General features: G+C 31.9%; 116 protein-coding genes and 2 pseudogenes (2 of these 118 cut by a window edge). 51 read left to right on the top strand and 67 right to left on the bottom strand.

The genetic code is table 11. The features are described 5' to 3' along the window. A protein-coding gene (locus tag B4N66_RS08485; RefSeq protein WP_291093954.1) for a trimeric intracellular cation channel family protein crosses the window boundary here: on the bottom strand, window positions 1–392 show its 5' portion. Its footprint begins 211 nt before the window's first position; only the first 392 of its 603 coding nucleotides appear in the window; the start codon lies at window positions 390–392; the stop codon falls past the left edge of the window. A 673-nt stretch (window positions 393–1,065) separates the two neighbouring features. Next, on the bottom strand, window positions 1,066–1,809 hold the full coding sequence (locus tag B4N66_RS08480; RefSeq protein ID WP_291093952.1) for an RDD family protein: 744 nt from the start codon (window positions 1,807–1,809) through the stop codon (window positions 1,066–1,068). A 20-nt stretch (window positions 1,810–1,829) separates the two neighbouring features. Between B4N66_RS08480 and B4N66_RS08475 the strand changes: the two genes are divergently transcribed. The 11 genes from B4N66_RS08475 (at window position 1,830) to B4N66_RS08425 (ending at window position 13,408) form a co-directional block, all read left to right on the top strand. Then, window positions 1,830–2,807 carry a stage II sporulation protein M gene (locus B4N66_RS08475; protein ID WP_291093950.1) on the top strand — a complete coding sequence of 326 codons (978 nt, stop codon included), beginning with the start codon at window positions 1,830–1,832 and terminating at the stop codon, window positions 2,805–2,807. 4 nt (window positions 2,808–2,811) lie between these two features. After that, on the top strand, window positions 2,812–3,753 hold the full coding sequence (locus B4N66_RS08470; RefSeq protein ID WP_291093948.1) for a hypothetical protein: 942 nt from the start codon (window positions 2,812–2,814) through the stop codon (window positions 3,751–3,753). A gap of 55 nt (window positions 3,754–3,808) precedes the next feature. Then, window positions 3,809–4,504 carry a DUF4129 domain-containing protein gene (locus B4N66_RS08465; RefSeq protein WP_291093946.1) on the top strand — a complete coding sequence of 232 codons (696 nt, stop codon included), beginning with the start codon at window positions 3,809–3,811 and terminating at the stop codon, window positions 4,502–4,504. Continuing rightward, window positions 4,504–5,709 (top strand): DUF4350 domain-containing protein, encoded by a 1,206-nt coding sequence (locus B4N66_RS08460; RefSeq protein ID WP_291093944.1) that lies wholly within the window; start codon window positions 4,504–4,506, stop codon window positions 5,707–5,709. Before B4N66_RS08465 ends, B4N66_RS08460 begins: the two co-directional genes overlap by 1 nt. 20 nt (window positions 5,710–5,729) lie before the next feature. Further along, window positions 5,730–6,737: an AAA family ATPase gene (locus B4N66_RS08455; protein ID WP_291093941.1), complete on the top strand. Its 1,008-nt coding sequence runs from the start codon at window positions 5,730–5,732 to the stop codon at window positions 6,735–6,737. Window positions 6,738–6,748: 11 nt separating this feature from the next. Next, window positions 6,749–8,083: a DUF58 domain-containing protein gene (locus tag B4N66_RS08450; RefSeq protein ID WP_291093939.1), complete on the top strand. Its 1,335-nt coding sequence runs from the start codon at window positions 6,749–6,751 to the stop codon at window positions 8,081–8,083. Window positions 8,084–8,121: 38 nt separating this feature from the next. Further along, window positions 8,122–8,367, top strand: a complete 246-nt coding sequence (locus B4N66_RS08445; RefSeq protein ID WP_291093937.1) for a hypothetical protein — start codon at window positions 8,122–8,124, stop codon at window positions 8,365–8,367. Between the two features lie 34 nt (window positions 8,368–8,401). After that, window positions 8,402–9,184: a TrmH family RNA methyltransferase gene (locus B4N66_RS08440; RefSeq protein ID WP_291093934.1), complete on the top strand. Its 783-nt coding sequence runs from the start codon at window positions 8,402–8,404 to the stop codon at window positions 9,182–9,184. 103 nt (window positions 9,185–9,287) lie between these two features. Next, window positions 9,288–11,513, top strand: a complete 2,226-nt coding sequence (locus B4N66_RS08435) for a RelA/SpoT family protein (RefSeq protein WP_291093932.1) — start codon at window positions 9,288–9,290, stop codon at window positions 11,511–11,513. A 96-nt stretch (window positions 11,514–11,609) separates the two neighbouring features. Next, entirely contained in the window at window positions 11,610–12,080 is a 471-nt protein-coding gene (locus B4N66_RS08430) for a Fur family transcriptional regulator (protein WP_291093929.1), read from the top strand. Between the two features lie 56 nt (window positions 12,081–12,136). Then, entirely contained in the window at window positions 12,137–13,408 is a 1,272-nt protein-coding gene (locus B4N66_RS08425) for an adenylosuccinate synthase (RefSeq protein WP_291093926.1), read from the top strand. Window positions 13,409–13,468: 60 nt separating this feature from the next. Here B4N66_RS08425 and B4N66_RS08420 read toward each other — a convergent pair whose 3' ends face one another. From B4N66_RS08420 to B4N66_RS08410, 3 genes are all read right to left on the bottom strand, one after another. Next, entirely contained in the window at window positions 13,469–13,858 is a 390-nt protein-coding gene (locus B4N66_RS08420; protein WP_291093924.1) for an ankyrin repeat domain-containing protein, read from the bottom strand. Between the two features lie 176 nt (window positions 13,859–14,034). Further along, window positions 14,035–14,979 carry a phosphoribosylaminoimidazolesuccinocarboxamide synthase gene (locus B4N66_RS08415; protein WP_291093921.1) on the bottom strand — a complete coding sequence of 315 codons (945 nt, stop codon included), beginning with the start codon at window positions 14,977–14,979 and terminating at the stop codon, window positions 14,035–14,037. A 128-nt stretch (window positions 14,980–15,107) separates the two neighbouring features. Further along, window positions 15,108–15,617: a hypothetical protein gene (locus tag B4N66_RS08410; protein ID WP_291093919.1), complete on the bottom strand. Its 510-nt coding sequence runs from the start codon at window positions 15,615–15,617 to the stop codon at window positions 15,108–15,110. Between the two features lie 99 nt (window positions 15,618–15,716). On the opposite strand from B4N66_RS08410, the gene B4N66_RS08405 reads away from it, so the two are divergent. Next, window positions 15,717–15,926 (top strand): hypothetical protein, encoded by a 210-nt coding sequence (locus B4N66_RS08405; protein ID WP_291093917.1) that lies wholly within the window; start codon window positions 15,717–15,719, stop codon window positions 15,924–15,926. 104 nt (window positions 15,927–16,030) lie between these two features. On the opposite strand, the gene B4N66_RS08400 is transcribed toward B4N66_RS08405, so the two are convergent. Continuing rightward, window positions 16,031–16,981: a PhoH family protein gene (locus tag B4N66_RS08400; RefSeq protein WP_291093914.1), complete on the bottom strand. Its 951-nt coding sequence runs from the start codon at window positions 16,979–16,981 to the stop codon at window positions 16,031–16,033. A gap of 106 nt (window positions 16,982–17,087) precedes the next feature. Between B4N66_RS08400 and B4N66_RS08395 the strand changes: the two genes are divergently transcribed. From B4N66_RS08395 to B4N66_RS08370, 6 genes are all read left to right on the top strand, one after another. Then, on the top strand, window positions 17,088–17,915 hold the full coding sequence (locus tag B4N66_RS08395) for an SAM hydrolase/SAM-dependent halogenase family protein (RefSeq protein ID WP_291093912.1): 828 nt from the start codon (window positions 17,088–17,090) through the stop codon (window positions 17,913–17,915). Between the two features lie 5 nt (window positions 17,916–17,920). Next, the gene (locus B4N66_RS08390; protein ID WP_291093911.1) at window positions 17,921–18,217 is read left to right on the top strand and encodes a putative quinol monooxygenase; all 297 of its coding nucleotides are present in this window, start codon (window positions 17,921–17,923) and stop codon (window positions 18,215–18,217) included. A 79-nt stretch (window positions 18,218–18,296) separates the two neighbouring features. Further along, window positions 18,297–19,022 carry a gliding motility-associated ABC transporter permease subunit GldF gene (gldF, locus tag B4N66_RS08385; protein ID WP_291093910.1) on the top strand — a complete coding sequence of 242 codons (726 nt, stop codon included), beginning with the start codon at window positions 18,297–18,299 and terminating at the stop codon, window positions 19,020–19,022. Beyond that, the gene (gene gldG, locus B4N66_RS08380; protein ID WP_291093908.1) at window positions 19,022–20,686 is read left to right on the top strand and encodes a gliding motility-associated ABC transporter substrate-binding protein GldG; all 1,665 of its coding nucleotides are present in this window, start codon (window positions 19,022–19,024) and stop codon (window positions 20,684–20,686) included. Before gldF ends, gldG begins: the two co-directional genes overlap by 1 nt. A 72-nt stretch (window positions 20,687–20,758) precedes the next feature. Next, window positions 20,759–21,877 carry a DNA polymerase III subunit beta gene (dnaN, locus tag B4N66_RS08375; RefSeq protein WP_291093906.1) on the top strand — a complete coding sequence of 373 codons (1,119 nt, stop codon included), beginning with the start codon at window positions 20,759–20,761 and terminating at the stop codon, window positions 21,875–21,877. A gap of 137 nt (window positions 21,878–22,014) precedes the next feature. Then, entirely contained in the window at window positions 22,015–22,704 is a 690-nt protein-coding gene (locus tag B4N66_RS08370; protein ID WP_291093903.1) for a LipL32 family surface lipoprotein, read from the top strand. Between the two features lie 69 nt (window positions 22,705–22,773). Here the strand turns inward: B4N66_RS08370 and B4N66_RS08365 are convergent, their stop codons facing one another. Then, window positions 22,774–24,321, bottom strand: coding sequence for an AbgT family transporter (locus tag B4N66_RS08365; protein WP_291093901.1), 1,548 nt, complete (start codon window positions 24,319–24,321; stop codon window positions 22,774–22,776). Between the two features lie 381 nt (window positions 24,322–24,702). Further along, window positions 24,703–25,545, bottom strand: a complete 843-nt coding sequence (locus tag B4N66_RS08360) for a universal stress protein (RefSeq protein WP_291093899.1) — start codon at window positions 25,543–25,545, stop codon at window positions 24,703–24,705. Window positions 25,546–25,756: 211 nt separating this feature from the next. Here B4N66_RS08360 and B4N66_RS08355 point away from each other — a divergent pair, with 211 nt between their 5' ends. From B4N66_RS08355 to B4N66_RS08315, 9 genes are all read left to right on the top strand, one after another. Next, complete coding sequence (locus B4N66_RS08355) at window positions 25,757–26,725, top strand: Gfo/Idh/MocA family protein (protein ID WP_291093897.1); 969 nt, start codon at window positions 25,757–25,759, stop codon at window positions 26,723–26,725. 87 nt (window positions 26,726–26,812) lie between these two features. Then, the gene (locus B4N66_RS08350) at window positions 26,813–27,697 is read left to right on the top strand and encodes a 3-hydroxyacyl-CoA dehydrogenase family protein (protein ID WP_291093896.1); all 885 of its coding nucleotides are present in this window, start codon (window positions 26,813–26,815) and stop codon (window positions 27,695–27,697) included. Between the two features lie 89 nt (window positions 27,698–27,786). Continuing rightward, window positions 27,787–29,004, top strand: a complete 1,218-nt coding sequence (locus tag B4N66_RS08345) for a DUF1015 domain-containing protein (protein ID WP_291093895.1) — start codon at window positions 27,787–27,789, stop codon at window positions 29,002–29,004. 17 nt (window positions 29,005–29,021) lie between these two features. Then, complete coding sequence (locus tag B4N66_RS08340; RefSeq protein WP_291093894.1) at window positions 29,022–29,822, top strand: DUF4062 domain-containing protein; 801 nt, start codon at window positions 29,022–29,024, stop codon at window positions 29,820–29,822. 2 nt (window positions 29,823–29,824) lie between these two features. Further along, window positions 29,825–30,484: a YggS family pyridoxal phosphate-dependent enzyme gene (locus B4N66_RS08335; RefSeq protein WP_291093893.1), complete on the top strand. Its 660-nt coding sequence runs from the start codon at window positions 29,825–29,827 to the stop codon at window positions 30,482–30,484. A gap of 58 nt (window positions 30,485–30,542) precedes the next feature. Beyond that, window positions 30,543–31,904 (top strand): exonuclease domain-containing protein, encoded by a 1,362-nt coding sequence (locus tag B4N66_RS08330; protein WP_291093892.1) that lies wholly within the window; start codon window positions 30,543–30,545, stop codon window positions 31,902–31,904. Between the two features lie 31 nt (window positions 31,905–31,935). Beyond that, window positions 31,936–32,778: an ion transporter gene (locus tag B4N66_RS08325; protein ID WP_291093891.1), complete on the top strand. Its 843-nt coding sequence runs from the start codon at window positions 31,936–31,938 to the stop codon at window positions 32,776–32,778. Between the two features lie 4 nt (window positions 32,779–32,782). Continuing rightward, window positions 32,783–33,721 (top strand): tRNA (adenosine(37)-N6)-dimethylallyltransferase MiaA, encoded by a 939-nt coding sequence (gene miaA, locus B4N66_RS08320; protein ID WP_291093890.1) that lies wholly within the window; start codon window positions 32,783–32,785, stop codon window positions 33,719–33,721. Next, the gene (locus B4N66_RS08315) at window positions 33,721–34,464 is read left to right on the top strand and encodes an acyl-[acyl-carrier-protein] thioesterase (RefSeq protein WP_291093888.1); all 744 of its coding nucleotides are present in this window, start codon (window positions 33,721–33,723) and stop codon (window positions 34,462–34,464) included. The genes miaA and B4N66_RS08315 overlap by 1 nt, the downstream gene beginning before the upstream one ends. Window positions 34,465–34,643: 179 nt before the next feature. Here the strand turns inward: B4N66_RS08315 and B4N66_RS08310 are convergent, their stop codons facing one another. From B4N66_RS08310 to B4N66_RS08245, 14 genes are all read right to left on the bottom strand, one after another. Further along, window positions 34,644–35,360: a response regulator transcription factor gene (locus B4N66_RS08310; RefSeq protein WP_248434445.1), complete on the bottom strand. Its 717-nt coding sequence runs from the start codon at window positions 35,358–35,360 to the stop codon at window positions 34,644–34,646. A 25-nt stretch (window positions 35,361–35,385) separates the two neighbouring features. Further along, window positions 35,386–36,966: a sensor histidine kinase gene (locus B4N66_RS08305; RefSeq protein WP_291093886.1), complete on the bottom strand. Its 1,581-nt coding sequence runs from the start codon at window positions 36,964–36,966 to the stop codon at window positions 35,386–35,388. Window positions 36,967–37,037: 71 nt separating this feature from the next. Next, window positions 37,038–37,622, bottom strand: coding sequence for a dephospho-CoA kinase (gene coaE / locus B4N66_RS08300; protein WP_291093885.1), 585 nt, complete (start codon window positions 37,620–37,622; stop codon window positions 37,038–37,040). After that, window positions 37,615–38,628 (bottom strand): glycosyltransferase, encoded by a 1,014-nt coding sequence (locus B4N66_RS08295; RefSeq protein WP_291093884.1) that lies wholly within the window; start codon window positions 38,626–38,628, stop codon window positions 37,615–37,617. Before B4N66_RS08295 ends, coaE begins: the two co-directional genes overlap by 8 nt. Window positions 38,629–38,712: 84 nt before the next feature. After that, entirely contained in the window at window positions 38,713–41,175 is a 2,463-nt protein-coding gene (locus B4N66_RS08290) for a GEVED domain-containing protein (RefSeq protein WP_291093883.1), read from the bottom strand. Between the two features lie 89 nt (window positions 41,176–41,264). After that, window positions 41,265–42,077, bottom strand: coding sequence for an enoyl-ACP reductase FabI (locus B4N66_RS08285; protein ID WP_291093881.1), 813 nt, complete (start codon window positions 42,075–42,077; stop codon window positions 41,265–41,267). A 48-nt stretch (window positions 42,078–42,125) separates the two neighbouring features. Continuing rightward, window positions 42,126–43,778 (bottom strand): DNA repair protein RecN, encoded by a 1,653-nt coding sequence (recN, locus tag B4N66_RS08280; protein WP_291093880.1) that lies wholly within the window; start codon window positions 43,776–43,778, stop codon window positions 42,126–42,128. A gap of 89 nt (window positions 43,779–43,867) precedes the next feature. Next, window positions 43,868–44,752, bottom strand: coding sequence for a DUF4835 family protein (locus tag B4N66_RS08275; RefSeq protein ID WP_291093878.1), 885 nt, complete (start codon window positions 44,750–44,752; stop codon window positions 43,868–43,870). Beyond that, window positions 44,745–45,956: a bifunctional phosphopantothenoylcysteine decarboxylase/phosphopantothenate--cysteine ligase CoaBC gene (gene coaBC, locus B4N66_RS08270; RefSeq protein WP_291093876.1), complete on the bottom strand. Its 1,212-nt coding sequence runs from the start codon at window positions 45,954–45,956 to the stop codon at window positions 44,745–44,747. Before coaBC ends, B4N66_RS08275 begins: the two co-directional genes overlap by 8 nt. Window positions 45,957–45,963: 7 nt before the next feature. After that, window positions 45,964–46,281 carry a DNA-directed RNA polymerase subunit omega gene (locus B4N66_RS08265; RefSeq protein ID WP_112085507.1) on the bottom strand — a complete coding sequence of 106 codons (318 nt, stop codon included), beginning with the start codon at window positions 46,279–46,281 and terminating at the stop codon, window positions 45,964–45,966. An 8-nt stretch (window positions 46,282–46,289) separates the two neighbouring features. Further along, window positions 46,290–47,096, bottom strand: a complete 807-nt coding sequence (locus tag B4N66_RS08260) for an outer membrane protein assembly factor BamD (protein ID WP_291093873.1) — start codon at window positions 47,094–47,096, stop codon at window positions 46,290–46,292. Window positions 47,097–47,267: 171 nt separating this feature from the next. Further along, on the bottom strand, window positions 47,268–47,777 hold the full coding sequence (locus B4N66_RS08255) for a ferritin (RefSeq protein ID WP_291093872.1): 510 nt from the start codon (window positions 47,775–47,777) through the stop codon (window positions 47,268–47,270). Between the two features lie 36 nt (window positions 47,778–47,813). Next, the gene (gene dapA, locus B4N66_RS08250; protein WP_291093871.1) at window positions 47,814–48,695 is read right to left on the bottom strand and encodes a 4-hydroxy-tetrahydrodipicolinate synthase; all 882 of its coding nucleotides are present in this window, start codon (window positions 48,693–48,695) and stop codon (window positions 47,814–47,816) included. A gap of 2 nt (window positions 48,696–48,697) precedes the next feature. After that, a complete protein-coding gene (locus B4N66_RS08245; RefSeq protein ID WP_291093869.1) occupies window positions 48,698–49,216 on the bottom strand; it encodes a DUF6913 domain-containing protein in 519 nt (172 codons plus the stop codon). Window positions 49,217–49,264: 48 nt separating this feature from the next. Here B4N66_RS08245 and B4N66_RS08240 point away from each other — a divergent pair, with 48 nt between their 5' ends. Further along, window positions 49,265–50,050 (top strand): 5'-nucleotidase C-terminal domain-containing protein, encoded by a 786-nt coding sequence (locus tag B4N66_RS08240; protein ID WP_291093867.1) that lies wholly within the window; start codon window positions 49,265–49,267, stop codon window positions 50,048–50,050. A gap of 4 nt (window positions 50,051–50,054) precedes the next feature. Beyond that, complete coding sequence (locus tag B4N66_RS08235; protein ID WP_291093865.1) at window positions 50,055–50,969, top strand: bifunctional metallophosphatase/5'-nucleotidase; 915 nt, start codon at window positions 50,055–50,057, stop codon at window positions 50,967–50,969. On the opposite strand, the gene B4N66_RS08230 is transcribed toward B4N66_RS08235, so the two are convergent. From B4N66_RS08230 to B4N66_RS08195, 8 genes are all read right to left on the bottom strand, one after another. Continuing rightward, entirely contained in the window at window positions 50,915–51,625 is a 711-nt protein-coding gene (locus B4N66_RS08230) for a hypothetical protein (RefSeq protein WP_291093863.1), read from the bottom strand. The two genes, B4N66_RS08235 and B4N66_RS08230, sit on opposite strands and share 55 nt — an antisense overlap. A gap of 18 nt (window positions 51,626–51,643) precedes the next feature. Then, a complete protein-coding gene (locus tag B4N66_RS08225) occupies window positions 51,644–52,213 on the bottom strand; it encodes a hypothetical protein (protein ID WP_291093861.1) in 570 nt (189 codons plus the stop codon). A 141-nt stretch (window positions 52,214–52,354) separates the two neighbouring features. After that, a complete protein-coding gene (locus tag B4N66_RS08220; protein WP_291093860.1) occupies window positions 52,355–53,017 on the bottom strand; it encodes a lysoplasmalogenase family protein in 663 nt (220 codons plus the stop codon). A 137-nt stretch (window positions 53,018–53,154) separates the two neighbouring features. Beyond that, window positions 53,155–54,165: a peptidylprolyl isomerase gene (locus tag B4N66_RS08215; protein ID WP_291093858.1), complete on the bottom strand. Its 1,011-nt coding sequence runs from the start codon at window positions 54,163–54,165 to the stop codon at window positions 53,155–53,157. 9 nt (window positions 54,166–54,174) lie between these two features. Then, entirely contained in the window at window positions 54,175–55,305 is a 1,131-nt protein-coding gene (locus B4N66_RS08210; protein WP_291093857.1) for a peptidylprolyl isomerase, read from the bottom strand. A 20-nt stretch (window positions 55,306–55,325) separates the two neighbouring features. Continuing rightward, the gene (gldI, locus tag B4N66_RS08205) at window positions 55,326–55,916 is read right to left on the bottom strand and encodes a gliding motility-associated peptidyl-prolyl isomerase GldI (protein WP_291093856.1); all 591 of its coding nucleotides are present in this window, start codon (window positions 55,914–55,916) and stop codon (window positions 55,326–55,328) included. Further along, window positions 55,916–56,929 carry a DHH family phosphoesterase gene (locus tag B4N66_RS08200; protein ID WP_291093854.1) on the bottom strand — a complete coding sequence of 338 codons (1,014 nt, stop codon included), beginning with the start codon at window positions 56,927–56,929 and terminating at the stop codon, window positions 55,916–55,918. Before B4N66_RS08200 ends, gldI begins: the two co-directional genes overlap by 1 nt. Window positions 56,930–56,979: 50 nt before the next feature. Next, window positions 56,980–58,227 carry a voltage-gated chloride channel family protein gene (locus tag B4N66_RS08195; protein WP_291093853.1) on the bottom strand — a complete coding sequence of 416 codons (1,248 nt, stop codon included), beginning with the start codon at window positions 58,225–58,227 and terminating at the stop codon, window positions 56,980–56,982. A gap of 147 nt (window positions 58,228–58,374) precedes the next feature. Here B4N66_RS08195 and B4N66_RS08190 point away from each other — a divergent pair, with 147 nt between their 5' ends. The 3 genes from B4N66_RS08190 (at window position 58,375) to B4N66_RS08180 (ending at window position 64,836) form a co-directional block, all read left to right on the top strand. Continuing rightward, window positions 58,375–62,427: a PAS domain S-box protein gene (locus tag B4N66_RS08190; RefSeq protein ID WP_291093852.1), complete on the top strand. Its 4,053-nt coding sequence runs from the start codon at window positions 58,375–58,377 to the stop codon at window positions 62,425–62,427. Window positions 62,428–62,477: 50 nt separating this feature from the next. Further along, window positions 62,478–63,329 carry a KPN_02809 family neutral zinc metallopeptidase gene (locus B4N66_RS08185; RefSeq protein ID WP_291093850.1) on the top strand — a complete coding sequence of 284 codons (852 nt, stop codon included), beginning with the start codon at window positions 62,478–62,480 and terminating at the stop codon, window positions 63,327–63,329. 151 nt (window positions 63,330–63,480) lie between these two features. Further along, window positions 63,481–64,836, top strand: coding sequence for a hydroxymethylglutaryl-CoA synthase family protein (locus B4N66_RS08180; protein ID WP_291093847.1), 1,356 nt, complete (start codon window positions 63,481–63,483; stop codon window positions 64,834–64,836). Window positions 64,837–64,932: 96 nt separating this feature from the next. On the opposite strand, the gene tnpA is transcribed toward B4N66_RS08180, so the two are convergent. Continuing rightward, entirely contained in the window at window positions 64,933–65,391 is a 459-nt protein-coding gene (gene tnpA / locus B4N66_RS08175) for an IS200/IS605 family transposase (protein ID WP_291093846.1), read from the bottom strand. Between the two features lie 144 nt (window positions 65,392–65,535). Then, window positions 65,536–66,240, bottom strand: a pseudogene (locus B4N66_RS08170) (YifB family Mg chelatase-like AAA ATPase); the annotation flags it as partial. A 180-nt stretch (window positions 66,241–66,420) separates the two neighbouring features. On the opposite strand from B4N66_RS08170, the gene B4N66_RS08165 reads away from it, so the two are divergent. From B4N66_RS08165 to B4N66_RS08125, 9 genes are all read left to right on the top strand, one after another. Continuing rightward, window positions 66,421–68,151, top strand: a complete 1,731-nt coding sequence (locus B4N66_RS08165; RefSeq protein WP_291093845.1) for a recombinase family protein — start codon at window positions 66,421–66,423, stop codon at window positions 68,149–68,151. 292 nt (window positions 68,152–68,443) lie between these two features. Further along, complete coding sequence (locus tag B4N66_RS08160; RefSeq protein ID WP_291093844.1) at window positions 68,444–68,839, top strand: hypothetical protein; 396 nt, start codon at window positions 68,444–68,446, stop codon at window positions 68,837–68,839. Between the two features lie 37 nt (window positions 68,840–68,876). Then, on the top strand, window positions 68,877–69,152 hold the full coding sequence (locus B4N66_RS08155; protein ID WP_291093842.1) for a hypothetical protein: 276 nt from the start codon (window positions 68,877–68,879) through the stop codon (window positions 69,150–69,152). 262 nt (window positions 69,153–69,414) lie between these two features. Next, on the top strand, window positions 69,415–69,795 hold the full coding sequence (locus B4N66_RS08150; protein WP_291093840.1) for a hypothetical protein: 381 nt from the start codon (window positions 69,415–69,417) through the stop codon (window positions 69,793–69,795). Window positions 69,796–69,885: 90 nt separating this feature from the next. Continuing rightward, a complete protein-coding gene (locus B4N66_RS08145; protein WP_291093839.1) occupies window positions 69,886–70,161 on the top strand; it encodes a hypothetical protein in 276 nt (91 codons plus the stop codon). A 10-nt stretch (window positions 70,162–70,171) separates the two neighbouring features. Continuing rightward, window positions 70,172–70,324, top strand: coding sequence for a hypothetical protein (locus B4N66_RS08140; RefSeq protein WP_291093837.1), 153 nt, complete (start codon window positions 70,172–70,174; stop codon window positions 70,322–70,324). Between the two features lie 19 nt (window positions 70,325–70,343). Next, on the top strand, window positions 70,344–70,523 hold the full coding sequence (locus tag B4N66_RS08135; protein ID WP_291093835.1) for a hypothetical protein: 180 nt from the start codon (window positions 70,344–70,346) through the stop codon (window positions 70,521–70,523). A gap of 36 nt (window positions 70,524–70,559) precedes the next feature. Then, complete coding sequence (locus B4N66_RS08130; protein ID WP_291093833.1) at window positions 70,560–70,859, top strand: hypothetical protein; 300 nt, start codon at window positions 70,560–70,562, stop codon at window positions 70,857–70,859. Beyond that, entirely contained in the window at window positions 70,856–71,374 is a 519-nt protein-coding gene (locus B4N66_RS08125; protein ID WP_291093832.1) for a hypothetical protein, read from the top strand. Before B4N66_RS08130 ends, B4N66_RS08125 begins: the two co-directional genes overlap by 4 nt. A 28-nt stretch (window positions 71,375–71,402) precedes the next feature. On the opposite strand, the gene B4N66_RS08120 is transcribed toward B4N66_RS08125, so the two are convergent. The 24 genes from B4N66_RS08120 to B4N66_RS08005 all read right to left on the bottom strand — a co-directional run bounded on the left by B4N66_RS08120 (window position 71,403) and on the right by B4N66_RS08005 (window position 93,776). Continuing rightward, the gene (locus B4N66_RS08120; protein WP_291093831.1) at window positions 71,403–72,026 is read right to left on the bottom strand and encodes a recombinase family protein; all 624 of its coding nucleotides are present in this window, start codon (window positions 72,024–72,026) and stop codon (window positions 71,403–71,405) included. A 5-nt stretch (window positions 72,027–72,031) separates the two neighbouring features. Next, window positions 72,032–72,211, bottom strand: a complete 180-nt coding sequence (locus tag B4N66_RS08115) for a hypothetical protein (RefSeq protein ID WP_291093830.1) — start codon at window positions 72,209–72,211, stop codon at window positions 72,032–72,034. Window positions 72,212–72,274: 63 nt separating this feature from the next. Further along, entirely contained in the window at window positions 72,275–72,619 is a 345-nt protein-coding gene (locus tag B4N66_RS08110) for a hypothetical protein (RefSeq protein ID WP_291093829.1), read from the bottom strand. Window positions 72,620–74,201: 1,582 nt separating this feature from the next. After that, on the bottom strand, window positions 74,202–74,648 hold the full coding sequence (locus B4N66_RS08105; protein ID WP_291093828.1) for a hypothetical protein: 447 nt from the start codon (window positions 74,646–74,648) through the stop codon (window positions 74,202–74,204). Beyond that, the gene (locus tag B4N66_RS08100) at window positions 74,648–75,403 is read right to left on the bottom strand and encodes a sigma-70 family RNA polymerase sigma factor (RefSeq protein WP_291093826.1); all 756 of its coding nucleotides are present in this window, start codon (window positions 75,401–75,403) and stop codon (window positions 74,648–74,650) included. Before B4N66_RS08100 ends, B4N66_RS08105 begins: the two co-directional genes overlap by 1 nt. After that, a complete protein-coding gene (locus tag B4N66_RS08095) occupies window positions 75,384–75,527 on the bottom strand; it encodes a hypothetical protein (RefSeq protein WP_291093824.1) in 144 nt (47 codons plus the stop codon). Before B4N66_RS08095 ends, B4N66_RS08100 begins: the two co-directional genes overlap by 20 nt. Window positions 75,528–75,623: 96 nt before the next feature. Continuing rightward, a complete protein-coding gene (locus B4N66_RS08090) occupies window positions 75,624–78,326 on the bottom strand; it encodes a hypothetical protein (protein ID WP_291093822.1) in 2,703 nt (900 codons plus the stop codon). Between the two features lie 27 nt (window positions 78,327–78,353). Continuing rightward, a complete protein-coding gene (locus B4N66_RS08085; RefSeq protein ID WP_291093821.1) occupies window positions 78,354–80,333 on the bottom strand; it encodes a hypothetical protein in 1,980 nt (659 codons plus the stop codon). Then, entirely contained in the window at window positions 80,333–82,912 is a 2,580-nt protein-coding gene (locus B4N66_RS08080) for a hypothetical protein (RefSeq protein ID WP_291093818.1), read from the bottom strand. The genes B4N66_RS08085 and B4N66_RS08080 overlap by 1 nt, the downstream gene beginning before the upstream one ends. Continuing rightward, window positions 82,909–83,370, bottom strand: a complete 462-nt coding sequence (locus tag B4N66_RS08075; RefSeq protein WP_291093817.1) for a hypothetical protein — start codon at window positions 83,368–83,370, stop codon at window positions 82,909–82,911. The genes B4N66_RS08080 and B4N66_RS08075 overlap by 4 nt, the downstream gene beginning before the upstream one ends. Next, window positions 83,370–83,771, bottom strand: a complete 402-nt coding sequence (locus tag B4N66_RS08070; protein WP_291093814.1) for a hypothetical protein — start codon at window positions 83,769–83,771, stop codon at window positions 83,370–83,372. The genes B4N66_RS08075 and B4N66_RS08070 overlap by 1 nt, the downstream gene beginning before the upstream one ends. Continuing rightward, the gene (locus B4N66_RS08065) at window positions 83,771–84,385 is read right to left on the bottom strand and encodes a hypothetical protein (protein ID WP_291093813.1); all 615 of its coding nucleotides are present in this window, start codon (window positions 84,383–84,385) and stop codon (window positions 83,771–83,773) included. Before B4N66_RS08065 ends, B4N66_RS08070 begins: the two co-directional genes overlap by 1 nt. Beyond that, the gene (locus B4N66_RS08060; RefSeq protein ID WP_291093812.1) at window positions 84,373–85,545 is read right to left on the bottom strand and encodes a PBSX family phage terminase large subunit; all 1,173 of its coding nucleotides are present in this window, start codon (window positions 85,543–85,545) and stop codon (window positions 84,373–84,375) included. Before B4N66_RS08060 ends, B4N66_RS08065 begins: the two co-directional genes overlap by 13 nt. Next, a complete protein-coding gene (locus tag B4N66_RS08055; protein ID WP_291093811.1) occupies window positions 85,545–86,063 on the bottom strand; it encodes a hypothetical protein in 519 nt (172 codons plus the stop codon). Before B4N66_RS08055 ends, B4N66_RS08060 begins: the two co-directional genes overlap by 1 nt. Before the next feature lie 59 nt (window positions 86,064–86,122). After that, entirely contained in the window at window positions 86,123–86,461 is a 339-nt protein-coding gene (locus B4N66_RS08050) for a phage holin family protein (RefSeq protein WP_291093809.1), read from the bottom strand. A 29-nt stretch (window positions 86,462–86,490) separates the two neighbouring features. Then, window positions 86,491–86,754 carry a hypothetical protein gene (locus tag B4N66_RS08045; protein WP_291093807.1) on the bottom strand — a complete coding sequence of 88 codons (264 nt, stop codon included), beginning with the start codon at window positions 86,752–86,754 and terminating at the stop codon, window positions 86,491–86,493. 8 nt (window positions 86,755–86,762) lie between these two features. Continuing rightward, complete coding sequence (locus tag B4N66_RS08040) at window positions 86,763–87,170, bottom strand: hypothetical protein (RefSeq protein WP_291093805.1); 408 nt, start codon at window positions 87,168–87,170, stop codon at window positions 86,763–86,765. Between the two features lies 1 nt (window position 87,171). Continuing rightward, window positions 87,172–88,830, bottom strand: a complete 1,659-nt coding sequence (locus B4N66_RS08035) for a hypothetical protein (protein ID WP_291093803.1) — start codon at window positions 88,828–88,830, stop codon at window positions 87,172–87,174. After that, a complete protein-coding gene (locus B4N66_RS08030; RefSeq protein ID WP_291093802.1) occupies window positions 88,830–89,336 on the bottom strand; it encodes a hypothetical protein in 507 nt (168 codons plus the stop codon). The genes B4N66_RS08035 and B4N66_RS08030 overlap by 1 nt, the downstream gene beginning before the upstream one ends. Continuing rightward, window positions 89,317–90,471: a hypothetical protein gene (locus tag B4N66_RS08025; protein ID WP_291093801.1), complete on the bottom strand. Its 1,155-nt coding sequence runs from the start codon at window positions 90,469–90,471 to the stop codon at window positions 89,317–89,319. Before B4N66_RS08025 ends, B4N66_RS08030 begins: the two co-directional genes overlap by 20 nt. A gap of 23 nt (window positions 90,472–90,494) precedes the next feature. Further along, window positions 90,495–90,872 (bottom strand): hypothetical protein, encoded by a 378-nt coding sequence (locus B4N66_RS08020; protein ID WP_291093799.1) that lies wholly within the window; start codon window positions 90,870–90,872, stop codon window positions 90,495–90,497. A gap of 80 nt (window positions 90,873–90,952) precedes the next feature. Then, entirely contained in the window at window positions 90,953–91,534 is a 582-nt protein-coding gene (locus B4N66_RS08015) for a hypothetical protein (protein WP_291093798.1), read from the bottom strand. Window positions 91,535–91,626: 92 nt separating this feature from the next. Beyond that, entirely contained in the window at window positions 91,627–92,673 is a 1,047-nt protein-coding gene (locus B4N66_RS08010; RefSeq protein WP_291093796.1) for a hypothetical protein, read from the bottom strand. Window positions 92,674–92,705: 32 nt separating this feature from the next. Next, window positions 92,706–93,776, bottom strand: coding sequence for a Clp protease ClpP (locus tag B4N66_RS08005; RefSeq protein WP_291093795.1), 1,071 nt, complete (start codon window positions 93,774–93,776; stop codon window positions 92,706–92,708). A 91-nt stretch (window positions 93,777–93,867) separates the two neighbouring features. Between B4N66_RS08005 and B4N66_RS08000 the strand changes: the two genes are divergently transcribed. After that, window positions 93,868–94,605, top strand: coding sequence for a hypothetical protein (locus B4N66_RS08000; RefSeq protein WP_291093794.1), 738 nt, complete (start codon window positions 93,868–93,870; stop codon window positions 94,603–94,605). Between the two features lies 1 nt (window position 94,606). On the opposite strand, the gene B4N66_RS07995 is transcribed toward B4N66_RS08000, so the two are convergent. The 3 genes from B4N66_RS07995 to B4N66_RS07985 all read right to left on the bottom strand — a co-directional run bounded on the left by B4N66_RS07995 (window position 94,607) and on the right by B4N66_RS07985 (window position 95,779). Further along, window positions 94,607–95,083 carry a M15 family metallopeptidase gene (locus tag B4N66_RS07995; protein WP_291094439.1) on the bottom strand — a complete coding sequence of 159 codons (477 nt, stop codon included), beginning with the start codon at window positions 95,081–95,083 and terminating at the stop codon, window positions 94,607–94,609. 26 nt (window positions 95,084–95,109) lie between these two features. Then, entirely contained in the window at window positions 95,110–95,469 is a 360-nt protein-coding gene (locus B4N66_RS07990; RefSeq protein WP_291093792.1) for a hypothetical protein, read from the bottom strand. Window positions 95,470–95,605: 136 nt separating this feature from the next. Further along, window positions 95,606–95,779 carry a hypothetical protein gene (locus B4N66_RS07985; RefSeq protein ID WP_291093791.1) on the bottom strand — a complete coding sequence of 58 codons (174 nt, stop codon included), beginning with the start codon at window positions 95,777–95,779 and terminating at the stop codon, window positions 95,606–95,608. A gap of 135 nt (window positions 95,780–95,914) precedes the next feature. Here B4N66_RS07985 and B4N66_RS07980 point away from each other — a divergent pair, with 135 nt between their 5' ends. Continuing rightward, complete coding sequence (locus B4N66_RS07980) at window positions 95,915–96,535, top strand: sigma-70 family RNA polymerase sigma factor (protein WP_291093790.1); 621 nt, start codon at window positions 95,915–95,917, stop codon at window positions 96,533–96,535. Here B4N66_RS07980 and B4N66_RS07975 read toward each other — a convergent pair. Beyond that, window positions 96,532–97,143, bottom strand: coding sequence for a sigma-70 family RNA polymerase sigma factor (locus B4N66_RS07975; RefSeq protein WP_291093788.1), 612 nt, complete (start codon window positions 97,141–97,143; stop codon window positions 96,532–96,534). The genes B4N66_RS07980 and B4N66_RS07975 overlap by 4 nt on opposite strands. A gap of 459 nt (window positions 97,144–97,602) precedes the next feature. On the opposite strand from B4N66_RS07975, the gene B4N66_RS07970 reads away from it, so the two are divergent. Together B4N66_RS07970 and B4N66_RS07965 are read left to right on the top strand one after the other, a co-directional pair. Then, a complete protein-coding gene (locus tag B4N66_RS07970; protein ID WP_291093786.1) occupies window positions 97,603–99,027 on the top strand; it encodes a hypothetical protein in 1,425 nt (474 codons plus the stop codon). Window positions 99,028–99,219: 192 nt separating this feature from the next. Further along, entirely contained in the window at window positions 99,220–99,567 is a 348-nt protein-coding gene (locus B4N66_RS07965) for a hypothetical protein (protein ID WP_291093785.1), read from the top strand. 8 nt (window positions 99,568–99,575) lie between these two features. Here the strand turns inward: B4N66_RS07965 and B4N66_RS07960 are convergent, their stop codons facing one another. From B4N66_RS07960 to B4N66_RS07950, 3 genes and pseudogenes are all read right to left on the bottom strand, one after another. Continuing rightward, window positions 99,576–102,662 (bottom strand): Eco57I restriction-modification methylase domain-containing protein, encoded by a 3,087-nt coding sequence (locus B4N66_RS07960; protein ID WP_291093784.1) that lies wholly within the window; start codon window positions 102,660–102,662, stop codon window positions 99,576–99,578. 108 nt (window positions 102,663–102,770) lie between these two features. Then, window positions 102,771–103,100 carry a hypothetical protein gene (locus B4N66_RS07955; protein ID WP_291093783.1) on the bottom strand — a complete coding sequence of 110 codons (330 nt, stop codon included), beginning with the start codon at window positions 103,098–103,100 and terminating at the stop codon, window positions 102,771–102,773. A gap of 232 nt (window positions 103,101–103,332) precedes the next feature. Then, window positions 103,333–104,181: pseudogene (locus B4N66_RS07950) on the bottom strand (YifB family Mg chelatase-like AAA ATPase); the annotation flags it as partial. A gap of 81 nt (window positions 104,182–104,262) precedes the next feature. Here B4N66_RS07950 and B4N66_RS07945 point away from each other — a divergent pair. The 6 genes from B4N66_RS07945 (at window position 104,263) to B4N66_RS07920 (ending at window position 110,373) form a co-directional block, all read left to right on the top strand. Further along, window positions 104,263–104,991, top strand: a complete 729-nt coding sequence (locus tag B4N66_RS07945) for a DUF2490 domain-containing protein (RefSeq protein WP_291093781.1) — start codon at window positions 104,263–104,265, stop codon at window positions 104,989–104,991. 69 nt (window positions 104,992–105,060) lie between these two features. Beyond that, complete coding sequence (locus tag B4N66_RS07940) at window positions 105,061–106,266, top strand: sensor histidine kinase (protein ID WP_291093780.1); 1,206 nt, start codon at window positions 105,061–105,063, stop codon at window positions 106,264–106,266. 298 nt (window positions 106,267–106,564) lie between these two features. Further along, entirely contained in the window at window positions 106,565–106,999 is a 435-nt protein-coding gene (locus B4N66_RS07935; protein ID WP_291093779.1) for a GNAT family N-acetyltransferase, read from the top strand. Between the two features lie 5 nt (window positions 107,000–107,004). Further along, window positions 107,005–108,159: an amidohydrolase gene (locus B4N66_RS07930; protein ID WP_291093777.1), complete on the top strand. Its 1,155-nt coding sequence runs from the start codon at window positions 107,005–107,007 to the stop codon at window positions 108,157–108,159. Further along, window positions 108,149–109,300 (top strand): alanine racemase, encoded by a 1,152-nt coding sequence (gene alr, locus B4N66_RS07925; protein ID WP_291093775.1) that lies wholly within the window; start codon window positions 108,149–108,151, stop codon window positions 109,298–109,300. Before B4N66_RS07930 ends, alr begins: the two co-directional genes overlap by 11 nt. Next, window positions 109,300–110,373 carry an alanine/ornithine racemase family PLP-dependent enzyme gene (locus B4N66_RS07920; protein ID WP_291093773.1) on the top strand — a complete coding sequence of 358 codons (1,074 nt, stop codon included), beginning with the start codon at window positions 109,300–109,302 and terminating at the stop codon, window positions 110,371–110,373. The genes alr and B4N66_RS07920 overlap by 1 nt, the downstream gene beginning before the upstream one ends. A 30-nt stretch (window positions 110,374–110,403) precedes the next feature. Here B4N66_RS07920 and B4N66_RS07915 read toward each other — a convergent pair whose 3' ends face one another. The 4 genes in view from B4N66_RS07915 to B4N66_RS07900 are tightly spaced (at most 37 nt apart) and all read right to left on the bottom strand, a layout consistent with a single transcriptional unit that may run on beyond the window. Further along, window positions 110,404–112,401, bottom strand: a complete 1,998-nt coding sequence (locus tag B4N66_RS07915) for a protein-disulfide reductase DsbD family protein (protein ID WP_291093772.1) — start codon at window positions 112,399–112,401, stop codon at window positions 110,404–110,406. After that, complete coding sequence (gene tilS / locus B4N66_RS07910) at window positions 112,401–113,705, bottom strand: tRNA lysidine(34) synthetase TilS (RefSeq protein WP_291093770.1); 1,305 nt, start codon at window positions 113,703–113,705, stop codon at window positions 112,401–112,403. Before tilS ends, B4N66_RS07915 begins: the two co-directional genes overlap by 1 nt. A 37-nt stretch (window positions 113,706–113,742) precedes the next feature. Next, complete coding sequence (locus tag B4N66_RS07905; protein ID WP_291093768.1) at window positions 113,743–115,035, bottom strand: anthranilate synthase component I family protein; 1,293 nt, start codon at window positions 115,033–115,035, stop codon at window positions 113,743–113,745. 13 nt (window positions 115,036–115,048) lie between these two features. Continuing rightward, window positions 115,049–115,343 carry the 3' portion of an NADPH-dependent FMN reductase gene (locus B4N66_RS07900; RefSeq protein WP_291093766.1) on the bottom strand. It continues 245 nt past the right edge of the window, so only the last 295 of its 540 coding nucleotides appear in the window; its start codon lies off the right edge, out of view; its stop codon occupies window positions 115,049–115,051.

Below are 115,343 nucleotides of genomic sequence, written 5' to 3'. Positions count from 1 at the left end.
ATTACACCTCCAAAACAAGCCGTCATAGTTCCCAAAGCAATACAAATAATTGGATGTAAACCGGTTTCAATTCCTTTTTCTAATCCAATTAACGTAAAAACGCCCAAACCAATTGTATCAAACAGAAAAAGTGATTTTCGCAATCGGTCTAATTTTTTTCTGAAAATAAGTGCTAAAAAAAATCCTAGCGAAATCATATACACATACGTCAAATCTTGCATCCAGCCCACTGGTGTTCGTCCAATGAGTACATCACGCAAGGTTCCGCCACCAACAGCTGTTACAAATGCAATGATAAAAACCCCAAATGGATCGAGTTTCTTATTCAAAGCTGTTAAAACACCGGAAATTGCAAAAGCCATAGTTCCGATAACGTCGAGGAGATGAAACATTTTAATAAATCATTAGATTGGTTGCAAAGGTAGAAGTTCTTTTTATTTTTATATGTTTGTTGAAGCTTATTAAATAATTTCAACAATCTAAAGGATGATTCAAAATTTAAATTATTTACTTTTTATCATTTCAAATGATTTTTTTATTTCGTTTGGAATTTATTCAATTTTATACTTAATACTATCAATTTTTACAAAAAAGGAGATTCTGTATAAAATTGATGATGAAGTTTGTCGACTAATTATTTTTCTGGGAATTATTTATTTCTTAATTTGGTTTGCAGCAATTATTATTTCTTTCACAATCGAAGAAAGCAGAACTTATTTACTAAACAGAATGTTCGGGAAATATTGTATTGGATTTTGGTTACAACCTCTATTTTGGATTGGAATGACCCAGTTACTGAGAATAAAAAAGATTCAAAAGAATTGGCTTTTCCGAATTCTTTTCAGCTTCTTTTTTATATTTTCATTTGAAAAAATAGTTATCATTATAACCTCATTTCACAGGGATTATTTGCCCAGTGCTTGGACAATGTATTCGGATTTAGATTTTTTACCTGATTATTTTTTGGATAAATCTAATCTTAAAAATAATTCTTTTTTTATTGTTTGCAGGAATATTTTATTTCATCCGAAATATGATTTTGAACTTTCAGACAAAGAAATAAAACTACATGTTCTGCGTATAAAAACTGTAATCCTTTAAAACAGTTCTAATAAAATCAGTGTCGTTTCCGGAAATATTTTTTACTCCGGTTACTTCTTCAATTTTATTGCGAAGTTTAATTAACGTGGCATAATCTCGTTTCATTACAGCCACATTAAATGTTTCTTTGATAATGCGGGCATCGTTATCGCTTAGCTTAATAACCAATGGATAAGTTGGTACATAAGCAGTATCAATTTCTTCTAAAATAGTGTGGTTAATATTTATGTCGTTTTTTAAACTAATAACCGCAGTTCCGGCAGTCATATCACCTAATCGCTGGGTTTTTGCACTTGTAATCATGGCAATTAAACCTACAACTCCCCAACTAATATTCACATCAATAATTCTAAACAACCATCGCATTAAATAATCGCCAAAAGAGGCCTGATAACCATCAATTTTAACCACTTTCATTTGCAGTAATCGCTTGCCAATGGTTTGTCCTTCCAGAATACTTTCAAAAATCAATGAATAAAATATAACCGGAGAATATACAACTATAATAATGGCATAATATGACCAATTATCTAATCCCAACATCCGTTGATTAATTCCGAGATAGTAAAAAAATATACTCCAAATCACAACAGAATAAGCTGCTTTTACCAGTAAATCAAGTAAATAGCCCAACATTCTATGTCCAACAGAAGCCGCTGAAAAATTTATATTAACATTTTGTGTCGTTGTTATGGATAATTCTGACATATTTTATATTTTAGCAAACCATGAGAGAAGTTGCATTCATAAAGCAAAATAAAGCAAAATGGCTCGAATTTGAACAAGCTATTTTTGGTAAAGCTAAGAAAAATCCAGATGAAATGGCTAGTTTATATATCCATTTGGTTAATGATTTGTCGTATGCTCAAACCTATTACCCTAAAAGTAAGACGGTTGTCTATCTCAATCACCTTGCTTCGCAAATTTATCAAAAGATTTACAAAACCAAGCGAACAGAGCAAAATAGAATTGTTTATTTTTTCTCTACCGAAGTACCGTTGATTGTTTATGAATACAGAAGATATTTAGTTTATGCCTTTGTGTTATTCTTTTTATGTACTGGAATTGGTGTGATTTCCGCCAAATATGATGTTGATTTTGTTCGACTCATTCTTGGTGATAATTATGTAAATATGACCTTAGAAAACATTAAAAATGGCAATCCGGTCGCTGTTTACAAAAGTGGTAGTAATTGGGGCGGTTTTATAGCTATCACGATGAACAATCTTTATGTAGGTGCTCAATGCTTCATTTGGGGAATATTTTTAGGAATTGGCACATTTTACATTATGCTAAGAAACTGCATCATGCTCGGTTCATTTCAATACTTTTTTTATCAAGAAGGCGTTTTTTGGGAAAGTGTTCGAGGAATCTGGATACATGGTTCTATGGAAATTTTTGCCATTGTAATTGAAACTGCAGCAGGATTTATTTTAGGAGCTTCTATCCTATTTCCAAAAACATATTCACGAATAAATTCTTTTAAAATTGGTTTCAAAAACGGATTAAAAATATTTTTGAGTACAATTCCATTTACTATTGCTGCAGGATTTTTAGAGGGCTTTGTAACACGATATTCTTTAGAAATGCCAAACTGGCTCAATGTGGTTATTATCTTAGGAACATTAAGTATCATTTCCTTTTATTTTTTAATTTTCCCGTTTATCGTTCACCGAAAAATGAAGACTTTTCAATTAAAACCTTAAAACTATGTTTCAACTTTTCAAAAAAAGAAATTTCAGCGATTATATTAGTGACACGTTTAGCTTTTTTAAAGTAACCGGTAAACATTTTTTTAAAAATTATTTCATCATCAATGGTACACTTTTGATATTGCTGATGGTACTCACCTATTTTGTATTTAAAGTCTATTTTGAAATGATGTTTGCCAATATTGGTGTAGCTGCACCAAATTTTTTAGAAGATTATTTCAATAACAACATTGGATTGATAATAGGTGTTTTTTTGTTATTCTTTCTTCTGATTATGTTCATTTCATTAATCAATTATGCTTTTCCGGTAATTTATATGAATTTATACGAAAAGAATAAAGGAAACAATTTTGAAACCAAAGAAATTGTTACCGAATTAAAATCAAAATTTGGTAAAATTGTCATTTTCTTTTTAGTTATTTTTCTCTTGAGTATAACCGCTGGGCTAATTATAATGGGATTGGTTTTTGCCTTGATGTTCATTTTAATCGGATTTGTTTTAGCACTTATATTGGTTCCTGCTCTTTTAGCTTTTGTTCAATTGAGTTTTTATGAATATATGAACTCTGAAATTGGTGTGTTTGATGCTTTAGGAAAAGGTTTTGAAAAATTGAAACAAAACTTTTGGCCCATTGTTGGTTCTACCGTTGTAATGTATTTTATTATTCAAATCGTAATCACTATTTTTTCGATGGTTCCTTATGTAATAGGAATTGCAAGTATGTTTACATCTCTTGAAAACGGAAACTCTCAAGAAGAATCATTATCTTTTTTATCAATTATGATGGTTCTTTTCATGTGCATAGCAATGTTATTTAGCTATATTTTAAACAACTTATTGGTCGTTAACAACGGAATTATTTATTACAGTTTGAGAGAACAAAATGAAAACAAAAACACATTGAGCGATATTGATTTGATTGGAACCGATAGTGAATAAATCCCTCTACATATTCCTCTTTTTTATTTTTGCAAATTCATTTTCGCAAGACTCGTTGACCTACCAAGAAGTTGCCGAAGAAAAGATAATTTTTACAGAAAAAGATATCAAAATTGATTCTTCAACTATTAAAACCGGAACGTTTGAAGAAAATTTTAAAGACAACTACCAAGACAGCGAATACATTTATGAACAAGCTGTAAAAGAATCTAATTGGTGGGATCGATTTAAACAATGGTTAGCCGATTTCTTCAAAAATCTTTTTAATCTGAGTAGCGACACCGTTTCCGGAAAAGTGGTGGATATTTTGATCAAATCGCTTGCCGTTGTCCTTATTGTTTTTGTAATTTATTTGATTGTAAAATCGATTATGAATGGCGAAGGACAATGGATTTTTGGAAAATCATCCGACAAAAAAGTGATTCATTATGAAGATATTGAGAAAAATATTCACTTAGTTGATTTTGAAAAACTCATCAAAGAAACCCTGAAATCAGGCGAACAACGGTTAACCATTCGCTACTATTATTTATGGCTATTGAAAAAAATGGCCGATAAAAACATCATCGAATGGGATATTGAAAAAACCAATTCAGATTATTTATATGAAATAAAAGACCAAACATTCAAATCAAATTTTGAATATGTATCCTATCTCTACAACTACATTTGGTATGGCGAATTTGAATTAGACGAACAAACCTTTGAAAAAGCAAAAACCGATTTTGAAAAAATTATCAAATCTATCTAATGAGTAGAACGATAAAAATATATATTGTTTTTTTAGTTGCTGTGATGGTATTGATAATTTATGTAGATGCTAATCGTCCGCGACCTATTAATTGGATGCCAAGTTTTGATATCAAATCGAAAATTCCATTTGGTTTAAAAGTTTTTCAAGACGAAAAAGACAAGTATTTCAAAGGAGATTCAGTGGCAGAAATTCGTGTGACACCTTACGAATTTTTCGATGCTCATTATGATTTTGACACATTAGTAAATACCTACACTATCAAAGGAACATTTTTGGCGATTAATAATTATTATGAAATAGACGAATCGTCAACCGATGAAATTCTATACTTTGTATCGCATGGAAATGATGCTTTTTTGAGCATGAGTTCGTTTTCTCAAAAACTTCAAGACTCTTTAAAATTTGAAATACTAAATCATTATTTCAAAGATAGAATTGAAGCATCTTTAGCCAACAAAAAATTAGACGACAAAGAATATCAAATGAAAATGGGTGTTTCCGGCTATCATTTCTCCTCTTTTGATACATTAAAAACCACCATTTTAGGTTATCAAAAAACAAATGATTCCACGTATGTAAATTTTGTAAAAATTCCGCATGGAAAAGGTAATTTTTATTTGCATACGCAACCTTTCGCCTTCACAAACTATTATTTGCTAAAAGACAGAAACTATCAATATGCAGAAAAAGTGTTGTCCTATATTCCTAAAGGAAATGTTTTTTGGTATCCAAACAAAACCTATAATAGTTCTGTTTCCAGCTCGCCCATGCGATTTATTTTAAGTCATGAAGGACTAAAATGGGCGTGGTATGTGTTTTTAATCGGAATGATTATCTTTATGATTTTCAATGCCAAACGAAAACAACGGATTATTCCAATTATAAAACCATTAGAAAATACAACGGTCGATTTTACCAAAACAATCGGCAATTTATACTTTCAGGAAGGAAATCACGACACCATCATGGAAAAGAAAATCATCTATTTCCTTGAAAAAATTCGACAAGATTATTTAATTGATACACAGAATTTAGACGAAGATTTTATCAAAAAAGTACATCAAAAAACAGGAAAAGATATCACTATTATTGAAAAAGCGGTTTTGCTCATCAAACGACAACGAAAAACATTTAAAAGCACCGAAGCCGATTTGATTGAGTTGAATGGAGTGCTTGAAAAAATTTTAGATAATAAAAAATAAAGTAAAAAAAATATAGATATATGGAAGAAAACCTAATCCCATCCCAACAAGACGACACCGTCAACTTTGAATCCCGCATCGACCTCAAACCCTTGCAAGAAAGCATTCAAGCCATCAAACAAGAATTAAACACTGTAATTGTTGGGCAACATAAAATGATTGATCAATTGTTAGTCGCCATACTTTCAAACGGTCATGTATTGTTAGAAGGCGTTCCCGGAGTAGCCAAAACCATTACGGCAAAATTATTAGCTAAAACGTTAAGCATTGGCTTTAGCCGAATTCAATTTACACCCGATTTGATGCCATCAGACATTTTAGGAACTTCTGTTTTTGATTTAAAAAAATCTGAATTTGAATTCAAAAAAGGACCCATTTTTTCAAATTTAATTTTAATTGACGAAATCAATCGTGCTCCTGCCAAAACACAAGCCGCTTTGTTTGAAGTAATGGAAGAACGTCAAATAACGATTGACGGAACTACTTATGGAATGACGGCTCCTTTCTTGGTAATTGCCACTCAAAACCCTATTGAACAAGAAGGAACGTATCGCTTGCCGGAAGCTCAATTGGACCGTTTTCTGTTTAAAATCAATATCGATTATCCAAAATTGGAAGAAGAAATCAACATTCTTCAAAAAGAACATGCTTTGTTGAGTGAAAATAAATTGGGTAATATCAAAACCTTACTAACCGCTGCCGATATTCAACAATTTCAAGTGTTAGTAAAACAAGTTATCGTAGAACCAAACTTATTGGAATACATCGCCAAGTTGGTTGTAAACACCAGAGAAAATGGTTTTTTATATTTAGGAGCTTCTCCTCGGGCATCAATTGCAATTTTAAATGCTTCCAAAGGATTTGCAGCTCTTCGCGGACGTGATTTTGTAACTCCGGAAGATATTAAAGAAGCCGCTATTCCCGTTTTGCAACACCGTGTAATTGTTACACCGGAACGTGAAATGGAAGGCATTACCAGCAAAGAAATCATTCAACAAATCATCGAATCGATCGAGATTCCAAGATAAATTTATAGATTTTGAAAAAAGGCTTTAAACAACTTTATATCAACAATTTCTTATTCTACCTGCTAGGAGGCATCGTAGCGGTATTTATTGTGAGTTTCTTTTTTCCTTTGTTTTATAATTTGGCTTGGTATTTTCTACTTATCACGTTATCCTTTTTTATATTAGATATCATCATCCTTTTTACTGCTAAAACCGGAATTGAAGCCACCCGAATTGCTCCGGAAAAATTGTCTAACGGAGATGAAAATCCCATTAGCATTTCCATCCGAAATTATTACACGTTTGCTGTTTTTACCAAAATTATTGACGAAATTCCGTTTCAATTTCAAGTGAGAAATTTTGATATTAACCGAAAAATCAAAGCTTCTTCACAAGATGACATTCAATATTTCCTTCGTCCGGTTGAGCGTGGTGAATATGTGTTTGGAAATCTAAATGTTTACATTTCTTCGCCTTTGCGGATAATTTCCAGACGATTTACGTTCAACAAAGACCAAATGGTGCCCACTTATCCATCCTACATTCAGTTACGAAAATATGATTTGATGGCTTTTTCTAACAATTTGTTTCAATATGGTGTGAAGAAAATCCGCCGAATTGGTCATACCATGGAATTTGAACAAATTAAAGAATACATTCAAGGCGATGACATCCGAACGTTGAATTGGAAAGCTACGGCTAAGAAAAATAGTTTGATGGTCAACCAATTTCAAGACGAAAAATCACAATCGGTTTATATGATTATTGATAAAGGTCGTGTAATGAAAATGCCTTTCAACGGATTGAGTTTACTGGATTATGCAATCAACGCTACTTTGGTTTTGTCAAACGTAATACTTAAAAAACACGACAAAGCAGGTATGTTTACCTTCTCCAAAAAAGTGGAGAACAGAGTCGTAGCCGAAAAACGTTCCTCGCAAATGCAATTGATTATGGAATGTTTATACAACATCAAAACCGACTTTTTTGAGAGCGATTTCAGTCGATTATACACCGATGTGAAGAAAAACATCAACCAACGAAGTTTACTTTTACTCTACACCAATTTTGAAACGTTGGATGGTTTGCATCGCCAACTTCCCTATCTAAAAGGAATTGCAAAAAATCACTTGCTTGTGGTTGTCTTTTTTCAAAATACAGAATTAAACGATCTCATTCACAAAAAAGCAGAAACCGTTCAAGAAGTTTACGATAAAGTTATCGCAGAAAAGTTCATGTTTGAAAAACGCCTAATCGTCAACGAACTCAAAAAATACGGAATTTATTCCGTCCTCACCCAACCGGAAAACCTGACGTTGGATACAATTAATAAATATTTGGAGATAAAGGCAAGAGGGATTTTGTAACTGTTGTCGGTTGTCCGTTATCCGTCAACTGTAAACCGATGACAGAAATCCGAGAACAGTCAGAAGCGAATGGCTCGGGCTTTACCAGCCATCCATTTTCCCGCTTTCCGCTCTATCTTTTGTTCCGCAAGCTACACAAAAGGATGCCGCTCCAATCGGGGCTAAAAAAGAAACAAATCGCCTACTTGGAAACAAAAACCGAAGAAAAATATTTCTCACAGAAAACACAGAAATCACAAAACAACCCGAAACCCGAAACCCGAAACTCGAAACTTGAAACATAAAAATTCCTATCTTAGCCAACCAAAATACATCACCTTGAAAACAATCACTTCCGCACAAAACCCATTCATCAAATCACTCGTTCAGTTGCAGGAAAAAGCAAAAACCCGCAAGCAAACCGGCACGTTTTTAATGGAAGGCAAACGCGAAATTGAATTGGCCGTAAAAGGTGGTTATCAATTAGAATCCATTTTATTTTTACCTGAATTAATTTCAGAAAAAGAGTTAAAAAAATTCTCAGTTTCCGATTGCATTGAAATTTCAAAAGAAGTGTATCAAAAGTTAGCTTACCGCGACACAACCGAAGGAATTTTAGCCATCGCCAAATCAAAATCACATCAACTATCCGACTTAAAACTTTCCGAAAATCCACTCATTTTAGTTGCGGAAGGAATTGAAAAACCCGGAAATATTGGAGCCTTATTGCGAACCGCTGATGCAGCTAACATTGATGCTGTGATTATCGCCAACCCAAAAAGTGATTTATACAACCCAAATGTGGTTCGTTCTAGTGTGGGATGTTTGTTTACCAATCAAATTGCGATTGGCACGACCGAAGAAGTAATTGCTTACTTAAAAAAGAATAACATTGCTATTTATTCGGCTACGCTTCAAAACTCAAATTCCTATCATATCGAAAATTACACTACTCCAACAGCTTTGGTCGTTGGTACAGAAGCATCCGGCTTAACTGAACTTTGGAGAAAAGAAAGCACTCAAAACATCATCATCCCTATGCAAGGCGAAATCGATTCGATGAATGTTTCCGTTGCAGCAGCTATTTTGTTGTTTGAAGCGAAAAGGCAGCGAGGGTTTTAGATTTACATACTTTCCTTTAGATTTTTTTTACTTAATATTTATCAATTTTTCTACTTGCACAATTCAAATCAATTTTCTACTTTTAGTAGATTAAGAACATGCCATGACAGAAATAGATATAGAGCAGGAAAACAAAGCCATTGCTAAGGAATATAAAGAATTGCTCCGCATTAGTTATCAAACACTTACACCGGAAGACAAAAAAATAATCCGCAAAGCATTTGATGTGGCGGTAGAAGCCCACAAAGACCAACGACGCAAATCGGGAGAAGCCTACATCTTCCATCCTATTGCTGTGGCAAAAATCGTAGCTTCCGAAATTGGTTTGGGAGCCACCGCCATTGCCGCTGCCTTGATGCATGATGTCGTGGAGGATTCGCCAATTACCGTTGCCGAAATTGAAAAAATGTTTAATCCAAAAATTGCTCAATTAGTTGATGGATTAACCAAAATTGCCAAAGTGAAAACCGATCAGGAAATTTCGATGCAAGCCGAAAATTTCCGTAAAATGCTATTGACGTTAAACGATGATGTTCGGGTAATTCTCATCAAACTGGCCGATCGTTTGCACAACATGCAGACGATGGAATCGATGGTGGATTATAAGCAAGCCAAAATAGCTTCGGAAACACTCTACATCTATGCTCCGTTGGCTCATCGCTTGGGTTTGTATAACATCAAATCTAAATTAGAAGATTTGGGTTTAAAATATACCGAACCCGATGTATATGCCGACATTGTTGGCAAAATGAAAGAAAGTAAAGAAGAACAAGAAGACTATATTACTTCGATTTCTGATGTTTTAAAAAAATCTTTAGACGAAGAAGGTATCGAATATACCATAAAAGGTCGTCCGAAATCCATTTATTCCATCCGCCGAAAAATGTTAGCTCAAGGTGTTTCGTTTGATGAAGTATATGACAAATTTGCGTTGCGAATTGTCTACAAATCCAATCAACACGATGAAAAATTTGTGGCTTGGAAAATTTATTCCATTGTAACCGATCATTACCGTCCGAGTCCGAGCCGACTACGTGATTGGATTTCTTCACCAAAATCAACAGGTTACGAAGCTCTTCACATTACCGTGATGGGACCAAAAGGGCGTTGGGTAGAAATACAAGTTCGAAGTGAACGAATGGATGAAATTGCAGAAAAAGGATATGCCGCACATTATAAATACAAACAAGGAATCTCAGAAGAAAACACGTTGGATACATGGCTTAATTTATTGAAAGAAGCCCTTGAAAATTCAACTTCCAATGCGGTTGATTTTGTAGAGGATTTTAAGTTGAATTTATATTCAAAAGAAATTTATGTTTTTACACCAAAAGGAGAAATAAAATCGCTTCCAAAAGGAGCTACTTCGTTGGATTTTGCATTTAGCATTCACTCTGAAATTGGCGTGAGAACCCGCGGAACGAGGGTAAACGGGAAATTAGTTCCGCTAAATCATGTTTTAAATAGTGGCGATCAAGTAGAAGTAATTACCTCTGCAAATCAAAAACCGAATTCCCATTGGTTAGATTATGTTACCACTTCAAGAGCAAAAAATAAAATCAAAAATGTTCTCAACGAAGACACCAAAAAAATTGCAGAAGACGGCAAAGAATTGTTAACCAGAAAATTGCGTCATCTGAAAGTTACATTAAACGAAGCCACTGTTAATGAGCTTGTTGTCTATTTTAAACTCAAAACGAGTTTAGATTTGTTTTATCGAGTAGGAATTGGAACAATCGATAATCAACAATTAAAAGATTTTGCTGCTCAAAAAAGTAGCACGTTGATGAATTTCTTTAAGAAAATGAAGCGTTCGCCGAGTGTTGCTCCGGAACAAATTCAAAAATATGAGTTAAGTAAAAATTTTGACATGCTCGTTTTTGGAGCAGAACAAGACAAATTAGATTATAAATTATCGAGTTGCTGTAACCCAATTCCTGGAGATGATGTGTTTGGATTTTTAACGATTAATGATGGTATCAAAGTGCATAAAAAAGATTGTCCGAATGCCATTAGTTTACAATCAAATTATGCTTATCGGATTATTCAAGCCAAATGGATTGATTCCTCGCAAGAAGATTTTAAAGCGGTCTTAAAAATTACCGGAATGGATACATTAGGTCTAACCAACGAACTTACTAAAGTGATTTCCAATCAAATGCATGTAAATATTCAAAGTATTTCCTTAAGTGGTGATGCAGGGATTTTTAACGGACAAGTAACGGTGGTTGTTCAGAATAATACTATTTTAAAACGCTTAATTGAGAACATCAAAAAAATTGATGGCATCGATAAAGTTACCCGCGTAAACAATGCTAAAATGAATTAATTATTGACACTATTTGTTGATAATCTCAGTTGAAATATAAATCAGATAATGGTCAAAATATAAAAATAGTGTATCTTTGTAGATATGGAAAATCCTATGGAAAATAACAAAAATCAGGATATCGTAAAAACCGTTTTTACTAAGTTTCTGGAAGAAAAAGGACATCGGAAAACCCCCGAACGTTATGCAATTCTTCAAGAAATATACAATAATTTGGAGCATTTTGACATCGAATCGTTGTATATTAAAATGAAAAATAAAAACTATCGCGTAAGTCGTGCCACGTTATACAACACTATCGAATTACTTTTAGATTGTGGTTTGGTGAGAAGACACCAATTTGGACAGAATCAAGCTCACTACGAAAAATCGTATTTTGATAAACAACACGATCACATTATTATGACTGATACAGGTGAAGTAATTGAATTTTGTGATCCGAGAATTCAACAAATTAAAAAAACAATTGAAGAGATTTTTGGCATAGAAATACACAATCATTCTCTTTATTTATATGGTAATAAAAAAGCGGTTGCTACAGAAAGTCCTGTAGTTCCATCAGAATAAACTAAAACACAACTAAATCTGGGAAATTTTCCCTTAAAAAAACAACCAATTAAAAAATGACTGTAGATTTATTGCTCGGCCTGCAATGGGGTGACGAAGGAAAAGGGAAAATTGTAGATGTTCTAACTTCAAAATATGATATCATTGCCCGTTTTCAAGGTGGTCCGAATGCAGGACATACGCTAGAATTTGATGGAATTAAGCATGTTTTAAGAACCATTCCTTCGGGAATTTTTCATAAAAACGCCATTAATATTATTGGAAACGGAGTAGTAATGGATCCTGTAGTTTTTCAAAAAGAATTAGAAGGTTTGGAAAAATTCAATATGGATGTTAAATCTAAATTATTGATTTCCAGAAAAGCTCATTTAATTTTACCAACCCATCGCTTATTGGATGCAGCTTCTGAAGCTTCCAAAGGAAAAGCAAAAATTGGTTCTACCCTAAAAGGAATTGGTCCAACTTATATGGACAAAACCGGTAGAAACGGAATTCGTATAGGCGATATTGAATTAGCCGATTTTAAAGAACGTTACCGTTCATTGGCAGACAAGCATGAAGCCATGATTTCCTTTTACGATGTAGATTTAGAATACGATTTAAAAGAAATGGAAGAAGAATTTTTTGCTTCCATCGAAGTATTAAAATCATTGACTTTTATTGATAGTGAAGAATATTTAAACCAAGCCATTAAAGCCGGAAAATCAATTCTGTGTGAAGGTGCCCAAGGTTCATTATTGGATATTGATTTTGGAACATATCCATTTGTAACCTCTTCAAACACTACAGCGGCCGGAGCTTGCACCGGATTAGGAATTGCTCCAAACAAAGTAAAAGATGTTTTTGGAATTTTTAAAGCTTATACAACTCGCGTTGGAAGTGGTCCGTTCCCCACTGAATTATTTGATGAAGACGGTCAAACTATGGCTAAAGTTGGTAACGAATTCGGTTCGGTTACCGGCAGAGCAAGACGTTGTGGCTGGTTAGATTTAGTTGCTTTGAAATATGCCGTTCAAGTAAATGGCGTAACTGCTTTGTATATGATGAAAGGTGATGTTCTGTCAGGTTTCAAAAAACTAAATGTTTGTACGGCATACAATTACAAAGGAAAAGAAATCACGCATTTTCCATACAACATTGAACCGGAAAATGTGGAACCAATTTACACCGAAATGAAAGGCTGGCAAGCTGATTTAACCGGAATGACTACATATGACGAACTTCCTAAAGAGTTAAAAACGTATATAGAATTTATTGAAAAAGAAGTGGAAGTTCCTATCAAAGTGGTTTCTGTTGGACCGGATAGAAAACAAACTATTTTAAAATAAAAAAAATCCCATCTGCTCAGTAGATGGGATTTTTAGTTTACAACTAACCTAAACCAATTTTTATTTTTTTGAATGATTTTTCAAAAGTTCAATAGCTTCTGTTGCTTTTGAATTTTCAGCATGATTCAATGCCGTAAGACCTCTTTCATCTTTACTTTTTACATTCGCTCCTTTTTCTAAAAGTAATTTGATAATTTCAACTTGATTGTAACGGGCAGCATACATTAACGGAGTTAATCCGTTTGTTGTTTCATTAATATCTGCTCCGTATTCGATGAATTTTTTAACAACATCAACTTCACCTTTGCTGATTGCAACACAAAGCGGAGTTGAATAAAATTTTGCATAAACATTTACTTCAGTTGAAGTAGTTTTTAACTCTGTAGCTGCATTAGCTAATGTACCAAAACCCAAAAGGGCAATTCCTAAGTAAACAATTGATTTTTTCATGATGTTCGTTTTTTGATTAATGATTGATTAATTTTTTGATGATTGATTATAATAATAGACGACAGGTTGTTCTAATTGTTACATTATTAAATATTTATAACAAATTTTTAACATTTACACATAAAAAAAGCCAGACAATTGCCTAGCTAAATTTTTATAAACTATAGTTATTATTGCTATTTGAGGTAATTCAATACATTTGCTTCAATTCTTTCGTGGATATTAGAAATATCAGCTTTAACGAATTTTTCACCAATGATATTTTCATATAATTCGATGTATCGATCTGAAACAGTTTCAATATAAGCCTCTGTCATATTTGGAATTTGTTGACCTTCTTTTCCTTGAAAACCATTTTCAATCAACCAACGACGAACAAATTCTTTAGAAAGTTGTTTTTGTTCTTCATTCTTATCTTGCCTTTCTTGATAACCATCAGCATAAAAATAGCGAGAAGAATCCGGTGTGTGAATTTCGTCAATCAATACAATTTTACCGTCTTTAGTTTTACCAAATTCATATTTTGTATCTACTAAAATTAATCCTCTGGAAGCTGCAATTTCAGTTCCACGTTGGTATAAAGCTCTTGTGTATTTTTCTAAGATGAGATAATCTTCCTCAGAAACAATTCCTTTTTCTAAAATGGCTTCACGTGAAATATCTTCATCATGTGAACCATTATCCGCTTTTGTTGTAGGTGTAATGATTGGTGTGGGAAATTTATCATTTTCTTTTAATCCTTCAGGCATTTCTACTCCACAAAGTAATCGTCTTCCGGCTGAATATTCTCTGGCAGCATGACCTGACAAATAACCTCTAATAACCATTTCCACTTTAAAAGGATTGCATAAATGTCCAATTGCGACATTAGGATCTGGAGTTGCAATAAGCCAATTTGGAACAATATCTTGGGTTAATTGCATAAACTTTGTTGCAATTTGGTTTAGAATTTGTCCTTTATACGGAATTCCTTTTGGCATGACAACGTCAAAGGCAGAAAGTCTGTCAGTAGCAATCATGATAAGAATTTCATCGTTAATGTTATAAACTTCTCTGACTTTGCCTCGGTAAACAGATTTTTGATTGGGGAAATTGAAATTAGTAGTCGTAATAGTGTTCATGGTTGTGTGTTGTTGTGAAGTGCAAAAATAGAAATTATAACTCACTTTATATTCATGAAAAGCTTTAAAAATTTGTATAAAAAAAGGATAGCAAATGCTATCCTTTCTAAATTTATTATGTTCAAATGTTAGAACATAATATTATAAGTAACTCCTAAACCTACAACTTGAATGTCGATATCATTTTCGGCAAACGTGTGTTGATAGTAACCATAGAAATTCCATTTTTCATTGTGGTAACCAATTTGTGGACTTAAATATAAACCACCACTGTTGTCATTGGCATTGGTTAAAAATCCGTAACCGAAATCTGCTCCTACAAACAACCCTGCCGGTTGAGCATAATATCTTGCGAAACCAGCTAATGGAATTAAACCGAAATCTTCTGCTTGATCTTTACCAAAAAAATGATTGTAACCAGAAGCTATACCAATCCCAAAACTAGGATTTACCAAATATTGCCCTCTAACGTCTGCTCCTACAGTAAAAGAAGTAAAATCTGCTGTGTCACCAATTGGCAAACCAACATTCAAACCAGCTTTGAACCATGAATTATCAGGCGTAATTTTCACTTCTTGTGATTGTGAAAAAGCAAAACTTGCTGTGAACAAACTGAATACTAAAACGATTTTTTTCATTTTTAATTTATTAATTATTGTTAATTACTATTAGCTTGTCAAATACTGTGCCGAAAAAGTAATTAAATTCTTATTCTTTGGCTGTCAACAAGTTATATTATGGCAGTCTATTTTCATTTAAAAATTATATTTATTCCATTTATGATAAAGAATAAAATCACTGTGAGTACTACCAAAGCAATCCAAAATAAAGCAACAATTATCCAAAAAGGATATAGTGTGGTATTCCAGCCGGGAACAAGAGAAGTAAAAAAATCTACGTTTGTAGCAACTACGATAAGCAAAATCGCAATTAGAATCAGCAAATAAAAAATAATTTTCTTCATTATCTATAAAACTAAACCTTCCCAAAAATGAATTCGGAAAGGTTTGTATTTTAATATTAGTATATAAATCTTTGTTTAAATCATTCGTTAATCCAAATTCTCAATACTCTTATAAGCATCAATCACTTTTTTAACCAGTCGGTGACGCACAATATCTTTGTCATCTAAATAAATTATACCAATTCCTTCTACATCCTTCAAAATCAAAATAGCTTCTTTTAAACCGGAAATGGTTCTACGAGGTAAATCAACTTGTCCCGGATCTCCGGTAATGATAAACTTGGCATTCTTTCCCATCCTAGTCAAAAACATTTTCATTTGAGAATGAGTTGTATTCTGAGCTTCATCCAAAATTACAAAAGCATTGTCTAATGTTCTTCCACGCATGAAAGCTAAAGGTGCAATTTGTATAATTCCTTTTAAAATATAATCTTCCAACGTTTGTGGAGGCAACATATCACGCAAGGCATCATATAAGGGTTGCATATACGGATCGAGTTTTTCCTTCATGTCACCGGGAAGAAAACCTAAATTCTCACCAGCTTCAACAGCAGGGCGAGTTAAAATAATTCGTTTTACTTGTTTTTCTTTTAAAGCTTTTACAGCCAAAGCCACACCTGTGTAGGTTTTTCCTGTTCCGGCCGGACCAACTGCAAAAACCATGTCATTCTTTTGAACCAATTCAACTAATTTTTGTTGATTCGGTGTCATGGCTTTGATAAGTTTTCCGCCAATACCGTGAACCAAAATTTTGTCATGATCCGGCATTCGTTGTTCTTCCTGCGAATTACTTTGAATTACTCGATCAATAACGTTGGCATCAATATTATTGTAACGGGTAAAATGAAGCATCAATCGGTTAAAACGATTTTCAAATTCATCTAACACTTCCTTCTCGCCGTAAGCCTTCAAGGTGGTTCCTCGGGCTACAATTTTTAGCTTTGGATAGTATTTTTTGATGGTTTCAAGATGGGTATCTTGAGCTCCCCAAAACTCTTTTGGGGCAATGTCGTGTAGTTCAATAATTCTTTCGTTCAAAAGCAACAGTTTTAAAATTAAAAAATAGTTTTTAATTAGTAGATTTGCATCACTCAAATTTAAACAAAAAACTTCGTAGGTTCTACGAATAGTTATAAACAAAAAAATGTCAATAATTACGCTTACTACGGACTACGGACTCAAAGACCATTTTGTGGGTGCTTTGAAAGGTAAAATTATATCTGAATTTCCGGATGCCAAGATTATAGATATTTCGCATAATATAGATCCGTTTAATGCTTCCGAAGCAAGTTATATTATACAAGCTGCATACAATAGTTTTCCTAAAGGAACTGTCCATTTAATTGGTGTTGACGCCGAACGCAATACCGAAAATGAACACATTGCCATGGAGTGGAATGACCATTTTTTTGTGTGTGCCGATAACGGAATTTTGAGCATGCTAACGCAACATATTGTTCCGCAAAAAATTGTAGCTATTAACATTCATGACCGGTTATCACAAGATGCAACTGATATGGATGTGTTTAAAACCGTAGCCTGTCATTTGGCAAAAGGTGGAACATTAACGGTTATTGGCAAAGAAATTACCGCCTTAAAACAAATAACAGATTTGCAACCTATTGTTTCAAAAGATGGAAATTCTATCAGAGGAAACGTGATTTACATTGATCATTTTGGAAATATTGTCATTAATATTTCTAAAAAGCAATTTATCGAATTAGGAAAAGGAAGACCGTATGAAATTGATATTAAACCACGACCGTTAAAAACAATTTTACCTAATTATTCTTCTATTGCTGTTTCTGATAAGTTTCCGATTAAATATTATGAAGGAGAAAAATTGGCTATTTTCAACGAAGCAGGTTACTTAGAAATTGCTATATTCAGAAGCAATGCAGCAACCGTTGGCACAGCAACAAGTTTATTAGGAATTGGTTATCGTGATACCATTACCATTAATTTTAAATAAAAAATATGTTTGTCAGAATCGTAAAAATGAGTTTTCACGAAGAAAATATTCCGAAGTTTTTGGAAAATTTTGATTTAATGAAAGAAAAAATACGAAATGCACCGGGAAACCGTTTGTTAGAATTATATCAGGATAAAAACAATCCTGAAATATTTTTTACCTATAGTTATTGGGAAACTGAAAACGATTTGGAAAACTACCGCAATTCTGAACTATTTTATGATGTTTGGCAGTTTACCAAAAAATTATTCAATGATAAACCTGAGGCTTGGAGTGTGAATAAGTTAGTTTCTTTAGTTTAAGTTTGTTTAAAATAGTTCAACATTGTTTGATAAACTTTTAAACGCTTAAATCTTTAAACTTTTAAATCTATAAAAATAAATGAAAGCAATTCTTCTACGAGAAATAAAATCATTCTTTGGCTCACCCATTGGTTACATGGTGGTAGCAATATTTTTAATTCTAAACGGACTTTTCCTTTGGATTTTTGAAGGTGACTTTAATATTTTAAACAGCGGTTTTGCCGATTTAAACCCGTTTTTCACATTAGCTCCTTGGATTTTAATTTTCCTAATTCCTGCAGTAACCATGCGAAGTTTTTCGGATGAAAAGAAACAAGGTACCATCGAGTTACTTTTGACAAAACCATTAACAAGTTGGCAAATTGTTAACGGAAAATTTATTGGAGCATTTGTTTTGATAATAATTGCGTTAATTCCAACGTTGGTTTATGTTTTTGTAATTTCCAATTATGGCTCTCCTGCCGGAAGTTTCGATTTAGGAAGCACCATTGGTTCCTATTTTGGTTTACTTTTCTTGGTTGCATCTTATACCTCTATTGGATTGTTTACTTCAACCCTTTCAGAAAATCAAATTGTTGCGTTTATCATCGCTGTATTTTTGTGTTTTCTGTTTTATTTTGGATTTGAAGGAATTTCAACATTATCCGCTTCTTTTTCAGATTTTGTTGCTTCATTGGGAATGGATTTTCATTACAAAAGCATCAGTCGTGGTGTAATCGACACTCGAGATGTTCTCTATTTTATTAGTGTGACGGTTTTGTTTTTAGCCGCGACAGTTTATCAACTTAAATCCCTGAAAAACTAATGAACACGCAAACTAAAAAAAATATACTCCCATTTTTACTGCTTTTGGCAGTAATTATTGTCATTAATATAGTTGGAAATTTCTATTTCAAGCGATTTGATTTAACCCAAGATAAACGCTATACTTTATCAGAAAGCACCATCAAACTAATCGAAAACATTGAAGAACCTGTTTTTATTGATGTTTTTTTAGATGGGAATTTTCCTCCTGAATTCAAACGTCTTCAAAACGAAACCAGACAAATTTTAGAAGAATTTCGCAGTCATAATTCCAATCTAATTTTTCAATTCACAAATCCGTTGGAAGACGAAAGTCAAGCTCAACAATATGTTGAAGAGTTAGTTAGACTAGGTTTTATTCCCACCAACATCAACAGCAACAAAAAAGGTAAAAAAGAATTAATTCAAATTTTTCCTTGGGCTATTGCTAATCAGAATGAAAAATCAGTTCGTGTGCCGCTTTTGGTTAATAATTTTGGGAATTCTCCTTCGGAAAACATCAACAGTTCTGTGCAATTATTAGAATTTGCTTTTGCTGATGCGATTACCAAAATAACAACCGAAAAAAAGAAACGAGTTGCAGTTTTAAAAGGAAATGGACAATTGGCAGACAAGTACCAAGCCGATTATTTGTTGAATTTGAGAGAATATTATCAATTAGGGGAGTTTAATCTGGATTCATTGCAAGACAATCCACAAAAAATTCTGGAAAACCTGGATCGTTTTGATGCGGCTCTTATTGTGAAACCAACACAAGCCTTTTCGGATAACGAAAAATACATCTTAGATCAATTTGTGATGAAAGGTGGAAAAACGATGTGGTTGATTGATAAAGTGGTTGCTGACATTGATTCACTTCAAAATGAAAACAATACTACTTTGGCATTTCCAAGAGAATTAAATTTAGATGATTTATTTTTTAAATACGGAGTCCGAATCAATTATCAATTAGTGCAGGATTTGTTATCAACGCCCATCACCGCTCAGTCTGCTCAAGGTGACGTTCCTATTGATTGGTTATATTCGCCAATTATTAAATCAGATAATAACCATACTATCAACAAAAATATCAATCTTATTAAGTTAGAATTTGCCAATACGCTTGATACGTTAAAAAATGGCATCAAAAAAACAGTTTTACTTAAAAGTTCTCCTCAATCCAAAGCAGTTGGTGCTCCTTTAGAAATGAATTTATATGAATTTATGGAAGAATTAGATGAGCAATCCTATAACAAAGGAAACCAAAATTTAGGAGTGCTTTTAGAGGGAAAATTTACTTCCGGTTTTAAAAACAGAGTGAAACCCTTTTCTGCAAAAACCAATTTAGACGAAGGCAAGGAAAATAAAATGATTGTGATTGCCGATGGTGATATTGTAAACTATAACTACGTCAACAAAAAACCCTTAAACGGTGGCATCGACCAATGGACACAACAAGTGTATGGCAACAAAGAATTTTTGCTGAATGCCATGAATTATCTGTTGGATGATAGCGGACTTATTAACATTAGGAATAAAGAAGTAAAATTAGCTTTTCTCGACAAAGAAAAAGTAGAGAAAGATTATACTTATATTCAACTATTAACTGTTGGATTACCAATACTATTGTTGTTTCTTTTTGCTATTTTGTTCGCTTATTTGCGAAAAAGAAAATATGCCCGATAGATGTTAATAAAATACTTTTTTTGTTTCAATACTTACCTTTATATTTGTGGGATATAAAAAATAAAAACCGAAATGAAATTTATAGTATCGAGTTCGTATTTATTAAAGCAACTACAAGTTTTAGGTAGTGTGATTAACAGCAGTAATACACTACCAATTTTAGATAATTTCTTATTCGAATTAGACAATAATCAGTTGATTGTTTCTGCTTCTGATTTAGAAACAACCATGTCAGCCACTCTTGAAATAGACAGCAAAAGCGAAGGAAGTGTAGCTGTTCCTGCCAAATTATTATTAGAAATTCTAAAAACATTCCCGGAACAACCTTTAACTTTTACTGTTGAAGAGAATAATACCATCGAAATCAGTTCAAATTCAGGAAAATATGCCTTGGCTTATGCTTCGGGTGACGAATTTCCAAAAGCGGTTGTATTAGATGATCCATCTTCAACCTTAGTTCCTGCGGAAGTTTTAGCAACAGCAATCAGTAAAACAATTTTTGCTGCCGGAAACGACGATTTACGTCCAGTAATGTCCGGTGTTTTCTTCCAATTTTCTCCGGAAGGATTAATTTTTGTAGCAACCGATGCTCATAAATTAGTAAAATATTCTCGCACAGACGTGAAAGCTTCTGAAGTAGCCGATTTTATTATGCCAAAAAAACCTTTAAATATTTTAAAAGGTATTTTAGGAACTTCAGACAGCGAAGTAAAAATTGAATACAACGACAGTAATGCCGTATTTTCATTTGACAATTACATGTTAGTTTGTCGTTTAATTGATGGAAAATACCCAAACTATGAAGCGGTAATCCCAAAGGAAAACCCAAATAAATTACACATCGACAGAACACAATTCTTAAGCTCTGTTCGTCGTGTTGCTATCTTTTCGAATAAAACAACACACCAAATTCGTTTAAAAATTGCCGGAACCGAACTGAATATCTCAGCAGAAGATATTGATTACTCTAACAAAGCAGAAGAAAGATTAACGTGTGATTACCAAGGTGATGATTTACAAATTGGTTTTAACTCTCGTTTTTTAACAGAGATGTTAACCAACCTTCAATCGGATGAAATTCAATTGGAAATGTCGTTGCCAAACCGTGCCGGAATTCTAACTCCTGTTGACGGATTAGACGATGGAGAAGTAATCACGATGTTGGTTATGCCGGTTATGTTGAACAATTAATATTATATCTATCTTTTTATAAAAAATCGTATTGTTTTAGCAATACGATTTTTTTTTATGAAATAATTTCAAGTAATTTACCTCTCGGAGGAACCGAAAATCCGTAAAAGAGTAGGAATAACCAATATCAATAAATAATGAAAAAAAATGTTTTAGCAGCGATTATCTGTCTTAGTTTCGCTGTCAATGCAACCGCTCAAAAACTAGATAAGTTTGGAGCAGATTTAGGTAAAAAAAGTCTAATGGGAAAAGAAGTTAGAGTTCCTTACACTGATCTATCCAGTTATTTTGGATTTGTAAAACCCGGAACTGCACCTGATGAAGTGGTAAATGGAAAAAAAATGTATTATGTATATGTTTGGATTCCTGTTGCTGCTCCTGAAATAGGAATCCGAATGATTTCTCCTGTTCCAGAGGGAACAAAAACTACTGAAAAAGATATCGTTTCACCAGATTACACTGCCAATTCAGCTGACACAAAAAGTTATTTTGACACTTGGATATCTTTTGAAAGAGCCGAAAGCGTTCTAAGACTAGAAGATGTTGCAACTAAAGCTAAAACAACGAAATGGATATCTATTGAACAAAATGATGATTCTAGTGAGATGCCAGCTCAACCTTCCGGAAGTAAATACAATTCATTAATCAGAATTACAAGTGATACATCAAACCCAACCAAATCATTGGTTATGGGATTGTATCGTATCGGGTTTACTACTTATAAAAGAGGAGAAGTAACCGGAAGTTTTCTTGCACAAATTGGAGCACCTATTAAACTACCAGGTGTACAAATTGCAGCTAAGCCAGAACTAATTGTTGTAAAATAAATACAATAAAAAATAGAAAAAGCCGGAATTATTATAATAGTTCCGGCTTTTTATTATGCTAAGAATACTTTATGGTGCAATATATTCATAGGAAGCTTGTAATCCCAACGGAATACCTAAAGCCCAATAAATCAAAAGGAATATTGTCCATAAAACCATAAAAGCGATTGAGTATGGAATCATCATTGAAACTAATGTTCCAATTCCGGTACTCTTTACATATTTCTGACAATACACAACTACCAAAGGAAAATAAGGCATTAACGGAGTTACAATATTGGAAACAGAATCCCCTACTCTATACGAAGCTTGAGTTAAATCAGGAGAAATTCCTAATTGCATCAACATTGGCACCATAATAGGAGCCAAAAGAGCCCATTTTGCAGAGGCAGAGCCAATAAATAAGTTGACAAAAGCGGTTAGCAAAATAATTCCAACAATTGTAATTTCAGGTGCAAGAGCCAATGCTTTTAAACCAGAAGCTCCTTTAATCGCTAACAAAGCTCCTAAATTTGATTTAGTAAAAGCATCTATAAAAAGAGCACAGAAAAAAGCCATCACAATATAATAACTCATTCCACTCATCGACTTAGTCATGCTGTCGATAATGTCTTTTGACTTTTTGAAAGTTCCTGACATTAAACCGTAAACTACTCCCGGAATAAGGAAAATGATAAAAATTAACGGCACAATCGAACGCATTAATGGAGCCGATAACGCAGCTAAATCACCAGACTCAGCTCGTAACGCTGAATCGGCAGGTGCGGCCCATAAAAACAAAGCTAATAAACAGACTACCATTACTAAACAAGCTGCCCAAAATGCTTTTTTCTCTTTAGGTAAAAGTTTGTCCATGGTTGGTTGCTCGTCGGAATTGACTTCCACAGAAACCGATTTTAAACGAGGTTCAACTATTTTATCTGTGATATACCAACCAATAGCCACAATTAATAAGGTAGAAGCTGAAGTAAAAAACCAGTTATTAAGTGGGTTTAACTCAATAGCAGGATTAATAATTTGTGCAGCAGATTGAGTAAATCCTTGTAATAACGGATCAATTCCTGAGGGAATAAAGTTGGCACTGAATCCACCGGAAACTCCGGCAAAAGCAGCAGCAATTCCTGATAGCGGATGTCGGCCTGCGGCATAGAAAATTACACCTCCAAGCGGAATAACTAACACGTAACCCGCATCAGTAGCAGTATGAGACACGATGGCAACCAAAATAAGCATTGGAGTTAGTAAAGCTTTTGGCGTAATGCTCAACATTGATTTAAGTCCGGCATTGATGAAACCGGCATGTTCTGCCACTCCAACTCCAAGCATCGCAACTAATACGATTCCCAACGGAGCAAATCCGGTGAAGGTGGTAACCATGTTAGACAAGAAAGCCGCCAAAGAGGTACCGCTTAGTAAATTAATTACTTCAATTGGTGCTTGTGAACGAGGATCAATTACATCAAAAGTGACATTGGACAATAAGGCTGAGATAATCCAAATTCCAATCATAAGGCTAAAAAACAAAATAGCCGGATCGGGCAACTTGTTTCCTTTTTTTTCAATAAAGTCAAGAGCTTTGTTTACAAAACCCTTTTTTTTAGGTACGTTTTCTTCCATAAGGTTAGTTTGTTTATGGCACTAATGTAATAATTTTTTTGTTATATGTTGTTGGTTGTTGGTTGAAAGTTGCGGGTTGTGGGTTGAAAGTTGAGGGTTTGGAACCAAAAAGAGGTGAAGTAGAATTTAATGTATTTTATATTATGAGATGCTTCCTTCGTCAGGATGACAAGATTGTGGGAAACTGGGACTAACAACTGGGACTGTGACTGAAAACTACTAAATGACACTGCATTCGCGTTAGGGATTGAAGTGTAAACCCCGCAACGGATAGGCCTAATTTTTTACGGGTTTTGTGGGCGACCAAAGGAAGCCTAACAAAACCCGATAAAAAATAGGTTTAGCCGTGAGGAGTTGAAACGGAAAGCCCGCCCGAACGCCCTACTCTACTCTACTTTCATGAATGGCCAACAACGGCACTTGAACATGATAGGACAATTTTTGTGTTAGACTTTGTTTAAATAATTCTTCGAAAAAGCCACGTTTATAATTGAGCATGGCCAACATATCAACATTGTATGAATCGACAAAATTGAGTATTGTTTGCTGTACGTTATCTTCTTCGAAAATGTGGAAGGCTATCTTTTCGTTTTTGAAAAGAAACTTCCAATCTTCAATAACCACAGGGTTTACATCTGTTTTTTTTGTTTTGACATACAAACAGTGTACTTTTGCATCGAAAAGTTTTGCTAATTCGAGTACTTTTTTAAGTGCTTTCAAATCTTTTTCACGGAATCTTGTGGTAAATACAATATTCTTAATACCGACATATTCTGAATTTTGAGGTACACCAATTACGTAGGCTTCTAATTCGGTCATAACACTTCCGGTGTTGGAGCCCAAAAATGTTTCTTTGAGACCGGTAGCTCCTTTGGTTCCCATAACTACATAATCAATATTTTCTTCTTTAGTTACTTTTTTGATGGTCCAAATTAGGTCTCCATGTTTAAGGATATTACTGATTTTAACGTGACTTAAATTATGTTTCTCCGCAATATCTCGAAGTACAGGAATTTGATCTTTGAAGTTTTCAAAGTTTTCTAGTTCGATGCTGTCGTACACATCTTTAAGTGTGTTAGGCATGCCACCCATGTGCAATTGTGGAAGCTCATAAGCGTGAAGTGTAATTAACTCCGCTTTCATGGCATCAGCCAATTTTAGGGCATAAACAAAAGCATTATTGGAAGCTTCTGAAAAATCGGTTGGGAAAAGTATGCGTTTCATGATAGTTAGTTTTATAAGGTTATCAGTTGATGGTTGTCCATCTTCCATAATTATCTAAAGTAAAGTTAGGCAATATGAATCAAATTTGAACTGATAATTGTCAGTTATAACATTTTATTAAGATGAATGGTTAGCTGTACCGTTCAATAATTTAAATAATTCTTCCTTGTCAATTCTTCTATTATTACTATTTTTGATAAAATTTACTTTTATGCTTAAAGTTGGCGTTTTGGGTGCCGGTCACCTTGGGAAAATACACTTGCGATTACTCAATCAATCTTCAAAATACGAATTAGTTGGCTTTTATGATGAAAATCAGGAAAACGGAGCAAAAATTGCAGCTGAATTTGGTTATAAACAATTTGACACAATTGCAAAATTAATTCACGCCGTTGATGTAATTGACATTGTAACTCCAACTCTTTCGCATTATAAATGTGCTAAAGTTTCGATTAAATCGGGCAAACACGTTTTTATTGAAAAACCAATTTCTACTACCGTTGAAGAAGCCGAAGAAATTATCGCTTTAGCAAAAGAATATAATGTTAAAGGTCAAGTTGGTCATGTTGAACGATTTAATCCGGCCTTCATTGCTGTCAAAAATCAAATTGACAATCCAATGTTTATTGAAACACATCGATTGGCTGAATTTAATCCGAGAGGAACAGACGTTCCTGTTGTTTTGGATTTAATGATTCACGATATTGATGCGATTTTGAGCGTTGTAAAATCGAAAGTAAAAGCCGTTTATGCCAGTGGTGTTTCGGTGTTGAGTCAGTCACCCGACATTGCCAATGCTCGAATTGAATTTGAAAATGGTTGTGTTGCGAATATCACTTCGAGCCGAATTTCGATGAAGAATATGCGTAAATCTCGTTTTTTTCAAAAAGATGCTTATATCTCTGTTGATTATTTGGACAAAGTATGTGAAGTGGTAAAAATGAAAGACGCACCTGAAGTTCCGGGTGATTTTGATATGATTTTGCAGAATGCCGAAGGAGTTAAAAAACAAATTTATTTTGATAATCCGGAAGTTTCATTGAACAATGCCATTCTGGATGAATTGGAAACGTTTGCCGATGCAATTAACAACAATTCAACTCCGGTTGTGACATTGGAAGACGGTACGGAAGCGTTGCGAGTGGCGTATATGATTATCGATTCGATGCAGAAAAAATAATTTGTTTCAAGTTTCAGGTTTCACGTTATTGCGAAACCTGAAACTTGAAACCTGAAACTTGAAACAAAAACAAACTAAAAATACATAATGAAAACAATTGCAGTAATCGGAGCAGGAACTATGGGTAACGGAATTGCCCACACGTTTGCTCAAAGCGGATTTACCGTAAAATTAATTGATGTTTCCGAAAAATCGTTGGAAAAAGGAATGGCAACTATTGCTTCCAACTTAGATAGAATGGTGACCAAAGTAACTATTTCGGAAGATGATAAACACAAAACAATTTCAAATATTATCACTTACACCGACATCAAAGACGGTGTGGTTGGAACAGATTTAGTGGTGGAAGCCGCTACTGAAAATGTAGGTTTAAAAATGAATATCTTTAAGCAATTAAGCGATATTTGTGATCATAATGTGATTTTGGCAACGAATACTTCCTCGATTTCCATTACTCAAATTGCCGCTCAAGTAGTTCATCCGGAACGAGTAATTGGAATGCATTTTATGAATCCGGTGCCGATTATGAAATTAGTTGAAATCATTCGTGGTTACAATACTTCGGATGAAGTAACTAAAATCATTATGGATTTATCGGTAAAATTAGGCAAAACACCAACGGAAGTGAACGACTATCCAGGCTTTGTGGCCAACCGAATTTTAATGCCAATGATTAATGAATCGATTGAAACGTTATATAATGGTGTTGCCGGCGTTCAAGAAATTGACACAGTTATGAAATTAGGAATGGCTCATCCGATGGGACCATTGCAACTAGCCGATTTTATTGGTTTAGATGTTTGTCTTTCCATTTTAAATGTGATGTATGACGGTTTCAAAAATCCAAAATATGCTCCATGCCCACTTTTAGTGAATATGGTGATGGCCGGAAAATTAGGTGTAAAATCCGGAGAAGGATTTTATGATTATTCGGAGAGCAAGAAAGCGGAGAAAGTTTCGAAGCAATTTTAATAAATCATGGTAATGGGTAATAGGTAAATGGTAATAGGTGTGCACTTAAAACCAATTACCTATTACCAATAACCATTTACCAAAAAAAAATGAGCAAAATCATCCCCTTCAAAGCCGTTCGTCCCACTGCGGATAAAGTTGGCTTAGTTACTTGCAGAAATTATGACGATTATAGTTCGGCTGAGCTTGCGGCTTGGTTGAGTTTTAATCCGTATTCATTTTTACACGTGATTCATCCAGCGTATGTGCATTCACAGAAAATTACGTTAGATAAGCGTTTTAAAGGTGTGGCTCACAAATACCAAGATTTTAAAGACGATAAAATATTTGTGGAAGAAGAAAAACCGGTTTTCTTTGTTTATGAAATTCAAACTAAAACAAATTCGTTTACTGGAATTGTATCCGGGACTTCGATTGAAGATTATAAAAATAATATAATTAAAAAACACGAAGATACGCTGCAGTATCGAGTAGAATTGTTTAAAGATTATTTGCATCAAACGGGTTTTAATACAGAACCGGTTTTGATTACTTATCCTGATAATGTTTCGATAAATCAATGGATTACAGAAAAGAAAAAGAATATTCCGCTTTACAATTATTCCACCACCAACAAAGAGAAACATCAATTGTGGAAAATTGATAATGAAGAAGATATTCAGTGGTTGCAACAACAGTTTGAAAAAATTCCGGAATTATATATTGCTGATGGACATCATCGCTCGGCTTCGGCAGAATTGTTACACGATGAATACAAAACTGCCGAAAATGTAAAATTGAACTATTTCATGAGTTTTTTAATTGCTGAAAGTGAAGTGAAAATTTATGAATTCAATCGCATTATTCGTGATTTAAATGGTTATGATGTCAATGATTTTTTAGCCAAATTAGACGATCATTTTATCATCAAAAATAAAGAACAAGAATTGTGGAAACCACAAAGCAAATTTGAATTTGGAATGTATTTGGATGGAAATTTCTATGCTTTATTTTATAAATTGGAAAATAGTAATCCTACCATTTTAGAAAACTTAGATGCTCAAATTTTATATGATAAAGTATTGCAACCTTTACTCGGAATTGATGATTTACGAAACGACGAACGAATTGAATACATTCCCGGAAAGCAATCGATTTTAACCATCAAAGAATTGATTGACGAAGGTGAATTTGAAGTAGGATTTATGCTTTATCCTTCGGATATTTCTGAAATTAAAGCGTTGGCAGATAATAATTTGATTATGCCGCCAAAAAGTACGTATATTGAACCTAAATTTAGAAGTGGATTGATTGTGTATGAGTTGTAATTTTAATAATTATTTTTATGGATATTAATGAATTAATTAATCATAATCTAAATCTAATATATTCTTCTTCTGATAGTTTAAATTTTCAAATCACAAAATTTGAGAATCCAATCGGTCGTAAAATAAATTTAAAAAATAGAGCAGAGGAATTTGTAAAGCATCTAGAAAGAGAAGGGTTAATAATTATTAACGGAAGCTTTTGTTCAATAACAAGAAAAGGTCTAGATATTGAAAAAAAGTTCAATGGTTGGATAAAATTTAATGAACAAAATGAGAGTGATGAAAATGTTGGAATTACTCATAGCAAAAAAGTTAAATACCAAATATTCATCTCTTCAACCTACTTGGATTTAAGAGATGAAAGACAAGCATCTGTAGAATCTATTTTAAAAAAAGGTCATATACCAGCTGGAATGGAACTCTTTTCCGCTGGTGATAAATCACAATGGGAAGTCATCAAAAAATGGATTGATGATTCTGATATTTATCTTTTAATACTTGGTGGAAGATATGGTAGCATTGATAAGTCTTCAGGGCTATCATACATTGAAATGGAATATAATTACGCTGTTGAAAAAGGTAAACCATTATTTGCATTAATATTAGATGACAATATTATTTACAATAAGCCAACAGATATCACTAAAGATTATGATATAAAAGTCCAAAAATATATTGATTTTAAAGAAATTGTAAAATCTAAAATGTGTTCGTTTCCAAAAAACATTGATCAAATAAAAAATGAAATTAATCATTCTTTGGATACGTTGATTTCAGAAAATAAAGAAAAAATGAAAGGATGGATAAAAGGTAATTAACTATGAAAATTCAACAAAACCTAAACAAAATAAAATCCTCCCTTCCACCCCACGTAACCCTAGTTGCTGTTTCCAAAACAAAACCCGTGTCTGATTTAATGGAAGCTTACAACGCAGGTCAACGCATTTTTGGAGAAAATAAAATCCAAGAAATGACTGAAAAATGGGAACAAATGCCGAAAGATATTCAGTGGCATATGATTGGTCACGTTCAGTCGAATAAGGTGAAATACATGATTCCGTATGTGAGTTTGATTCACGGTGTGGATAGTTTAAAATTACTCAAAGAAATTAACCGCTTAGCCGTAAAATGGCGTAAAAAAGTGGATTGTTTATTACAAATTCATATAGCTGAAGAAGATACCAAATTTGGTTTGGATGAAAAGGAATTGAATGACCTACTTTCTTCCGAAGAATTTAAAACCTTCGAAAATATTCGCATTGTCGGTTTGATGGGAATGGCTACTTTTACCGAAAATCAAGATCAAATTAAACGTGAATTTTTTCATTTAAAATCTATTTTTGATAAACACAAGCAACTGACAATTGACAACTGCCAACTGAACACTTTATCCATGGGAATGAGCGGCGATTATCAACTCGCCATCGAATGCGGAAGTACAATGGTTCGAATTGGAAGTAGTATATTTGGTTCAAGATAAAAGAAAATAGAAAATAGAGAATAGACTGAATACTAAAAACTGAATACTGAACACTACTTTGTACGCAATCTTAGACATAGAAACCACCGGAGGTCAATTTAATGAAGAAGGAATAACCGAAATCGCCATCTATAAATTTGATGGTCACGAGGTTGTGGATCAATTTATTAGTTTGGTAAATCCTGAAATTCCGATTCAGCCGTTTGTGGTAAAATTAACCGGAATTAATAATGCAATGCTTCGTTCGGCTCCCAAGTTTTATGAAGTAGCCAAACGCATAATTGAGATTACCGAAGGTTGCATTGTGGTTGCACATAACGCTTCGTTTGACTATAGAATTTTACAAACTGAATTCAGGCGTTTGGGTTTCAAATTTCAAAAACAAACACTTTGTACCGTTGATTTATCTAAAAAATTATTACCCGGTCATGCTTCTTATAGTTTAGGAAAATTGGTTAGAGCACTCGGAATTCCGATGGCAGATCGTCATCGGGCAAGTGGCGATGCTATGGCAACGGTGAAATTATTCAAAATGTTATTGGCACAAGATGTTGAAAAGGAAATCGTAAAAAGTTTGGTAAAAACGGAAATCAAATCCGGAATGTCACCAAAATTATTGGATATTGTGGAAAGTCTTCCTTCTAAAACCGGAATCTATTACATTCACAATGAAAAAGGTGATTTGATTTACATTGGAAAAAGTAAAAACATCAAAAAACGTGTCAATCAACATTTTACGGGAACGAGTCGGAAATGCAAAAAAATTCAGTTTGAAGTTTTTACGGTTACGTATGAAGAAACCGGAAACGAATTAATTGCACTTTTAAAAGAAAGTGAAGAAATTAAAATCAACAAACCGATATATAATCGAGCTCAACGAAAAACCATTTTTCAATGGGCTTTATATCCTGTAAAAGATGAAAACGGTTATTTAAAACTTTCACTTCAAAAAACAGATTTCAGAAAAAAGGAAATAACATCTTTTGCATCGATACAAGAAGGGAAAAGTGCTTTGTTTAAAATCACTGAAAAGTACAATTTGTGTCAAAAAATCAATGGTTTATACGAAACACAAAATGCTTGTTTTCAGTATAAAATAAAAGAATGTGACGGAGCTTGTATTGGTGAAATTTCACCTGAAGAATACAATTCTCGTGTAGAAGAATTTATTGAAGCATCGCAATTTGAAAATGAAAATATGGTCGTAATTGACAAAGGGAGAAGCCTCGAAGAACGTTCAGCCATTTTAATCGAAAACGGAATTTACAAAGGCTATTGTTTTTATGATTTGAATTATCAAATTACAAATATTGAAGTGCTTCGAAACATCATTATTCCGATGCAAAATAACCGAGATACCAAAAATATTATCCAAGCATTCTTAAGAAAACACCGTGTGATGAAGATTGTTAAGTTTTAATTTCTTTATCTTTGAATAATAAGTTGTTGCTATGAGAGAAGCTAAATCGAGTTATGAAATTTTCAGGCAGAAAACGCACATTATCATTTATGGTACAAACACAGTAGCCGGAAGGCTTTTTGACCTTATTCTTTTAGGTTTAATTCTGCTCAGTGTTGTGCTTGTTATGTTAGAAACGGTCGAAGGTTTTGATATAAAGTACCACAACCAACTCGTTTTATTGGAATGGATTATCACTGTTTTTTTCACAATTGAATACATACTTCGGATTATTTGTATTGATAAACCAAAACGGTATATTTTAAGTTTTTATGGAATCATCGATTTGATTGCTATTCTACCAATGTATTTATCCTATTTCTTTGCAAGCAGTCATTTATTTGTCATAATAAGAGCTTTACGATTATTACGTTTATTCAAGATTTTAAATCATCCTCATTTTTCCGGTCAGTCGCAACAATTACGAAAATCACTAATTGCCAGTCGTGGAAAAATTGTGGCATTTATGTATTTCATTTTGATCAGCTGTATTCTAATCGGTTCTTTAATGTATGTGGTTGAAGGAAAAGATTCAGGATTTACAAGCATTCCAATCAGTATTTATTGGTGTATTGTTACTTTAACTACTGTTGGTTTTGGCGATATTACTCCCGTCACTCCATTAGGTCAATTTATTGCATCTCTTGTCATGATTATGGGTTACGGGATAATTGCGGTTCCAACCGGAATTGTGACTGCCGAAATTGCAAAATCAGAATACAAACGCGGTCTGGAAACAAAACGTCATCATTGTATGAGTTGTGGAAAAGATGATCATAGTGACGGTGCCAAATTTTGCAATCACTGCGGAAACGAATTAGACGAACACTCGTAAATAATTGACCTTGACAAATTCAAATTTTCTTATCACGGTTATTGGTCCAACTGCCATTGGTAAAACAGCTTTAAGTATTGCTTTGGCTCAACATTTTGGTTGCGAAATTATTTCGTGCGATAGTCGTCAGTTTTACAAAGAAATGAAAATTGGCACCGCTGTTCCAACTGATGAAGAATTGAAAGCGGCTCCACATCATTTTATTCAAAATAAATCAATTTTTGAAAGTTATTCGGTTGGTGATTTTGAACGGGAAGCGATTTTGAAATTGGATGAATTATTTAAAAAAAATAACATTCAAATCATGGTTGGTGGTTCGGGTTTGTATGTGGATGCGATTTTGAAAGGATTTGATGATTTTCCTGACATTGACCCAAAAATTAGAGAACAGATTAAAACAGAATTTGATTTAAACGGATTGAATTATTTACAGAATAAATTAAAAGAATTAGATCCAATTTATTTTGAAAAAATAAGCATCGAAAATCCGCAAACATTACAAAATCCGCAACGAATGATGCGTTTTGTCGAAGTTTGTATCGGAGCCGAAAAACCGTATTCTTCGTTTTTAAATCAGAAAAAAATTAAGCGAAATTTTGTGCCGATTATCATTGGTTTGGAAGCCGAAAGAGAAATAATGTATGATAGAATTAATCAAAGAGTTGATTTTATGATGCAAGAAGGTTTGCTCGAAGAAGTGAAAAAATTATATCCTAACAAACAATTAAATGCTTTGCAAACTGTTGGCTACCGTGAACTATTTGATTATTTTGATAAAAAAATAAGTTTAGATTTTGCCATTGAAGAAATCAAAAAAAATACTCGTCGATTTGCTAAACGGCAATTAACGTGGTTTAAACGAACTGAAAATGTAATGTGGTTTAATTTTAAAACAGATGTAAATGAAATCACTACTTTTATACAATCCAAAACGGAAAAATAATGCCAATTTCACCTAGTTTTACATCAGAATATTCAAAAGAATGGGAAATAAATTTCGTTCAATGTTATCCTAATGGTCAGTTGAAACATACTGAATTGTGTAATCTTTTGCAGCTAACAGCCGGATTTCATGCGGAATTGGGCGGATTGAGTTTTAGTGATATGCAAGAATTTCATCAAGCTTGGGTTTTGAGCAGAATGCGAGTTGAAGTGACCGATTTACCAAAATGGCGAGATATTGTAACCGTGAAAACTTGGATTGTAGAAATGCAAGATTCCCGTTCGGTGAGAGCGTTGGAATTGTATGTTGGTGATAAAAAATTGGTTGGTGCTCTTACTTTTTGGGTCGTGTTGAATACCGAATTACGAAAACCGCAAGCGTTAGCTTTACCCTTTGAACATTTTACATTTTTTCCGGAAAGATTACCAACGGTTCAATCTTTTGAAAAAATAAATTTTAATGTTGACTTTCAATTTTTAAAAAATAAATTGATTTTACTTTCTGATTTGGATATTGTGAATCACGCCAATAATGTAAAATATTTAGAATGGTGTTTGGATTGTATAGATCCGAAAGTCATTTTGAAAAATAAAATTAAGGCGTTTGATATGAACTTTTTGAGGGAATTGCATTTGAATGATGAAGTTGAAATTGTAGCTTCGAAGGAAGAAAATCCTGAGTTAGTAAGTGTGACCAAAAAAGGAAAAACCAGTTTTGCTTTGAAATTGGAATATAGTACATAGCCCTACCCCAGATTGTAACGGAAAGCATTTTGGGCAAAAAAGTTAGAATTCTTAAAGCAAAAAAGCGACTAAAAGAAGCTCTTTTTGGTTTGTAGAATTCTTCTTTTTTGCCCAAAATCTTGTAGTGAAAAGCTGGATTGGGTTCAAAAAAAAAGCTCCCAAAAATGAGAGCTTTTACTTTATTGTGTAACCTTATTTTTGATTACTAAACGGAAACCTTCGCCATGAATGTTGAGGATTTCTACGTCTTCGTCCGGTTTAAGATACTTTCTTAATTTGGCGATATACACGTCCATACTTCTGGAAGTGAAATAGTTATCGTCTCTCCAAATTTTGGTTAACGCCAATTCACGTGGCATTAAGTCGTTTTCATGAAGGGCTAACATTTTTAGCAATTCATTTTCTTTTGGAGATAATTTGATTGGTTCCTCATTTTTGAATGTCAAGAAACGCAATTTTGAATTCAAATGGAATCCTCCGATTTGGAATTCAAATTTCAGGTTATCTGTTTTGCTTTCAGACTGTTTACGTTGCATGATTGCTTTGATTTTCATTAACAACACTTCTGAATCAAAAGGTTTGTTAAGGTAATCATCGGCACCAACTTTGTAGCCTTTTAGAACATCTTCTTTCATTGACTTTGCTGTCAAGAAAATTAAAGGCACGTCTTTGTTTTTTTCACGGATTTCTTTGGCCAGGGTGTAACCATCTTTGTAAGGCATCATGACATCCAAAATACACAAATCGTATGTGTCTTTTTTGAATTTTTCAAATCCTTCCATTCCGTTTTTGGCTAAAACAACTTCAAAATCGTTTAGCATGAGGTAATCTTTTAGTATGGCTCCAAAATTTGGATCATCTTCTACTAAAAGAATCTTTTTGTTTTCTGCTTCCATAGGTTAAATATATTTAGTGGTATTTTTAATTAATTAAGGGTAATTTTAATATGAATGTACTTCCTTTTCCTTTTTCGCTTTCAACGGAAATCTGTCCGTTATGTTCTTCTACAATTCTTTTAACATAGGCTAAACCTAATCCGTGTCCTTTCACGTTGTGAATATCTCCAGTGTGCTCGCGGTAGAATTTTTCGAAAATTCTTTTTTGAGCTACTTTACTCATTCCGGCACCGTGATCTTTGATTTTTATGATTAGAAAATCTTTTATGTTTTCTGTGTAAATATCAATTATTGGTTTTTCTGGCGAATATTTTACTGCATTATCTAAGATGTTTACAAATACATTGGTAAAGTGCACGTCGTTTAACAAAACTGTTGTTCTGTTTGCTTGAAAATGTTTTTTAATTGTTCCTTCTCTATCTTCCACTATCAAGCTAACATGATCAATTGCATCGTTGATTATTTCGTTTACATCTAAAGGTTCTTTATTAATTTCAAGTTCTCGCTTTTCGAGTTTTGAAATTCGTAATACATTTTCAACTTGAGCATGCATTCGTTTATTTTCATCCCGAATCATTTGAAGATAGCGATGTACTTTTTCTTTATCTTCAATTACTTTTGGGTTTTTTATTGCATCTAAAGCCAAATTAATAGTGGCAATAGGTGTTTTGAATTCATGCGTCATATTATTGATGAAATCTGTTTTTATTTCAGAAATCTGACGTTGTTTGAATAATTGATTTAATGCATTAGAATAGGCAATGATAATGATTAACGTAAAAATTAACGAAAGCATAGCAATTGCAATTAAATCAGAAAAAATGAATTTCTTTTTTTCGGGAAAACTTACTAATAATTGATATTTACTCATTCCTTCGTTATCGGTAAAAATCGGAATGCTGTAGGTATCGTTTTTATTAAATTTAAAATTATCTGATCTTACTTTAGTGGCTAAACCATTGCTGTAAATTCCAAATTCAAAAGAAGTATTTACTCCGTATTCTTTGAGTTCTCTTTGCAAAAGTTCTTGCAATTTTTCTTTTGAGATTCTCCTTTGTATTGGATATGTTAAAGCAATATCATTGAATGACATATCATAAAGCAATTTATCTAAAATCTGAAGATTACCGGATTTTTCCATCTTGTAATCCGGAGTTGTCGAGTTTTGCAAATCTGATTTATCGATACCGTTGTGATAAATTTCTGTTTTTCGTTTTGATGAAAAACTCTTTATCTTCAAACTGTCTCTTTTTTTATCAAAGAACGAGGGTGAAATAGTAAAATCCTGCGAATTAATACTATTTGAATAAATTATGGTTTCATTTGTTTGCGAATTTCTTTCATAATAGCCAAATTCTAAAAAATCTGTATCTACTTTATCGGCACCTGTACTATCCTTAAATTGATTAATTTTATCAACAAAGGCCAGTATTTCCTGATTTTTTATATCCTCAGAAACATTGCCCAAAACTTGCTTAACGTGAAACTTGAATTGTTCTTGGTTATTTTCTAGTGAAGAATTGAACCAATATACTTGTACAAAAATTATTCCAATGAGCGATAAACTCATTAAAAATACAAGCACTCTAAACAAAACTTTATTCATCTCTACAAAATTAAGATTTTAACATTTGTATTGTTAATAGATTAACCAAACATTAACATCATGACCTTTTTTTAAATTTTATTTAATACTTTAAGAATATCGTCAACTTGAGCTTTAGTTTTCTCTAAATCAATGTTTTCAATTACAAAATCGCTTAACAAAATCTTCTTTTCATCGCTCCATTGGTTACTAATTCGTTGCAAAACACTATATTTGTCAGATTTATCTCGTAAAATTACTCGTTCAACTCTTAACAATTGTGGAGCGATTACTGTAATGACTTTATCACATTGCTTGTAGCCTCCTGTTTCAAACAAAATAGCTGCTTCTTTAATTACGAATGGAACTGAGTTATGGTTTTTTAACCAATCTTTAAAATGCTTTTGAACAGCAGGATGGACTATTTTATTGAGTTGTTCTAACTTATGTGGATTATTAAAAACTATTTTCGCCAGCTTTGGACGATCTATATTTTTGTTTGATAGCACATCTTTTCCAAATACTATTTCAACTTGCTTAATAATTTCTTCAGATTCCATTATTTTTTTGGCTTCTTCATCGGCAATGTAAACCGGAACTCCATGATCCATAAACATTTTTGCAACGGTTGTTTTTCCGCTACCTATTCCTCCTGTTAAACCAATAATTTTAGTCATTTTTCACCGATTTAAAAAACAATTCAGGAAATTCCTTTTCAGGATTTTTACTCATCAATTGGATTAGAACAAATGATTTTAAAAATCCAAAACCATATCCATAAAACTGAATAAAAGCTGCCACTATTGATAAAGACCCAATTTTAACACTTTTGTTACAGTAAGATGATGTGAAAAATAAAAGGAGATAATAAAATCCATATAATATCAATGGGAAATAAAAACCAAAAAGTAAAACTGCTCCTACTGCTGAAAACAAACCAATCATAAATAAAGTAGGAAAGAAAAAAGTGGCTTTACTATATTCAGGATACCAACTGTTGAGAATTGGTCTGGCTTTTCCAAATTTTGAAACTTGATTATAAAATTTTGTCCAATCGATTCTTCTTTTGTGATATACATAAGCAGAAGAAATTAATTTAGTTTCAAAATTCATCTTCCACAATCGAATAGATAAATCCGGATCTTCTCCGGGATGAATATTTCCGAAACCATTTGAAGCTTCAAAAGCTTTTTTAGAAATCCCCATGTTAAAACTTCGGGGTTGAAATTTATCAATTTTTTCGGAACCGCCGCGAATTCCGCCCGTTGTTAAAAAAGAGGTCATACTAAAATTGATTGCTTTTTGAACATCTGAAAACGAATCCAATGCTTTATCAGGACCACCAAAACAATCGGTGAAATTATTCTTTAGAGCCAAATCAACTTCTGAAAGATAATTTTTAGGAATAATGCAATCGGAATCAAAAATGATAAAATAATCACCTTTTGCCATTTTCATACCATAATTTCTGGAATCACCGGGACCAGAGTTTGGTTTAAAGAAATAGCTTATGATTAATTTTTCATTATATTTTTCAACTACATTTTTACAATCAACCGTTGAACCATCCTCTATTATTACAACTTCAAAAGATGTTTTATAGTTCTGACTTACAAGACTTTCTAAGAGTTCGTCTATTTCATCAGGGCGATTGTAAACAGGAATGATGATTGAAAAATGCATATCAAAATTTTAACAAATATACGGCATAAAAAAACAAAAGCCATGCGAGGTGCATGGCTTTTGAAAAATCTATAGAATACTTTTTTATTGTTTTACAATTTTGATAGTTTTTTCAAGATTATCTTCTGTTGTAATTCTAACTAAATAAGTTCCTGCCGATAACGTTGACAAATCAAGTTGACTTTCATTTGCATTAACTGATTTAGACATTAATTGTTGACCTAAAAGATTAACAACACTTACTTTTGAAATTGAAGTTTCATAAGAAATGGTTAATAGATCTTTTACCGGGTTAGGATAAAACTTAAAGTTGCTGTTATCGAATGACACAGTGCTTAAAGATTCACCACAAATAATCGAACGAACTCTATCAATATTTTCTGACACACATTGATCATTCAAATGGATATAGAATCTAATAACACCAGTTACATCAGAAGTCCACACCAATGGTGTAGTTCCATAAACAATAGGTGTAGTTCCATCTTCTGAACCAATTGTAATAAAGTCGGTGGCAACAGAACTATTAAATGAATAAGTTTGTCCTGCAGTAACGTTAATGTTTGAAAATTCTCCTGCCCATGCATCTGCAACCACTGTATTAACAGTAGTTCCATCACAAACTCCAGGTGTAAAAGTAGCATCAGGATACAAACCACCATTTAAACAAAATCCTGGTGAAGGTACTGTAGTAAATGACCAAACCGCACATCCCATCGCCTCTCCTCCTGAATTAACCGGAACAATCATCCAATAAAAAGTTGTGTCATAACCATCTAAATCTATATCAACAGTGGTATCTGTAAAATTACCAACAAAAATCGTTACATTATCCGGAGTTAGACCATAATACATATCGTATGAAGTTGCTGCTCCACCAGTTGTAGCTGGTTCCCATGAAAAAGGTACCGTTCCAACAGGCACATCAACAGCACCATCGGCTGGGGAAATTACCGTTGCACAGTCTGGAGCAATACTTAATGTTGTAAAAGCAAATGGTCCAGTCCATAAACTAAAGCCGTCGCCTTCACAATTAGCTCTTACATAAAACTCATACGCTGTATCTGGAGTTAATCCAACTATTTCTAAGGGACTTGTTGCGTCCGGGTTCGAAGGTTCTCCGGTTGGAGCTCCTTCGCCAGCTTCGGTAACATGAACATCCCAAGATGTTTCAGCACAGCCCGTATTCCAAACTAAAATAGCTGATGATTCTGTAATACTGGTAACTGCTAAATTACTTGGCTGCGGACATGCTACTGCAGATGTAATAGTAACATCATAATCTTCAGTTTCTCCGTAACCATATAATGTACATGGTTCAATTGTATTACCGGCTAAACCAAAGACATCTCTTACTCTCATTCTGTGAGTGCCTAAAGGAGGATTACATGCTAAAGTTATGTTGAAAGAAGCAGTACCATCTGCGGCAATAGGATTAGTGGTAAAGCCTACTCTTTCACTCAGTTCAAAAAGGCCATTATCATTATAATCTATCCAAACAGCAATATTTTGGTTCGCAAAGGGACCAACTGTAACTTCAACTGTATAGCTATTTCCGGCCTGTAATTCGGCAGTATAGTTTGGTTGACCTGTAAAGTAAGTATATGAAGGACCATCAATTATAGCTCCTGAATTGTTAGACAAAGTTGTACCTTGGATAACAATATTTGAAATCAAATCTCCATCACTTGTACCAAAAGTATATTCTGGAGTACAATAACAATCAACACCGGGATTAATGCCCACCATAACTGGAGTACTTGTTTCGCTCAAAGTAGAAGGGCCGCAGGTAACAACAGCTTGATAATAAGATACTTCATTTTGGGTCGCAGTATATGTTGCATTAGTTGCTCCATCAATATCTGCATAATCAACTCCATTAGTTGAAACTTGCCACTGATATGTAATTCCAGCAGCAGCTACATCATTTTGCAAACTTAAATTAAATGAAATACCTGCACATACAGAAGCTACTGATGAGACAGTGTCACCTGGAGCAGGAGTTCCAGTACAGTCTGAAGAAGCAGTTACAGCAAGCGAATAATCTTCAACCTGACCAAAACCTGCTCCAAGACAAGGATTAGTGTAATCTGTTGTGCCAAAAATTTTCTTAACTCTCATTCGAGTCGTACCGGCTAAAGCTGATACTGGAATAGGCAACGATTGAGTGACTTGAGTAGCATCTACACCTGTTGAATTTGTAATGGTCTGTGTTATCTCATAAGCCTCGCCTTCATCTTCAAAATCGCCATCTTGATTCCAATCGGCAAAAACCATAAAACGATTCGTCCAATTACCACCGGTATTTCCCTTTAAGGTGATGGTATAGGAAGTTCCCGCTGCAACCGCACCAGAAATAGCGGTATAATCTTCGTGTGCAATTGCTCCTGCAATCACATTACTAGAAGTATTATTAATTCCGGCAAAATTAACCAATGTGATAGGTTCTACATCAACAGTAAATGTAATTGGTCCGCAGTAGGGAGCAGGGAATTGTGCAAAGGCAAGTGTTCCAACCAATAAGAATAGTAAAGTAATTTTTTTCATAATTTGTTTGTTTAAAATTATTAATTAAAAGTAAAAAAAAATTCCCTACAAATCATAATTTATAGGGAAATAATTTTAAGTTTTAACAGTTATTCTTTGGTAAAATATTCCATTACATCCTGGCTTACTCCCATGTTTGAAAAACCACCATCGTTATATAAATTTTGTAGAGTAACTCGTTTAGTCAAATCAGAAAACATCGCAACCGTGTAATTTGCACAATCTAAAGCTGTTGCATTTCCTAATGGAGACATTTTATCTGCATAGGTAATAAATCCATCAAATCCTTTAACACCTTGACCAGCTGTGGTTGGTGTTGGCGATTGTGAAATGGTATTTACACGCACTTTTTTATCTTTTCCAAAGAAGTAACCAAAACTTCTGGCAATTGATTCTAAATACGCTTTATTATCTGCCATGTCGTTATAGTCTGGAAATACTCGCTGGGCAGCCATATACGTTAACGCAACAACACTTCCCCACTCATTCATGGCATCTTTTTGATATAAAACTTGCATTACTTTATGAAAAGAAACAGCCGAAACATCCCAGCCTTTATGGGTGAATTCATAATTCTGACTCGTGTAATGATTTCCTTTTCTAACATTCACCGACATACCAATTGAATGTAAAACAAAATCTAATTTTCCACCTAATATTTCAGTTGCTTTTTCTACTAAATTCTCTAAATCAGCAATTGAAGTTGCATCAGCAGGAATAATCTGCGAACCTGTCTTTTCTGCTAATTGATTGATTGTTCCCATTCGCATAGCAATTGGAGCGTTTGTTAATACAAAAGTTCCGCCTTCTTCATGAACACGTTCTGCTGTTTTCCAAGCAATAGAATTTTCATCTAAAGCTCCAAAAATTATTCCTCTTTTTCCTTTTAATAAATTATACATAGTGGTCTTCTTTTAGTTTGTATTGATGTTTCAAATATAATTAAAATTTTAGTTCAATAATGCTTTTGCATGATTTAAAGCTGAATCTGATACAGTTGAACCGGATAGCATTTGAGCTATTTCCACCACTCTATCTTCTTTATTTAATAATTTTATTTCGGAGCTGGTTTGTGTGCCGGCATCGGTTTTATAAACTTTGTAATGCGATTTTCCTTTGGCAGCAATTTGTGGTAAATGAGTTATAGCGAAAATTTGCATTTTTAAACTCATTTCTTTCATAATATCTCCCATTTTGTTCGCTATTTCGCCTGAAACTCCAGTGTCAATTTCATCAAAAATGAGTGTTGGCAAATTGGAATAATTGGCTAAAATTGCTTTTACAGCCAACATAATTCGAGACATTTCTCCTCCTGAAGCTACTTTTTTCAGTAAACCAAAATCGGAACCTTTGTTGGTGGAAATTAGAAATTGAATAGTGTCTTTTCCGTTGGAATAAAATGATTCTGAAAGATTCACTTCAATTTTAAATTGCACGTTTGGCATTCCGAGCTGACTCAAAATATCAATCAGCATTTCGCTTAATTTTGGAATACTTTTTTCTCTTTTATTATGAATTGTTTTGGCAAAATCATTCAATTCTGCTTCATTTTTTTCCAGTTGTAGTTGAATTTCAGTAATTTCAATTTCTAATGATGTTACAGAAATTACCTTACCTTCCAAATCATTTTGAATTTGTAATAATTCCGTAATTGAATTCACTTGATGTTTCTTCTGCAAATTATAAATGGTTTGCAGTTTTTGATTCACCAAAATCAATTGTTCCGGATCATTGATAACAGATTCTGATAACAGATTCAATTCGTTTACAACATCTTTTAATTCGATTAAAAGGCTTTCAATACGTTCAAAAAGCTGGGCATAATTTTTTGAAAATGAGCTTATTCTCTGAATAGTCGATTTAAATTCTTTCAAATTAACCAACAATCCAAACTGTTCACTGTCTGCCAATGCTAAACTTTTTTCAAGTTGTTCTTTGATCAATTCAACATTGCTTAATTTTTCGAGTTGCGATTCTAATTCTTCTTGTTCATCTTCAATCAATTTAGCTTCGGCTAATTCATTGTATAAAAAAGAATTATAATCTTGCTCTTTCAACGCATTAGCATAAAGCTGCTTTTTTTCGTCTAATTGAACTTTAAGTTTTTTATGAATTTTTAAATTTTTAGAATAATCGTCAAGAAGTGATTGATTGGAGGAAATTGCATCAATAATCTGAAACTGATACAACTCTTCCGTTAATTCTCTTGTTTGATGTTGTGAATGAATATCTAATAAAAATTCGCCCAATTCTACTAACTCATTCAAATTAACAGGACTATCATTTATAAAAGCTCTTGATTTTCCGGATGGTAAAATTTCTCTTCGAATGATGGTTTCGTCTTCATAATCCAAATCATTTGTTTCAAAAAAATCTTTTAAATTATAGTTTGAAATAGAAAAATGACCTTCAATTACACATTTTTCTTCTTTGTTTTTTAAGGAAGATAAATCGGCTCTTTTTCCCAAGACTAAACCCAAAGCTCCTAAAAGTATTGATTTTCCTGCTCCTGTTTCACCGGTTATAATAGAAAAACCATCTGAAAAATCAATAGATAATTTTTCGATTAGAGCGTAATTCTTTATGGATAATGAAGTTAGCATTTCCGGATTATAAACTAAAATACAATGGCAATGTACTCAATTTATCGGAACTTTTTGAATGGAATTTTAAGATAATATCGACAAAGTTATTAAAACTTTATCTTAGACCAATTGGATGCATTTAAAGGAGAAACGCGGTTTAAATTATCGACTAAATCAGTTATATCTACTTTTGGACCTCCTGAAAAAACAAATAAAATTTCATCTGCTTTAGTATCAAAAAAAACACGTGTTAAATACGCATTAGGTCTAACAGAATTAATCTTGGATAACGTTAAGATTGCATTCTTTACACCTTCTTTACCTCTCGGTAAATCATTCGCCATCAAATCTAAACCTTGAGTATGATATTCATAAAATCCTAACCGAATTGGGTCAAACGTGTTGGACAGCATATCATTTACTAAGAAAAACCTGTTTTGAAGTCCATCTGATTGTGACCAACCTTTTCCACCGGATTGAGAAACGCTTACGATGTTTTGAGCAATTTCTAAATATTCATTTCCCCCTTGAGGTTCAAAAGAATCTGCATCTAAAGCCAAAATCATGTAGGCATAAAAAGCAACAACAGACACTAAATTGGAATCAAAACTATTTGGATTAAAAAATAAATTTTCAAATTCTACATAGCGAAATGTAAAATCTTTGTCGTTAACGTTTAAAATCGGAGTACTATATGTTGAATTTAAAACCGGTCTTGAAGCTTGAACTTGAATAGTAGCGGTAAAAACATTATTGTTGAACTCAGATACATTAATAAACATTGAACAATCGATTCGTTCGTTGTTTTTAAATTCACGAGTGCTCCATTTACTTTTGTTAACAAACTCGTTTAATGACGTTTCTAATGTTTTAAAAATTTGTTGATTGGCAGAAGTAATTCGTTCAGAATTAACTTTTACACTACAATTTAATTCTTGTGCCTGAGTGAAGCTCAACGCAAGTAGAAAAACAAAAACGACTAATTTATGCATGATTCTGTTGTATTATTTTATTCAAAATGTCTTTCGCAACTTCCTCTTTCGATTTAAGTGGCATAGGTTCAATATGAAATGATTTATCTATAAATGTTACTTTGTTGGTTGCTTTTCCAAAACCGGCACCTTCATCATTCAGCGAATTTAAAACAATCAAATCTAAGTTTTTTTTCTGAATTTTCAACTTAGCATGTTCAATTTCATTTTCTGTCTCTAAAGCAAAACCAACTAAAAACTGATTCTTTTTTATTTCTCCCAAAGATGCTAAAATATCTTTTGTTTTTTCCAATTCTATTGAAAAATTACTATCCGACTTTTTAATCTTTTGATTTGCAACCACTTTTGGTTTATAATCTGCAACGGCTGCTGCAGCTATAGCTACATCAACAGAACCAAAATACAAATGACATTGCTGATACATTTCTTCGGCTGATTGCACTCGGATTAACTTAATTCCATTATTAGTTACATTCAAATGGGTTGGTCCCGAGATTAAAATTACCTCTGCACCAAGTTGAACAGCTTCATTAGCAATATCAAATCCCATTTTTCCGGAAGAATGATTTCCTATAAAACGCACGGGATCTATTGCTTCGTATGTGGGACCAGCGGTAATTAGTATTTTTTTTCCTTTGAGGGGTAATTTTTGTAAAATATCATTTTCTAAAAAGGAGATAATATTCTCAGGTTCAGCCATTCTTCCCTCTCCTGAAAGTCCGCTTGCCAATTCGCCTGACTCAGCCGGAATCATGATATTGCCGAACAATTGAAGTTTGTGAAAATTATCAATCGAAGTAGGATGCTTATACATATCCAGATCCATTGCCGGAGCAAAATAGACAGGACATTTTGCAGATAAATACGTTGCCATGAGCAAGTTATCGCAATTACCGTTCGCCATTTTAGAAAGCGTATTGGCAGTTGCAGGAGCAATAATCATCAAATCTGCCCAAAGACCTAATTCAACATGATTATTCCACAACGCATTTTCATCTTCTTCGTTATAAAACTCGGAAAAAACGGGATTTTTAGAAAGCGTAGATAATGTTAAAGGGGTAACAAAATCTTTAGAAGCAGGTGTCATGACAACTTGTACTTGAGCACCTGCTTTTATAAAAAGTCTAACCAATGAAGCAGTTTTATAGGCAGCAATTCCACCGGTAACGCCCAGTAGTATTTTTTTCCCGTTTAAAACTGACATTTGGTTCTTATTTGGTAGTATCTCTGTGGTAAATTTTTCCTTCTAACCACTCTTGGACTGCTAAAGCGTGTGGTTTAGGTAATTTTTCGTAGAATTTTGAAACCTCAATTTGTTCTTTGTTTTCAAAAATCTCTTCTAAACTATCGTTATAAGTAGCAAATTCTTCTAATTTTTCAATTAATTCTTTTTTAATTTCAGAATTAATTTGATTTGCTCTTTTAGCAATGATAGTTATCGCTTCGTACACGTTACCGGTGGTCTGCTCAATCGCTCTCTTATCATAAGTAATCGTGTTAACCGGAGCATTCGTCTTTTTTAAATCCATGACTATATTTATTTTGAATATTGTGGTAAAAGTTTATTAACGTCTTCTTTTATTTTATCTGCTTTTTCTCTGTATTTTGATTCCGGAAACTGCCTCAAAAATTTATCATAATTTTCCAATGTTTCATCTAGTCGTATTTTGACTTTAGAATCAACACTGTTAATGGCATATTTATAACTTGCTTCAATTTTATAATAAAAAGCATCTTCTCTGTATGGAGTTCCGGGATAATCTGCAATGAAATTATCTAAAGCAACGATTGGAGCTCTAAAATCTCTAATTGCTTCTGAAATCGTATGATATTGCTTTGCTATCTCAAAAGCTTTGAATTCTAATTTTTCTCGTAAATCTTTTGCAATTTTATTTGCTTCCGGTAGATACTGAGATTCTGGGTATGCATCAATAAAAGCTTGCATTTTTTCGATAGCTTTGTCTGTATCAATTTGATCTAATGAATATCTTGGCGATAATTTTGAGTAACATAATGCACTTAAAAATGCTGCTTCTTCTACTTTTTCACTTTTAGGATATCCCGAAGCAAAACTTTCAAACTGATAACCGGCTGTATAAAACTGTTCTGTTTTGTATAGACTCTGTGCATACATATAGAACATTTTTTCTGCCTGAGGCTTTCCTCTATAAGATGGAGCTATTTGCTCAAATAAACGAATGGCTTTTTGGTATTTACCATCATTGTATTTTTCTTCTGCAGCAGCATATTTTACAGCAACATCTTCACTTTTCAATGCTTTTTGATACGGACTGCATGAACTGATTAATACAGCAACAAGAAAAACAAAATATAATTTATTCATTAGGCGAATTTTATATGCAAATTTTGGATAAACTTTATCTCAAAAATCGAACTGCAAATTTAGTTAATAAATGCAGACTACAAAACATTTTTTTCATAGTCTTAAAACTGTGTAAAAAAACAAAAAGATGCGGTATAAAACGCATCTTTTATATTTAGATTAACATAGTTATTATTTTGCCGGAGCCATTGGGCTCACAAAGTTTTTCATTTCATTATCAAATAGATATAATCCACCTTTGTCATCGCCAATTAAATTGATTTTATCTAGGATGTAACGAGCGGTTGCTTCTTCTTCAATTTGCTCTGCCACATACCATTGCAGGAAATTGTGGGTGGCAAAATCTCTTTCATCAAGCGTTATTCCAACTAAATTATTGATACTTTCTGAAACTTTAATTTCATGCTCTAACAATTGTTTAAAAAGAGCTTTGTAATTTGATAAATCAAGATTTGGCTCTAAAGTAGCACCTACTTTTGCTTCTCCACCACGTTGGTTTACATATTTTATTAATTTGAGCATGTGCATTCTTTCTTCATCTGATTGATTGTACATGAAAGTAGAAATACCTTCAAAACCTTGCACTTCTGCCCATGATGCCATGGCTAAATATACTTGAGAAGAATCACCTTCCATTTTAATCTGACTATTTAATGCTGCTAATACGTTTGCTGATAACATAATTTTCTAATTTTTTTGTAATTTATTAATCAACCGCTAATTTACATTTTTTTTGACAGATTGACGAATTCTGTTTGCTAAGTCTTCGTTAACATTAACCAAAGGAAGTCTTAACGTGTTTTCACACAATCCTAAAACATGAAAAATTTCTTTAATTCCGGCAGGATTTCCTTGTTCAAAAATCATATCGATTGCATCGGCTACTTGATAATGAATTTGATAGGCTTCGTCCACTTTTCTTTCTAAACCTAATCGAACCATAGTTGAAAATTGTTTTGGAAAGCCTTCGCCAATAACCGAGATCACTCCTGCTCCACCGGCTAAAACCATTGGTAAGGTCACCATATCATCTCCTGAAATTACTAAAAATCCTTCCGGTTTGTGTTGAATTAATTTCATAGCCTGCACAATGTCACCGGCTGCTTCTTTGATTGCCACAATGTTTTTGAATTCATTGGCTAATCTCAAAACGGTTGATGGAAGCATATTACTTGCCGTTCTACCGGGAACATTGTATAAAATGATTGGAATTGGAGAAGCTTCTGCAATGGCTTTAAAATGTTGATAAATTCCTTCTTGAGTAGGTTTGTTATAATAGGGTGAGACCGAAAGAACAGCTGTAAAATCAGATAAATCTCTGGTTTTGAGTTCTTCTACAACTTGATATGTATTATTTCCACCAACTCCTAAAACAAGTGGTAATTTTTTATTATTTGCTTTGACAACAGTTTTGATAACCAATTCCTTTTCTTCTGATGTTAATGTAGCGGTTTCTGCGGTTGTTCCCAAAACCACTAAATAATCAATTCCATTATCAATTTGATAATGAACAATTTTAGTTAAAGCCTCTGTGTCTACAGATAAATCTTTTTTGAATGGAGTAATTAGGGCTACTCCTGTTCCAATAAGTGAATGCATAGTTATAGTTTGTTTAGTATTCTTAGGTATTTGAATAATTCATCTACAAAAACAGTAAAATTTTCAACTTGGGTATCAATCATAAAATGATTCAATTGTTTGTTAGACGAGGCAAATCCGACTTTAAACTCGGCCATTGATTTGTGGGTCACAATTTCTAACGGCGTTTTCATTGTGTCGTAATAACTTATTAATAAATCAAACGGCTTCGATTTGAATTCTTTTGCTTCATTTTTTTCTATAGAACCTATCCAAGAAATATCTTTTTTACTGTAGTGCGGATAATTTATATTTTCTTTCTTTTTATAGCTTGTTTTATAAGCTAAAACCGAAATGTTTTCGGATTTGAATCCCTTTTCAACCAAAAGTTGAATTAAATTTTCTTTTTTATCAAAATTTGTTTCATCTATCAACACACCAATGGTTTGAATTGGCTTGTTTGAAACAGGAGAATTTACATTAAGCGAACTTTTTTTTAATACTCTTTTAGCAGAAAAAGTTCTAAAATATTTTAAAAACATTGTAGCTTTGCTTGGATTACAAAATTATAGAAATAAAGTCGTTTTTTGATGCTAAAACTAAAAAACTATACCGTTATAATGACACATTTTGTGTTATTTATAACATTTTTGTTGCTTTTTTCAGGGTGTAAATCCAATTATGAAATTGTAAAAATTGAAGGAAAACAAATTGGCATTTCAGACACTTCTTCCGAAAACGCTGAAATTGAAAACTTTATCAAACCTTATCGCGATCACATCAATAAAGACTTAGATAGTGTGTTGGCTTTTTGTCCCGAAACATTAGATAAAAGCAAAGGCGAATGGCAAACCAATATTGGTAATTTTATGGCTGATGTTTGTTTAAGCGAAAGTAATAAAATTTTCAATAAACGATATGGTAAAAACGTTGATATTTGTTTACTGAATCATGGTGGAATTCGCTCCATCATTCCAAAAGGAAATGTAACAACACGAACTGCTTTTGAAGTGATGCCTTTTGAAAACAATATGGTTGTTGCCGCTTTAAAAGGTAGTCAAATAATGGAAATGGTTCATTATTTAATTGCAGAAAAGAAACCACATCCGTTGAGTGGAATGCAAATTACGCTAGACAAAAATAAAATTTATAAATCGATTTCTGTAAATGGTCAACCTTTGGAGTTGGATAAGATTTATTATGTTGCTACTTCCGATTATTTGGTAAATGGTGGTGATAATATGAATTTCTTTCAAAAAAACACGCGTCTTTTTGATTTGGATTATAAGATACGAAATGTTTTAATTGATTATTTTAAAGCGGTTGATGTGGTAGAAGCTTCTTCAACTCAAAGAATTATTGTTGACCAAAACTAATGGTATGAAAAGAAGAGATTTTATAAAAAACACAGTTGCAGGTTCAACATTGGTTGGTTTGGGAGGTTTACCTTTAACCGGTTTTAGTCAACCCAAGACAAAGCATTTGACCGTTTTGCACACAAATGACGTTCACAGTCATATTGATCCGTTTCCTGCAGATCATCCTAAAAATGCAAATATGGGTGGAATTGTAAAACGAGCCGTTCTTATTGAAAAAATCAGACAAGAAAATCCGAATGTTCTGTTGTTAGATGCCGGCGATAGTTTTCAAGGAACTCCTTATTATAATTATTATGGAGGCGAATTAGAATTCAAATTAATGTCGAAAATGGGTTATGAAGCCACCACAATTGGCAATCATGAATTTGATAATGGCATCGATGGTTTAGCTGCTCAAATGCCACACGCAAAGTTTGATATTCTTTCAGCCAACTACGATTTTAAAAATACCGTTATGCATCCTTTTGTGAAACCATACAAAGTATTTCACAAAAATGGAATCAAAGTGGGTGTGTTTGGTTTGGGAGTTGAATTGGCGGGTTTGGTTGATAAAAAGATGTATAAAGAAACTGTTTATAACAACCCTGTAGAAATTTCGACTGATATTGTAAAAAAACTAAAGTTGGAAGAAAAATGTGATTTAATTATTTGTCTCTCTCATTTGGGTTATGCCTATAAAAATGACCCTGATAAAATCAGCGATATAAAATTAGCTGCCTTGACACGCGACATTGATTTAATTATTGGTGGTCATACTCACACATTTTTAGATAAGCCAACAATTCTGAAAAATCTTGACAACAAAGATGTTTTAGTCAATCAGGTTGGATGTTATGGTATTAATTTAGGAAGAATAGATTTTTATTTTGATACTGATTCTTCGGTCATTTCACAAGGTAAATCGATTATTGTTTGATGCTCCGAAAGCAATAAATACAGCATAAAAAGATAATGCCCTCCAAAAAAGCAAATGGTTCGAATTGGTTTTAAAACTTGAACCGATAAATAATACCTTTCGATCATAAAAACAAAAATTAATAATATAAACAACAAAGTGCTTATGAGTAGCAAAATGTTTTTCATATTATCTTCTTCTAAAATAAAATTTGAGACAGCCAATCCTCCAAGAAAAGAGATTATTAAGGCATTAATTATAGATGGTAAATAATTCATTCCCAAAGAGGAATAGGTTAAATATATCAAATAAAACAAAATTGATAAAAAAGGTAAAAAACCAAGAACAACAGGAATAAAGCTAACTTTTTTAGAATTTTTAATTACAATTCTTGTAGTCAATATAATAAAAACTAAAAAGAAAAGTGTTGCTGATAAAACTCCCAAATCTGATTTTAGAAATAAAAATAAAATAGAAAGTAACGAAAATAAAAGCGATGATAGATAGAGTTTGTTTTTTCTAAAAGAACTAAGAAAATAAATCACAAAAATAAGCGAAAGTCCCACCACTCTGGTAGGAAGAATTACACTTTCAATTTCAAAATATACCCCAAATGCCAAGGTAATTACAACTAAAAAAAATATGGCCGTTAAGGGTAATATTAATTTGGTATCCATTCTCAAAAAAAAACCGTTTTATAGTTTATCTATTTGTCTCTCAGACATTAAAATATAAAGATAAAAAAAATAATGAGCCGACATCAAAACTAAAACACGAATCGGTTGAAAAATAGGAATAAATATGTAATACTTCTGAATAACAAACAAAAAAACAATAATTGTGTACAAAAAAGTACTGATCAACAACCAAGTATGTTTAAAACCTTCTTCCATCAGGTAGTTTGAAAGGGACAATCCTCCTAAAATTGAAACAAGAATTACATTAACTATGGCAACAAAAAAGCTTTGTCCAAGTGAAGTTTGTGTAAGCACAATAAAATAAAGTAAGGGGAAGAGAAAAAATACACTTCCAATTCCAACCGTGAAGAAAGAAAGTTTAGGAGAGGCTTTTACTACCAAAAAAATAGTAATAATTCTGTAGATTAAGAATGCAATCAAACCATAATTAAGCAAATCCGAATTGGTTGATATAAATAAAATATTGGAAATTGCCGCACATAAAAGAGCAATCAAATAGAATTTATCTTTTCGTTTGGAGGTTGCAATATAGAGTATCATCAAAATAGGGATACTAATTGATTTCAAAATATACTCAATTGTTTTAAATTCAAAAAAGACAACAGGTATTAATAGAAAAACCACTAATGTAAAGACAGAAGATCCTATTTTAAAATACCTGTTAAGTAGATATTCCTTCATGTATATTTTGATTAAAGTGCAAATAAACTAATTAGAATTCGATCTTTCTATTATTAAAATAAATTTATAAAAGGCATAATAGGCAAAAGCATTCAGACTCATCGCAATAGGTCTAAAAATTTGTAGTTGAATATAAAATTTTTCAATGAAAATGATAAAATGCAATGTTACAAAAGACAAAACACATATCAATAGCCATGAACTTCTAGTGCTGTCATTCATGACATAATGGGATAATGCAATACCACCTAATAGTGAAATTAAACTATTGTGAATAATCATAATGTAATACACTTCTTTAGAAAGCAAATCAGTATCAAAAAAGATGTAGAAAAAGATAATCAAAAAAGGAACCGATCCAAGGATAACCGGAATAAAATCCTTTGTTTTCATCACTTTAAGTATATAGAAGATATTGATTAAACGATGAAAACCAAAAACGATTAGACCTATAAAAATTAATTTAAGATTGTTTGGAATAAAAAGTACATTTGTTATTAAAGACGTAATTATTGTAAGAAAAAAAAGTATATCTCTTTTGGGGGAACTATGCCAATACAAAACCATCAAAACAATAGATATCAATGGTTTGAAGATATAGATCAGCGGCAAGAATTTAAAATATTCTGCAATTACTTCGATTAAAGCAACAACAAGCAAAATACCTGATAAAACCTTTACTTTATTCATGCAGATAATTAATTATCAAATTCTGAATAAAGTTACTAAAAATTTAACAATATATAAAAAAATTAAAATTTATAAAATAAAAAACCCAAAGATTTAATTAATCTTTGGGTTTTTTTAGATGAATTATTAATTTATCTTTATTTTATATCAACTAATTCAGTTGTAAAAATTAATGTGGCTTTTGCTGGAATCACAGGAGGTCTTCCGTCTTCGCCATAAGCCAACCAATAAGGAATAATTAATTTTGCTTTTGCACCTTTGTTTAATAAAGCAATACCTTCTTCCCAACCTGGAATAACCATTCGGTTACCTAATTTAAAATCGATTGGTTGGTTACGATCATACGAACTGTCAAACTTTTTTCCATCTGATAATTCGCCAATGTAATGCACAGAAACATTATTTCCAGCTGTAGCTTTTGCACCAACTCCTTCGTTTTCCATCACATAAGCCAATCCGGAAGGAAGAATTGTTGCTTTTGGGAAAGTTATTTTCACATACTCATTAAATTTTACTTTCTCCAATTTCAAAGCTTCTTCTTTTTTCTTTTTCATAGCTTCCTCTGCGGCTAATCTTCCTGCAAAAACTTTTGGAGCATCAAATTTCTTGGCTGCATCACCTACTCTAATAATTGTTACTTTATCCATCACATCATTTTGAGCAATGGCATTCACCACGTCTTGACCTTCAACCACACTACCAAAAACAGTGTGTTTTCCATCTAAATGAGGTGTTGGAACGTGCGTGATAAAAAACTGCGAACCGTTTGTTCCTTTTCCGGCATTAGCCATTGAAAGAATTCCAGGTCTGTCATGCTTTAAATCAGTAATTTCATCCGCAAATTTATAACCCGGTCCACTTGTTCCGGTTCCGGTTGGATCGCCACCTTGAATCATAAAATTAGCAATTACTCGATGAAATTTTAATCCGTCAAAATAAGGTTTACCTTTTAAATCGGCAGAAACTTCATTGTTTTTTCCTTCCGCTAACGAAACGAAATTGGCAACTGTAATTGGCGTTTTTTCATATTCTAACTTCAAAAGTATTTTACCTTTTAAGGTTTGAATTTCAGCATAAAGTCCGTTTTCTTTTTGAGCAAATGTGCTCATAGAAATCGTTAGTAATAAAATGGAAACTATCTTTTTCATACGCTATAATTATTGATTTGGTAAATTTTCTAAAAGTTCTAATTCAAAAATTAAATTGGAGTTTGGTGGAATTACTCCGCCTGCACCTGCTTCTCCATAACCTAAATGAGATGGAATAAATAAGAACGCCTTGTCACCAATACTCATTTTTTCTAAACCTTCCAAAAACCCTGGTATTAAACCTGTTTTGTTTCCATATTGAAAAGGAAATGGAACGTAGGCTTTTGCATCCGCTTTTTGTTGATTGAATTTTCCAAACGTTTTTGAAACATCTTCATGACTTGAATCAAATAATTCTCCACTTTCAAAATAACCTGAATAATGAACATACACGGTTGAACCGGTAGCTGGTTTTTTACCACTACCTTTTTCATAAATAGAATACTGCAATCCGTTTGATGTTTTTTGAGCTACTTTTTTCTGTTCCTCAAAAAAGGCTAATTTTGTATCAATCACATCTTTAAATTGAGCTAAAAACTCAGCTTTTTCAGCTGCTGCTTTTTCTTCTGCTTTTTTTCTGTTTTCAGCTTCAACTTTCAATCTGTCATTGAAAACTTTTACAGCATCAAACTTTTTGGCCGCTTCACCATTTCTTACAATTTTTACCGACTCAATTACGTCAGAAGCTACAATAGCATTTACAACTTCTTGTCCTTCTTTCACTTTTCCGAAAACGGTGTGTCTTCCATCTAAAAACTTGGTTTCCACATGCGTAATAAAAAATTGTGATCCGTTTGTACCGGGACCAGCATTTGCCATTGATAAAATGCCGGGACCGTCGTGAGATAAATCGGTAATCTCATCCATAAAATTATACCCTGGGCCACCACTACCGTTTCCGGCAGGATCACCACCTTGAATCATGAAGTTAGCTTCTACTCTGTGAAACGTTAAACCATCGTAAAATGGTTTGCCTTTTTTGGTTTCATCAGTAACATGTTCGTTAGTTCCTTCCGCTAACGAAATAAAATTGGCCACCGTTATAGGTGTTTTATCATATTCTAATTGTGTAATAATTTCACCTTTTGGCGTTTTAATCACGGCAAAAATTCCATCACCTAAATGATCATAATCATTTCCACACGATACTAAAAGCAATGAAGTGGTTATACTTAAAAACAGAAATTTTAATTTTTTCATTTTCTTATTTTTTTACTTTTTTATTGATTGTTTGAATTATTTTCTTTTTTAATCTTCTTTAAATCACTTTCTTTTTCAAAATCGTTTAAGGTTACGGTGCACATTATTGGAACATTTGGCCCAATCCTGTTTTTATCGCCCAAATAACCATACGCAATGTGCGATGGAAACAAAAAAGTCACTTTTTCATTTTTACGCATTAATTTGATACCATCTCTCAATCCGATCATAATCTCTTCTTTATCAACCAAATAATCTTGCGGACGAAGTTCAAGAGCGGTATAAATCACATTTCCTTTTAAATCATTAATTTCATACTCAAAAAATGCAACATCTCCTCTTTTTGGTCTGAGGGTATCGGTTTCATTTTTAATCTCATACGTGTACCAATAGCCTTTTTTTGAAGCAAAATATTCTTTGTCTGGATTACTTTTGATGATAGAATCGATTAATTTTTCTTCGCCGGCAACGAGCTTTTTATTACGAACAACCGATTCCTTCATAAAACTCCCCGATGATTGTTGTTTTGGTCTTCTGGCTTCAGGATCCTGACATCCGATAGCGAATAACATGCCAAAAAAAAGTAATATGTTAAAAATTTTTAATTTCATTAGAATTTTAAATTGGGGTGATTTTTTACAACATTTTCAAATTTTTTGATTGTTTCCGACATAGACAACATCGATTTTCCTCCCGCAGCATTGTTGTGTCCACCGCCGTTAAAATGTTCTCTTGACAATTGATTCACATCAAAATCGCCCAATGAACGCAATGATATTTTGATGATTCCTTCCTCTTTATTTTCAATGAAAATAGCTGTAAAGATAACATCTTTGATGGATAATCCGTAATTTACAATTCCTTCCGTATCCCCTTTTTTATAATGAAAACGGTCTAATTCTTCTTGCGTCAATGTGATATAAGATGTTTTGTGCTCTTTAATAATTCGCATGTTTTGAAGAGCTTTACCTAATAGCTGCAAACTCTCGTACGAAGTATTACTAAAAAGTAGATTATGAATTTCTGTATTTTCTATACCCAAATCGATCAAATTAGCAACAATCCTATGGGTTTTTCCGGTGGTTTTAGGGAATTTAAACGACCCGGAATCGGTTACAATACCAGTATAAATACAAGTTGCAATTGTTTTATCAATTAAATTTACATCACTTACAGCTTCAATAAAATCATAGACCATTTCGCAAGTAGAACCATAGTTTGTATCGGAAAATGTTACCGTAGCATACGAATCAGGAGCTTGGTGATGGTCAATCATTACAAAAGGAGCTTGAAGTGTGGTTAATACATTCTCCATTTCACCGGTGCGATGCAATGCATTAAAATCTAATGTAAAAATCAATTCGGCTTGTTCAAGCATACTTTTTGTTCCGTTTCTATCTTTTTCATAAATTAAAACATCAGCAGAATCGGGCAACCAAGCTAGAAAATCAGGAAATTCGTTTGGTGAAATAACAACCGGTTGATGATTCATTTTCTTTAAGAAATGATATAAAGCCAACGTAGAACCCATGGCATCACCATCTGGATTTCGATGCGGAATAATGGCAATTTTTTTAGATACTTGAAGCAGTTTTTTGGCTTCGATAATTTGATTTTCTTCCATAGGATGCGAAGTTACTTTTTTTCTGTTAATAACGAAAAAATAGCAGGAAATTATAAGTTTTCAAATGTAGATTTTTTGAATTTTTTATAAAGATTTCCTTTTACACCTCCGATAATCTGAGTTGTATAAATCCCGGTCATCCCAGAAAATAAATACGAGACAAAACAGGCGATTCCGATGAATAATCCTCCTTCTACTCCAAATAATTCCATGCCCATCACTGTGCAAGCAATCGGCGTATGAGTTGCTCCGGAAAAAACGGCTACAAATCCCATTCCTGCCAAAAGTGCTGTTGGCAAGGGTACATAAAGTGAAAGAAAACTTCCTAAAGTCGCTCCGATAAAAAACAGAGGCGTAACTTCTCCACCTTTAAAACCGGCACCTAATGTGAATCCGGTGAATAAAATTTTTAATAGAAAAACATAGACTAATTGTTCTGTTGCAAACGAATTTAAAATAGTTGGAATTCCCAAACCGATGAATTGGGTAGTTCCCATTAAAAAAACGGCAACAGCAATTATTATTCCACCCACAAAAGGACGAAGTGGCGGAAAAATTATATATTTTGAAAATATTTTTCCCCACCAATGTGTTGTTCTTGAAAATAACATAGCGGCAAATCCGAAAGGAATTCCAACCAAAAAGGCCCAAAATACTGCTTCTAATGTTATGCTTGGAACAAATGGAATACTGTAATGTGTGTGATGAATGGGTAAGAATTCAACAGTGAAATAGGCAATATAAGCTACTAAAAAAGACGGAAAAATGCTTTTGTAATTTATTTTGCTAAAAAAAAGTACTTCAATTGCAAAAATTGCTCCGGCTAATGGTGTTCCGAAAACGGAAGCAAATCCTGCACTGATTCCGCAGATTAAAATGATTTTTCTGTCTTCTTTATCTAAACTAAACCATTTAGTGAATTGGTCTGCAATACTGGTGCTCATTTGAATAGCTGTTCCTTCACGACCGGCAGAACCTCCGAAAAAATGCGTAATCAAAGTTCCCAACAGCACCATTGGAGCCATCCTAAAAGGTATTTTTTTTTGTGGATTTGAATATTCTTCTAAAATTAAATTGTTTCCTTTCACTACATCTTGACCATAGATATAATAACCATAACCAATTAAAAGTCCGCCAAACGGCAATAGCCAAATAATCCATTTATTTAATTCTCTAAAATTGGTAACAAATTCTAAACTATACAAAAATAAAGCTGATGCCAATCCGGAAAGAATTCCAACAACAATGGCTATGATTATCCACTTAAAAAGATATTTTGTTATTGACTCTAAATGCATTGATTTTAATTACTTTTCAAAAATAGTCATTTTAAGAACAATCGATGTTGATAAAGTAAATGATTAAAAAATTCAAATCACATTGAAAATTAAATAATATTGTTATTTTTATCAATTATTTAACTAGACTTATCCAAATACCACGCGATGCCCCACCTAATTAAATTATGGTTTTTGCCATTTTTAAATTACATCATTTTACAAAGCGATAAAGCAACAATTCATTTTGCTTATAAAGTTCCTTATTTTCAAAAACTTAACTCAACTTCATTTAGTAGAGATTGGCTATTTGTAGTTGTCTTTGTACTTTTTTTATTGACTATTTCATTCTTGGTTTTCAAAAGAAATGCTTCATACAGCAAAAGTTTTGTAAAGGATTTTTCGGAAACTGAATTTTCAAAAACAGAATACCAGAAATATTTCTTAGCTCTTTCCATTATCATCCCCTTCATTGAAATCGTACTTAATGTATTTGAATTGAGAAATAAACCGCCGGTGATTTCTAACTTAGTTTTTGGAGCTATCTTTTTAGGGATCTATTTTTTAAGTAAAAAAAGTGATTTTTTATTTAATTTATTACCTCGCCTTTTTATTTTCTTTTACCTAATTTACATAGCAATCGTAATAAAAAATCTTGTTTATTACGATCCTATGGAATTAATAACATTCTCTGCTTTATTGACTTTAGTCTTTTTTTCGTACAACGTTTTTAAAAAAATTAAGCATTATTGGTTTTTTATAAGTTCATTATTTGTCATTTTTCTAACTTTATTAATCGCTGGCAAATTAGTATTTGAAATTGGTGTTATTTGCATTATTAGTTTTTTATTAATTGTAATTTTAAACCATGTTAGACACACTTCCATACTAAACACAAAAGACAAATTTTTATTTGCTAATGAAATTGTAAACAAAGGAAATTCACTTGTGATTGCTACAAAAAAGAACGGAGAGTTAACGTATTGTAGTGAAAATGTAAATGAAATTTTAGGTTATAATGTTGATGATGTATTGGGAATGGGTTTCTGGGAATTAACGGAAGACCCTGAATTTGTTGGTGAAGATTATCATGAAGATTACCAAAGAGATAGAGTTTACAAAAGAAAACTCAAATGCAAAGACGGTCAATATAAATTTATTCAATGGGTTGATAAAGAGTTTGGCGAAGATTTATTTGTTGGAATTGGAATTGATGTAACAGAGCAAATTAACATTGAAAATCAATATAAAAATCTAGTTGAAACAGCTACAGATTTAATTTTTGAAACCGATGATGACGGAAAATTTACTTACATTAATTCTTTTTCTTGCCAATTATTAGAATATGATTTAAGTGAATTAATGAAATTGAATTTTGGTCAATTAATAAGGCAAGATTATAGAGAAGAAGTTGTTTTATATTACACAGAAGAATTAAAACAAACCGGTATTCCCAGACTTTTGGAATTTCCAATATTGAAAAAAAATGGAGAGGAAGTTTGGATTTCTCAAAAAGTAACCGTTAAAAAAAATGATGTAGGCGAAATCATTGGTTATTCCGGAATTGCAAGAGATATTACGTTAATAAGAAATCTCGAAATAGAAAGAAATCAGCGGCAAGACAAAATTAAAAAATACAACAATGCATTAACAAAACTATCCACTACGAGTTTTGCCAATTATGAAAGTATTACGCCTATTTTAAAAGTAATTTTCGAAAATGTATCGAAAGCTTCAGGAATTCAACGAATTGGTTTTTGGAATTATTTCTCAGATAGAATTGAATGTCTAAATTTATTTGAACTCAAAGATCTTAAACATTCCAATCATTTAATTATTAAGAAAAAAGATTTTCCGATTTATTTTGAATCTATTGAAAAAGAACAAATGATTATTGCTTCTGATGTAAACAGGCAAAAGGAAACTTCTGAGTTTATTGATAATTATTTTAAAGACAATAATGTAAAATCGTTATTAGATTATCCTGTTTTTATTGATGGAAAATTATATGGAATAATTTGTTTTGAAGCCATTGATAATTTACGGTACTGGGATAACGAAGACATCAATTTTACTCGTTCTGTCTCCGAGATTATTTCTTTGGCAATTGAAACATTGAAAAGAAAATCTATAGAAGATAACCTTAAATATAAAAGTGATATTTTAACTGCTATCACGAAAATTTCAGAAAAAATTCTTTCAAACAAAGATATTCATGTTATTTTCAATGACATTCTAAAAACACTTGGCAATGCTACAAAAGCTGACAGGGTATATTTCTTTGAAGCTAATGAAGAAAAGAGATTAATTTCTCAAAAATATGAATGGGTAAACGAAAATGTTGAACCTCAAATCAACAATCCGGATTTGCAAAACGTACCGTATGAAGTGTTTTTGGATATTGTAATTCCTTTAAAATCGAATAAAATTTACAATAAATTAGTCAAAAACATATTTGAAAGCGATCATAAAGAACTTCTAAAATCGCAAAACATTCTTTCTGTTTTAATTTTTCCAATAATTGTAAAAAATAAATTGGTTGGAGCTTTAGGTTTTGATGATTGTAAAACAGAAAGAATTTGGACAGAAGATGAAATGAACATTCTTCAAACTTTGGTAAATAATATTTCTTCATCATTAGAAAGAAATGTCAATGAAAATATCATTAACGATAGTGAAGAACGCTTCAGACTTTTAGCCGATAACATTCCCGGAACGATTTATTTATCTAAATACGATTCTAAATTCACAAAAATTTATCTTAACAATGAAATAGAAAAATTAACCGGTTATTCAAAAGAATCATTTTTGTCTAATGAAATTTATTATTCAGACATACTTCATCCTGAAGATCGAGAACGAGTAATTAAAGATCAAAAATATGCTTTGGAAAACGGACAAAAAATTCATTTCATCTATAGAATTATTCATAAAAATGGTCAAGTTATATGGGTAGAAGAATTTGGAGATGTCATTATAAAAGACAATCAAATTGAATTTATCGAAGGAATCTTTATCGATATAACAGATAGAAAATTGCAAGAAGCCGCCATTAAAGAAAAAGAAATGGCCGTTGCAGCTAATAAAGCCAAGTCGGAGTTTTTGGCAAACATGAGTCACGAAATCCGAACACCTCTTAACGGAATTATCGGTTTTACCGATTTGCTTATGAATTCTAATTTAGAAAAAGCTCAAGCAAAATACATGAAAACCGTTAATCAATCGGCAAAATCGCTGATGGGAGTTATCAATGATATTTTGGATTTCTCTAAAATAGAATCGGGTAATTTAGAGTTAACAATCGAAGAAACAAAGATAGCCGACATTGCTTCGGAAGTAATTGATACTATAAAATTTGATGCAATTCAGAAAAAATTAGACATTGATTTACACATAAATTCAGATGTGCCGGTTACTGTTTGGATTGATCCAATCAGACTGAAACAAATTTTAATCAACTTACTGGGTAATGCCGTTAAATTTACTTCAAAAGGAAAAGTAAAATTAAAAATTGCTGTAGTTGACAAAATCGCTACGCATCAAACTCGAATTCGATTTTCCGTAATTGACACAGGAATTGGAATTAGACGTGAAAATCAATCCAAAATTTTTGAAGCTTTTTCCCAAGAAGACAGCTCAACGACCAGACAATACGGCGGAACAGGATTAGGTTTGAGTATTTCTAACAAATTGTTAGGATTAATGAACAGCAAATTAGAGTTAGAAAGTGTTCCTGAAAAAGGCAGTACTTTCTATTTTGATATCGATCTACAAACTTCCAGTAAGGAATCAATGGAATTCCCAAAAAATATTGTTGTAAATGGTGAATTTGTGTATGAAAATCTAGCTGAAGCCACAGTTTTAGTAGTGGAAGACAATAATATCAATTCGCTCTTAGCCAAAACACTATTGAAAAAAATTCTTCCAAACGCAAAGATTCTTACAGTTTCTAATGGTTTAGAAGCCTTGGAAAAAGTTCAGGAAACAGACATCGATATTATTTTTATGGACATTCAAATGCCTGTGATGAACGGTTATGAAGCCACTACAGAAATTCGTAAATTAGAGAATGGCAAAAAAATGCCAATCATAGCATTAACTGCCGGAACTGTTGTGGGCGAAAAAGAAAAATGTCTCGAAATCGGTATGAATGATTATATCTCCAAACCAATCATAAAAGGAAGTTTAGAAGAAATTGTTTCGAAGTGGTTAAAAAAGTAAAATAATTTTATACTTTTATGATACTATAAACCAATAAACAATTTTTTTATATGAAATGGGAAGGCAGAAGACAAAGTAAAAATGTAGAAGACCGCAGAGGAATGGGAACAGGCGGAAAAGTAGTTGCCGGCGGTGGCTTAATCGGAATCGTCATTCTTCTCATTAGCCTTTTTGGTGGCGAAGGTGCTCAGAACTTAGCTCCAATTTTAGAACAATTCCAACAGCAACAATCAACCGAAACTCCTGCTCAACCACTTAGTGCGGAGGATGAAAAAATGGGACAATTTGTTTCAACCGTTTTAGCTGATACAGAAGATGTTTGGCATAAAATTTTTAGAGAAAACGGAATGACTTACAAAGAACCCGGAATGGTTTTATTTCGTGGTTCTGTGCAATCTGCTTGCGGTGGAGCAACTTCTGCATCGGGTCCGTTTTACTGTCCCGGTGATCACAAAATTTATATGGATTTAGATTTTTTTGATGAACTTCAAACGCGATTTGGAGCCCAAGGTGGCGATTATGCCATTGCCTATGTAATTGCTCACGAAGTGGGTCATCACGTGCAAACGTTGCTTGGAACTTCAGGAAAAGTACGTCAATTACAACAAAAACTAAGCAAAGAAGAAGGAAACAAACTTTCTGTTTCATTAGAATTACAAGCTGATTTTTATGCAGGTCTTTGGACCCATTACAACAGCAAATATTTGGAAGAAGGTGATATTGATGAAGCGTTAAGTGCCGCTCACGCCGTTGGTGATGATGCTATTCAAAAGAAAATGCAAGGTGACGTTGTTCCAGATTCATTTACGCACGGAACTTCTGAACAACGAGTAAAATGGTTTGGAAAAGGTTTCAAGACCGGCGACATCAAACAAGGTGATACGTTTGCAGAATTGAATTAAATTCAGAAATTCAATAAAAAATCTTCTTTTTTAAAAATATAAGTTCCCTTTTTTAAAGCATTCATAATTCGTTTTAAAAAAGGGATTTTTTATGAAATGTTCAATTCATTTTGAATGTCACTTTTATAAATTTGCCATTAAAATTTATAAAATGAACGTTGGCATCGATAGTATTTCCTTTGATATCCCTAAGATACACTTACCTATTTCAACCCTTGCAAACAAGAGAAATATTGAACCTGACAAACTGATAAAAGGGTTAGGTTTGCACAAAATGAGTTTTCCTGATAAGCATCAGGATGTAGTGACTTTTGCTTCCAATGCGGGTTTGAAATTAATTCAACAGGAAAATATCAATCCTTCCGAAATTGCTCGAATTTACATTGGTTCAGAGAGTGGTGTAGATAGTTCAAAACCCATCGCATCCTATGTTTTATCCTTATTGGAAAGCAAATTTGGTGAAGGTTCATTTCGAAATTGTGATGTGGTTGATTTAACTTTTGCTTGTATTGGCGGTGTCGATGCGTTGCAAAATTGTTTAGATTACATTCGATTAAATCCGACCAAAAAAGCGATTGTCATTGCTTCCGATAATGCTAAATATGATTTAGAATCAAGCGGAGAATATACGCAAGGTGCCGGTGCTATTGCAATGTTGATTACTTCAAATCCAAGAATTCTTAGTTTTTCTAATGAAGTTGGCGTTTCCACAGAAGGTGTTTTTGACTTTTTTAAACCTAGAAGAACTTTTTCCAAATCAGATATAACAAATTCATCGGATAATCCGGAATGGTTTGGTGTTTTAGAAAATGAAATTTCCATTTATAAAGAACAACCTGTTTTTGACGGACACTATTCTAATCAATGTTACATCAATCGAATTACAGAAGCGTACAATCATTTTAAAAAAGAAAGTCAGCAAACCGAAAAAGTCTATGAAAATTGGACTTCTATTTTGATGCATCTACCCTACTGTTTTCAAGGAAGAAGAACGTTTATTGAAATTTTTGCCAATGAAAATCCGGAATTAGTAAACAATCAAATTGGGGAGACTGAAAAAGACAAATTGAAAGCATTGACCAAAAGTCCGGAATATTTGGAACTCATCAACCAAAAAATTTATCCCTCAGAAATTGCTTCCGGACAAGTTGGAAACATTTATACAGGTTCAATTTTCTTGGGATTACTTTCGTCGTTATGCTTTCACGCTAAACAAAATTCAGCCTTAGTAAATAAAAAAGTTGGTTTTATTGCGTATGGAAGTGGTTCCAAATCAAAGGTTTTTGAAGCTACTGTTTGTGAAGATTGGAAATCAGTCATTTCTCAAATTAATCTTTTTGAAACTTTAGAAAATAATCATCCTATTGATTTTGAAACATACGAAAAACTACATAAAAAAGAATTACAACATTCGGTTTTAGAACCAAAAAATGAATTTGTTTTAGCTTCGATTGAAAAAGAAAATCCGGTTTTGGTTGGAGCGAGATATTATGAGTTTGTCGAATAAATCATCCTTGTGCAAAAGCACTAAATTACATCCGACTTCAGTCGGATGAAGAAAAAACAACCCACTCTTTTCGACAGCACTAACTTTATTCCGACTTTAGTCGGATGAAGCCGTAAATCCATTTTCAAAAACCCCTCTAATCTTATCATATTCCTCACCAAATGGTTTTTTAGAATGATGACATTCTTGATTTTTGATGTAATTACGAACTCGCTTCAAAATTGATTCAGAAACTGACAATGCAAAAAATTCACTTTGCCATTCAAATCTTTTCCCTTTCAAATTTGGAAACAGATCAGGGTTTTGATTAATCCAATACGAAGATTCTCCTTTGATTAATTGCATAACTTTTTCAACACTTTGATTAATTCCCAGTGAAATCAAACAATGACAATGATCTTCATATCCATTTACAAAATCAACATGAATTCCTTTTTGTTTTGCATTTTCTTTGATGTGGTTCCAAACCAACTGTCTTGATTCAATTGTGTTTAAAAATGGATATCTGTTTTTTGTGCACCAGACAAAATGGATGTATATTTTTAGATATGGCATATAATTATGATTTTGATTTTTTAGTACTCCGACTGAAGTCGGAGGCAAGCTAGTGCTGAAGCACAAATAATATTGAAAATGCTATTGATTTTGGATTTTTAATTGATTTTTGAATTTGTCATTGATATTGATTTTTGACAATGCCTACCCCAACCAACCCTCTCGATCCAAACTTCGATATTGAATCGCCTCAGCAATATGATTCGGTTTGATGTTTTCAGCAGCTTCCAAATCAGCAATTGTTCTGGCAACTTTTAAAATTCGGTCATACGCTCGTGCAGATAAATTCAATCGCTCCATTGCTGTTTTGAGTAAACTCAGCGAAGCTTCATCCAACACACAATATTCACGAATGTGTTTGCTTCCCATTTGAGCATTATAATGAATGGAATCAAAATTTTCAAAACGATGAGACTGAATCTCTCTGGCAGAGGTCACTCGTTTTCTAATTTCCACACTACTTTCTGCTTTTCTGGTTTCGGTTAATTTTTCAAACGGAACGGGATTTACTTCAATATGTATATCAATTCTATCCAAAAGCGGTCCCGAAATTTTGCTCAAATACCGTTGCATTTCCGCCGGAGAAGAACTTATTGGAGCATTCGGATCATTAAAATAGCCACCCGGACTTGGGTTCATACTCGCAACTAACATAAACGACGAAGGATAAGTAATAGTAAATTTTGCCCTTGAAATGGTTACTTCTCTATCTTCCAACGGTTGACGCATTACCTCCAACACTTCACGTTTGAACTCGGGCAATTCATCTAAAAATAAAACGCCGTTGTGAGCTAATGAAATTTCGCCCGGTTGAGGATAACTTCCTCCGCCAACGAGCGAAACACTATTAGCTTGCTTACAATGGATGGTGTAAACACCGCCAGTAAAAACAGCTATTTCAGAATATTCTTTTTGTTAATGTGAATGTAAACTGAATATTAACAATGTCATTTAGCCATTACAAAAAGTTGGCATCACTTCAAATAAGTGGGTATATTTGGATTAATGACAAAGAAAAAATGAAAAAAGATGAATAAAGTCGCAATGTATTGTAGGGTTTCAACCATTGACAAACAGGATTATCAAAGGCAAATTTCTGATTTAAAACCAGAAATTTTTAAACACAAATTTTTAGAATCTGATATTGATGAATATTCAGAAAAAGTATCTGGGTACAAAAAAGAAAGACCTGAATTAAACAAACTATTAACCAAAATAGAAGAAAATCCATCTTACTATAAGTGTATCTATGTTACCGAAATAAGCAGAATTGGAAGAAACCCAAAACATACAAGGGAAATTGTTGATAGACTAACTGAATTGCGTGTACCCATTTTTATCAAAAGTATTGGACAATCCACACTTGATGAAAAAGGTAATAGAAACATTATCGTTTCAATAATCCTTCAAGTACTTATGGAATTTGCTGATTTGGAAACACAAACATTTAAAGAAAGAAGCCGTTCTGGACTTAAACAATCAGCATCGATTGGAAGGGTTGGTGGTGGTGGAAATCCACCATACGGTTATACAAAAGGTGAAAATAAAATGATGATTGTTGATGATGAAGAAGCTGAAATAGTGAAACAAATCTATCAATTGTATTCTCAAAATAATGGTACTAAAGTTATTTCAAACATCCTAAATGAAATTGGTGTACCAACCAGATACAATAAAAAAGAAAAAGGTAAAACCCTAACCATAAATAATATTGAAAAGGATGTTGAATTGATACAATGGAGTGATAAACAAATATTGGACATTTTAAAAAATACAATCTATATTGGTCAAAGAAAATTCAAAGATGAAATATTTGATGCACCGAGAATTATTGAAAATGAACTTTTTGATAAATGCAAAAACATAAGAGAAAACAAAACCCATAGAAACTACTTAACTAACTACACATATTTATTCAAAGACATTATCAAATGTGGTTGTTGTGGAAAAAATTATTTTGCTAAGTACAAACCAGTACCCAATGGTGATAAAGTTTATGTATGTTCATCAAGATTAAAAAAGGGTGGTAATTGTGGTAATGGTGGGGTTAATATATCACTTATTGAATCAACAATCTACAACGAACTAATTAATTCAGATTCAATATTGAAATATCTGCAATCACCAAACAACCTTAAAACGGAACTTCAAAGTGAAATTCAAAAATTGGAACAGCAACTAAAGATTGAAACAAAGAACCAAACCAATAAGAATAATGAGTTAAATAGATTGTTGGATTTGTTCTTATCATCAACCAATAGCAATATGCAACTGTACCAACAAAGGGAAGAAAAGCTAAACAATGAAATCAAATTACTTACTGATAAGGTTGCTTTGATTAGAAAAGAATTGCTAAACAAAAAGATTACCCTTAAAAAGTTTGATGAAAAGAAAGCCAGTTATCAAATGTTGAAGGATGCCAAACACAACAGAACTGAATTGGCACTTATTTACAAACAAATCATTTCTAGGGTGGTTGTCAATGTAATTGATGTCAAGAATGCGTTTATAACCGTTTACATTCAATTAAACGGAAAAGAATTGGATAACCCACTAAAGATTATATTGGATTTGCACGGTGTTAAGAGCAAACCCAAGAAGTTTAGATACACCCCTATTCTAAGCTTATCCAATGAACCAAAATTCAACAATGGTGTTCTTATCAATTTGAATAAGATTGGTGATGAAATAATTGAAAAAAATGAATTTATGGATTGGATTCACATTCACAATAAGAATGTTTTGATGGTTGAAAATTAGAAATTGAAAATATTAAAAATGTATTTTCTTACAAGTGAAAAAAATCACAAAAATTTTCAACTTTTCAAAAATTCACTTAGCAAAAAAATTAAAACATTAAAAATCAAACAATTATAAGACCCAGTAAATTTACTTGCGATATTCTTAGTGCATAATAAATTTATTGGGTTTATTCGCAAAGTTTTTTTCATTTTTTTGCGAATTTTATTTGCAGAATTAAAAATCGCCTATAATTTTGCACCAGAATTTTAAAATAAATCATTTAAAAATAATCAATTAAAAACTAATAATTATGAAAAAAATTAAAACTCACGTAACAAAAAAAGATGGTACAAAATTTCAATTATCAGCTTTAGATGGAACATTAAATATTTTTGAATCTATTCATTCTGATTCGCATATAAGATTGACTAGTAGCAGAATATACTCTAATGATTATGTAATATCTTGTTGTTATCCAAATGAACAATACATTACTTGTATTACGGGAATTTTGGAGAATGGGATTTATGGATATAACATTTATGAAAATGGCATTTTAACACATTCCAATCATACTGGAAAATTTGTGGATAATGAATTTGCTAAAGAAAATATTAAAAATGGAATAGAACCAATAATCGAAGATATTTACCAATGGGTTGAAAATAACTATGGTGAAGTTTTTTCAATTACATCACTTGGGTAAAGTAATTAAATAATTAATTAAACAAAAAAAAGAAATTATGAAAACACTAATTAACCCAATTCAAGAATCTTCAATTCAACAAACAATTCAAAATTTTGAAGATTATATCAAAAATGCTGACCATTCAGAACCAGCAACATTAAACCTAATTATTGAAGATGGTTTAACATCAGATGAACTTGATAGTATCGAATTAATGGTAAAAGATTTTGAAAGCTTTGAAATATTCAATTCTGGTGAACAAGTTATACTATCAAATGAACAGTTAGAAAATATGTTATCTGATTTAAAAAATTATTCAACTAAAAAATAAAAATATGATTTAAAAAATGATTTGATTAATTGATTTAACTTGAAAAGGTAGCCTTGTGTTACCTTTTTTCATTAAACGAATTTACGATTTGTTAATAAAAAAAAGTTGGCATTGCTTCGATTTGCTTAGTAACTTTGTATGTATAGCTACTTCTTTAAAGAAAATTCAAAAAAACTTAGCTCTTTTTTGACTTTTTCAAAATTCCAAGATATTTATTGTTATACGACAATATCAAATAATAACAATTAAAAAAAAATGCAAAATGAAAACACAAGAAGAAAAATTAAAAATTAAAGAAATTATTAAAAATGCCAAAAAATCAGTTGGTTTAAAAGGTAATATTAAACCAATGAAAATTAAAATGTATGATGATGATTTAATTGAAGCAAATATTAGTTTTAAAACTAAGCTTGATTTGGAATGTTTTATGTTTCACGTCCAAGATTTAGCAACCAGAACCAATTTTGGATACCGATACGGTCAAAATATGGCGGGGGCTGAAATTGAAAATGACGATTATTTAATAGATTTTGGAGTTCCAAAAGGTGAGAATGGTGATAACAATCATTGGCATTATCAAAAAACATACATAGAAATATCTATTAGCTGTTTAAACGAAAGTAAAATTGATATAAATCCTTAAAATTACAATTGGTCATAATAAACCAATTTGATGATATTGGTCAAATTAAACCAATCAAGAAAATAACAAGCTATTAATAACCCTAAAAAATTGATTAAAATTAATGATATACTAACCTCATCAAATTCCAAATTTAGAATACTTGACATTGAAGATAGATTCTATTTAGCGGAACAAACAATAAAAGATAAAGTACAAGCTTATGAAGTTGGAACGCTACGCATCAATAGAGGTGGTTTTTCATCTGCACCATTGAGATTACCATCACCAGCTAACTTTGGTATTGGTAAGTATGATAAAACCTTTACTGTGCATAATAAAATGGATGCTGTGGATTATTTCAACAGCATAAAGAATAACAACTAAATATAAAGCAATGGAAACTAATCAAGAAGAAAACAAAAAGGATTTGATTGAATCAAAACCAATCAATGAACCCGCTGGTGATTCCAACACCACTACTGAAAATAAATTCTGCTACAATACTTTGAAGAAATATGCATCAAGTATAATGGAAGTGGAAATCTAATAAACCCCAATCAAAGCAAATGAACATTTATGATACTGAACCCAAACAAATCAAAGAAGCCATAAAAGAAAGCCTTCAAAGAAAATTCAAAGTTAACATAAGCTGGTATGATATTGAAAGTATCTATTATGATTTGTATGTGAAACCTCAACTAAAAAGATTAACCCAAGAATTAGATAAATTAATAGCTGTGAACTAACAGCTATTTTTTTTTATATTTATGGAAAATTTTAATATGGTTCTGCATACAACATTAACAACAGATTTTAGTCAAGAACTAAAACACATCATTTGGGTTAATCAAGTTCCTTTTACTGGTGATGCAAAGTATTATGTTGCAGTAATCGTAAATAGTTCTGTAATGCTTCAACAATTTGAGAATACCGATTATGAAAGTTTGATTAATGAAATCAGAACTTACTTGAATAAATTTAATCCATTGAAAATTGAAGTATCTGTAAAAATAAATAATGAATCTTTATCAGTTGATAAAATACTTTATGCACATACAACCCTTAGTTTAAAATTATTATGATTGAAAGCTTTGAACATTCAAATGATAACCCAATTATTTCAATTGTAGTTTCAACCGTACAAACAGATAAGAAGTTTAACCCAGCCATAAACGCATTGGTTACAAATAAGACTAGCAAAATAATTAAAATAAAATTCAATGAAGTTTATTTTGTAAGTCATAACAAGATTCAAAGGGATATTCACAACGGTTATTATTTAAGTCAACCAATTGAAATCCTTCCAAATGTATCAAAGAATATCACATACAACTTATCCAACGTTAATGATAGGGATTATCGCTTTAATCCAATGGATTTAATTATCACAACATTCACCATTGATGGAAACAAATATTCATTAGGTATCAGGATTGGGAACGCAAAAGATTTAACCAGCACCCCAATTCTTCAACCGACAACACCCAATATAAAAAAGAAAGAACCAAAGTGGCAATTAGGATGTTTAGTAATTTTCTTAATTTTTGTTTTTTATATGGTTTTAGCATACCTATTTAGAAATTATAAAGGAGTTTGATATTAGATTTAAAATTAAATAAGGGTAACTAATCGTTACCCTTGTTGTTTAATATCTCTTTCAACTTCTTAATGGTATTCATACTGCAATTACCAAGCTTTGCCAGATTCCTAAGGCTCATTTTAGGATTCATTTTAATGGCTTTTACAGCGACTTTATACTTTTCCAATACTTGTTCATCAGTTTCAGTAGTTCCCTTAACCCTACCAAGATAAACCGTACCCTTTGCCTTAGCCAATTTTATCCCTTGTTCCTGATTTTCAAGTATGCTTTCCCTTGTCATTTCCGATAAATTGGCAAGTATATCTGTTATCATCTTGAATGATGGGTTTGCTTTGCCATTGGGTAATATTGATTCAATCCCTAGGTTATCAATCTTAACCGTTACACCCTTTTCTTTAAAGTAATCCAACGTCCTTTGTATATCCATTGCAGAACGCCCCAATCGGTCAAGTTGGGATGTTGATACATAGTTTACCTTACCAGCTTCAATTGCTTCAATTAGCTTTAACCCAGATGGTCTTTTATTAAATGGTGTTGACCCTGTTATGGTATCTGTAAATATCAATTCATCTGGTTTGGCTTGTGCATCTTGTCTATCTGTTTTTTGCCCTTTGTTAAGGGTGCTGATTCTAATATACCGTGCTTTCATATCTTTTAGAATTGGGTTAATGTGATTTGATAAATACCATCCCGATAAATTAAATTACCTACTTTGGAATTTGATTTTATAGCTTGTTTATAAGCATATAAATAAATTGATTGTTCTGGTGTTTCATTGTTAAAAATGAAATAAGTGGTTTCACCATCAACATAAGATTCAATTAAATTTTTCATATCATAAATAGTTTAAGATGTTAAATAATTGGAAGGGTGCATTTAACTCAAACTACTTAGTTATTAAAATTTATAATCATCTAATTTTTCAATATCCAAATCAATCAATTCTTGAAGCTGGTCAAAGTAAACTTCGTGTTGCTCCTTTTTGATTGTTTTATTACCTTCTAATAAGTAATAGCTGTAAGTATCATTCCAAGCTAAAACTATTAGTAACCATCCCTTGTGATGGTGTCCGTTAACCTTCATCAGTAAACCTTTATTCTTAAAGTTTATCTTTTGTTCAACACCCCAACTCATATAAATTGAAGTGTTTGTGTGAATCAATAATTTGATGGTTTCACTAGTATCAAATTCACGTTGTAATAAATCTTCGATATTATCGAAATTTTTATTTAACTTTGTCATATATGTAAATGTATTTAGTTCATTTGAGTTAAATGCTTTAAAAGTGGTGTTCCTAGCACCACTTTTTTATTTTACCCTTCCAATATTTCAAATAACTTTTGTTGGTCAATTCCAACACAACAAATATAGTTAGAATAAATTTACTGTGCAAATTTAGGGTGGTATATTTTGCACATTTTTTTTATTATATTTTACTGGGATTTTTGATAACGGAAATGTGCAAGGTTAGAGTAAACTCTATTTCTGCACAATCCTATCATAAAGAAATCTCTTTATTAATAACTTCTGGCTTTATGTTTTTGGTTGATTCAATATTTACCCTTAATTTTGCAAAGTAATTCTTACTAATGGATTTGATGGTGGAATTTTTCAGGATTTCGATTTCTTTGCGTGGGTTGGCTATTCTAATCCGATATTATTTGGATAATCTTTTTTTAAAAACAACGTAATAAATTGAATTAATCTTTACACCTTGGTGTAAAGTTTGTGCTTACTTTCCTTCCCAATAATTTCTTAAAATAGTATAATTTCCCTTGCGACCACTAATAAACAGAATATTAACTAGCTGATTATCATATTATTAAGCAGTTTATTTTAAAGTAGGAAAAATATTAATCGTTGTTAAAAACTATCCCCGATTGTGAATAAGTTTGACTTTCATTTACCAATATGAATTGCAATCTTTGTAGTTGAAATTAAAAGACCAGCGGTCACTGGTCTTTTGAGATTGTTATTAGAACCTCCGATTAGGATTCTAAATGTTTTTAGGTCTTTGACTTTCTTGATAAATTAACAAATATGCTGGACATATTTATAACCTCTAAATTACAAAAACAATGATTAATGATTTAGATTGTCCCCCAGATGGATACACATACATTTTCAGAAAATGTATTCATCGTAATGGAAAGAGAATCTGCAAAAAAGTCGGCTGTTTCAGATTTCTAGTAAAAATCTAATGACGACGTAATTTTCTCAAACTTGTTTTAAGGACTTCAATTTTGAAGTCGCTTACTGAACTTTAAATGAAGCCCTATAATCGGATAGGGCTTTCATTATTTTTATACTTATTGTACCCTACAAAAATAGGAGTATTATATAAATTTCAGTACTATTTTGGTGCCAAATTATCAACACAAATCCTAATTTATATTCATTCTAAATTACTTTATAAGTACTTAATCTTATTATACTTACACTGAATAAATTTATGAATTCACGAATGTTTTGCACAAAAATGAACGTATTCTAAACACTTTTTTTTATATTTTTAATATATATTAATTTGTATTAACATTATATTTTAATATACCAAGATTATATTGAAATGTAAGAATTTAGGAATGTTTTAGATTATCAACTTTTCCATATTATAGATAATTTGTTCAATTCTTTTTGGTGATAATTCAAATGTATCTGCTAGTATAAGATGTTTAACTTCTTTTGTAACACCATCATCATTCATTGCTACATAAGTTTCATATATTTCTATGTCTCGGTTTACTTGATAAGATAAGATTCCGTTCTTGATGAATTGAAATATGATGTTTGTATTGTTTTTTAATAGTTTATATCTATTCATTTAGTTGGTGTTTGATAATCTTGTTATTTTGAATGGTACAAATTCTTTAAGTACTTTGGTTTGGTTTCCCATTGTTGTTTTTGGTGCAAGCTTTTTGATTGTGGTGTAATACGTATCAAAATCTAATCTTACTGTCATATACTTATTATCGGTAAAAAAGAAGAAAAGGAAAGGGATGTGATTGGTTTCTTTTGCAATCCTAAGAATATTATCAACCTTATCTTTTTCAATGTATGTTGTTGTGTACATATCGCTGGTGATATTTCTATTCTTAACTTCAAATACGATTTCTTTTCTGGTTCTGGTGGTTGCTGTATAGTACCCTTCTTCCCTATCATATCCTTTGGCTGGTGTGAATATGTAACTATCAACACCGTTATCAATAAACAATTGGGTCATCAACATTCTTTCTGTATCGCTGGCTTTGTGAAAATCATCCATCATCATTAATTCAATTTAAGTTTAAGTTTGCTTATTGCATTCCTTTTAACTTGAATCACATACTGTCTTGAAATCTTCATCAGCTTTGCAATATCAATTGATTTCATTGGTTGGGGTCTGTCAATTCCAAAGTACAATGTGATTACCTTTTGTTCATTTTCGGTTAGCTTATCCATTTCATTTTTGATTTTCTGGATAAGGTCATCTTTGGTTTCTTCATTTGAATCATCTTCAATATTTTCATTTTCATCAAAGGATTCCATTATCATTTTTGATTTGAAATAGAAATCAATTTGTGGCTTTGGTATGTTAAGTTCTTCTAATTGGTATCTTTCAATTTCACTTTCTGATTCTTGGTTGATGGTTTGGATTAATCTAATTAGTTTTTCATTTTCCTTTACACTTCCAACTGGTAATTTGATTGTATTCATTATTTTAATAATGGCTTCAGATATATTCTTTTTAACCCATATCGACAAGAAGTAAGTGAACTTGATATTTAGATTTGGGTTGAAATTTTCCACGGCATTTTTAACTGCTAGTGTTCCTTCTGCAATTAAATCATCTTCATCAATTAGTTCAATGTTGTTGATATAGTTAGAATATTTCTTTACAAAAAAGATGATAAGCTTTAGATTGGATTCAATAATGGTTGATAGTTTGTTTGTATCACCAGCTTTGTATTGTTCAATCAGTTCCAAGATTTCATCTTCTGGAAGTACTTTTAATTTACTGACTTCATTATAAAGTGTTTTGTTCATTCTGGTTCATATCTACATCTTTGTTATCATCCTGATTGGAATCTTTCTTTTTGTTTTTTATTTGGTGCATTTTGATAAGCAGTTCATTCAAAAGTTCATCCAAGTGTTTTTTCTTTTTCTTCATTGTTAAATTCATTTACTAATAAATATCTGGGGTTTTTGAAAAGTTCGGATTTCATCAAAAAAAATGTGAATCTTTTTTTGATTCACATTTCTTGATTTAGAAATTGGCATAAGATTCATAAACCTTAACCCTATTATCTACTGAATTTATTTCTTGTACACTTACAACTGGTGCTGGCAAATTTGCATTGGCTTGTGCCATTAGATTAGCCATTTCAATTGTATCTAGTTTAACACCGCCTTGTGTACCTAAGTTGGTATTACCACCAACAAAACCACCACCAGCAAAACTTGGTACACCAATCGATTTAAAGAAGTTAACACCACCCGCACGCCTTTGTTGTTCCGAATTAAGTATAACTTCACCTTGTTTAACATACGCTAGTGTATCATCACCATTTGATAATGGTACAGATAGGTTTGCACCGTTATCAATGACCCCACTACCCAATGAAGGTACTTGACCACCATCAGCATAAGATGGTACTTTGGTTGATGTGATTTTCTTAACCGCTCCAAGTCCACTTGCAAGTACAACACCAGTTGATATTACCTTAGCAATTGTTGCATAAGGTTCTGGTAATGCTGAATCACTAGCCCAAACTTGGGTTATACCTTCGTATGTATTCATTGTAGCTTGTGCAATACCAGCTGCTTTACCAGCAGCCGTTTGTTCACCAAGTAGTTTTGCCACATCACCAAAGGTTTGTGAAGCTTGTTGACGTTTTGCAGATTCTTTTGCTTCAAATATTTTGGTTTGAACCAATGCATATTTTTGTTCAATAAGTGAAGTATCAGCACCAGTTTTTTCAGCATTCTTTATTTCTTGTTCATACTTGATTCTTTCACGTTCCAATTCCAAATCAAAATCATTGGTGAATTTTTCTTCATCCAAGATTCTTTGGTTTTCCAAATCAATTACTTCCTGTTCTTTCTTGGCTTCATCCCTTATTTTTTGGGCTTCTTCATCTCTAATTCTTTGTGCTTCTTTAACAGCTGTAATTGCATCTTGATATTGTTGTTCATTGATTATACCTTGTTCAAGTCTCAAAGCTTGAAACTCACTTTCTTTGATTGCTAATTCATTGCTTTCATCCAATTTGGCTTGTAGCTTTTCTTGGGTAAAGAATGTATCATCAGCTTTTCTTTGTTCAAGATTTGCTTTGTAGATGTCCAATTCTCTTTGTGCATTTTGAACGGTGGCATCAACTTGTTTTAATGCAAACTCATTGGTGATTCTAAGCTTTTCAGCTTCATACGCTGTTTTAGATATTTTGCCAGCATCAAATTCTTTCTTTAAAACTGCCAGCCTTTTCTTTGAAAGTTCTTCTTCAAATTTCAATTCATCTTCAAGTGCTTTTTTCTTGATACCTTGTGATTGAATGTATAATTCAATTTCATCTTTGCTTTTTTGAATAGCATCATCCAATGCTTTTTGTCTAAGTTCTTTTGCTTTGTCGTTTGCTTCTTTTTGAAGTGAAGTTCTGTTTACAAGTTGTTCAGATTCTTGACCAGTAATTCTTTCTTGAATATCTGCAATTTGTGTAAGGGCTTCGGCTTGTGCATCCAATGTAGCTTTGGTTGAACCTTCTGCTTTTATTCTAAGGTTAGCCACGTTTAAAGCCGTTTGTGCAATTGCCAATTCATCTTTCAATTGATTTTTTAAAACAACACCCAATTCATCATTTGCTTTGATACGTTCCGCAATTGTTTTATTTTCATCATCCCTAATTTGTCTTAGCTTTTCAGCATCCTTTTGATATTCCAATTGGGTAATTCTGGATTTTCTTTGTGCTTCTTCCAATTCAATTTCAGCTTTTGCCAAATCTTGTGCATCCTTAACCCCAGCTTTGATTTCATTGGTGAACCCTTTAACAGATTCACTAGCTTTATCAAATCCAAGAAATGCTAATCCATCTGCAAGTAACCCCATTGTTTTTTCAGCAACTGCACCAGCCAATTCAAATCCCATTACGATACCATCAATCAAATATTTACCAAGTGGTTCAAGGGCTTTAAGTACTGTGTTAATAATTCCTGTTACTGTTGCAAATGAAACCCTAAGTTTATTGGTAGCTTCTTCACTTCTATTCATTGCATTTTTGATAAGAGCAAAAGCACCAACAAGTAAAGCCAGTACAGCACCAATTGGTGTTGCAATAAATGCTAGTGATGCTTTGGTTACACCAGCCAAACCAGTTGTCATTCCTTTTGCTGATGTGGTAAGAAGATTACCAGCACCACCAGCTTCTTTGCTTCTTTCAATGAAACCACTTATCCCACCGTTTAATGGGTTGATGTTTGAAAGTGCATCTTGAATTTGATTTGAGTAATCACCAATTGAAATCTTTTGTTGTTCATAAGCTGAAACAGATTCTTTTATCTTGGCATTGTTTTCATCCAATTTGGCATTCAATGCATTCAAAGCGGTTACACCTTCTGCTGTTGAAAGATTAACTTGGTTTCTAAGTGCTAGTAATTGGGTGTTGTTGTTTCTTAGTTCTTCAACCGTATTGTTTTCTTTTGCGATTGCAGATGCAATTGCTTCTGTGGCATTTGCAAATGAATTGTTTGCGGTTGTTAATTGAGAAACCAGATTTTTTTGCTGGGTGTAAGCTGTACCCAATCTTTTAAGTTCAACTTCATTTTTAACAAATGAATCTGATGTACTTTTATTATCGGCTGTCAATTGCTTTTGAGCCGTTTTAAGTTTATCAATTTCTGCTTTTGTTTGAGCAAGCTTTGCAATTAAAGCTTGGGTGTTTATGTCCAATTGTAGGACTTCAACTTTTTCTGCCATTCTATTCCATAGTATTATTTTTAAATGTTATTCATCATCACCACCATAATAGGTTGGGAAGAAATCAACTTTGATTAATTCAACTTTAGTGATTGTATTTTTTTGGTAGCCATTGATTTTATTTACAATGAAGTAAGCACCCAATTGTTCAACATAGTACAGTTTCCTGAAATCAAAATTTGCCACATCAATAGGTTTCAAATAAAAGTTTGCTGTAATTACTTTACACTTATTCAGAATCTTTGATAAATCAGAATAATAGTTTGTTACGATTTCAGTAAATGAAAGTCTATCAAATGATTCAACTGGTGCTGTTGTTATTGTTGTGGTTGCTCCAAGTGTTTCACTTCCCAATAATAGGGGTGCGAAAATGATTTGTTTTTTCTTTAAGAAATAGAATCGTTTATCTAGTGATTTGTATTTGATTTCCTGTTGACCATCATCCTTTTCAGTTACTTCTTTATTCCAAAGCTTGTAAGTGTTTTGGGCTATATCAATTGGAAGTGTGAATGATGGTTCAAATTCTGGGGCGTAAATACTTGATTTAATTACATCTTTTGTTTCTGCAATGTTTACGTTTTCCACATTGAAAGAACCATCCTTATGTGTATTTTCAGAATCATTGTATTTGTATCTGAAAAAATTGGTTTGTGCATAGTTGGAATAAATATACTTTTCACTATCAACCCCAATGAAATGTTTTAGAACTTGGTTATCAATTTCAGGATAGTTAACTCTTTCTGACAAGGTCAAAAATTGATAGTCATTGATTACTTTATCTTTAAATATTGTAAGTCCGAACCTCCAAACTATTTCATTGATAAAATCTTTAATCTTGAAATCTTTTAACTCATTTGTGAATGAAATATCAAATCCATCAATTTGAAAAATTTTTATTTTAATTGGTGCTGATGATGATTCTTGAACGTATCTTAAATTTTTACCGTCGTTTCTTCTAAGTATCAAACAAAATGATTCACCAGCTAAACAGTTAAAGTTGATGGTACTATCTAAATCGTAAAATGTTGAATAATCACCACCAATATTTTCTTTTATAAGTTGTACTGGTGTTACTTCATTTGCTGTTAATCCAATGCTATTTTTAGCAAGCCATAAATCACAACGAATACCAGCCAAGCTTCCATCATTACCAGTAGGTGAAATCCTTCCAGTTATTTCAATTTTATATGTTCCTTCATTGGTTGGTGTGAAATGTCTGGATGATGTAATTGTACCCAAGTCATTAAGGATATTACCTTGTTCAAAAAAATACAATGAAGTAATACCAGCAAACGTATCAACGAATGATTCAAATCTGGTTGTTTCGGAATCATACTTTAAAGTTGAATTACCTTCAGATAAAACACCTTTTGGAAATGTCATCCAAAGATTTGTGAAATCTTCATTCTCAAAAATATCCCCTGAATAAGTTGAATTGTATTTATCAAAGATTTTATCCCAAAGGAATGGAACATTAACACTTGGAATCAAATAATCTGTATTGATTGTTGTTCCAGAACTTTCATTCAAATATGTTGCTTTCCCATTATAATCAGCAAGTATATAAGTGTATGGTGTATCACCAGACCAACTATTTGTGATTGTGGGTAAGTCCTTTTGATGATTTAGTTCAGTTAAATCAATATCTTCAAATGTTCTGTTTTCAATTGCCTTGTAAAAATCAATCAACCCATCATAAACATTCACTTTGTAATCATCAGATGTTTCATTGATTACCGCCCAACCCTCAAAAATCAAACAATCATTATCAATAAAGTAGTTAACCGTATTTTTTTGGTACGGTACATTACTATTATTTCCAACCACTCCCAAGTAATCAAAGATTTTGATGTTGTTTGGGGTCTTTGGGATGTCGATTGTTCTGGTAAAGTGGGCTTGTCTATTATCTACACTCGCAATATCATTTACTTGCCTAGTTAGACTTATTTTTGAATTTGGTGATAGTTCGACAAGTTGACCATTAATGTATAATCTTTCTTCATTCATTAATAGGTTATGGTGTTAATAGCTGGCTTTTCAATCACAATTGAAAGCTTATTTTGTGAATCTCGATTCTCATAATTGTATGTACCATCTGCTAAACCAACACCAATGAAATTGAATTCATTCTGTTGGATAAATGGTACTTCATTTATGTACATTTCGACGTGAGGTGATTTAACTAAATCAAGTAAGTATTCCTTTTCTTTGGTTTCATATCTGGTTGTTAACTGAATGGTTTCTGATGCCGTTTTACCTAAGCTTTCTGATGTGCTGGTAATGTTTTGTAAATTATCCCACTTGCCATTGATAACACCAATCTCTTTTGTTTTTATTGAGTTCTTGTTATTCTTATCGAATAACCAATAAGAGTAACCACCAGATTGTGAATACCATTTAATATAAACACCACACTTAGATTCAACCTTTTTGATATTGATATTGGCAATGAAAGAATCATTGACCCATAATTCCAACTTGTTCAAATTAGATGAAAGAATCATCACATCATCAAATGTTACATTGTTTGCACCATCAGATAGGAAAATCCTTTTAACCTCTGATGTACTTGCTGTAAATGCGTTTGAAAACATCAAAGTGTTTGAATTTCTAAATTGAAATGTATCACCTGACATTATACCTTGTACGGAAAAATCAAATGGATAACCTTCAAAATAAGTTACATCAAAATCAATATTGTTTTTAGTTGGAAGAAGTACCCTAACATTGTTTGTATTTGAATAATACTTTTGATTGTAGAATGGTAATTGTTCAACCGATTTCAAGAATTTATACTTTGCAATGGTTGCACTTCCAATTTCATCATTGTATGTTAATATTTGTGGTTCAATTATCAATTCAAGATTATCATCATAAATAAAGTTACCACCAGATAAATCTGGAAGTATTGAATCTTTGAATCCATTTGGATTAATCAATGTGGTCACAATGTCCTTAAAGTTGAACTTGAAAGTATTATCAAATGGATAAACGGAAAAGGTATGACCACCAACAATAACATCAGATTTGGTTGTACCAGTTAAAACCGATTGATATTTGATGATTGAATTGTTGTAAGCTGGATTTGATATTGAATTCAAATCTTCCAAGAAAATAATTCCATTTTCAAATCCATTTGAAAATTCAATCAATATGTAGTCTGGTTCATCTTCAACTTCATCAATGGTTATTGTTTCAATTGTGCTGTTATAATTGTATTTTAAAACAACAGAATCATCTTCAATTACATATTCAATATCTGAATTGATATTGAAAGAATTAAGGTTGGAATAAGTGTTTGATATTGTATTTGCTGATGTTGCTCCAATTAGAATTTCATCATCATCCAAATCACCACCACCAAATATTGAAGTGAATGAACCACCTATAATAATATCATCACTAGATGTTACTGATATTGTATTCACCGTGTTATTAATTATTGTAGTATTCTTTACAACTCCATCACTATCCAACACTATTAATCTATTGGATTCAATTAAATTATAATTCAAGAAACGACCACCAATAAATATATCACCAGTATCACCAAAAGCAATTGAATTTGTTTCATCATCAAATCCACTTCCAAAAAAAACATCAGTATTAACTGTTCCATTGGTATTTAATGAAATTATTCTATTTGTGTTGTTACCGTTAAAGCTTGTATAATTTCCAGTTACATATATTTTATCATCATTTGGATTAATCTTAACCCTTGTAACTGTTCCATTAAAACCAGTTCCAAGATTGGTTAAGAAAGTATTATCAATACCACCAGTTGAATTTAATTTTACAACTCTTCTTATATTGGTAAAGTTTCCATTATAAACAGTAAACTCACCACCAATTAAATAACTGTTATCTGGATTTACACAAATTGAATTAACGATATTACCGAAACCAGTACCAACATTAAATGTATTATCAATTGTACCATTTGAATTAAGTCTAACTATTCTATTTCTACTATTGTTGTTGAAATTTGTAAATCCACCACCAACTAATATTTTCCCATTACCATCAACAGCAACTGAAAATACTGAATTGTTGAATCCTTTATTGCTAGCAGCACTCATTATATTGTTGTTGAAAGTGGTATCATTTGTTCCATCAGCATTTAATCTAACCAAACGATTAACATTTGCACCGTTAAAATTTGTAAATGAACCACCCAATAGAATTTTTCCATCAGATTGAACAGCAACACATAGAACAGCCAAATTAGCACCACCACCAAAAACTGTATTGATAGTTCCGTTTGATTGTAATCTTACTGCTCTGTTTACACCAAAAACACCGTATGTTGTGAAGTTACCAACAACAATGATATTACCATCATCTTGTACAGCTGTATCGAAAACAGTACCATTGAATGAACTGAAAAAAGAGTTATCCAAACCTAAATTTGGATTCAATTTTGCAATTCGATTTACAACAGCTAATGTTGAAAATTTATAAGTTTTATCAACCACATCACCACCAGAATTGAAAGTGATTGGAATATCATTTTTTAGTAATTTGAATTTGAAATTATGTTCATCAATTGGATTTTGAAGAAATTTAATTTTTACTGTTGCAATCATTTATCATTGACCATTTTCTTTATCGTTATTTTAACCTCATTTATAAATGCACTTACATTTATTGATTGGATTTTATCAAATATTTCTTGAATTCTTTGAGGTGTTATTACCATATCATAAATATGAAGATGGTTTTCTTTGTTAGTTCCTTCCCTTGCAATCTTTCTGGCAATCAAATAAGCCAATGATGAAATTTTTAGTTTGGATTCAATAGGGCTAATCCCTTTGGCAATTATCCAATCTTCAATTGCTTTTATTGGTGGTTGTTTCCCAGCCCTTCTTCCAGCCAAATAAACATAACCAGATAGTGTTGCTGAATTGGATTCATACTTTAATTCCAAACCGTTTTCAAATTCACCAGTTGTTCTTTTATTGGAAGCATTATAAACAGCTATTATATCAGCTTTAAGGGCTTCCATTTCCAGTTTGATTATCTTATCATTTTCTTCTGAATTCATTAATAAGATTCATTTACAGAATATGTTATTAATACACCATCAACATTGTAATCAAAAAGATTAATCACTTCCATTGATTTGAAATTCAAGATTTCAAAATCTTCACAAACCATTGCATTTTTTAGGATTTCACCAGCTTTTTGAATTAGTGGTTGGATATGGTTTTCATATTTATCAAGATAGGTTTCATCCAAATCTGAACTAACCAAAATCATAAGCTTTCCTGAAAAGGTTTTTTGTTCATTTCCAGAATCGGAAAACTTTGATGATATTTCAATTGGTTCAGCAAACAGATAGATTTTATCAGTTTCCATATCATCATTTAGGTTCAGATAATCTTTTCTTCCATAGTCAAAAATCCAATCGTTATCTTGTGCTAGTTCTTTTAAAAATTCATACATTATTGTTTAAGTTGTTTTCTTTTCAATTCAGCTATTTCCGACTGAATTTTATTCTTAACCATATCCATTTTTAACTTGGTAAATACGGTTGTATAGGGTAACTTTTGGATTGCATCCCATTTGGTTACATCATCATTGGCAAGTGAATTGATTGTGTTTAACACTCCGAACCTTGCCATTCTTTCTTTGGCTTGTACCATTTCTTGATGTATGTCAACTATTCCATCTTCATCATCAATTAATTCATTCACTTCCCAATTGCTTATTTCAAGTAATTCTTGTTTGATAAAAGAAAAGATTCCATAAAATTGAATGATTCCAAGATTCAATATTTGCTTTTCATTTAATTCACTTACCATTTTAAAAATCTCAATAAGACTGTTTAGTTCAGGTTCATTTATAAGGTTTCTGATTAGTGTTACATCACCAAATGATAAATCCTTTACCGATTTAATTTTCAATCTTTTTGGCTTTCTATTCCACCATTTAGATGTTGGATTTTTAATTTCTTTTAGTGGATTCAAATTTTCAAGAAGCACCAAATAATTCAGGATTTCATCAACATCTGATAACCTCAAAAAATCTTTTAATTTGTAATTGATTATCTTTTCCATCTAAGGGTAAAATGATTTGCTTTTTTATTAAATTTCATCATATAGAAATATCTACAACTGTCTAATCCGTGATTGTAGTCATCAATTGGGATTGATAATACTTTACCATCTTTATCAGTAGCCCAAACATAGTTTTGAAGTTCTTTGATTAAATTGATACTTCTTTTGGTTACTTTGAATGGTTGTTCTTGGATAAGCTGAATTCCATAGTTTATTGAATCCCTTCCTTTTTCAACTGGCAAAACCGATATTCCAAAATATCTTAGTTCTGCAATCGTTTTTGGTTCTGCTGAATCAGCATATATTAAACCATTTATTGCATTGCTTTGTTTGATTTTGCTGGCAATTTGAGAATTGAATAATCCAGTTTCATATATAACTTCATCCCAAATAATTTCACCATTATATCTATATATTGATATTAAACTGGTTGGGTCAACAGTAAACCCAAAATCCATCCCAGAACCCAATAATTGTGCATTGGCTGGTAGTTCATCAATGATTGTCCAATCTTTATAAACTGCTCCAGTTTGAATTCCTAATTGACCCAAACCCATTACTTTCCAACGGTTAGCCCAATATTCAGATGTTTCACCTTTCTTTTCCCAGCTTTCAATTTCACTTTTGATTTTGGAATCCAAGAACTCATTATCTTGAAAAGTTAGAATCACAAAATCAACATTATCATTACCGATTAATTCAGTATGTGCATAGAACGGTGCAGTTGGGTTAAAGTCAATGAACGTGAACTTTTTGGTTCTTACATTTAATTCTTGGAATGCTTCAAAGCTTATGTTGTTTGCCTCATTTACAAACAGAATATCCCTTCTTGAACCTCTTAATTTTGAATGGTCTTCAGCTGAAAAGAATTCAAAAGTTGAATCATTTAGTTTATAGGTTCTATCTGTTTTGTTGTGGTTGTTTTCATCATACAAATCCATTGATTTGAGTATGTGAAAGAAATCTTTTTCAGCACCTCTTTTTAACACTGGTAAACTACTTGCAACAATTGATATTAATAGTTCACGTTTAAGTGAATAATAGATTAGATATTGAAGGATGGAATATGTTTTACCAGCTGATGTTCCACCTTGTACAACCCTTATTGGTTTGTTCAATCCAGCTATCTTGTTGAATGCTGTACTTGGTGTAATGGTCATTAAAAATCATAATTTTCATCTTTGTTATCATCTGAAGAAATTGGTATTCTAATTGGTTTGATTTCTTCAAAATCTATGTTTATGATATTGTCAATCAGTTTGGCTTGTTCATCTGTTGATGCTGTGATTTGGATAATTGCAGATTGTTCATTTCTGTTGATATTTTCAGAAATTCTTTTAAGATTCCATTCAGCAAATTTTCTTTCCATTATCCAAGCGTACCTTTGCCAATTCTTATCATCATCAATCATTTTCTTTGATAGAAATTGTTTTTGTTTGATAAGGGCGTGGTGTACTAATTCAATAAATTTTTCACCAGCAACATCATCTTTATGATGTTTACCAGCTTTCCATTTTTCAAAGGTTGATTTGCAAATTCTATCTGCTTCATCAAGATTTTTATTAACTAAAAAAACAAGGTCGCTGTCAGATAAGAAAAGGATGTTTTCATTGTTCAAAACATTTTCCAATTCTTTTATCCAGTTATCTTGTTTAAAGGGTCTTCCTAATTTTTTCATACTTTAATTATACTTTGCAAATGGCTTTTTGTAAAGTATTAGCATAAAAAAAGACCAATTTATTCTTGGTCTTCTTCAACTGTTTTTTCAATTTTCCTATTTAGTCTTAACCAAAGCATTTCAACCCCTGTAAGTCCACCGTACCCTAACATAAAAGCCAGTCCATAATGTGCATTTTCAGAAAAGTTAATCCATTCAGCAACCATTGGTGTTAAATAATTTGCTGTAAAACCACCACCAAAGATTGATAGGAATCTTTGCCACCATTTGAGTTTGCTTTTTTTGTGAAGTGATGTTAAACCACCAGCTAAACCAGCGATAAAAATCGCAGTCTTGATGCCTAATGCATCTAAAAATTGTAATAAAAGGGTTAATATTGTCATTGGATTTGTTTTCATTTTTTAATCAATAAAACTGTTTATTGTTATTATAAAAAGTGGGATAGTATCACCACAATTATTGCTGGGATTACAGCTTTTAGAACATCTTGATATTTGAAATCAGTTCCTTTAAATGCTTTCATTAGCCATTTCCAGAAAATTGATAAACCACCAACAACAAAGACTGTTAAGAATAGTTGAATAGCAAAAGAAATTCCATAGAATGTGAGTGTAAGAAGATAACCGAACCCAACACCAAATATGATGTGAAGGATGGTTTTAAAATGTTTGTTATTTAGTATTTTGTTCATATTTAAGTTTATAGTTGAATTGCATTAGCATTTATAAAAATTTGGTCAATTTGGTTTTCTGTCAAGTTCAAAACTTGACCAATAAACATTACAGTTTGACTATTACGGTCAACCGTATATCCATACTCCCAGATGAAATTTACCCTTGTTTTAATTGGTTCTTCCAATGAATTCATTGCTATTATAACAGCATCATATAAATCCAATTCGTGTAAAATTATTTTAACTCTCCATAATGGCACTTCAACTGGTACTTCGAATTTTTCAACATAAGTTTCAACCCAAACATTATTTAATATTCTAGGTTTAATTAAATTATTTGGTAAATCAATCGTTGTATTGAATAACCAATTTTCAGGTAGTTCTTCTGACTTTATACCCAAGTAAAAGCCATTTATATCTATTTTATAATACATATTAAAAAGTTTTGGTTCTTGCTAATTCTAATGTTGTCATTTTACAAGAAAAATCGGTTGATGTTAATTGTGCTGTTATACTTATATAAAAATTATTTGATGGGTTACAACTTACATCACTTGCGGGATTACCACTTGTAATATCCGTGGTGGTAGTAGTTGCTGGTGCAAAAGCTCTTAGTGTTGAAGATGAATTAAAATATATATTTTGTCTTTCAAAAGCTGTGTATCTACTGTTATTTGCACCAATAACACAAGTTGCAAGTAAATTATCACTTGTATCTCCATTTACACCTACTCGAACTCTGTAAGTTGCATTTGAAACTGTTCCATCTTTTTCAGCTCCTATTCTAAATTTGAAAAAATCACCTACTGAAAAAGTACCACCAGAAATTAAAAATGAATATAGAACTGTTTCACTTGTTGCACTTGAAGAAATACCAATACCAGAACTATTTGATTTTGATATTATTACTGTTGACGAATTAAGCTTATCAGCTTTCAAATCCAATTCTGTTTTAACAGCTTGTACCGATGGATAAAGTGTATCATCAACTATGGAAAAATCAACTGCTTTATTGTTTACATCTTCTGGTGTAAATCCCAATGCATTTTCAGCACCAATTTCATCTGGTGTTGGATAAGTCATTACAGGATTTAAAGGGTCTGTATTATCCACACCATCACCAGATAAAGATTCTAAACCACCACCAATATCATCCAATGTTGCTAGTGTACCAGTTTTATCAGGAAACGTTAATACGTTTGATGAAGTTGGATTTTCAAATACTAAATCAGTTATTCCAGTTTCACCAAGAAATTGAATATTGTTATAGTGCAGATACAAAGTTTCGTTGGTTGAAGCATCAACTAATCTTATTTCATCACCACCAAATACTGCTGTTTTGTTGAATCCATCTGATAAAATAATGTTACTACCTGTTGCAAAATCACCAGTATTTAATACTTGTTGTAATGTTGGTGTAATTGTGTTTGCTGAAACCCATTGACGAGTTGCAATAATTCCACTTTCATTTGGAATGAATAATTCTCTTGATGCGGTTAATAAATCTGATTTTATACTAAAATAAACGTTATCTGAATTTCTTCCAACTGCTAAAGCTCCAACACCACCATCACAAATAAATTGATAAAATGAACCTGAATCTTGAACATAAAAAGCACCAGTATTAAAATTAATATTTGCATAACCTGATGCCCCTAAATCTTTAATATAAAGTGAATTGATGTAAGCATCTTCATTTGAAATATTACCGTTTATTAAAACTGAATCTAAAGTTGGATTTAAAAGTGTATCTAAACCATTTATGTCTTCAATTTCGTGGGTATGTGGTGATGGGTTAAATTCTGATGGAATCCCAGCCAAATCATTATAGTTTCCAGAAAATGAATTTTCTGCTGTTTGCTTAACAAAAAGGATTGGTGATAACGCATTCATCAAATCGGTTTGATTGCCAAATACTTCACCATTTACTGAAATATTAGAATAGTGGGTTGAACCCATTAACTGATATTTACTATCATAAGCGTTTATGATGGTAATTGAAGCTGAACCCGCTTTCAATGGGATAAAGTTTCTAACCAATCTAACCCCATTAAATGTAAATAAATTGCTACTGAATGTATTGATTAATACCATTAAAACGTTCTGAATTTGTATCTTCTATTGGTTGAAGAAGTGCAATTGTTATTTTTCCAGTTTGTGAAGGATTCAGAATTCAAATACATTTCAATGATTTCCCATTTTGCTGAAGCATATTGGAATTGTTGTGTACTCATATCTTTCAATGAATTTCTTTCTACTGGTTGGCTGTCATTATGTACTTTGGTTACTGAACCAAACGGTGTAAAATTGATGTTGCTTTGAATGACAAACTTTGCCATTACATAATCAGCTAAAAGTGATTTTAACCCTTCTTGATGGTAGTTTATGCCGTTTGATGTAAATGAACCACCCGACAATAAAACTTGGTAATCTGGATTATCTAAATTGTTTAATACATCAAAATAGAAATCATTTCCCAGTACTTCTTTCAATTCAGTAATTTGGGCTTCATCAATGATTTGATTTATCTTATCTTCATCAACTTTATTTTTCCCAACATCTTTAAAAGATTTGAATTCATTAACCGATATTATTTTCACTTGATACTTCTTTTTCTAGGATTGGAATGATATTCCAATTATTTTCTGGGTTTAGGGGTTTGTGGAATCTTGAAAAGATTTGTTGAAATGCATCAACAATTATTTCACGTTCTTCTTCCCTATTTTCCCAAAGGGTTTTCTTAGCTTCTTTTAATAGTTCACCAGAATTTCCAAATACTGAATCTGAATCTTGGTTCACTAAAATTGATGGAACTCCAAAGGCTTTTAAGATGTTTTTTTCAGCACTTAATTCATCAACTTGAAATGTTTTGGAATCAATATTTGATTCCAAATTTTGGATAAATATTTCTTTGCTTAAATCATCCGTTTCACCAGTTGCTTCCAACATTAAAATTCCTGATGTACCACGTAAATCAGTTAGTGTTTCTTGAAATTCATCTGCTTCTTCTTCACCACCTTGAAATGGTTTGGTTACTATAATTTTATTACCAGCAAATCCTTTTCTAAGTGAATCATTTCTAAATTCTTGTGCTTTAAATTCTGAATCCGCATCTGCTAAAACAGAATCAACATCCGAAAGTGAATACAATTCTGAAAAATCTGAATTGATATGTAAGATTTGACCTTTGTACTTTGACCAAACACCACCACAAGCATCAACTTGTGCTTGGATAATTTCAGGGTTTGGGTTGAATCTATCAATTACATCATAATCATTCTTTGAATGTTTCTTTGATTTTGAACCATCCCAATTATTGTAAACCTTGTATTTACCGTTGTAGTTATTTGAATCAGTTTTTGCAATTCTCACATCCGTTGCTGGCAGTAATTGTACTGATGTAACTTCAAATAATGAATTGTAATTGATGTGAAGAAATACGTTATTGTAATATGCAAATTCTTGATTAACCATTCTTAAAAGCTGATTAATTGTTAACCCTCTTTTGTTTACGATTAAATCGCTTTTGTTTGTAATATCCTTTGCAAATTCAAAGCCTTTTCCCGTTGCATACTTTGCATTTAGCGAAACACATTGCTTTGCTGTTGGTGATGAATTGATGATTGATTTAACAAGTGAAGGATAACAATTATCATCACCCCAATTCCAAATTCCATCAACTTCATTAAATTTTATTTTTAGTCTGTTATCGACATCGATAAGCTTTATTCTCATTTTGTGTTTTCATCAACTTCACGTTATTTTATTAGTTCTTTCCAATTTTCTGGGAAATCGGAAAAAAGTGAAATTCTATTTGGATTTACCTTTAAAAATTCAATACAAATTTCATCAGCACAATTAAGTTGTGAGATAAATTTACCCTCACCAAAATTGATTTGAAGAACTCCTATGTTGTCTCTTAATTTGAAGTTGCCGTTGGATTTCATTTCTAATTTTTCTAATCCATCAACTGATAATTTTTGATGATAAGTTGGAAATTTATCTTTGCAACTTGAACATACTTTAACCCCATAGATGAATTTGTAGAATTCAGTTAATTCCTTCTTTAAATCCTTATCTTTTGATAATACTTCAAAGGGTAATTCCAGTAAATATTTTAATCTTTCTTTGTCCATAATTTTTTTAAATAAAAAAGGTAGATAGTTGATACCATCTACCTTTAATTATACTTTATAATTGGTCTTTTGTAAACTATTTATGAAGCAAATAATGCATCAAATTTTGTTTTAGTTGTGGTGTAATCTGTTTCCAAATACACTTTGTAAGGATATGATTCACCAAAGCCTTCAACACTTGAAAGTGTGAACACATAAGAACCATCATTTTCAATTGATGAAAATGTACCTTCAGATTTTTTAAGACCCGATTCAAGTCCGAAAATCTTATAAGCGTCTTTCTGGTCAACCCCTTTGAATTTAGTTTCAACTACTACTAGGAATTCACCTTCACCTAATTCTTTGATGATTTCAGCATCAGATGCTGATTGACCAAAAACACGGCAAATAAATGAATGGTTGTAAGTGTCTAATCCATCATTTACGCTGTATGCTGATGCTGTATTACCTAATTGTTTTACCCAATTGATTGAATACCCAGTTGCACCTGACATTAAACTAAGATTGGTAACGGTTGCACCGCTTTCTGTAATAGCTGTAAAATCTAAATCACTACGATTTATGATTACTGCTTTTGTTTCTAATCCTGTTTTAGCTCTTAATGCTGGTGTACAAGAATCATAGGTGATATTTTGAGTTAATTTTTTTAAACAATCTGACATTGTATTTAAATCTGACATTGTATTTAATATGTTAATCTATATGTTATTTAAAATCTTGGGTGCTTATTACCAGCACCCAAAACTTGTATTTTTTAGTATGCTACTGAAATGAAGTAAGGTTCAAGAACTTTTGCATCTAAAGAGAAAATGTTTTCTGTATAAACTTTTCTATCTGTTTTATCATACCATACATCTAATTGTTTGAATTCACCTGAATCAAGTGTACCAACTGGGATGTTGTCTTTGATTGTGTAAACAATTCTGTTTGGAAGGTTATATTTTGTACCGTTAGTTTGATAAGCTGTGATATTTCTATCCCAGAAATCAGCAACAACGATTTCTTTTCCTCTGTAAGTCATTACACCATCGTTAACAGCTAATTGACCAACAGCATTAAGACCAGCATCTTCCAATTTATCTAAGAAGTTATCATAAACAGTTTGTGTTACGATAAACATACCATCAAGATGATTTTTCAATCTTGAATCTGATTGGTTGTAAACTTTACGCATTGCAACAAGTGCTTCACCACTTGCTAATTCTTGTGCTGAAAAAGTAGTTCCAGTATTTGAAGCTATGGTTGCTCTTTTAATATCACCAGCAGTTACACCAGCGAAAATTTGTTTCCAAATACCATCAACTGAATTGAAGTAACCTAAGTTAGTACCGTTTGTGATTGTACCACCTGAAACGACATTTTGTGCATCTTTATCACCAAACCAAGTCAATCTAAGAATGGCTTCATCCAATGCTTCTAATAATCTTGATGCTAAGAATTGAATTTCTTCACTTCCTGATACATCATATTTGTTTGTTCTTTGACCAAAAGCCTTTAAAAGGGCTGGTAAGTCAGTAACACAGTAAGGGATTCTTACTTCAATTTTGTTATTTTCCCAGTATTTTTGTGTTGCCACAATACCAGCATCTGAATCTTGTGCATCACAGCTATCACCAGATGCTAAACCTTGCATTGCCATTGAACCCAATATCAAAATTTGAGTTTTCATATCGATACCTTCAACAATGGTGTGCATTTTTGAAAGTTCAGGGTTTGCGAAAGCAGTTTCAAATATTGCTTTGCTTAATTCAGTTACTTCTTTTGGTGATAACGTTACGTTATCGAAATTAAAATTTGCCATTTATTTATTTCATTAGCTTTTTTTTATTGTTATTATTTTCTCTTAATTGAGAATGTTTTTTCATTTTTGTTTACTGCTTTGATTGCAGAATTTGGATTGGTATTTTCAACCTTAAAATCACTTCCAATTTGTTTTGCAAGTGCTTTGTTTTGTGCTTCTAAATCATTTACTTTGGCTGTTAACTCTTCCAAAACCTTTAACATCATTTCAGTTGATTCATCAATTGAATCTTCATTGTTTTGTTCTTCTTGATTTAAAGCATCGGTTGGTTCATCTGTTTGTTCTGGTTCATCACCTTCAACTGGTTCATCAGTTGGAATTTCAATTTGTGTTACGATTCCATTTTCAGCAGTAATTTTTTTTCCATCTGGTAACAAGTATTCACCATTTGCATTTTGACCGTCAACCATCATTTCATCATCAATAAATGGTTCATCTGTACTTTCTAAATTTGGAAATACTAAATCGATTCCAGTTGCATCTTGGATTACCAATTCAGCTTTTACTTTTTTTCCTGTCAACACATTTAAAATGTTGTCAAGTTTGTTCATCACTTTGTTCATTAAAGTTTCTTTTTCTTTTTCATTATGTAATTTTGCTACTGCTAATTGTGCTGGTTGAAGTGATGTTGCAAAGCCTAGATTTTTTGCTTCTTCAGCATTTAAAAATGTTTCGTTTGCTAAAAGTGAATGGATTGTGTTTTCATCGATTCCAATTGATTCTGAATAAAAATTCACCAATTCATCTTCTACATTCTTTAATCCTTTTAAGTATTCTTGGATTTGTGAATGGTTTCCTTGTGCTTCCATCCAAGGCAAGTGAATCATCAAAGCATCTTGTGCATTTTCTGGAATGATTCTTTCCTCACCAGCCATAAAAATCATTGAAGCGATTGAATAGGATTTAGTAGTGAAGGTTGTAATCTTCTTATCAAGATTTTTTAAGTAATTGTAGATGTCTTTTCCATCTTGGACATAACCACCAATTGAATCTATTTTTACAAATAATTCAGTTGCAGATGGATTTTGTTTAACTTGTTTAACTACATCCAAAAGAGTAGTTTCAACACCGATTTCACCAGTTATATAAATAGTAGCTTTCATTACTTATATATATATGGTTGTATCAAAAAAAGAATCCCTAAGAATTATTAGGGATAGTGATAATTATTTATATTTGAATAAATTTATTTAGATGAAAAACTTTATATTAGGTTTGATTATAGCTTTTTTAATTTGTGGTGGAACTTATTTTTATTTAAAAAGCGACTCTTTACAAAGTAGGGTAGAAACTTTAAAATCTGAAAATCTTTCTAAACCTCAACCCGATTTACAAAAAGCTAAAGAAGATTTTTATATTGAACAGATTAATAGAGATTCATCTCTTATACTCTTTACAGTTACAGCACTTTTTGCAATTTTAGGTGCTACGACATTTTTTAGTGTACGTAACGAGTTTGATTCAAAAATAAAAGAAATTAAAAATGATTTTCAAAGTCAAACTGATAACTATCAAGATTCAGTCAATCATTTAAAATATATTGAAAGTAGTTTAAGTTATGAAATAGCACGAAACTATCAAAAAGATTATTTACAACCATTAAATGACCAACAAAAAGCCAATCTTGCAAACATTTTAGAATTTACAGACCACACTCTTCTTTGTATAGAATTTTATGCTAAAAGTATATTATTAGATAATAAAAGTGGAAGCACCTTTAAAAATGCCGTTAAAAATTTGATTCATATATTAGTGGATGATTTAACCGAATTATTGGCTATTACTGAATTAAATAAAGTTACTACTAGTATAAATTATGTAAAAGTAATGAGGATTAAAGGTAATATTGAAGATTTAAATGATAAAGAATTGAACAGAAAATTATATTTAATTTACAGTTTGTTAGAATATGAAAAATTAGATTTTGATTGATTTAAATTATTACATATACATTTTCATCTTTTGGTAGCTTTGATAACTGTTTCCAATCGTTAAAACCTTTTTTTTCAAAGTGTGGTAAATCTTTAAAATTTTTCCAATCACCACCCCAAGCCCAGCCATTGTTTTTGAATATTTCAACACATTCCATCCAATCAGCTTTTTTATCATCATCCCAATCCTTAGCAACATCCCAACTTGCTGTTTTACCATCAATGATTAATACTATATCAACTGCAAATCCATAGTTATGTACCGATTGACCACCTTTTGCATTGGTTACTTTTTTTCCTTTGATTGTTCTTCCTAGTGCATATAAATCATCTTGTTCTTTGAATGTTCTTAAACCTTGGCTAATTCTTAATTTTGCTTTCCCAGTTAATAAATTATTGCAATCACATATTATTTTGCTTACTTCATCCCTAACTGATGGATGTAAAAGTTTTATTCTTTCTTCTGTTACCTTGTCAATCATTAAAATTAATACTAATCTTCACGTTATTCTTGTGGGGTTGGATTAAAAATTGAATCAGAATGTGATACATTGCTTTTGATTTGATACACTCCACCCCACCCATTTATCATAAGATTTACCGATACTTTTTTATCATCCGATTCAATCCGCTTGTAGAAATTATAAGTATGTTCAAATGGGTTAATTTCTTTCTGAACCGTTACAATCTTTTCAATTGAATCAACCCTAACAATATACTGGTTGATTGGCTTTTCAATAAATATGGTATCATATTGAATTGAAGTTTTTTCAATGATATGTGGATTTTCATCACAAACCCTTTGAACTCGAAAACTTAACCCAATCAATACACCAACCACTACTGCACATAAAACTCTTATCATTTTTATCCAATGGAAAATTATAGTTCCATTGATTGAATTATACTTCCAATTGGATGGTTTGTAAACTCAAAAATGATTAAATAAAAAAATCCGTATTGATAATACGGATTGAAGATTAGGAATAGATAAAAAGGGTTTAATCATCTATTAATTTTAAAATATCTTCTACTTCTTGTTTTGTTTCAATTTGTCTTCCACAAGATAATCGCACGTATGAACCACCTTGATACGATGCGAAAACACAAGTAATTTGATTAATAAATACATTATATTCTGTATCAGTTTTATCCGAAATTTTAATTGTTTTCATTTTAATTGATTGATAGTTAATAAACAAATTTAGCTAAATGAAAAACAAAAATTTAATATTTCAACATATTTTGATTTTGACCATATTCTGTATTTACATTCTTTCATACAGCCATATATTTTTATTAAAAGAAATATGGAAACTGGAACAACCTTTAATTACAACCGATACATTCAAAAATTGGCATCCAAATATGGAATGGATAAGTTTGATGATGACCTTAAACAAGTTGGTCATATTGGATTGCATTTGGCAAGGGAAAAATATGATGAAACCAAAGGTGATTTTCATTCATTTGCCCAATGGTATATTGTTGGTGAAATGAAAAACTGGTTGACAGCAAATTCTAGAACAATCAGAAAACCACATTCAAGAAATAATGAAGAAGAAAACAAATTTATTTCAACCAGTCAACCATTAGGAATTGATTCTGATGAAACGGTTGGTGATATGCTATTTGAGGTTGAAGAAGATAATTCATTTGATGATAATGATTTGTTGATTAGAGACCTTTTAGGACGTTATCTTGATGAATTGAAACCTTCCTATCAAGTGGTTCTAAAAATGCGATTCTATGAAGAAAAAACATTTAATGAAATATCGGATGAACTTGGAACAACCACCCAAAATATTGCTTTAAAATATAAAAATGCAATTGGGAAATTAAAAGAAAAATTTGGTTTGAATCCTGAAATGAATATCAGAACAAAAAAAATAAAACCTAGACTTTACCGAAGAAAAATTAAGGCTCTTTAAGAGCCTTTTTTTATTGGTGATGGTTTTTGTACTTTTTTAATTTTAACCAATTTTAAATAATCGATTTGTGGTGTTCCCATTTTTGATTGAAGGTGTTCAATAGCTTTTCGATGTTTAGCACGACAAGTATCACCAGAATGTATTAAATCTTCCGACATTTCATTAAATGTTTTTTCTTGATTGTATCGCATTTCTAAAATCTTTTGAACTGTAACATCCATTTTTTTAATATGATATTTTAATTTATGAATCTTGTTGAATTTATTATCATCCATTGATTCATCATAAAATTCATCTTCCATAACATCTGCAAGCGTATTTAGATTATCATCAATTGGGTTCTCAATTCCTACAACCAAAGGAAATTCCTTTTTATTTGTTTGCTTTTTAACAACACTTGTTTTCATATTTAAAAAGGTTAACATTGACCCCTTAATATATCTTTTGGCATAATTTTCAAACGGTCCAACTTCATCTTTATATCTTTGATGTGCAAGTATTAATCCAATATAACCCTCTTGTTTAAGGTCATCATCAAACTTGTTTTGACCATATTTATTTGCTAAAAGATTTATAAATCCTTTGTATTCATTTAAAATCTCATTCATAAAACATATTTTAATTAAATATAATTTGATGAATGAAATAGTAAATAATACTGAAACACTAAATTTTTGAATCTTTGTTAGCCCTTTATTGATAAGGGTTAACAGAATATTTATATCGATTTCAGACACATAAAGAGAACAACGTTCTCGCCCTCGGCGGAAAGCACGCTTTCTTTATGTGTCTGAAATGTAATTAAAAACCTTGTTAGCACCAATAAAATCAATACTTAACAAGAAATTAAAATAGTGTCCAAAAAATATATTTATCTAAAACTATTGACTATTTGAACACTTATTAGTAAATTAATTAAAAATAAATTGGCGTTTTCAAAAAACCTAGATATTTATTTATGTAGTCAGTTATGATTGCCTTGGTTGCTGGGGAGTAATTACCCCAGCTTCTCTTACCAAGAACGGAAAAAGAGAAAACATAATAAGAGAATAAAGTATTAACCCAAATTGAAAAAATTATTAAAAAAACAAGAACAACAATTCACCAGATTTGTACCAGAAATGGTAAAACAAGAATTAGATAAATTAGAATACAAAAGAAAAGATGACTTGTATTGCATCATTGATTTAATTTATCGCAAACAAATAAATTATAAAACCCAACTTCAAAAAATTTATGGTTATGTTCAATTACCACAAAGTGTATTTAAAAAGCTTATAGTGGATAAAAACAGTATAACCGCTGGTTTAAACTTCCTTATTGATAACAATATTATTGATGTCAACCCACACTACTACGTTGGGGTTTTTTCTAAATCCTACAAGATAGCACCAGAATTATTATCCAAGAAAGTTGAAATCACTATTCAAGATAAAAACATCAACAAACGTATTGGTTTACTGGAAAAAGAAAGAAAGAAATTCTTTGAAAAGAAACTTGAATTCTCACAAACAAATTATTTTAATACGTTTAAAATTGATGCTGATGGTGCTTACAATTTCATCTTTAACCAAGCCGTTACCGAAATCAAAACACTTTGTTTCAACAAAAGAATCCTTTTATCTGAAGCTGATATAAAGGACATCATTGATTGCAAAAGAAAATGGAAATCAAACCGTGGTAGGATTTTATTGTATTCAAAAGAATTGCATAACATTTTACATCGATTCACAACCAATCATTTCAAGATACTTTGCATCAAAAACGGTTACTTGTATTTCAAAAGAAATGATACCAATGGAAGATTAGATACCAATTTAACCAACCTACCAACAGTATTAAGACAATTTCTAATGAGTGATGAAAAGCTTTATAATGTTGATATTAAAAGTTCACAACCTTACTTCTTATACACTTTGTTGAAAGTTGAAAAAGCAATCCCAGAAGATGAATTGGAACGCTATGGTAAATTGGTTATTGGTGGTACATTTTATGAATATTTAGCTGATGAATATCAAAAATATTCTGGTAAGATTAAAACTAGAACAGATATGAAAAGTATGTTATTCAAGATTTTCTTTTCTAAGGTTGAATCATTTGCTAAGATTAAAGAATTCTTTGGTGGTTTGTTTCCAAATATTATGAATTACATCAATGAAACCAATGCCATTCATAACGCAACACTTGCAAACAAGCTATCAACCATTGAATCAACAACGATTATTAGTGTTATAATCCCAGCATTGGGTAAACTATGTATTAAACCGTTTACAATTCACGATTCATTTGTATGCCGTGAAAGTGAAGTGAACACGATTATTGATACTTTCAATGAAATTACAACCAGTATGTACGGAATTAGCCCATCATTGCACGTTAAAACCCTCTTAGAAGATTCATTGGATTCATCAGAAGTTGAAGAAGATGATGATGATGTACTGGCAATCTGGGATGATGAATTTTTAAATGAAATTAATTCATATTCAGCATAAAATAATTGAAGCTAATCTTGATTGATTAGCTTTTTTTATTATTTTTGGAAGTATGAAAGCCAAACGAAAAAAGAAACTGCCATATTGGATTAGGTATATTAGATATTGCCTTAATTGCATTTTTCTTTTATTTTTCCCAATCATTGGTGAAGGCAATGGTGATGAATTTTCAAAACAATTTCACAAAAAGAAATGATAACAAAAACACATACAATAATTCTAACCACACCAAGATTTGAAATACCATCAAATTTGAATGTAATTGAATTGCTAAATGAACTTATTCACAGCAACCTTGTGAACATTGATTACTTTGGAAGTGAATTGGATAATCCTGTGGATTTTGTTGATGATGAAATGAAGGAAGAAATGGAAACAACATCATATTTAACCCTACATTTTGACCAAAACGCATCAGATAACATTGATTATGATATTGATGAAGATAGTGCCTTAAACCTCGTTATTTCGCTTATAATGGAACGTCAAATAAAGGAAGTGATTGTTGATGAAAAGGATGTTGATATTTACATTTATTAAATTTAAAATTATTGCTTCAACAATGATTCAATAATGGCTTGTTCTTCATCTGAAATATTATAAATCTTGTAAACAAGATTATCAATATCATTTACAACACTTTTAGAATAGTTATAAAAAAATTCTTTGTCGTGTGAACTTTCTGAACTGTGTTCTTGACCTTTAGCTTTTATAATTTTGTCAACAAATGAAATCATTTGATTTTCGATTTCCTTATCCTTTGTCTTATGGATTGGGATTTGCAAAATAGGAGCTTTATCAACTTGAAAAATATCACCTTGCATCTTACCTTTTTTTAATAACCAGAACTTAATCAGTTTAGAATTAAGGATTCCAGTCAAATACTTTAAATTTATTCTTTTTGATTTAATTATGTTGTATGATTGTAGAACATAATTTTCTTCATTAGAATAGGTAAAAGTTGGTTCAACACATTTTCTTAATGATAAAATCTTTTCTTCTGTAAAGAATTTTTCATTTCTGGCACGGTGCAAACCGTAAGGTTTATTATCAGAAGTAATTATTGATTTGAATTTATCTAAATGATTTTTAATGTTTGGATAGGATTCAATTTTACTTATGTTTTTAAATGATGAATCAGTATAAATAACATTCAATTTGTTTTTTTTAATTGAACAATATTTACCTAGTTCACTTGAAGTATAAAGAGGTTTAATAAGTTTCATTTCATCATCAGTAAACCCTTTTGTTTTCAGTTCATCATTTGATAAAAGAAAAATTCCATCATATTTTTTGAAACCTTGTCCTAATATGTTTGCATTTTTTTCATTTAAACTATCTTGTGGTGTTACAATACCCTGTGCAACTTCTTTGCTGGGGTCAAGTTTAAAATTTGCTGATTTCAAAATATTATCAAGTATTAGCTTATCATTTTCATTGTCAAATTTTAGAAACTTATTTTTTAATTGTTTCCTTTTAACAATTGGATTGATGGTGATTGATATATTATTTGAACCTTCAAGTAATTCCTTTTGAATAACTTCTTCCTTAACTTTTCCAACGTTAAAAGTTTGATTTTTGAAGCTGTAGTTATCTGTTTTACTATCCTTTTCAATAATCATAATCATTGTTTGAATTGAAGCATCTTCAAAAACCATATAAGAACCAAAATCTATCAGTTTAATTAATTTTGAATCTTCAATTACTTTTTTTCTCATTTTACTTGCACCAGCATTACTGACCCAATTATTTGGAATGATAAAACCAAGTACACCTTTTGGTTTTAGTAAATCTAAACCATAGCAAGTAAAGAAATACCATAAATCCATTTTACCTTGAAAGTATTTCTCCAATTTGCCAAGTCGAACTGAATCAAATATTTCTTTGCTAGTTTTTTCTTTAACATAAGGTGGGTTTCCAACGATTACAGTAAAACCTTCACTTTTGCTGTTGAACACTCTGGGAAAAGCTGTTTTATAATCAAATGGATTGTATTTCCTTCTTTCTTCTGTTCCAAAATCCATTACATAATCCATTATTTCAAAGCCAATCAATGAATTACCACACTTTATATTGGTGGTCAAATCTGGTAAAATCTTTGTTGAAAATAAAACTTGCATATCATTAGCGGTGCTAGTGGTTTCATCTTCTAACATCTTTAAAAACAAAGATAATTGTGTTACTTCTGTAGCTTGTAAATCAATGTCAACACCATAGATGTTATTTAATAAAATATCTTGCTTTTGGTTGATGGTCAATATCCATTTACCACTTTCATTATCATATTTGCACCCATCTTTTTTAGCTTCATTAATATTCAAATTATAGTAATTCAAATGGTAATCAAGTAAATAATCAAATACACCAATCAGGAATGACCCTGACCCACACGCAATATCAGCAAATGATAATTTTGCAATTTCTTTTGGCTTCTTATTTTCAATATGCTTACCAACAGTATCTTTTACAATATAATCAACTACATATTTAGGGGTGTAGAAAACCCCTCCAGCTTTTCTAACTTCTGGTTTATCGACAATTTTACAAACCCCACTATCAATTTCAATAATTTTACCTAAGAATCTTTCATAAATATTACCCAAGATGTGAATTGGGATGTAATTAAAATCGTATGGTGTATTGGTGTGGTCAAGTTCTAAACAAATATCCCTAAATATCCCTTCATCAGCACCCAAAAAAGAATCATTATCAATGAAACTTGGTTTAAATACAATTCCGTTGTATTTGGCATCCAATCTTTTTGATTCCGTTATGAATTTTTGCCAAGGGTGGTTGTGAATACCAATATTGTGAAGTATGTTTTCGGGTTCAATAGCTTTATCTTCGAGAAACCGCATAAATACTACTCTATCCACAACTTTCTGTGTTGCTTCAGTTAATTGATATTTATCGAGTTTATTATTGTTATTATATAAAGCTTGTGCAATTTTGAATCTAACAGAATCAATGTAATTCAAAAAACTAACATCAATAGTTAGATAACGACCACCAAAAAGTTTTAATTGTTTATCAGAACCTTTTGGTTTTGGTAAATCTTCAATATACGTTGCAAGATTGCCAGCATCAACCGCTTCACGTGAAAACAACCAATAAATTTTTTCAAAAACATCAATATCTTTTAATTCTTGATAATGAAAATATTCAATTTGATTTTTTAAAATCGTATCAAAGTCTGGAATATTACGACAATCAATTATAACGAATTCTTGAAAATCAGTTAATACTGAAACTCCAGTACCAGCATTCCAACCATATTTTGCGGTTTGAAAATAATCATCTTTGTTTTGTTTTAAAGCCCTTGAAGGTTTTTTGGCTTCAACAAAGAATTTAACTTGTTTGTAATCGGGTGCTAAGAAAAAAGCATAATCAGCACGTTTTTGACCTAAACCCCCATCTTGTCTTTGGGGTTTTTCAATCTTAACTTCTTGTTTGAATGGGTTCTTTTGAACATTATGGTAAACATCCCAACCCAAAGCATCCCAAAATTTATCAATGAACCCAGTTCTTACTTCTGATTCTTGATATTTTGATGATAAATAATAATTTTCATTTTCTTCAAAATCCCTTATTAATTCAAGAACTTTTTTATGTGATTCGTTGATATTTGTAGCCATACTTTATAAATGAATTGCTAAAATAAGAATAAAAAGAAGATATTGAATTTTGAACATAAAAAAATGGCTACTAAAGTAGCCATTAATAAAAATTAGTAATTCAAATAATTATTCTTTCATTAATTTATCCCACGAATTTTGACAAGTGGGACAAAGATTATCAGAATTATCAAAAATATAAATGTAATCAGTTAGTGAACCAATATTACCATCTACACATCCATTACAACTATGGTCATTTTTAAAATTATTTACAAAATTATCAATGACATTTTTTTGTCTTTCAGACATTGATTCAACACCCTTATCAAGTACTTGACGTGCAATTCCACTTACAGCGGGGTGCAGAATAATATTTGAATCTAAGATTTGTGAAAGAAAATCTTCCAAATCATTTTCAGATTCTAGTTCTAACATTCTTTTTTTGGCTTGTCCCATAGGAATAAATTTAAGGTTATTTGAATACAAAGCTATCAAGTAAAAAAGTAAAATAAAATTTTTTTATTACCCTATAATACAGTATATTATAACCTAAGGGTAATCAATAAATTTTCAATTATTATTTGTTATCAATTATTATTTTTCTTTACCTTTACACCTCTCATTACAAGAAGATAACTGATGTTACACTCTTACAATGGTAGGTATAGGTATAGAACACCTACCATTACACGAGACCAACACTCGAAGCCGTATGATGCGGACTTCTAAAAGGTCGTTGACTCATCAATCCCGCATCTTTAATTTTTCCGGCTACGGAGTGAATTTTGGTGGTTTCCAACGCTTCTTTCATTGTCATTGGTGGCAAAATGCTAGGCATTCGCTTGGCTAACATCGTTTTTCCTGAACCTGGTGGACCAATTAAAATGATATTGTGACCTCCCGCAGCAGCAATTTCCATACAACGTTTGATTCCCTCCTGACCTTTTACATCCGAAAAATCAAATTCAGGAAATTCTAATGTTCGAGAAAATTCGGTTTGAGTATCAATTAAAGTGGGTTGCAAATCGCCTCTTCCTTCAAAAAAATCAATGACTTGAAGTACATTTTCAACACCATACACATCCAAACCTTCTACTATCGCAGCTTCTTTTACATTTTGAATAGGAAGAATAAATCCTTTAAAACCTTCTTCTTTCGCTTTAATCGCGATCGACAGAGCTCCTTTTATGGGTTGCAAACCTCCATCAAGCGAAAGTTCGCCCATAATAACATACTGACTTAATTCTTCTGCCTTAATTTGGCTTGTTGCTACAAGAATTCCAACAGCCAAAGTCAAATCATACGCTGAACCTTCTTTTCGCAAATCGGCCGGAGCCATGTTGATTGTGATTTTTTTAACAGGTAAAGAATACCCATTGTTTTTTAAAGCGGCAGCAATGCGGTAACTGCTTTCTTTGATGGCATTGTCGGGCAATCCGACCAAGTGGTAGCCCACTCCTTTATCAATGTTTACTTCTACTGTAATTGTGGTGGCTTCTACACCGAAAACGGCACTTCCGAATACTTTAACTAACATGGCGTATAAATTTATGTATGACAAATATCACAAATTCATTCTCAAAAATGAAGTAATTTTGATGAAAATTATTCTGCCGTTATGAATTTTTTGAAAATTTCTGCTTTACTCCTTCTTTCTTTTTTTTCAAATTTATCTAATTCTCAACAAATTACAGATGAAAAGAGACAAATTTGGGTAGGATACATTACGCAATCGAAAATTTCTAATTCTTTTTCAATCTGGAATGATTTTCATTGGGTTCCGGAAAGTTTTGTGATTGCGAGAACCGGATTGACTTATCATTTTTCAAATTCGCTAAAAACAACTTCAACCGTTGGTTATGCTCACGCTTGGTTTTATCCCACAAATCAAAATAAGACCTTTAGACCGGAACATCGGGTTTGGGGACAAACTACTTTTAGTCATCAAAAAGAAAGTTTTCGATTTTTTCATCGAGTTCGATATGAAGCTAGATTTAGAGGTGTAATCACTGATGATTTTCTCCAAAATGAATTCAATTTTAATTACCGATTTCGCTACCTTTTTCAAACACGATATTATTTTAAAAATCAACAAAAAAATCAGTTTTTTGTAATGGCTTCGGATGAAATATTATTTAATGCCGGTCACGAAATAAAAAATGATTTTCGATTAGATCAAAATAGAATTTCTCTTGGAATTGGTTATCAAACCAAAACTATGACTTTTCAGTTGGCCTATATGAATCAATTAATTGAATCAAACACTGATTATTCGTTCAGAATGAATCATAATATTCAACTACTTATTTTTCATAATTTTAATTTATCAAAAAAAACAGTTAAATAAAATTTTTATAAATCCAATAGTCGTATTTTAACGTAAATTATATACCAATAAACACTAAAATACGAATTCATGAATGATTTAACCCAAATAAATCAAGAAAATGAGCGATTAGCCGCCTTGAAAAGTTACAATATATTAGATACAAAGCCGGAAAAAGATTTTGATGATATAGCAGAATTAGCTTCGCAGATATGTCAAGTTCCCATTTCATCTATCACGTTGATGGACAAAGATAGACAATGGTTTAAATCCAAAGTCGGATTTGATTATACCGAAGTTCCGATAGAGAATTCATTTTGTTCCTATTTAATGATGAACAATATGAAAGAAATTGAGGTTGAAAATATGAAAATTCATCCTTATTTTCAAACAAATCCGCATGTGATTGGCGAACCAAATATTGCCTTTTATGCAGGTGTGCTTCTAATTGATCCCGATGGCCATACATTGGGAAGTCTATGTGTGTACGACCTTGAGCCCAAAAGATTGAGTGATTTTCAATTGAATGCTCTTCAAAAGTTAGCTCATCAAGTTATTAAACTTTTGGAACTGCGAAAGAAGAATTCTTTGTTAGAAGAAAATAATGCTAGTTTACTATCAAAATATAATGAACTGGAACAATTTGCTCGTGTAGTTTCGCATGATATTAAATCGCCGTTGAATAATATTATTTCGTTAACTCATTTATTTCAAGATGAATACGGAAATGTGATAGACGAAGCCGGAAATGAATATTTAGAATACATTTCAAAATCATCTTTGGAACTGAAAAATTTTGTAGATGCTATTTTGATTTACTACAAAAGTGATACAATCAAAACAACTGAAAAAGAAGCTATCGATTGGAATTCCTTATTTAATAAAATAATTTTGATGCTTGATTCTAAAAATGAATATGAAATTACTTTGCCTTCGTATTATTCAATTGAATTTTATTCGAATAAAATGGCGATGGAACAAATTATTTCAAATTTAATCAGCAACAGTATTAAATATAATGATAAAGAAAAGGTCAAAATTGAAATTGAGTTAACCGAATTAAAATCTGAAATTTTACTTTCAATAAAAGATAATGGTATCGGAATTGCTGAATCTGATTTTGAAAAAGTATTTTCATTCTTTACAACCTTAGGCAAAAAAGACAGATTTGACAATATTGGAACCGGAATTGGATTATCTACCGTTCAGAAAATGGTTCACAAATTAGACGGTCGAATTGAATTAGAATCAGAAATTGGAAGAGGTTCAACCTTTAAATTATATTTCAAAAAATAAGTTAGTGAGTTAGTTAAAGTTAGTTTTAAAAGCCTTCTGCCATCTTTCGCAAAAGGCTTTTATTTTTTATTTCGTACCTTTGCAACCGTCAAATTGATTTGTTTGGATTAACTCATTGGTATTTTCATTCATTCTACTAATCCAAATTTTTGATTTCCAACAAAGGAAATCTTCTTAAAATCAAGTAACAGTTTTATCTGTTCAACTGCCTTGGGAAAATCCCAATTACGGCATAAATAATCAAATTTAAAAAAAATATAAAGGCAATTTGTCTTTGAATTTTTAATAGAAATGAATTATGGAATTTAAACTCATTACCGCTCAAACAGGAAATCATCCAACTTATTCTCCAAAAGTTATTGCTGAATTTTTATTCACTCATTTGGAACAATATGGCGATAAAACGGAAGATATTTTGAAATGCATCGATTATGTGATGAATCCGTCCAAAGGCGGCACCATCGTTGTTGGTTTGAATGAAAATAAAATTGTTGGCGTCGTTATTTTGAACAATACCGGCATGAAAGATTATATTCCTGAAAACATTTTGGTTTATATCGCTGTTGATAATTCGCAACGCGGAAAAGGATACGGAAAAAATCTAATGCAAAAAGCTATTGATTCCGCAACAGGATCCATTGCACTGCACGTTGAACCCGATAATCCGGCTTTTCATTTGTATAAAAAGTTGGGTTTTACCAACAAATATTTAGAAATGAGGTTAACCAAATAATCGTTATGGAAAATTTAAACCAACGACTGGAATCGCTTATTCGTTTTCGAAAAGAACTACATAAAAATCCTGAATTATCAGGAAAAGAGATAGAAACTGCAAAAAGAATTGTTTCATTTTTAGGACAATATCCACCCGATGAAATGCAAACAAATATTGGCGGAACCGGAATTATTGCCGTTTACAAAGGTGCTGATGAAGGAAAATCCATTTTATTTAGATGTGAATTGGATGCTTTACCCATTAAAGAAACAAATTCATTTGAACATAAATCTGTAAAAAATACTATTTCGCACAAATGCGGACACGATGGTCATATGGCTATTTTGTGCGGATTGGCGAGCGAATTACATCATCAACGTCCGGAAAAAGGAAACGTAATTTTATTGTTTCAACCTGCCGAAGAAAATGGTTCCGGTGCAGAAAAAGTAGCCAATGATGACAATTATAAAAACTACAAACCCGATTATGTTTTTGCTTTGCACAACTTGCCCGGATTTGATAAAAATCAAATTGTTGTGAAAGACGGTACTTTTTCGTGTGCTGTGAAAAGTATGATTATTCGATTGAAAGGTAAAATTGCTCACGCTGCCGAACCTGAAAATGGTATTAATCCGGCGTTAGCAATTGCATCAATCATTCAAAAATTTGATGAAAAAAATCAAGTAGATAAAACGAAACCTAACTTTTCTATCCTTACTCCTATTTACATTTCGTTAGGTGAAAAAGCGTATGGTGTTTCAGCCGGGAAAGGTGAAGCTCATTTCACCATCCGTTGTCAAACCAATAAAGAAATGGAAAAACTTTCAAACGAATTGGAAAACTTGACCAAAGAAATTGCAAAAAATCATCAATTAGAATATAAAATTAAATGGACGGAATCTTTCCAAGCCAATGAAAACAATGCTGATGCGAACAATTTCATCAAAAATGCTTCAAAGATTTTAGGATTAAATGTACTTGAAAAAGATACTCCTTTTAGTTGGGGCGAAGATTTTGGATTGTTCACACAACTTTCCAATGGAGCAATGTTTGGACTTGGAGCTGGAAAAGAAATTCCGGCTTTGCATCATTCGGATTATGATTTTCCGGATGAAATTATCTCAACCGGCGTAAAATTATTTCATCAAATCAGTAAAGAAATCAATAATGCACACTAATTCGGTTATCGAACTTAATCCCGATTCATATCAAAATAACTTACTTTTTCTAAAGAAAATGTATGGCAAAAACGTCATTCTTTCTTCTGTTGTAAAAGGAAATGCGTATGGTCACGGCATTGAAGAATTTGTCACAATGGCTCACAAATCTGGTGTTTCACATTTTTCTGTTTTTGATGTTGCCGAAGCTCAACTCGTCAAAAAACAACTTCCTAAAAAAGTTACCATTTTGATTATGGGATTTGTTTCGGATGAACTAATGGAATGGGTTATTCAAAATGACATTGAATTTTTTGTATTTGATAAAAAAAGGATAGAATTAGCTATTAAAATCAGTAAAAAGTTAAACAAAAAAGCCATCGTTCACATTGAAGTGGAGACCGGTATGAATCGAACCGGTTTTGTTCAAAATGAATTAAACAGTTTAATTTCTTTACTAAAAAAAGAAGAAAATCATATCGAATTTAAAGGATTATGCACTCATTTTGCCGGAGCAGAAAGTATGTCAAATTACTTTAGAGTCAAACAACAAATTGAGCGATTTGAAAAAATATATGCTTATTTCTGTGTGAAAAATTTAATCCCGAAAATAAAACATTCCGCTTGTTCAGCCGCTTCAATTATGTTTCCTGAAACCAGAATGGATATGGTTCGCATCGGAATTATGCAATATGGATTATGGCCAAGTCCTGAAGTTTTTGCCAGTTATATTTCCTCCAAAAAAAAGAAAATTGATCCTTTAAAAAGAGTAATCTCTTGGAAAAGTCAGGTGATGAGTATCAAAAAAATTGATGCGTGTGAATTCATTGGTTACGGAACGAGTTTTATGGCGAAAGAAAAAATGAAAATTGCAACTATTCCAATTGGTTATGCTCACGGTTACAGTCGTTCGCTGAGCAACAAAGGTCGAGTGATCATCAATCAGCATCGATGTATGGTGGTGGGAACGGTCAATATGAATATGATGCTCGTGGATGTTTCGGATATTCCTTCCATTCAAATTGGCGATGAAGTAATTCTCATCGGAAGCCAAGAAAAAATTGATGTTTCGGTAGCTTCGTTTAGCGAAAACAGTAATCAATTAAATTATGAATTACTCACGAGAATTTCAAAATCAATTCCCAGAAAAATTTTAATCTAATGGCATTTATCAAATTATATCGATCAAAACTTCAAGAAAATTATAGTTTTCTGGACGATTTATTCAAATCCAGAAATATAGAATGGGGTGTTGTTTCCAAATTATTATGCGGAAATGTAATTTACTTGAAAGAATTAATTGCTCTTGGTGCAACAGAAATTCACGACTCCAGAATCAGTAATTTAAAAAAAGTTAAAAAACTTAATCCGGCTATTCAAACTGTTTACATCAAACCGCCGGCAAAGTTGAGCATCAAACGAATTGTTGAATTTGCCGATGTGAGTTTTAACACCGAAATTTTCACAATCAAACTTCTTTCAGAAGAAGCGATTAGACAAAATAAAATCCATAAAATCATTATTATGATTGAAATGGGCGATTTGCGTGAAGGTGTAATGGGCGAAGAATTAATTCAATTTTATGGTGAAGTTTTACAATTGCCAAACATCGAAGTTCGCGGAATTGGTACGAATTTAAATTGTTTAAGTGGTGTAATGCCAACGCAAGACAAATTGATTCAGCTGAGTTTATACAAACAATTGATTGAAGCCAAATTCAACGTTTCTATTCCTTGGGTTTCGGGCGGAACTTCAGTCGCGGTTCCTTTGATTTTAAAGAATGCAAGACCGATGGCCGTGAATCATTTTAGAATAGGCGAAGCTCTATTTTTTGGTAAAGATTTATTTACCGGAGATACCATTGAAAATATGCATAACGATGTTTTTAAATTATATGCCGAAATCATTGAAATCACTCAAAAACCAAATGTTCCTGATGGTGAATTAGGCGAAAATGTAGCAGGAAATTCATTTTCAATTGCAAATATTGAAGATTTAGGCGGAACATCACTTCGAGCCATTTTAGACATTGGTTTGCTAGATATGCAACCCCAATATTTGGAGACTGAAGATGAAAATATCACGATCGTGGATGCAAGTTCGGATATGTTAGTAGTTGATATTTCAAATTCTGAAAATCACTATTCGGTTGGCGACTTGGTATCTTTTAAAGTAAGATATATGGGAGCTTTACAACTTTTGAATTCTGATTACATTGAAAAAATAGTTGAGTAAAAAAAGGAGCTTTTTAGGCTCCTTCTCTTGTTATTTTATGAATTTATCAATTCCATTTCGTAACCATTTTTCATATAAATCGATGTCCGGGTCATAACTTGCCGGTTCATCTGAAATGGTATTTCCATCGGTATCCAAAATCAAATAATACGGTTGAGCATTGGCTTTGTATTTTGTGATTTGAAAATCGCTCCATTTATTTCCAATGGTTTTGATTTTTTTACCAGTTTCTTTGGAAACATATTTTTCGTTTTCGGCTAGTTCTTTTTTATCATCTACATATAAAGATATTAAAACCACTTCATTTTTCAAGATTGAAAGAATCTTTGTATCAGACCAAACATAATCTTCCATCTTACGGCAATTTACACAAGCGTATCCTGTAAAGTCAAGTAAAATGGGTTTGTTAACTTCTTTTGCATAAGCCAAACCATATTTATAATCGTGAAAAGCCATAATTCCGTGCGGTCCGGAATGTGCTCCTTTTGGCAAAGCTCCTAATTCTGATGAAATTCCACTGCCACCAACTCCATTTGGACTTTCGCTGTAATGCAACGGTGGTGGAAAACCGGAAATTATCTTTAATGGTGCTCCCCAAAGTCCGGGAATCATATAAACTGTAAAACTCAACACAAATAACCCCATAAATAGTCTTCCTACGGAAATATGTGTGAGTGGACTATCGTGCGGTAACGTTAATTTACCAAACAAATACAACGCCCACGCTCCAAAAACGGCTATCCAAATCGCTAAAAATGTTTCTCTTTCAAACCAATGTAATTGTAAAACCAAATCAGCATTTGATAAAAATTTAAACGCAAAAGCCAATTCTAAAAATCCCAACGAAACTTTTACGGTGTTTAACCATCCTCCTGATTTTGGTAAGGAATTCATCCAACCCGGAAATAACGCGAACAACATAAATGGTAAAGCAATGGCTGATGAAAAGCCTAACATTCCGACAATCGGAGCAATTCCGCCTTTGGAAGCCGCTTCTACAATCAACGTTCCAACAATTGGTCCGGTACAAGAAAATGAAACGATTGCTAACGCTAATGCCATAAAAAAGATACCGATGATTCCTCCTCTATCCGCTTGACGATCCACTTTATTTGCCCAAGAATTTGGTAAAACGATTTCAAATGCTCCTAAAAATGACGCAGCAAAAAAGACTAATAATCCGAAGAAAATCACGTTAAAAGCTACGCTAGTTGATAATTCATTCAAAGAATCAGCTCCAAAAATTGCTGTTATGGCTGAACCTAACGTTACATAAATTACAATAATTGAAAGTCCGTAGAATATTGCATTTTTAATGCCTTTGGATCTGTCTTTACTTTGCTTGGTAAAATAACTCACAGTCATTGGAATCATTGGAAAAACACACGGTGTTAATAATGCTGCAAATCCGGAGAAGAAAGCGATGATAAATATTGTCCAAAGACCTTTCTTTTCCTCTTTTTTCTCTACTTTTTTATTTTCTGCTTTTAATTCTTTTGTGGCTAATTTTTCTTTAATTTCATCTTTCTCCGTTGTAATTGTATCACCTGTTTCAATCGGAGCTGCAACTGCACCTTCTTTTATTGGTAATTTAAATTCGAAATTCTTAAATTGTTGAATACATTGTTCCAAACAAGCTTGGTATTCTACCTCAACTTTTATTGATTTTAAAGCTGGATTTGTCACTTTCACCAATTGCTGAAATTGAGCTGAATTTTCAAACATATATTCATCTACTTCAAAAACATCACTGTAAACTTTTTTATATTTACTTTCTGTTGTTTTTCCGATAAGTTGATAATTTCCTTTTACATCTTCATAAATGAATACAGATGGTAATGAACCACCATCCGGCGTAAACTGCGAAAAAATGTGCCAATCTTTTTCAATTGTTGCATCAAATTTTAATAGAAATTCCGTGTCCGATTTTTGTTCGATGGACGTTTTCCATTTTACCGGATCTAAAATTTGTGCTTGCGTAATGGAAATTACAAAAAAGGAAAGTAGCGTAAAAAATAAATTCTTCATTATACTAATTGAATTTTTATGATAGTTTGTGTGTTTTCAGTTACTTTAAATCTGTCGTCCAAGCGTTTTCCAACAAGCCAAACGATTTGATTTTCAGAGCATAAAAGCCAAGCATTTTCTTTATCGATGATGGAAAATTTTTCGTCTTTAAAAAATTTACTCAACTTCTTTTTTCCGTTCATTCCAAAAGGGTAAAAATAATCACCTTCTTGCCATTTTCGAAGTTTTAAAGGAAACTTTAACGCATCTGCATCAACAAAGATAGTTTTTGAATCGGATATAGTTATGTCACTCACGTTACAAAACGTCAACTTTAAGGGAAAATTAAGTTCAGATTGGTTTTTATTAATACAATATTCATCAGAAATTTTTTCAGATTTTGGTTCAATAATCAGTGTTTTTCTATCTTTCACTAATCTGAAATGCTCGGAAAAAATTTGTTTTCCCGATTGAGCTTCCACCAAATCATAAATATCTTGCCACGCTGAAAATCCGAAAGGCATCAACCATTGATACAAATACGCTTGATAATTAGGAAGTTGCAACAATTCATTTAGATTAATTATCTTTTGACTATCAACATCTTTCACTACCTTTCGATACACTATTCGCGAAGCATCATCTACTAAACTTTGAGCTTGATTGAGGTTTTGAATGGTATTTTCAAACGAATCTAAAAAACTCAGATTTAATTCTTTTAAAATAGGAACAACGTGATGACGAATTTTATTGCGAACATATTTATCAGATGCATTACTGGAATCTTCTCTCCATTTCAACTGATTTTCATTCGCAAAAGTTTCAATTTCTGCTCTGGAAAAAATCAATAAAGGACGAATTATTTTATCATTTTGAGATGGAATTCCACATAATCCATCTAAACCGGTTCCGCGAGAAAAATTGATTAAAAACGTTTCCAATTGATCGTCTAAATGATGAGCGGTTGCAACAAAATTGAAATTTTCAGTTTCCAACAATTCATAAAACCATTCATATCGTAACTTTCGGGCGGCGACTTGAATCGATAATTTTTCGTCTTCGGCAAATTGCTTTGTATTAAATTTTTGAAAAAATCCTTGAATGGAATTTTCTTTGCAAAAGGATTTCACAAAATCTTCATCTTCATTACTTTCGTCATTACGAAGTTGAAAATTGCAATGAGCAACAGCAAATTCTATTTTCGTTTTTGAAATTAAATCTAACAAAACCATACTATCCAAACCACCACTTACTGCAATTAGAACTTTTGCCTTTTGAAGAAAAGGAAAATGAGACGAAATGTGGTTTTGGAATTTCAAAAACATTTTCAAAAGTAAGGAATTTTGTGAGAATGAAATAATTCTAATTCAACACCTCAAACATCGCTTTTGCTTTCAACAAACATTCTTCATATTCACCCTCCGGAGTTGCTTCAGAAGTGATGGCACTTCCAACGGAAAAAGACAAATATTGATTTTTGGAATTGTATAAAATACTGCGAATCACAACATTGAAATCGAAATCACCTTCAGGAGAAAAATAGCCGATTGCTCCGCTGTATAAACCTCGTTTGGTTTCTTCTAACTCTTCAATGATCTTCATAGCAGAAATTTTGGGAGCACCGGTCATACTTCCCATCGGGAAAGTAGTTTTGATAATTTCAACCGGAGAAGTCGTATTTTCAACTTGAGAAACTACCGTCGAAATCATTTGATGCACTTGTTTAAAGGTATAAATTTGGCATAATTCTTCCACTTCAACAGAACCTTTCGTTGCAGTTCGAGATAAATCATTGCGAACCAAATCGACGATCATGATGTTTTCAGCTCGTTCTTTCGGATTTACGGCTAATTCGGCTTTGGATTGTTCATCTAATTCAATATCAAAAACACGTCGGGCTGTTCCTTTTATAGGTTGTGAAATAATTTTAGTTTCTTCTTTTTTTAAATAGCGTTCCGGTGAAGCGGAAAGTAAAAACTGATGATTATTTTTGAAGTAAACAGCAAAAGGTGGTTGCGAAATGGCGTTGAGCTTTTGATAAATTTCAATCGGATTAATTGTTGCATCTTTCGCAAAAAATTCCATACAAAAATTAGCTTCATAAATATCGCCATGATGAATTTTTTCAAGCATTTTGGACACTTTTTGAATATAGGCATCTTTGGAAATTCGTTGTTGGATTTTAATCTCTCGCAAAGTCGCAAAGTCGCAAATTGAATTCGTAGTAATAATTGCTGAAAAATCATCATCCATTTCATCATCACACAAATTCAGATACTGTAATTCCACTTGATTATCTTTCAAAAAAAACAACTTTTTAGGTTGAAAGAAAAACAAATCGGGAAATTCTAATCCGTCAAAATTTTTAGATTTTAAAACTTCTGTATCATTTTTTAAATCATACGACAAATAGCCAAACAACCAATCTTTGGTATGGGTTTGGTACTGATGTAAATCTTCAAATGCATTGAAATAATCGGTTTTGACGGAAGTAAAAGCATCCACTGCCAAAACCGCATCGTAATTGGCATACTTTTGATGATAATTATTGGTATCCAAAAAAACAATTTCTCTGAACAGATTACCCCAAATCAATAATTTTTGTTTGAAGATTTCTGGATTTTCAATGGTAAAGACTTTTGTAGCTCTGAGCATTTTTTAATAAGAATTATTTTAAGGATGCTTCAAATTGATAAAGCTTCTCTAAAATTTCCTTTTTAATTTCATCGTTGCTAATTTTAGTTTCTTCGATAGAAAAATTTTCTTTAAACGATGGAAATGAATAAGTCACACTAACTTCTCCGCCAAAACGAGGAATTAATTTTTCAACCACTTCCAAGGCACCTATTCCGCCTCGGGCTCCTATTGAAGCACTTAGTAAAAATACTTTTTTCCCTTCTAAAAACTTTCTGTCTAATCGTGACAACCAATCTAATACATTTTTAAAAAAAGCAGAAGGATTA

Source organism: Flavobacterium sp. UBA2787, assembly GCA_002352205.1.
Taxonomy (GTDB): Bacteria; Bacteroidota; Bacteroidia; order Flavobacteriales; family Flavobacteriaceae; genus Flavobacterium.
The sequence above is the reverse complement of the archived record's forward strand: the minus strand, read 5'-3'. Positions and strand labels throughout refer to the sequence as shown.

Bases quoted from the DNA above. Each gene is read 5' to 3' on its own strand.
- B4N66_RS08150 (WP_291093840.1), top strand. From the start codon at position 69,415: ATGAAAACACAAGAAGAAAAATTAAAAATTAAAGAAATTATTAAAAAT.
- B4N66_RS07920 (WP_291093773.1), top strand. From the start codon at position 109,300: ATGGCATTTATCAAATTATATCGATCAAAACTTCAAGAAAATTATAGT.
- B4N66_RS07930 (WP_291093777.1), top strand. From the start codon at position 107,005: ATGGAAAATTTAAACCAACGACTGGAATCGCTTATTCGTTTTCGAAAA.
- B4N66_RS08085 (WP_291093821.1), bottom strand. From the start codon at position 80,333: ATGAATGAAGAAAGATTATACATTAATGGTCAACTTGTCGAACTATCA.
- B4N66_RS07960 (WP_291093784.1), bottom strand. From the start codon at position 102,662: ATGGCTACAAATATCAACGAATCACATAAAAAAGTTCTTGAATTAATA.
- B4N66_RS08335 (WP_291093893.1), top strand. From the start codon at position 29,825: ATGAAAATTCAACAAAACCTAAACAAAATAAAATCCTCCCTTCCACCC.
- B4N66_RS08010 (WP_291093796.1), bottom strand. From the start codon at position 92,673: ATGGCAAATTTTAATTTCGATAACGTAACGTTATCACCAAAAGAAGTA.
- B4N66_RS08365 (WP_291093901.1), bottom strand. From the start codon at position 24,321: ATGGAAGAAAACGTACCTAAAAAAAAGGGTTTTGTAAACAAAGCTCTT.
- B4N66_RS08130 (WP_291093833.1), top strand. From the start codon at position 70,560: ATGGTTCTGCATACAACATTAACAACAGATTTTAGTCAAGAACTAAAA.
- B4N66_RS08040 (WP_291093805.1), bottom strand. From the start codon at position 87,170: ATGTATTATAAAATAGATATAAATGGCTTTTACTTGGGTATAAAGTCA.
- tnpA (WP_291093846.1), bottom strand. From the start codon at position 65,391: ATGCCATATCTAAAAATATACATCCATTTTGTCTGGTGCACAAAAAAC.
- B4N66_RS08315 (WP_291093888.1), top strand. From the start codon at position 33,721: ATGCCAATTTCACCTAGTTTTACATCAGAATATTCAAAAGAATGGGAA.
- B4N66_RS08025 (WP_291093801.1), bottom strand. From the start codon at position 90,471: ATGAGAATAAAGCTTATCGATGTCGATAACAGACTAAAAATAAAATTT.
- B4N66_RS08425 (WP_291093926.1), top strand. From the start codon at position 12,137: ATGACTGTAGATTTATTGCTCGGCCTGCAATGGGGTGACGAAGGAAAA.
- B4N66_RS08005 (WP_291093795.1), bottom strand. From the start codon at position 93,776: ATGAAAGCTACTATTTATATAACTGGTGAAATCGGTGTTGAAACTACT.
- B4N66_RS08255 (WP_291093872.1), bottom strand. From the start codon at position 47,777: ATGTTATCAGCAAACGTATTAGCAGCATTAAATAGTCAGATTAAAATG.
- B4N66_RS08190 (WP_291093852.1), top strand. From the start codon at position 58,375: ATGCCCCACCTAATTAAATTATGGTTTTTGCCATTTTTAAATTACATC.
- B4N66_RS07945 (WP_291093781.1), top strand. From the start codon at position 104,263: ATGAATTTTTTGAAAATTTCTGCTTTACTCCTTCTTTCTTTTTTTTCA.
- B4N66_RS08220 (WP_291093860.1), bottom strand. From the start codon at position 53,017: ATGAATAAAGTAAAGGTTTTATCAGGTATTTTGCTTGTTGTTGCTTTA.
- B4N66_RS08050 (WP_291093809.1), bottom strand. From the start codon at position 86,461: ATGAAAACAAATCCAATGACAATATTAACCCTTTTATTACAATTTTTA.
- B4N66_RS08095 (WP_291093824.1), bottom strand. From the start codon at position 75,527: ATGAAGAAAAAGAAAAAACACTTGGATGAACTTTTGAATGAACTGCTT.
- B4N66_RS08120 (WP_291093831.1), bottom strand. From the start codon at position 72,026: ATGAAAGCACGGTATATTAGAATCAGCACCCTTAACAAAGGGCAAAAA.
- B4N66_RS08230 (WP_291093863.1), bottom strand. From the start codon at position 51,625: ATGGATACCAAATTAATATTACCCTTAACGGCCATATTTTTTTTAGTT.
- B4N66_RS08345 (WP_291093895.1), top strand. From the start codon at position 27,787: ATGAGCAAAATCATCCCCTTCAAAGCCGTTCGTCCCACTGCGGATAAA.
- B4N66_RS08265 (WP_112085507.1), bottom strand. From the start codon at position 46,281: ATGGATTTAAAAAAGACGAATGCTCCGGTTAACACGATTACTTATGAT.
- dnaN (WP_291093906.1), top strand. From the start codon at position 20,759: ATGAAATTTATAGTATCGAGTTCGTATTTATTAAAGCAACTACAAGTT.
- B4N66_RS08110 (WP_291093829.1), bottom strand. From the start codon at position 72,619: ATGACAAAGTTAAATAAAAATTTCGATAATATCGAAGATTTATTACAA.
- B4N66_RS08100 (WP_291093826.1), bottom strand. From the start codon at position 75,403: ATGAACAAAACACTTTATAATGAAGTCAGTAAATTAAAAGTACTTCCA.
- B4N66_RS08185 (WP_291093850.1), top strand. From the start codon at position 62,478: ATGAAATGGGAAGGCAGAAGACAAAGTAAAAATGTAGAAGACCGCAGA.
- B4N66_RS08215 (WP_291093858.1), bottom strand. From the start codon at position 54,165: ATGAAAAAGATAGTTTCCATTTTATTACTAACGATTTCTATGAGCACA.
- B4N66_RS08420 (WP_291093924.1), bottom strand. From the start codon at position 13,858: ATGAAAAAATCAATTGTTTACTTAGGAATTGCCCTTTTGGGTTTTGGT.
- B4N66_RS08295 (WP_291093884.1), bottom strand. From the start codon at position 38,628: ATGCATTTTTCAATCATCATTCCTGTTTACAATCGCCCTGATGAAATA.
- B4N66_RS07940 (WP_291093780.1), top strand. From the start codon at position 105,061: ATGAATGATTTAACCCAAATAAATCAAGAAAATGAGCGATTAGCCGCC.
- B4N66_RS08475 (WP_291093950.1), top strand. From the start codon at position 1,830: ATGAGAGAAGTTGCATTCATAAAGCAAAATAAAGCAAAATGGCTCGAA.
- B4N66_RS07965 (WP_291093785.1), top strand. From the start codon at position 99,220: ATGATAACAAAAACACATACAATAATTCTAACCACACCAAGATTTGAA.
- B4N66_RS08080 (WP_291093818.1), bottom strand. From the start codon at position 82,912: ATGATTGCAACAGTAAAAATTAAATTTCTTCAAAATCCAATTGATGAA.
- B4N66_RS08245 (WP_291093869.1), bottom strand. From the start codon at position 49,216: ATGTTTTTAAAATATTTTAGAACTTTTTCTGCTAAAAGAGTATTAAAA.
- B4N66_RS08325 (WP_291093891.1), top strand. From the start codon at position 31,936: ATGAGAGAAGCTAAATCGAGTTATGAAATTTTCAGGCAGAAAACGCAC.
- B4N66_RS08125 (WP_291093832.1), top strand. From the start codon at position 70,856: ATGATTGAAAGCTTTGAACATTCAAATGATAACCCAATTATTTCAATT.
- B4N66_RS08370 (WP_291093903.1), top strand. From the start codon at position 22,015: ATGAAAAAAAATGTTTTAGCAGCGATTATCTGTCTTAGTTTCGCTGTC.
- dapA (WP_291093871.1), bottom strand. From the start codon at position 48,695: ATGCATTCACTTATTGGAACAGGAGTAGCCCTAATTACTCCATTCAAA.
- B4N66_RS07915 (WP_291093772.1), bottom strand. From the start codon at position 112,401: ATGAAGAATTTATTTTTTACGCTACTTTCCTTTTTTGTAATTTCCATT.
- B4N66_RS08240 (WP_291093867.1), top strand. From the start codon at position 49,265: ATGCTAAAACTAAAAAACTATACCGTTATAATGACACATTTTGTGTTA.
- B4N66_RS08360 (WP_291093899.1), bottom strand. From the start codon at position 25,545: ATGAAACGCATACTTTTCCCAACCGATTTTTCAGAAGCTTCCAATAAT.
- B4N66_RS08090 (WP_291093822.1), bottom strand. From the start codon at position 78,326: ATGGCAGAAAAAGTTGAAGTCCTACAATTGGACATAAACACCCAAGCT.
- B4N66_RS08000 (WP_291093794.1), top strand. From the start codon at position 93,868: ATGAAAAACTTTATATTAGGTTTGATTATAGCTTTTTTAATTTGTGGT.
- B4N66_RS07975 (WP_291093788.1), bottom strand. From the start codon at position 97,143: ATGAATGAGATTTTAAATGAATACAAAGGATTTATAAATCTTTTAGCA.
- tilS (WP_291093770.1), bottom strand. From the start codon at position 113,705: ATGTTTTTGAAATTCCAAAACCACATTTCGTCTCATTTTCCTTTTCTT.
- B4N66_RS08070 (WP_291093814.1), bottom strand. From the start codon at position 83,771: ATGTATGAATTTTTAAAAGAACTAGCACAAGATAACGATTGGATTTTT.
- B4N66_RS08395 (WP_291093912.1), top strand. From the start codon at position 17,088: ATGTCAATAATTACGCTTACTACGGACTACGGACTCAAAGACCATTTT.
- B4N66_RS08405 (WP_291093917.1), top strand. From the start codon at position 15,717: ATGGCAGTCTATTTTCATTTAAAAATTATATTTATTCCATTTATGATA.
- recN (WP_291093880.1), bottom strand. From the start codon at position 43,778: ATGCTAACTTCATTATCCATAAAGAATTACGCTCTAATCGAAAAATTA.
- B4N66_RS08340 (WP_291093894.1), top strand. From the start codon at position 29,022: ATGGATATTAATGAATTAATTAATCATAATCTAAATCTAATATATTCT.
- gldI (WP_291093856.1), bottom strand. From the start codon at position 55,916: ATGAAATTAAAAATTTTTAACATATTACTTTTTTTTGGCATGTTATTC.
- alr (WP_291093775.1), top strand. From the start codon at position 108,149: ATGCACACTAATTCGGTTATCGAACTTAATCCCGATTCATATCAAAAT.
- B4N66_RS08275 (WP_291093878.1), bottom strand. From the start codon at position 44,752: ATGCATAAATTAGTCGTTTTTGTTTTTCTACTTGCGTTGAGCTTCACT.
- B4N66_RS08455 (WP_291093941.1), top strand. From the start codon at position 5,730: ATGGAAGAAAACCTAATCCCATCCCAACAAGACGACACCGTCAACTTT.
- B4N66_RS08210 (WP_291093857.1), bottom strand. From the start codon at position 55,305: ATGAAAAAATTAAAATTTCTGTTTTTAAGTATAACCACTTCATTGCTT.
- B4N66_RS08355 (WP_291093897.1), top strand. From the start codon at position 25,757: ATGCTTAAAGTTGGCGTTTTGGGTGCCGGTCACCTTGGGAAAATACAC.
- B4N66_RS08430 (WP_291093929.1), top strand. From the start codon at position 11,610: ATGGAAAATAACAAAAATCAGGATATCGTAAAAACCGTTTTTACTAAG.
- B4N66_RS07935 (WP_291093779.1), top strand. From the start codon at position 106,565: ATGGAATTTAAACTCATTACCGCTCAAACAGGAAATCATCCAACTTAT.
- B4N66_RS07985 (WP_291093791.1), bottom strand. From the start codon at position 95,779: ATGAAAACAATTAAAATTTCGGATAAAACTGATACAGAATATAATGTA.
- B4N66_RS08480 (WP_291093952.1), bottom strand. From the start codon at position 1,809: ATGTCAGAATTATCCATAACAACGACACAAAATGTTAATATAAATTTT.
- coaBC (WP_291093876.1), bottom strand. From the start codon at position 45,956: ATGTCAGTTTTAAACGGGAAAAAAATACTACTGGGCGTTACCGGTGGA.
- B4N66_RS08035 (WP_291093803.1), bottom strand. From the start codon at position 88,830: ATGGTATTAATCAATACATTCAGTAGCAATTTATTTACATTTAATGGG.
- gldF (WP_291093910.1), top strand. From the start codon at position 18,297: ATGAAAGCAATTCTTCTACGAGAAATAAAATCATTCTTTGGCTCACCC.
- B4N66_RS08135 (WP_291093835.1), top strand. From the start codon at position 70,344: ATGAACATTTATGATACTGAACCCAAACAAATCAAAGAAGCCATAAAA.
- B4N66_RS08165 (WP_291093845.1), top strand. From the start codon at position 66,421: ATGAATAAAGTCGCAATGTATTGTAGGGTTTCAACCATTGACAAACAG.
- B4N66_RS08195 (WP_291093853.1), bottom strand. From the start codon at position 58,227: ATGCATTTAGAGTCAATAACAAAATATCTTTTTAAGTGGATAATCATA.
- B4N66_RS08060 (WP_291093812.1), bottom strand. From the start codon at position 85,545: ATGACCATTACACCAAGTACAGCATTCAACAAGATAGCTGGATTGAAC.
- B4N66_RS08390 (WP_291093911.1), top strand. From the start codon at position 17,921: ATGTTTGTCAGAATCGTAAAAATGAGTTTTCACGAAGAAAATATTCCG.
- B4N66_RS08020 (WP_291093799.1), bottom strand. From the start codon at position 90,872: ATGGACAAAGAAAGATTAAAATATTTACTGGAATTACCCTTTGAAGTA.
- B4N66_RS07980 (WP_291093790.1), top strand. From the start codon at position 95,915: ATGGAAACTGGAACAACCTTTAATTACAACCGATACATTCAAAAATTG.
- B4N66_RS07990 (WP_291093792.1), bottom strand. From the start codon at position 95,469: ATGATAAGAGTTTTATGTGCAGTAGTGGTTGGTGTATTGATTGGGTTA.
- coaE (WP_291093885.1), bottom strand. From the start codon at position 37,622: ATGACTAAAATTATTGGTTTAACAGGAGGAATAGGTAGCGGAAAAACA.
- B4N66_RS07905 (WP_291093768.1), bottom strand. From the start codon at position 115,035: ATGCTCAGAGCTACAAAAGTCTTTACCATTGAAAATCCAGAAATCTTC.
- B4N66_RS08075 (WP_291093817.1), bottom strand. From the start codon at position 83,370: ATGAATTCAGAAGAAAATGATAAGATAATCAAACTGGAAATGGAAGCC.
- B4N66_RS08410 (WP_291093919.1), bottom strand. From the start codon at position 15,617: ATGAAAAAAATCGTTTTAGTATTCAGTTTGTTCACAGCAAGTTTTGCT.
- B4N66_RS08470 (WP_291093948.1), top strand. From the start codon at position 2,812: ATGTTTCAACTTTTCAAAAAAAGAAATTTCAGCGATTATATTAGTGAC.
- B4N66_RS08160 (WP_291093844.1), top strand. From the start codon at position 68,444: ATGAAAAAAATTAAAACTCACGTAACAAAAAAAGATGGTACAAAATTT.
- B4N66_RS08445 (WP_291093937.1), top strand. From the start codon at position 8,122: ATGACAGAAATCCGAGAACAGTCAGAAGCGAATGGCTCGGGCTTTACC.
- B4N66_RS08105 (WP_291093828.1), bottom strand. From the start codon at position 74,648: ATGATGATGGATGATTTTCACAAAGCCAGCGATACAGAAAGAATGTTG.
- B4N66_RS08460 (WP_291093944.1), top strand. From the start codon at position 4,504: ATGAGTAGAACGATAAAAATATATATTGTTTTTTTAGTTGCTGTGATG.
- B4N66_RS08115 (WP_291093830.1), bottom strand. From the start codon at position 72,211: ATGAAAAATTTAATTGAATCTTATGTTGATGGTGAAACCACTTATTTC.
- B4N66_RS07955 (WP_291093783.1), bottom strand. From the start codon at position 103,100: ATGGGACAAGCCAAAAAAAGAATGTTAGAACTAGAATCTGAAAATGAT.
- B4N66_RS08260 (WP_291093873.1), bottom strand. From the start codon at position 47,096: ATGAATAAATTATATTTTGTTTTTCTTGTTGCTGTATTAATCAGTTCA.
- B4N66_RS08435 (WP_291093932.1), top strand. From the start codon at position 9,288: ATGACAGAAATAGATATAGAGCAGGAAAACAAAGCCATTGCTAAGGAA.
- B4N66_RS08015 (WP_291093798.1), bottom strand. From the start codon at position 91,534: ATGTCAGATTGTTTAAAAAAATTAACTCAAAATATCACCTATGATTCT.
- B4N66_RS08200 (WP_291093854.1), bottom strand. From the start codon at position 56,929: ATGGAAGAAAATCAAATTATCGAAGCCAAAAAACTGCTTCAAGTATCT.
- B4N66_RS08180 (WP_291093847.1), top strand. From the start codon at position 63,481: ATGAACGTTGGCATCGATAGTATTTCCTTTGATATCCCTAAGATACAC.
- B4N66_RS08310 (WP_248434445.1), bottom strand. From the start codon at position 35,360: ATGGAAGCAGAAAACAAAAAGATTCTTTTAGTAGAAGATGATCCAAAT.
- B4N66_RS08140 (WP_291093837.1), top strand. From the start codon at position 70,172: ATGGAAACTAATCAAGAAGAAAACAAAAAGGATTTGATTGAATCAAAA.
- B4N66_RS08285 (WP_291093881.1), bottom strand. From the start codon at position 42,077: ATGTATAATTTATTAAAAGGAAAAAGAGGAATAATTTTTGGAGCTTTA.
- B4N66_RS08155 (WP_291093842.1), top strand. From the start codon at position 68,877: ATGAAAACACTAATTAACCCAATTCAAGAATCTTCAATTCAACAAACA.
- B4N66_RS08415 (WP_291093921.1), bottom strand. From the start codon at position 14,979: ATGAACACTATTACGACTACTAATTTCAATTTCCCCAATCAAAAATCT.
- gldG (WP_291093908.1), top strand. From the start codon at position 19,022: ATGAACACGCAAACTAAAAAAAATATACTCCCATTTTTACTGCTTTTG.
- B4N66_RS08055 (WP_291093811.1), bottom strand. From the start codon at position 86,063: ATGAAAAAATTAGGAAGACCCTTTAAACAAGATAACTGGATAAAAGAA.
- B4N66_RS08290 (WP_291093883.1), bottom strand. From the start codon at position 41,175: ATGAAAAAAATTACTTTACTATTCTTATTGGTTGGAACACTTGCCTTT.
- B4N66_RS08045 (WP_291093807.1), bottom strand. From the start codon at position 86,754: ATGAACAAAATACTAAATAACAAACATTTTAAAACCATCCTTCACATC.
- B4N66_RS08065 (WP_291093813.1), bottom strand. From the start codon at position 84,385: ATGGAAAAGATAATCAATTACAAATTAAAAGATTTTTTGAGGTTATCA.
- B4N66_RS08235 (WP_291093865.1), top strand. From the start codon at position 50,055: ATGAAAAGAAGAGATTTTATAAAAAACACAGTTGCAGGTTCAACATTG.
- B4N66_RS08350 (WP_291093896.1), top strand. From the start codon at position 26,813: ATGAAAACAATTGCAGTAATCGGAGCAGGAACTATGGGTAACGGAATT.
- B4N66_RS08305 (WP_291093886.1), bottom strand. From the start codon at position 36,966: ATGAATAAAGTTTTGTTTAGAGTGCTTGTATTTTTAATGAGTTTATCG.